A 115,343-nucleotide genomic window follows, 5' to 3' on the forward strand; every position below is an offset into this window, starting at 1 on the left:
AGGTGGGATAACATCTTTATCGGGTGTATCGATTGTCAGCAACTCAAGCGATGCATTTTTTAAGGTCATCAGTTCCTTGAGCGGCTCCAGCAAGCTGGCATTTTTCAGATTAGCAAAATCAATCGCCAACACGAACCGACATGCCGAAGTTTCGGTCAGGTCGTCGGCAGGAACGATTAATATATTGGCTTTAAGCCGGTGAACCAGCGCAATGGCATTGTTGCCAAATAGCTCATTGATGCCATTCGTCTGAGGGCCAATAACGACATAGTCATAATCCTCAGTGGCAACGGCCCGTTCGACAGCATCGAGTGGATGCCCTGACTGAGCCGATGCGCGGAAGGTGTGCCGGTCGGTGGTTGCCTGCTGATGTAATTGGTCTACGATAACCTGCAGCTGGTCGGTGGTGGCCTGCTCAGCGGATTTGTTGTTGTGTTTAAGTCCGTAAAAGCCATCGTCTTCAGGCGGAAAGACGCTTAGCAGGTGAAAGTCAACCACGGTATCCTTAAAAAAAGAACGGGCAAACGTAAACGCCTGACGTGAGGCTTCGGAAAAGTCGGTAAGGATAAGAATCTTTATCATGGTAGTTGAGTAGTTTGTGTAATAGATTGATTACCGGGCCAGATAGCCTCCATCCACCGGCTATCAACTGATCGGCCACTTGCTCGCCCAGGGGCCGGTCCACATCCGAAACCATCACGTTGGCCCCTGCTGCCCATACAGCAGGGCAATCGCTTTTCCAATTCCTGAAGCCGGGCCGGTTACCAGTGCGGTTTTACCCTGTAAGTCCTTGTTCATCTTAATCGTTGAGTAGTTCGCTATGTAAGCGTTGGTGTTTCCAATCAACGGCAACCTACAGTTGATTTCTGGAGAAGTGTGCCCGCACGAAGGCATGTTGCTGGTTATCGGTCATTTTATCCGACGGCATGATCTCGAACTTGATCCCGGCGTAGGCATGATCAGCTTTTAACAGGTTGAAGAGTTCCACTTTTGCATTCGTAGGGCCAAAAAGAACCACTTCGTTATACTCCTTGATAATGGTGCCTAGTTTTTTGTAATACCCTGCTTCGTTGTGCTGCTCCTTATTATGCATTTCGTTTTCGCTTCCGCCAGACGCATCGGCTTTTGGATCGTGGTTGAAAGCTGATTCAATGGGTTTTATGTCAATAGGATCGCTGGTGAATTCCATTAGATTGGCCGTTGAATGATCCATCCAAATGCCTAGTTTTTTTTCTGTTTTCATAGTTGTTCGGTATTAGTGTTACCGCGCCAAATGTAGTGTCCCCAACATGAAGGAAGCATGAAGGAAGCCATTATCGACCTTCCATAAACGTCAGGATAATGCACGTCCCCTGGTTGGGGATAGCTTCCACCCCAATCATGATCGAATGAAATCCGGCAATCGTGCGCACCAGCCGAAGTCCGATACCATTGTGCTGCTCGGAGCCGGTGCCCTCCGTTGTTGCCTCCTTCAGGCGTCCGTGCTGCGTGAGGGTAGCGATCTGCTCCGGCTTCATGCCAGGGCCCGTATCCCGAATGCGCAAGGTGGGATGCAGCCGGTCCGGCCCTCGGCCGATAACCACCTGACCGCCGGGAGGGGTGTAGCGAACCGCATTGCCAACCAGATTCAGCAACAGGGTATACACCAGCATTTGGTTGGCGGGTGCCAGTAGTATATCCTCGTCGACGGCCATTGTCACGACAAGATCCTTCAGGGCTATATGGTCATCCAGATTGGTCAGTACTTCCTGTAGTACCGCCCGAATGGACACCGTATCATTTTTAAGGTACTGGTGGTTTTCAATGCGGGCCAGGCGCAGCAGTTTCTGCACGAGTTTGCTGAGTCGACCGAGGGTTTGCTGGGATTCGACCAGCCCGGCGGCCACGTGGGGCGGGGTTTGTTCGTCGGCAATGAGATTGTCGAGCCGACTGCGTACTACCGCAATCGGGGTTAACAGTTCATGCGAGGCCTGGGAGGCAAACGCTTTTTCGCGCGTGAAGGTGGCGTTGAGCTGGCGCATCAGGTCGTTGATATGCCCGTCGAGCTGGCTCAGTTCGAGTGTCGAGGTGGCGAGGGGCGAAAAATCAAACTGTTCGGGGTCCTGAATAACGCGCAGTTTTCGGGTGATGATCCATCGTAGCGGCCGCAGCAGAAAACGGATATAGCCAAGGTCAACCAGGAATATCAATAACAAAATGCCCCCCAGAATACCCACAACCAGCCGACTGAACGACTGGCTGAGTTCCTGAACCGCCGGGAGACGTTTACCAACTTCCAGTAGGTATTGATGGCCATTTACCTGAATCGGGCGGCTCAGCACGCGGTAGCCCGTTCGTTCACTCCCGGTTTGTGGACGGTCAACGGCCGGGCGTAGCGGTTTTTGGGTAGGCCTGGTATACGGCCTGATAAGAATATATTCGTCGAGCAGCGACCGGGAGGGGCTTTCTTCCCCAGGGGTTCTCAGCGACTCGATACCCGTTTTATTTATCTGGTCCAGCGTACGCTGTTGCAGCGCCCGTAAACCATCTGCCGTGTATTGGTCGTTTAATGTATGGATGAGTAGCGGCAAAATCAGCCATAAAGCACCGATCAGGACAAGGCGCCAACAGGTGTTATAGAGGGCTAGTTTTACAGACAGGGTCATTCGGCAGCAGGGAGGTTGGCCCGGTAACCGATGCCCCGTACCGTTTCCAGCCACTCGGTGGGGGCAAAAACGATCAGTTTTTTGCGCAGGTTTTTCAGGTGTACGTCAATGTAATTCGAGTTCGAATCGTCGTCGGCCAGGTGTCCCCAGATGTGTTCGGCCAGTTGAAATCGGGTCAGCACACGGTTACGATACAGCAGCAGGTAATACAGTAGGTCGAACTCGCGCCGGGTCAGTTCAACTTCCGGCTGACCAAAGTGCAGGTGGCGGCCCAGGGGGTCCAGGACAAAGCCCAAAAAAGCAATGGCTGGCTCACTCAGCCCATGTCTCCGACGATTGATGGCCAGCATTCGGGAGTGCAGTTCCAACAACGAGAAAGGTTTTGTCATGAAATCATCCGCCCCCAGGTTGAGCCCTTTCAATGTATTAGCTAACTCGCCACTAGCCGTCAGAATCAGAAACGAGGTATTGTGCAGGGTAGCAACCGCTTCCCGCAGTAGATCAAAGCCGTCGTAGTCTGGTAAGCCCAGGTCAATGAGCAGGAAGTCATAGTCATTCACGGCCATGGCTTCTGAAGCTTGTTTGCCGGTCAGGGCAATATCGCAGACAAAGCTCTGTTTTCGCAGAAACAGGGCCATGTCGTCGGCCAGAGTCGGCTCGTCTTCAATAATAAGTACATTCATCGTTGAGTTTGTTTTCCGGTATCAGGAGCAGCGTACAGTCATAAACCTGCGGGCCGGGGAAACGCTTTATATTACGTCATTGCCGACCAATTTAGAGCTGCCTATGCCTTCACTTGTCCACACTGACGGGCGCAACAGGCCGGTCGGGTTCAGGAATGTATATATCAAACCTCGCCCCTTTGTTCAGTTCGCTGGTGGCGGTAATCAGGCCGTTGTGATTCTCGACGATCTTCTTCACAATAGCCAGGCCGATACCTGTGCCGGCATATGCTTCGCGGCCGTGCAGGCGCTGGAATACTTCGAAGATCCGTTCTTTATACTGAGGATCGAAGCCAATTCCATTATCGGTGAGACTGAGGTGAAAATAGCTCGTATCGGCTAAAAGCCGGTTATCGGTCAAGTCGCGTCCGTAGGCTCGCTGACCGACGATGGAAATACAGGGGGGTATACCGGGAACCGAAAACTTCAGTGCGTTGCCAATCAGGTTTTGCAGCAACTGACGAAACTGAAAAACAATGATAGTAACCATCCCCAACTCGCCGATGTCGATAATGGCCTGTTTTTCACTAATCGTTTCCTGGAATTGGCTGATGACCTCATCGGTAAGTTTTTGGAGATCGGTTGGTTCAAACGTCCGCTCGGTCACGTTTAAGCGCGAGAAGGCCAGCAAATCCTGAATCAGCTCCTGCATGCGGGCGGCCGCCAGCTGCAAACGCTGCAAATCCCGTTTGCCATTGTCGGTTAACTGTTGGCTTTCTTCGTCCATAATACGACCGGCAAACGTCTGTATTTTGCGTAGAGGCTCCTGAAGATCATGCCCGGAAACGTAAGTGAACGATTCCAGTTCTTTATTCATCTGTTGCAGTTCTTCATTCTTTTGGGCCAGCGTTTGGTTGGCTTCGTTTAATTCGACCGTGCGGCTCGCCACCGATTTTTCCAGCTCTTCCTGATAGAGTTGCTGTTCATGATTTTCGGTACTGGTACCAATCCACATCGTCGTGCGTCCCTGATCATCCAGTTGGGCCACGCTTCGGCTCAGATGCCACTTATAGGCCCCGGCTGCATCCCGAAGCCGGTGTTGCATATTAAACGCGGCACCCGTACGGATCGACTGGTGCCAACGTTTTTTGTTCTCTTTCTGATCGTCCGGATGAACGACGTTCTCCCACCCAAACGCTTTCAGATCGTCGAAGGTGAGTCCACTATAGCGGAGCCAGGTGTGATTGAAATAATTGGCATTCCCGGCGGCATCGGCTGTCCAGACTTTCTCCGGCATAGCGTCGGCCATAAACTGAAGCTGCTGTTGAGCCAGCCTTTCCTGGTCCCGCTCGTTGGTGGCTTGCGTTATATCTTCAATGGATAGTAGAATTAATTTCTCCTTGCTGTTTTTGTGGATGATTTCCCGCGCGTTGAGCAACATAACCCGCCGACCAATGGCCGCAAAAGTATGTGTTAGTTCAAAGGCTCGGAAGGTTGATTTTTCGGGCAGAATTCGTTCCAGCAGGGTGCGTAACTCAGGAATATTCCATTCCCGATTCCCGATATCGTAAATCAGAACGCCTTCCGTTTCTGTTTCATTGACCTGAAAGGTTTTGTAAAATGCGTTGTTCGCGGTTTTCACTCGCAGCCGTTGATCCAGCACCAGCAGGGGTTCTCCTATATTCGCAATAATGGCTTCGGCATAATCGCGGGCTATGGTTAGCTGGCCATTCAACCGGGTTATCTCCTCATTGACGACCATGAGTTCTTCGTTGCTGCTTTGCTGCTCTTCCTTGCTGGTTTCCAGTTCTTCGTTCAGACTCTGGAGTTCTTCATTACCACTCAGGAGTTCTTCGTTGGCGCTCTGGAGTTGTTCATTAATCGCTTCCTGATCCTGGGTAATACTCCGCATGTCGTCACGGGCCTGGGCCAGTTCCTGCTCCAGCTGGTGAATCAACTGATCTTTAGGCTCGACGATTGGCTTTGTCAGGCCTCCCTTTTGGGACGGTACGGTCGGCGTCGTGTCGGGAATGCCTGTCGTATAAAACAGAATCAGGTAGCACGCATCCAGGGTGTTCGGTAGTGGAATCACATCGATGGATAGGGTCTGTAGCCGGTTCCCCGTCTGAAAAGGGATCAACTCTTTACGAACTGGTTTATCCTCTTTTTTTACTTTGTGCAGCAGGCTACGCAATTCAAAGGCCAGGCCGTGTTTGGCCATTAACAACACGTTGTGGCTGGGTTTACCGGGCGACTGCTCCAGGAAGGGGGCTGTCAGTCCGTGAAAATGCACAATATCGAATACGTCGTTTACAATTACCCCGGCGGGCGTATATTGGTTGAAGAGGATATAGTCGGCCGTTTTTTGGTAATCGGAAGGCTTGCTTACGGGTTTGGCATTGGGCGAACTCAGACTTGACTCGGCCCGTTGATTCGCGTTAGCTATAAACCGACCGGGCACATCTTTACGGGTAAAGACTTTATCGACTTTTTCCATCACAGCAAATAAATCGCTGACGCTGCTGACGGTTTCCGATTTCCCCAGCATCAAAAAACCCGCACTGTTCAAGGCATAATGAAAGGTTGTCAGGGCTTTTTTCTGGAGGTAAGCGTCCATATAAATCAGCACATTTCGACAACTGATGAAATCCATTTTTCCGAAGGGCGGATCGTTTAGGAAGTTCTGATTAGCGAACACGCACATATCCCGCACCTCTTTACTGACCTGATAGCCGCCTTTGATTTTGACAAAGTACTGCTGTAACCGCTGCGCTGAAATGGTCTCTACTTCCTTTTTGGTATAGATGCCGGTACGGGCTTTGGCAATGGCGGGCTTACTCAGATCCGTCGCGAAGATGTGTACGGGTTGCAGACTGTTGCCCAGTAGCTCCTTCATGCAGATGGCAATGGAATAAGCCTCCTGACCCGTACTACAGCCTGCCACCCACAGGCGTATTGGCTCGGAGTCTGCTTTCGTCTTCAGCAGCAGCGGAAAAATCGTACGAGACAACAGGGCAAAGGATTTCGGATCACGAAAAAATGTGGTTACAGCGATCAATAAATCCTGATAAAGGGCATCCTGCTCCGGTTTCGTTTTCTGTAAATAGGCCAGATAATCAGCCGGAGTGTTCAGCCTGGACAAAGTTATCCGGCGTGAAATTCGCCTGCGAATGGTGGTCTGTTTGTAGTAGGTAAAGTCGATTCCATGACGAGTCCGCAAAACAGACAATATCTGCCTGATGATATCCGCATCATCCATTTCAGGAGTAGTCGGATGGCCTTGCCGCAGACTTTGGGTTAATTCAAGAATCTTCCGGGGTATTTCGTGAGGAGGCAGCACAAAGTCGACAACGTCTGCTGATATGGCACTCAGGGGCATGCCATCATAAGCGGCTGAATCGCGATCCTGAGCCATGGTGATTCCGCCGTTTTCTTTAATAGCTTTCAAGCCCAACGTACCATCGCTACCCATACCCGACAAAATTACACCGATGGCTTCATTCCGGTGAACGGCGGCTAACGACTGAAAAAACAGATCAATGGGCAGGTTGGGTTCGGTCGTGGTGGGTCGCGGGCTTAGTTGTAAAATACCATCATTAGCCACCAGCATTTTGTTGCTGGGTAAGATGTAAATATGGTTCGGCCGTACCTTAATCTCATCGGCGATTTCCAGGACCGGAATGGCAGTAACTTTTTGCAGGATTTCGGGCAGCAGGCTCTCGTGGGTAGGGGCCAGGTGTTGCACCAGTACATAGGCCATGCCCGACTCTTCCGGAATGGCTTTGATCAGTTTTTTAAACGCATCAAGCCCCCCCGCCGATGCTCCGATCCCTACAACCGGGAATATATTTGTCGACAGAATCGTTTTGGCAGATTTCATAGTCGTAATAGAATTTAAGGGCTATCAGGACCAACACATACGTCTGGCGCCGGTAGATCAGAACATTGTACCAGCCGACTAAGTACCTGACCAATCAGTTCTTTGAGTTGGTTAAAGTCGGTCGGTTTCTGGAGGCATTCCAGGGCACCGATCTGGAAAAGTCGATCCGTTACGTGTTGATCGAAAAACGTGGAGAGTATAATGACTGGAATCCGGCTCAGGTTAGGATTTTGTTTTATGTCTGCCAGGCATTCGAAGCCGCTTCTACGGGGCATATTGATGTCGAGGAAAAGCACGGAGGGAAGGGGAGCCGTGCTCGTTGTGAGCAGGTGCATGAGTTGCTCCCCGTCACGTACGGTTATCAGCGAGGATGCGATGGACAGGCTTTGAAGAGCTTGTTTGAAAAACAAACAATCGTCTTCGTCATCATCGGCCAGCAACACTACTTGTTTTGTATACATGGTGGGTAAGGTATTGGCGCATATAAAAAGCCTGAGCGTACCAACCCGTAAACTGGCGTGAAGAAGAAGATTAGCTTGCCCTACGAATCGGTACTGGTCTGGTAAGGCAGAAGCAATTTTTCGTCAACTGCTTCTGTTATATCGCTCTATTTCTTGTTGTGTCCGGTAGAGCAGGAACTAGTATTATAGGCCGAACCCCATGAACGCCGGAGTTATTGCTTGTGAATCAACTGATTGATAATTAGTAAGCCGTAACAATCGGCAAGTAGTTCAATAAAGCCTGGTTTACCTATCGTATCCGTTTATTTAATTTTATTCTTTACTAATTAACGAAAATAATATGTGCGGGAACAAGGTTGACCTAATTAGGGGTATGACGGTGAGACGCTAAAAACCCACGATTCCACTATAAAGGAAGTAAGCGTATTCCCTATACAGCCAGTTAGCTCTTCCCCTTTCTGTTTTTCTTGGATAGGGCGGCCTGAATGATCCCCCACGCTTTTACCCGCAGCCGCTGATGGAGTTCCTTATCTCGGGGAACAAAAGTGGTGCTTCGTAAATTGTTTTTGATTGACTTTGACTCCCAGTAGTTGCTGTCAGACGTATCGGGAATGGACGTGTAGGGTAATTCATTCATGGTTGTCGGTTGGTTTATTCAGGAAAAGCAAGCGTTCATTGGCTGACGGACCACTCAACGGATTCATAACCTTCCGCTTAGGTAGTGCTAGGCAAGCCGTTTGAATACGCCTAATAGGCACTGATCTCTCCGTTAGTACGGATGGTTAATTCATCCTCAAATGAAACGATGACCACCGTGGCATCCCGAACTCCGGGATAATCCCGCAGGAAGCGTTGGGTGGCCAGTTCTTCGCTACTATTTAAATACGCTTTGCGAAACGGTTTGGGGGAGATGGACCCATAACCGGTGACAATGGTTAATGTGTTAGTTGCCATAAAGATTATAATTAAGTAAATGAATAAGTATCGTGCGTTTGATTCACCCGGTTGTAGAGGGTATAAAACCGGATCAATTGAGGTAGCGACTGACTCTATATCAAATGCAGTTAGAGAGACGTGTAATGGCTAAATTATTAACCATTTACGTTCATAAGTTTAACTAGAGATCAACTAAGCCGGTTATTACTGACAATTCACTGTTTGGCCAATCGTCTGGTCAAACAGGACAGATCGATGTTTTTAGTGTTTTACACTACCTGTCTGTTTTTCATTAACTTGACAAAACGGCTCAGGCGGACTGATCACTTACTAGAACACCGATGAAGTCAAAACGCTTTATTTATTTTTTAGCGCGGACGTTTGGAGGTAGGAGTGTTTGTCTGGTTAAAGAACTTTTTGGCTTACCCGGCATTGGTATCGCTACTGCTACCGAGGTGGTCACCGCCACCAATGAAATGAAGACCATCACCGGCCCCAAACAGATGGCCTGTCATGCGGGGGTTACTCCCCCGCAAAGACCCCTTCCTGCGGGTCGTGGGTTACAACCCGCTCTATCTTGCCCACCAGGAAAATATAGGAACAGGCACCAATCAGGCCGAGGGCTCCGACAAAGACGAGCGCGGGTTTGAAATCGCCGTCTTTGGCCAGATAGCCGATCACAATGGGCACCACGATGGACGCCAGATTGCCCATAAAGTTGAACACGCCACCCGTTAAGCCAATCAGGTGCTTAGGCGATAAAATAGACACGAAGACCCATGAAATCAACGCCATGCCGGACCCAAAGAACGCCAGTGCCATAAAGGCGATGATCAACGCCGTGTCGTTTGTGTAGTTGGCACCAACAATACTGATCGACAGGAGCAGGCCAATGATGATAGGGGCTTTTCGCGCCATTGTTACCGATTTTCCCTGCTTCACCAGTCTGTCGGAGACGAAGCCGGACAGCAACAGACCCGCGCAGGCCGCCAGAAAAGGCACCGATGCCAGATAGCCGGATTTTATAAAATCCAGTCCCCGGTATTTGACCAGATACGTTGGAAACCACGTCAGGAAGAACCAGAGCATGGAGTTGACGGCAAACTGCCCTATGTAAACGCCCCACAATGTTCGGGTAGAGAACACCTGCTTTACGTTTACCCAACTCCAGACGGACGATTTACTCGTACCCGCCTGCCGACCTCTGAACAGGCCGCCCCCTTCTTCAATATAGGTTAGTTCGGCCTCGTTTACGGTCGGATGGTCGAGCGGGTCGCGGTAGAGCAGGTACCAGACAACACCCCAAATCAGCCCAACGATACCGGTACAGATGAACAAACCCTGCCACCCGAACTGACTCTGGATATAAGTCAATACGGGTGTTAAGAATGCAAGACCAATAAACTGCCCCGATACATACAAAGCAATGGACGAAGCCCGTTCGTGTTCGGGAAACCAGCTCGTAACAATGCGGTTGTTGATGGGGTAGGAGGGAGCTTCAAACGCGCCCGTTGCCAGTCGAAGCGAAAACAGGCTGGCAAACCCCCGGACAAATCCCTGGCAAACGGTGGCTAAAGACCAGGTAATCAGACAAAACGCATAGAGGATTCGGGGGCCGAAGCGGTCGGCGATAAGGCCGCCCGGTATTTGCAGCAGGGCGTACGTCCAGCCAAAAGCCGAGAAAATGAACCCCAACTGTTCCGACGATAGGTCCATGTCTTTACTCAACGCGGTCCCCGCCACCGAAATATTACTCCGGTCGAGGTAGTTGATGACCACGTTGATAAAGACCAGCGCCAACATGCTGTAGCGCACCCGCGTCTTTTTGTCTTTGCCGATTACTTGTTCCATTTTTTAAGGGTTAGGAAAGGCCCAAACAGGCTCCGGCTGTTTGATCTAAAGGCTAAATTTAACAAACAGCCGGAGCCTGTTTGGGCCTCCCTTATCTACCTCGCCGTCCAGCCGCCGTCGACGGTGAGCATGGAGCCGACCATGTAGGAACCGGCATCGCTGGCCAGGAAAATAGCAGCTCCCTGAATTTCCTGTAGTTGACCCCAGCGGCCCAACGCTGTAGCACCCACCACGAATTTGAGCCCTTCTTCGGTCTCGGCAATGGGCAGGTTCATTTCGGTGAGGAATGGGCCGGGGCAAATGGCGTTGACGTTAATGTTGAAAGGGGCCAGTTCCAGCGCCAGGGCGCGGGTCATCTGCACAACGGCTCCTTTGCTGGCCGTGTAGGGCGTCCGGTTCGCTAAGCCCACCAAGCCCAGCGTACTCGCCAGGTTGATGATGCGGCCCCGACCATCCTTTTTCATGTAGGGCGTTACGGCCCGGCAGCATAACCAGGTACCCGTTACGTTGACTTCCATCACTTTGCTGAATTCGGCGGGTGTCAGTTCATCGATGGGGCCACGGATGTTGATGCCGGCACTATTGATCAGAATGTCGATCTGGCCGAAGGCATCGAAAGCGGCCTGTGCCATCGCTTCGGCCTGTTCGGCGTTCGACACATCGGCTGCGAAGGAAAGAGCTGTTACGCCATAATCGGTGCTGATTTCCTGAGCGGCTGCTGCGCCTTCGTCGGCATTGCGGTTCACCAGCATGACATTGGCACCGGCTGAGGCCAGTCCGGCCGCCATCGCAAGCCCAAGCCCTTTAGAGCCACCCGTAATGATGGCCGATTTTCCGGTAAGGTCAAATTGACGGATGCCCGGAAGGAGTTCTTTACTCATTATTTATAGTTTGTGGTTGTATTGCTCTGAATGTTATATAGTGGTTTTGTGAGGACACCTAGGCGCTGGGTGACGGTAACGTCTGGGCCAAGCTCTGGCTTGGCCCGTGCTAGTTAGTGAGACATTGGCCAAGCTGGAGCTTAGCCCAGACTCTACTACACCAGTCCCAGCTTCGCTTTGCTGTAATTGATGCAGGCAACGATGTTCTCCTCTTCGAGGGCCAGTTTTTCGTCGGTGCTCAACGGGGTAACTCGCGGAAGGCCACCGGCGTATTTATGCTGCTTAACCGTCCGAAGCATCCGGGCCAGATCGGAGCCGGGTACGCTGCCCATCGTTTCCCAATAGGCATTCGTCAAACAGGGAATTTCCAGCGGGTCGCGGGTGATCATTTCCAGGCTGAATGTGCCCGATGGATTATGCTTTTTGCACAACTCAACCATCTTTGGTAAATCCAGTATACCCTTTCCCATCGGCACTTCCGACAGCAGAAAGCCATCGGGGTATTCTTCCACGGCCATATCTTTTACGTGGGTGCTGAAGGTGTACGGAGCCAGCGTTTGCACCACCTCCATCGGGTCTTCGAGCAGGGCCATACTGTTGCCAAAGTCGAGCGTAACGCCAATCCATTCGCTATTGACCTGCTTCAGCAGATTGACCAGGTCCGGGGCGCGCCAGTCTTTGTGATTTTCGACGCCCAGCTTGACTTTGTACTTGCGAAGAACCGGCTCGGCCAGTTGCAGCGATGCCAGAGCGGTTTTCTTCAACTCCTCAAAGGCTGCGGGCGAATGGTAGGTTTCATAGCGTCGGCCCGTCGAGCAGACCGTGCGCAACACCTGTGCACCGGCTTCGCGGGCATTGACAACGTCCTGCTCAAACTTCGGGACATCCTCCGCTTTTTTAGGTAAACCAATCGATCCTTCCAGATAGAGACCGTATTTCTCACGCTCATCGCGCACTTTTTTGGCGAAATCCGTCGACCAGCCGTTCACGATCACCTGCACTCCACCGGCACCCAGTTGGTGGCAATGGTCGAGCAATTGAATGGCATTGGTAAAAGCCGGGTACTTCTTACTGTCGGCTTTCGAATTCCAGCGACTCCAGTACGAATGCACCACAATGCCCATTGGTCGCTCCTTTAAAAAGGTTGGCAGCTGCGGAAACGACAGGGCCACGGCACCCAGTGAAGCGGTTTGTAAAAAATCTCGTCTTTCCATCAATGTAAAAGGGCTTGGGAGTTCAGGGTGCCGGATTATTTGCCGCTGGTTGCTTTGCCTTCGGAGATGTAGTTATTCAGTTCTTTGGCCGTCCAGGGCACCACCCGGCCCTGCGAGGTGACACGCGTCATACCAACGGTTCGTTTGGCAATAGGACCGGCATTGTTACCCCATTCGTTGCGGATGTACATCAGAATGGCCGTGATCGAGCCGTCGTCCATGGTGGAGTGTGAGGGCATGACGGGCAGAATATCCGGTACGTCATACACGCGCTTCGCTACTTCTACTGGCCCTTCCATGCCGTGCAGGATAATGAGCGATAACCGTTTTTCATCGCCTAAAACCCAGTCGGAGCCGATGAGCGGGGGCGCAAATCGCTTGAGTCCGGCCCCGTCGGTTCCGTGACAGCCCGAGCAGGTGCTGAGGTAGATCTGCCGCCCCGACGCAAACAGTTTTTGCTCATCGTCATTCAGCAGACTCTTTTTGGGTAGCGCCGTTCGGCTGGTAACGTGGCCAGGCCTAGCGCGGCCCGGCCACTCAAACATGGCACTTATCGTGGCCAGCCGGTCGGGTGTAAGTTGATCCGATGGCTGGGTCAGGATTTTCGGGGCCGACGCCAGTTTGATCGGTTTTAGTTTGCTGGTACTGCCCTGAATCGACAGGCTGGTGAGAATTGCTTTCTCTTGCCAGTTCAGCGCCGTTTTGTTCGCGCTCAGCCGGTTGAGCAAGGCGGCTAATTCGGTTGGGTTTCGTTTGCGGATAACCGACGTGGTGAGCATCTCCAGAAATATTTCCCTGGCCGGTTGTTGGGCCTGCCATTGGGGTGATGTCAGCAGGGTTTGCAAAAAAGCGAATTCCTGATTGTACAGGCTGCTAAGAGCCGCATCCCGAATCAGGGCCGATTCGCCGTAGCGGTTTATGATACCCGCCAGCAGGGGGTGCGACGCCGATGGGTCAAGAACCCCGGCGGTGAGCGCCATCTGGAGAATCTGTTCAATGGGGGATTTTTCCCACTGGCTAAGGAGTTGCGCACCCAGCTTTGTCCGAACGGCTTTATCGGTCTTCGCCATCGGCTCCAGCAAACGAAGAGCCGTTGAACTGACAAGCGGGTCTGCATCGGTCAACTTGTCAAAAAGTAGCTCCGGATGGCTCATGTGCAACCCGTCTAGTGTCCATAACGCGTGAAAACGACCCAGGTTCGTTGTTCCCTTTCGGGCTAAATCCGTCAGAGCGGGAAGTATCGTTTTATCGTTTCGCTCGATAAGCAGCCGCTGAGCCATGTCGCGGTGCCAGCCGTCGGGGTTAGCCAGTTCAGCCACCAGATCAGCGGATGGTAATGCCGATAGTTTTTTCGCTTTCGCCGGTTGCCAGTTCTCCGGTACAATTCGCCAGATGCGGCCCCGGTGAACGGGGAGCACCAGATCGCGCTCAATCGTTTTTTCTTTTAGATAGGGCGTTACGTAGGCGCTGTGCTGGATAAGCCCCCTGTACATATCGGCTACGTACAACCCGCCATCAGGTCCCGTTGCGGTATGAACCGGCCTGAACCGCTCGTCGGTGGAGGCCAGAAATTCCTTGCCGGGATGCGGGTCGCGGGCGGCAATCAGCAGGTCTTTATTCTCTGATACGTTGCGTTTGATGAGGTTTCCGGCGGGTTCGCATACGAATACGTTGCCGTAAAAAGGAGTGGGCAACGTTTGGCCCCGGTACACGAGTGGCGAACAGGCTGCCGTAAACTCCAGCAGGCGTCCCTCCTTGTCCAGCGTACCCGGTATATATCCCCGGTTCACCGCCGGATTTGGTCGGATGGGGTACACCCGCCGGTCGATGGTGAGGCCGTGATCGATACCTGTGGTGGGCGTATGGTGTTTGTTGCGGTTCAGGTAGTTGGGTGGGACGAGGTCGGCGTGGAGCTGCGACCAGTTGTAATTGTAATGCAGCCGCCCGCGATCGTCGTGGCTAATGCCCCACTGGCCACGGGCTTCGGTACTGTCGCGCAGCCATTTGCCGTCGACCTCGTGGTATCGGAAGCGCGATTTGGCGTTGTAAATCCAGTTGTCCATGCTGCGCCAGAGGCCGTTGCCCGAATGTTCGGGAAGGCCGCTACCCGCGTAGTCTTTGTCGATCAGGGTTTTGGTGTCGGCTTTGAGATCGCCGTTGGTGTCTTTGGTGAGCCAGAGTGCGCCGTTTTCGGCCACGAGTGCCCCGCCTTTAACCAATGCCAGCGCTCGGGGCATAACCAGGCTGTCGAGGTAGACTTTACTAACGTCCATTTGTCCGTCGCCGTTGGTATCTTCCAGCACCGAAATACGTCCAACGGGTTTGTCTTCGCCTTCGCCGTTGATAGTGGGCATGAACCCGCGCATTTCCACTACCCACAGCCGACCATCTTCATCGAACGAAATCACGACGGGGTCCTGCACCATCGGCTCCGAGGCTACGAGCTGTATCTTAAGACCCGGCTCAAGCTGAAAGGTCGCTTGTTCTTCGGCGGGGGTGTGGGCGGGGGAGGGGCCATCGTCCAGCAAACTGCCAATTTTTCCCTTGAAGCTCAACAGTCCGAGGAGACTGGCACCCAACACGTATAGGTAATGAACGGGCTTAACCATGAACGAGATACAGGTTTTTATGCTTTTGGAATAACCCCAATGTGATCAGTCAAGTAGTTTTCAGTAAAGCTTTTTCAGTAGCATAAATACTACAACTTGTTCTATAAATTTCACAATTTGAGTTTTGTAGTGCCGACCGCCGATGCCGCCCGGTCGGGCGAGATGCAAGTTACTTCACAACCGACCGGGCGGTCCGACGCATCGGCGGTCGGCACTACACCAAAACAGTATATACGGATCACTTTCTGGTTTAAAGCCTACATTGTTTCACTTGGAGAATATAGTTACTGCATGATAAGTCGATTTACGGAACAGGTTGCCATTATTACCGGCGGTGCCGATGGCATCGGAAAAGGAATTGCCAAACGAATTGCGTCGGAGGGTGCTACGGTTGTTTTGTTCGACATCAATACCGCATCGCTTGATCGTACCGTGTCGGAATTCATAGAAATGGGGCTAGCTGTTAGCGGTCAGCCCGTCGATATTTCGGACGAAGCGTTGGTCATTGCAGCCATCGATCAGGTCGTTCAAACCTACGGTCGGCTGGATATTATGGTTAATTCGGCGGGGATTGTGGGCTTGACGAGCACAAAAATTACGGACTATTCGGTGGCCGACTACGACCGGATTTACCGCATCAACTTACGCGGGGCGTTCCTGATGACGAAATACGCCATCAAGGCCATGGAGCCGCGTAATTACGGGCGAATCCTGCACATGGCGTCCATCGCCGGGAAAGAAGGCAACCCGTTTATGGCGGGGTATTCGTCCATGAAGGCGGGCGTTATCGGGTTGGTCAAAGGCGTGGGGAAAGAGTATGCCGAAACGGGTATCACCGTCAATGGAATCGCTCCGGCGGTCATCAAAACACCGCTGAACGAAGACACGGCCCCGGAACAAATGGCGTATATGCTGGCCAAAATACCCATGAAGCGGCTGGGAACGGTGGAGGAAGTGGCCTCGCTGGCGGCCTGGATCTTATCGGAAGAAGCCAGTTTTAACACCGGGTTCATTTTTGATCTATCTGGTGGCCGGGCTACGTATTGAGGCCCCTTACAACGCCTGTCCGGTATTTCGGGTCTGGTGGGGTAAAGACCACAGATATGAAATGGCTGTTTCTCCTTTTGTTGCTTGGTTCCTGTCGTCAGGATCAGGCCATTCCCAATCGGTGTGGGGTGAATGATCCCCTCACCGACTTACCCTGGCTACAGCAGGTGGCAAGCACTGGCGTCAAAGGCCTCGGGACAAGTATTGTGCAGGGCACCTACCAGAATCAAACCGTTTATGCTGTTTACAACTGCGGGCGTTGTTTCGCCGGACCGTATGTTACTATTTATCGTTGTGATGGCTCACGCATTTGCAGCAGTTCTCTTCTGGATACGTCATCGGGTGGATGCAGTCAAATCGCCCGGAATCTGAGTGATAAACAGACCTTGCTTGACGACTAGCCAGGTAATTTATTCTTCAAAAATTAACGCCCGTCGTAATGGCAAAGCCCTCGAACTTCACTGGCGTAGACCCAGTTTCGAACGCTGTTGGGAATAAGAAGTCACTCGCGTAGCGTTCGTAGCGTAGCGTGACGGGAATACTTACTTTCTGTATGTCGATGGTAACGCCAATACCCGCCAGCGCACTCACCGCCGACCGGGTTACCGGGGCCAGATTGCCACTGTAAAAGACCGGACAAGGGGCGACAATGCAGTAAACTATCTGTTGCTCTTTGTAGGTGCTGCTGGCAATATGGTTATAGCTTACGCCAGCCTCCAGAAACAGCAGTTTGCCGCTGGGCAGGACGTAATGCCGATAGACCACCGGAATTTTGACAGTAGACAGGCTGAAGATGGGTAATGACCAGTACGAGGCAGGTTTGACGTTCCGAACCTGCGTCCAGGACGGTTGCACGTGCAGCGAACCCAGGCGGGTTAACTGATAGCGGAGGTCGACACCGGTGATCAGATCACTATGCGGGTTGAAATGATCCGGGAATCGGGTCGTTATGCGGGGATAAGTGTAACTCAGTCCCGCAAATACACCAAACCCAAATCGGCTGGCTTTTGCGGTTGGGATCTCCTGCGCGTACAGGCTCGTCAATGTCAATCCGAAAACAAGCAGGGAGGTGAGTAGGCGCTTCATTGTCAGGTGCAGTCGATGGATAGTTGATATTTGTTCGTTAACGCTGGCAGTATACGTAAAGTTAAGTAGAAAGCTTGTTGGTTGCGGCTAAGTGTTCCGCTGGCCGAGCGCCAGACTAATCGTAAAGGTTGTCCCTGCTCCCTCCTGACTGTCGACGTCAATTACGCCCTTCTGCAACCGAACATACTCCTGACAGATAGCCAGTCCCAGACCCGTTCCGTTGATTTGGTGCGCGTTGCTGGCCCGGAAGAATTTACCAAATAAATAGGGTAGGTCTTTAGAGGGGATGCCAATCCCCTCGTCATGTACGGCAATAGTCACCGACTGCGTCGTGAAATGAAGCTGAACACGCGGGTTCGTACTCGAAAATTTAAACGCATTCGATAGCAGGTTTGAGAGTACATGACCCATTAGTTTTTTATCCACCTGAACCGAAACCGGCTGGCCCGTAACGGTCAGGTCTACCAACCGCCCATCCTCCCGGTTTCCAAACGAAAAGGTAATTATTTCGTTCGCGAGGGCCACCAGGTCGGCTGCTTTCAAGTCAACCTGAACTTTCCCTTCATCCAGTTTGCTGAGCATTAGTGTATCGGCAATGAGTTCTTCCAACGACATGATCTGATGGTAAATCCGGTCGGCCTGTTTCTTCACCAGGCTGCTACCTGAAGAGTTACTGTTCAGGCCAGTGTAGTATTGAATAAGATCGACGCTGGAAAGAATAGCGGTAAGGGGTGTTCGGAACTGATGGGAAGCTGTTGCAATAAATTGGGATTTTAACGCATTGAGCGCCCGTTCTTTTTCCAGTGACTCCTCCAGAAGCTGCTCTTTCTCAATGACGGAGGTAATATCGGTAGCCACCCCAACTCGGCGTACCGGCGTACCCTCTTCGTCCAGTATAGTAAACAGGCGGGTATTCATCCACCGAATGCTGCCGGTTGAGTCGATAATCCGAAATTTTAAGACCGTCATGGGTTCCAGGCTTTGAAAAGATTGCTCAGCCGCCGGTATGTCTTCTGCCACAATATGCCTTAACATAACCTCCGGGTCTTTTTCAAAATCCTTTACCGTCAGTCCGGTTAATGCTTCAAAGGTTGGGTTTAAGTAGAGTTCCCAGGGAGCTTTCAGGTTCCGTGACCAAAAGATCTCGTCGACATTTTCGGCGATTTCCCGGAATCGCTGTTCGCTTTCCCGCAGGGCCGCTTCGGCTTGTCTCTGCTCCGTAATATCCGTCAGCGTACCCGTTGTGCCGGTAATTTCACCGGCTTCATCGGTCGTTATCTGGGCGAAGACCAGTATCCAGCGATACCCGCCTGTTTTATGGATGTAACGAATCTCATGTCGGCAGTACGTTTTTTCACGGGTTATGAGCGGCTCGAACAGTTGTTGATTACGGGCACGATCTGCGGGCAGCACATAATTCAGGAAGAGTGTACCTATTGACTCCTGAATGCTGAAGCCGGTTATCTCCTCCCAGGCGGGGTTGAGGTAAATCCATAATCCCGCTGCGTCGGTCTGGAAAACGGCTTCTTTCAGGTTGTCGACCAGCAAACGGTACCGGCGTTCACTTACTTTGAGGGCATACTCTGCCTGGCGTTCACTTGTTTTATCCACAACGACACCAATCATCTCCCTGACCGTTCCACAGGGACTTTGATAGAGAAGTCCGTCAATTTGCAGGAAGTGGGTTGTTCGGGTAAACGGTAAATAGATACGCAAATTGAGGTTGAGCGTATCCTGTCCCTGCTTGATGGCCTGAATCGCCTGGCTTACATAGGGTAAATCGTCCTGGTGAACCAGGGGTATTGCTTCATCAAGATACTCAAAACAGTTTTTGGGTAGATTATAATAGGCATAAAACGGATCATCCAGCGTTATTTTGTCCGTGAGTAAATCCCATTCCCAAAGCCCCAGCTTTCCAGCCTTGAGGGCCAGTTTATTCCGCTGTTGAGCCTTGAGCAGCGTTTCTTCAATTGTTTTTAACGCGCTGATGTCGGTAACGACATTGATAAATCCCTGTACGGTATCCTGTTCATCGTACAGGAGACTAATCGTCGAGAGCACGGTCATCAGCTGCCCCGTTTTAGTCTGTATCAGATTTTCCCGACGTAAAAATTTATGTTTGGTAACGTAGGCCATCACGACCTCATCATCCGGCAAGGACGGATCGTCGATGAATGGCCTTAGCTGATCAATCTGCTGCTTATTGACCGTCGGCTGTCGTAACATGCTGGGTGTTCCTTTGTCCACCAGTTCGTCAGCGCTGTAGCCGGTTAGTGTTTCCAGGGCCGGATTGACCAGCTTGATAATGCCCTGTTTATCGGTGGCTATAATGCCCAGGCCGGCATGGGTAATAATGGCCTGCTGAATGGCCGACAGCTGGCGCACATCGGCCGTGCGATTGGCCACCCGTTGCTCCAGGGTTAGGTTTGTTTGCCGAAGATCCTCTTCGGTCTGTTTCTGGCGAGTGATGTCCTGTACCGTTAACAGGACGTCGTTGCCTACCCGTAACAGCGAAAAGTCACCCCAAGAGAGAACTGTCTTCAAGTCGGCCTGTAGCTGAAAGTATTGCGCTTCGCCCGTGGTGGCTACCTCAACCAGTTTAGTAAACATTCCATTGGCTGCTAAATCGGGAAACAGCTTCAGTACCGAATTTGTCAGCATCTCCTCCTGACTGAATCCGGTAATAAGGGCGTTGCGGGGGTTGCTGATCAGGTAATGGAAATCGGTAATGTGACCATCCTGGTATACAGGACGCAAGAGCGCTAGCCCAACCGGACTGGAATTGAAAACGGTCTGCAACAATTGGTTGCTTTCAAGCAGGGAATTTTTTTGCGTATCATCTTCCGGAAAAGTGGCTTGTCTCAGATTTAGAACAAGCCGCTTTGATAGCCGGATGATCGTTAGCGACACCCATCGTTTATGCGTCTTTTGGTAACAATGGCCCTGCCAGGGCATACCTGTTTGCAGAACGCCCTGTAGTTGAGGGGTTAATATGTTATAATCGATGAAAGACAATAAAGACTCAGTAATGGTCTCTGACAAGTTTTCCGGGGGGGCTAGTAGCTGGGCAAAGCGCCGGTTGCCCAGCAGATACTGAAACATAGTCGTTTTATCACGACGACTGCGAACAGGTTTAAGAATAGCGGCTCCTTCTATCGAACTATCAAACCAAAGCTGTATAAGTTTTTTCATAAATAGGCAAAGCCTGTAAGAAAGAGAAAGGATTCGGGAGGTTAGTTTGTGCAGATTGTGTGAGCAAGTTCTTGCTTAGTGATACTTCCAGACATTAGTTACCTTTTTCCTTACGACAAATTGACTACAGTGCTTTTTTGCACTTGGTAGTTTTGGTTTGATGAATAAATAACATAAACATGGATTTTGTATCACATAGCTAGACAAAGGTAAGTTAGTATTTACTAAAAAGTAAGTACTATCTGGTTGATTATGTACTATTTTTATTTTTAAGCGTACTAATATGTTATTTTTATGTTTAAAAGTTAAAAATCATAAATAAATTAATTTAACAAGTAGATATAGCTACACTAATTTTTAATTATTTCAAATGAAATTCTTTTTATATTTCTCTGATTGCCCGGCTATTCTCTTCCTATTCAAGCAGACTTGTTAGTGCTTATCAAACCGAATTAGGCAACGGCTATTCTTCGGTGCGCCTTTTATTTTCCTTACTTTTGGCTTCAGCCCGATTTTAAACCGTTTTCAACCACAAACCACGTTATGTCACTCCATTTGCCCCGCATCAGTGCCTTTGCCTTGCTGAGTGTCGGATTTATGGCCTTGTCTGCCAGCCATATGCCCCTTGACGATGTATTTACATCGCGCGTGTTCACCCCGGAAAATGGATTCACGTCGGGAGTCGAAGGCCCGGCTGTTGATAAGACCGGGATGCTCTACGCGGTCAATTTCGGGAAGCAGGGTACCATTGGGCAGGTAACACCAGACGGACAGGCGAGTGTGTTTGTCGAGTTGCCGGAAGGGAGCATTGGCAATGGGATTCGCTTTAACAAACGGGGCGACATGTTCATTGCCGATTACCCGAAACACAACATTTTGAAGGTGGCGATGGGCACAAAAAAGGTGAGCGTTTTTGCCAATGAGGCCCGCATGAACCAGCCCAACGATGTTGCCATCGACAGCCGGGATCGGCTCTACGCCAGCGACCCGAACTGGAAAGAAAACACCGGCAACATCTGGCGCATCGACACCGACGGAAAAGTGACACTGCTCGAAGCCAACATGGGTACCACCAATGGTATTGAGGTTAGTCCAGATAATAAAACGTTGTATGTCAACGAGTCGGCGCAACGGAAAGTGTGGGCGTATGATCTGTCGAAGGCGGGACAGGTTAGCAACAAACGGCTGCTGATCGAATTTCCTGACTTTGGTATGGATGGAATGCGCTGCGATGCGAAAGGCAACCTGTACATTGTTCGGTACGGCAAAGGCACTGTGGCGAAACTGTCGCCCGCCGGGAAACTGCTTCAGGAAATCAAGCTGATTGGTCAGAAACCCACCAACATCGCGTTTGGCGGCAAAGACGGTCGTACGGCCTACATAACCTTGCAGGACAAAGGCAACCTGGAAACATTCCGGGTCGATACGCCGGGACAGGAATGGGTGATGCGGCAGAAGTAGCCTACTTGAATGAGGTCAAAGGTGTCTGCAGACAACCAGTGTCGACCTTTATTAAACGATGAAGCTATTTAAATTTTTATCAAAAACGGTAGCTTTTAGGCGGTACTACAGCCAATCTGCTTTACAAAGCCATAAAACTTGCCAAAAGCCAGAATTGGTAAAAAACCATCTGGCTTTTGAGCGTTCCCAGTGCTTTGTAAAGCAGGTTGGCCACCGATTGGCGGTTGATTTCCATTAAAGCCGCAATCTGATCGTTTTCCAGTCCGTTATAAAACTTGAGAAAAACGACTTCCTGCTGGCGTTTGGGTAACGTATTGATCGCCTGGCGAACTTTATACTGGCTTTCCGAGTCAGCTTCTACCTGTTCAATCTGTGTCTCGACAGTCTGCCAATCAGATAGTTCATTCACTTCCAGACTGTTCAACGACGAACGGACGGGTTTACTCCGGCGAAACTCCTGCAATAACTGATTTCGTAAGGATTTAAAGAGGTAAATGGAGACGTACTGAATCGTGGTTGTCGTTCGTTTCTCCCAGATTCGAATAAAAATTTCCTGAATGGAATCTTTTATGAAGTCACGGTCATCCGTGAAGTTAGTTGCGTAAGCAAACAGGGAGCGGTATTGCCGTTCGGCCAACTGGCAAAAAGCTCCCTTGTCTCCGGCTTGTGCTTTATGCCAGAGTTCCAGTAAGTATTCGTTCTCTTCGATAATATGATGTCGCTGATCCAAAATACCCTGTTTTTTTATCAAAAGGTAAAATAACGGTAAAATTCAGGAAAACATAAATTATAAACGGACGAATCGCGAAGTCAGCAATCAATCATGCATTTTCTGATAGATTGTCGAAAGATAATTATGTAAACCTGGACCTTCACTCACCTCGCCAGCGTAAAGCCACGAACCGATTGGCCCGATGCACCCACCAGTAAATCAGTACGCCCGGCAACGTTCACCGTTGCAAAATCACGTACATCGCCATCCCAGACCAAGCCCGATGCAGCCATTGGCACATAAGCAAAATGCCCTTTGCCCTGATTCAAAAACAACTGCCCCCGGTTGGCGTCGTCCTTGCCCAACCGAACCCGGTTGTACTCGCGGTTGCCACCAACCAGCAAATCCGGTAAGCCATCGTGATTGACATCCACGGCTGCCAGTGCATAGACCGGAGCCATCTGCGCTTCGATGGGGAGCGGTTGCCAGGTAAACGAAGGGGTTTTACCGCCACCATTCATAAAGACACCGCTCTGCAAGCTGGCCGCTTCGAGTTTTTGCGCTCGTTTCAGTTCATCCGGCTCAAACAAATCGGCGATGGTGGCCTTCGAATAACTTGTGTAATCGGTGAATTTCCGGCGTAAACTCACCACCTGATCGAGTATTTCATCCCGGGCGTTGAACGGGTACAGTTGTTTATCGGCTGGATTATTACGGTCGTAACCCGCCAAAACCGGCAGCAAGGACCCCGCTGTGTTTTTGATGCTATAAAGCGTCAAGGGCCGGTCGGCTGTGGCCTGTAGCTGGCTATTGAGTCCGGCGTTGGCCGCGATAATATCTGGCTTGCCATCGTTGTTGAGGTCTTGCACCAGCAGCCGATTCCAGCAACCCGTTGTTGAGGGTAACAGATTTTTGAGCGGCAACAATTTTCCTCCCTGGCAGGAAAATGCCTGCACCGGTCCAAAGTCGGTAGCCACAATCAATTCGGGCTGGCCTCCATCGGGAACCAGGTCCACAAAGGCGGCATCGGTAACCATACCCAGTTGCGCCAGAATGGGACTCGGTTTGTCGGTAAAGTGGCCTTTGCCATCATTGAGCAGTAAGTGGCTAACGGGCGTTTCGGGGTAGCGGCCCGGCACCACCCGCGCCCCAACGAACAGGTCACGGTCACCGTCGCCATCTACATCCGCCGAGCGAACGCAGGACGCACTCACCCGCACATTCGGGAAATTCGTTTTGGTCAGGTGACCTTTGCCGTCGTTCAGGTATAGCCGAACCTGTAGGCGGGGATCATCGGCGGCTAGTTCATAACCCGCGCTGCTAACCACCAAATCGAGGTCTTTGTCGCCATCTACATCGAGCCAGTCCGCTCCGGCATCGGCACAGGCGCGGTCGGTGAGTAGCGCCGGTTGGGGCATGGGCGAAAATCCACTTGTGCCCGAAAGGAACAATTGGCCGCCCTGCCCGCGACCACCGCCCGCAAATAGGTCGTCGCGACCATCGCCATTCGCATCACCAACGGCAAAACACGGGCCAGTGGGCGAGAGCATATAAGGTAGCAACGGCTGAATCTTAAAGTCATTGGCGACTTCCTGCTGGTGCGTCCAGGGCAGTCCATCGGTGGCTTGCCAATAGGGTTTGGGCGGAATAGATTGCGGACGTTCGGGGGTTGGCGCGTACGTGATCGTTACGAAACCCGCACCCGGTTGGCCCGTCTGTTTCAGGTTTGTGAACTGGGTTTTTCCATCGGCCCAACGAATCAGGATAGAGTCAGCCGCCGTGGCCTTTCCCAGCCCAAAGAGCAGCGGGCCGTACATGGCCGACTGAAAGCCCCGCACGGGCATGAACTCCTGCACCTGCATACGACCACCCGCCCAGAGCGTGGCCCGAGTACCCATTAACTGCGCCGGGTTTGGGCTTTTCAACTGAAGGCTCAGGTAATGGTTCGATTCTTTTTCATTCGTAAGGTTCTCGTAAATACCCGCTTCGGCGTTCACGTTGTTGATGACCAGGTCGAGGTCGCCGTCGTTATCCAGATCGGCATAAACCGCCCCGTTCGATTGCGTTGGCTCGTCCAGACCCCAGGTTTTGGTTTCGTTCGCAAACGTCAATTGACCGGCCGGAACCCCGGACTGCGGATCGCCAGCCTGATTTCGGTAGACGAAGTTGGGTTCGTTGATGGTCGGCATTTTCGCGATTACGGCCATCGGGTCCAGTGAGGTTGCTAGCTTGCCGGTTTGGCGGGCTTTCAACTGCTCATCCATCGTGAACTTCAAAAACTCCATGTTCGTGTAATCGCGGGCGTAGCCGTTGGTTATGAACAGGTCCTTCCAGCCATCGTTATCGAAATCGGCAAACAGACCCGCCCAACTCCAGTCTGTATTGGAAATGCCTGCCAACTGCCCGATTTCGCTGAAAAGGGGGGTAGGGGCAGGGGGCATAGGGCTTGGGGCATAGGGCAGAGGGGTAGGGGAATTAACTCCCAATCGCTCATTTGCCTTTGTCAACCCTTTGCCCCCTGCCCTCTGCCCTCTGCCCTCTGCCCTCCGCCCTCCGCCCTCTGCTCCCACGTTCAACTGGAGCATGTTGCGCATGGTTTGGTGGTGGAAACCCGACCGGAGCAGCTGCGTGTATTTGTCGTAGTTATCGTCGCCGGAGGTTAGTTTGATGCGCTCGTTGCGTTCGGGGAGCATGTCGAGTGTGAGCAGGTCCATCCGCCCATCGTTGTTTACATCGGCGGCATCGGAGCCCATGGAGTACAGTGATGTATGGCCCATGGCATCCCGTACGACTTCGTTGAACCGGCCGTTTTGCTGGTTGATGTAGAGATAATCGTTTTCGTTGTAGTCGTTCGAGACGTAGAAATCGAGCCAGCCGTCGTTGTTGAAATCGGTTACGGCCACGGCCAGCCCGAAGCTCAGCACATTGGATACCATACCCGCCGAAGCCGACACATCCACAAATTTTCCGTTCTGATTCTGGTAAAGTTTACTGGAGTAATTGGAGTTGGCCTGTTGCTTGAAATCGCTGATCATGCGGCTGAACCCCGCAAACTCCTGCACCGAGTGGTTGAGGAGAAAGCAGTCCAGATCGCCATCCCGATCGTAGTCGAAGAAGGCGGCCTGAGTTGAATACGCCGGGTCGTCGAGACCATAGTCGGCGGCTTTCTCGGTAAAGGTCAAATCTTTGTTGTTGATAAAGAGTAGATTACGGCGTAGTCGAACATCCGAAGCGGCCGAGCGGCATACGTAAATGTCGAGCCAGCCATCGGCATTGATGTCCACAACGGAAACGCCGGTGTTCCAGCCATCGGCAGCGGCTACTCCGGCTTTTTCGGTGATGTCGTCGAAGGTGAATTTGCCTTTGTTCAGGTACAGTTTATTGGCTTTCAGATTGCCGGTGAAGTACAGATCGACTAATCCGTCATTATTAAAATCGGCAGCGGCAACGCCCCCGCCATTGTAAAAATACCCGTATTTGAGCACGTTAAACTCCGGCGATTCACTGAGCGTGTTGGCAAAGGTTATATTGGTTTGAGACGATGTGTGTTTCTCAAACAGCGTGTCTTTTTTGGTACAGGCTACGGCAAAAAAAAGCAGAGAGCAATACAGGAACCGGTTCATGGACATGAATTTAAACACAGAAATACAAAGAATAACCTGAAATCGACAGCGAACAGTTGTTTGTCTTTTCAGGCTACTCTTTGTATTCCGGTTGCGACCCGCTAGTGCGGTTCAGGAAAATCTATTTGTTCTTATCCCACCAAAGTGGCGTACTAACTTTGTCGGCTCCACCCAACAGACTTTCGGCTGCGTTCACCGCTTCGAGGTTCGTGTTTCGCTCCAACAGCAGGAACGGAATCCGGCGAGGGCGCTGGCCAGTCGGCAAATCAGCATTCTCGTTGTTGGCAACCGGGTACAGCGTCGGGTACTTTGTCCGGCGAAACTCAGACCACGCTTCGATACCGTCGGGATACAGGGCCAGCCATTTCTGCGTACCAACCTGTTCGCGCTGCATATCCGGCGTAGTGGCCCACTTGATGGGGGTTTTGGACATGGCCGGTGACTGAAGGCCATCGCCCGGCGCAATGGGTGTTTTGTCTGAACCAACATAAGCTGCGATAGCCGCAGCGTCCGTAATACCCCACTGGTTCATGGAAGCCGCGATGCCTTTCTCGTAAAAATCTTTGGCCGTTCCGTTCATGCTCCAGCCGTTAAGGGCACCCTCTGCCCGCAGGAAGTAGGCTTCGGCGGTGTGCATAATGTTCTGCGGAGTGGAGCCAATGGAGGTCCAGGCCGCACCGCCACCCGATACCCAGCGTTTGCCAACGTTCGAGGTGGCATCGTTGGAGTTGAGCGGATCACCCAGCTGAGCCGGGGTCAGACCATTCCGTAAGCCTTCGACCGTACCGGCCGCCGTAGGCTGGAAGAACACCGTAGCCCGGGGGTCCTGGTAGCCCTTCAGTACCGATTCCATCGACGCACTCATTCTGAATTCATTCCAGACCGCAATACGCGACAGACCGTTGAAATCGTTGGCCGGTTCGCTTTTTACCATCAGCGCATCGTCGGCTACAACTTCCATAACGCCACCGGCTACAGCCGCTTCGGCCTGGGCTTTTGCCACAGCAGGACTAACCGCCGATACCCGCAGGGCTAACCGAAGCCGCAGGGTGTTGGCAAACTTGATCCACTTGTTCACATCACCGGCATACAGCAAATCGAACGTTCCGAAAGGTTTTTCGGCCGTTTTGCCTTTCAGTACCGTCGTAGCTGCGTCGAGTTTCTTGAAGAAATCTTCGTAGATTTTATCCTGTGCGTCGTATTTCACCGAACGGGCGGGCTTACCCGCATCGAAGTACGGAATCGGTCCGTAATAGTCGGTCAGGCGGTGAAAGCTGTATACCCACCAGATATCCGTCAGCGCACGCTCGGCGGTACCGGTCGCATAACCGGCTTCCAGCGACCGTAACTGAGGCACAGTTTGGGTATAAATGGATGTCCAGCCACCCTGTAGCCAGTCGAAACGGATTACGTTCCGGTCAGATGGAAAATACGTAGCCGACGTAGCAAAATACTGGCTGTATAAATCGGCGAACAGATTTTGAGCAATCTGATAGGTACCACCTGCATACGACGAGGCCGACTGGGCTTTCGAAAATAAGTAGGGTAGCTCAGCGCTGGTCAGCGTAACGAGTTTGGTCTTGTCGGTATTTATTTCCTCGAACTTTTCCGTACAGGCCGTCAGACCAACCATCGACGCCAGGGTCAGGCTGCCTAAGAATGTATATTTTAGTCTTTTATTCATGGTTGATGTTATTAGAACGATAGTTGTAGATTAACACCTACTGAGCGCGAGGCTGGTACGTTACCATACTCGACACCCTGGAAATTACCCGCTCCCAGGCTGATATCGGGATCGAAAGACAGCTGGCGTGTTGGCACACCGGGCAGATCAAGAATAGCCTTGCCACGGTAGAGGAAGAACAGGTTCCGGGCAACGGCCGTCAGACGAGCCCGTTTCACGAAGAAATTGCCCGGCAGGTTGAAGTTATAACCCAGCGTTAACTCACGCATCCGAACGTTGGTGGCATCGTAGGTAAAGAACTCACCCCACGAATACCGGCCACCCGATACCGTTGTCCAGAACGTTTCGGCGTTGATGGCTTTGGTATTGGTTTCGCCGGCGGCCGTAACACCCGGCAGCACCCAGCCACCTTCGCGGAAAGCGGTTGTGTAGGCCGCGTTGCCATCGAAGGCCAGGTTAGCCTCGGAACCCGACGTGATTACACCGCCAAACCGACCGTCGAAGAGCACCCCGAGTGTGAAGCCTTTGTACGAGAACGAGTTCTGGAAGCCCATCATGAACTTTGGGTTGAAGTTACCCACGGCAACCTGCCCTGTGGTAACAACCGGCTTGCCATTGGCATCGACAATATACCGGCCCTGTGCATCCGTCGACCAGCGTTGGGTTTCAATATCGCCATACGAGCCGCCTTCAGCAACGACCGGCGATGATGTACGGCCAAAACCACCCGCCAGAGCCGCTTTTTTAATGTCGGGGTGCAGGCTGATGATTTTGTTCACGTTCCGCGAGAAGTTCAGGGTCATGTCCCAGGTCAGGGCACGTCCGGAAAGGATCTTACCCGTCAGCGCCATTTCGATTCCGTGGTTTTCGATGTTACCCGAGTTGACGTACTGGGCCGAGAAACCCGATGCCGGTGCCAGCCCTAAGGTAAGCAGCTGGTTGATCGTGTTGGTTTTGTAGTACGTCAGGTCGATGCCGAAGCGATTCTGGACAAAACGCCAGTCAAGACCCAATTCGAGCGAGTTGGTCAACTCAGGCTTCAGATCAGGAATAGCCTGGGTGGCATCGCGCTGGATAAATCCGTTGGTGCCGCCCTGCGCGAATGAATAGGTTTGCTGAAGCAGGTAAGGCGAGGCATCGTTACCAACCCGGGTGTAAGCCGCCCGAACTTTGGCAAAGCTAATCACGTCGGGCAGTTTCATCATATCCGACAGGATGGCCGTTACGCCAACCGATGGATAAAAGTAGGAATGCGGGGCGGGTAGCGTGCTCGACCAGTCATTACGGGCCGTAAGGTCCAGAATCAGGTAGTCGCGCAACGAGAAAGTCGCACTCGCAAAGGCGCCGTTAACCTGCCGTTGCGACAGGCCCGAAATGGGCTGTAAGGCACGGGCAAAGCCGAGGTCAAATTTATTCGGGATCTGCAAGCCGTTGGCGGTAGCACCAATGGTTTGGTTGAACCGCTTCGATAACTGAGCGCCCACGGTATAGTTCACCTTAATGTCTTTGGTGATCTGGTTGTTACCCTGCGCAAAGAGGTCGATGTTCTGTTCGAGGTTTTCGGTATCGAAGGCCGAATACGTACCGCCATTACCCGCAAAAAGCAATGTCCGGTTGTAGAAACTCCGCAGGTTACGGTCGAAATACTTATCCACGCTGATGCGGCCCGTCAGTGTCAGCCAGTCGGTCAGTTTGTAATTGGCCTGACCGAGGAGGGTGATCCGATTACGCTTCTCGCTGTTGATGGTCCGGTTGATGGTCCAGTAGGGATTCATGTAAATCGACGACGAGGTCCAGTACGTTGGCACACCATCGGTGGTTTCGTAGGTCTTGATGGATTCGAGGTCGACGCTGCGGGGAATCTTGTAGATGTTCATCACGATACCGCTCTCTTCACCTACCTTGATTTTGTTACCAATGTCCTGCAACACGTAGGTAATCTTTCCTTCGGTCGAGAACCGCTTGCTGATCTGGTTGCTTACCCGAAGGTTAAAGGTATGCCGGGTCAGGTTGTTGTTAGGAATGAGTCCCTGGTTGTAGTTGTGGGTATAGGAGAAATAGGTCTGCATTTTTTCGGTACCGCCCGATACCCCGATGGAGTTATTGGTCGATACGCCATTGCGGAAAAAATCACGCACGTTATTCGGGTAGGTCTTTCCGGCCGCGCCCCAGCTGCCACTGGCCGTAGTATTCGATTTGCCACCGGCACCCTGGGTGTACGTATTTTGGAATTCGGGCAGCAGCATCGGTGATTCACTTACCACGCCCGAGTTTACGTCTACTGATATCCGTCCCGCCTTACCGCGCTTGGTCGTAATGATCATTACGCCGTTGGCAGCCCGCGAGCCGTACAATACCGAACCGGCTGCACCTTTCAGCACGTTGACGCTCTCGATATCATCCGGGTTGATATTAGCCGCTCCATCAGAGCCATTGTATCCCCCGAAATCGGAGCTTACCTGACCACCGTTCGAGTTGTCGAAAACCACGCCATCGACCACAATCAGGGCGTTGTTGGTGCCGTTAAGCGAGCGGTTGCCGCGCAGTGTAACCCGGGCGGCACTACCTACGCCACCCGCGCCCTGCACCACCTGCAAACCGGCAATTTTACCGGACAGCGTATTAACGAAGTTCGCATCGCGGACCTGCGTCAGTTTAGCGCCGTCAATCTGCTGGGCTGCGTAAGTGAGCGTTTTGGCACTCTTCTCAATACCCAGCGCCGTTACCACCACTTCGTTCAGTAGCCGGTCATCGGTTACGAGTTGTATAGTTACCTGACTGGTTCCGGCACTGAAAGTTGACTCCTGCGAGGTAAACCCGATAGACGAGAAAACAAGTGTGCCACTTCCCGAAACACCAAGCCGGAATGTACCATCGGCCGCTGTTGTCGTACCGCGTGTAGAGCCCTTTAGCTGGACGTTCACGCCGGGCAGGCCCTGCCCTCGGTCGTCGCGAACAGTGCCGGAAAGCTGCCGGTCCTGAGCCCAAAGCGGCCCGGCGGCAACAAGCACCATCATAATACAATAAAGTATGTGTTTAAGCATAGTAAGTAGTAAAAAATTAAGTTAAAATACTTAGCAAATGACGATTTACATCGACTAGCAAAATGCACATTTTTTGCCCATAATATTCAGTTACACAAAAATATATATGCCTTATTTCTGTTTGGCAATTATTGTATTAAGCTAAGGCTTGTTACTGGCAAATGACTTATAGAGTAAAATAGGGAGTAATGATACCCAATTTAACTAAGTACCTGACTATAGCTGGAGACACCTTCGAAAGGGTATGTCTACTGCCTGTTTTGCTTTCCTGAACACCAAACTTCCCGCTTATTAAAAGACTCGTCAGTCTACGCATTTTTGTCAATGAGAACAGCCATCTTCTTCGTCTTACTGAGTTGCCTCAACACCAGTCTTATCCTTGCCCAAACACCGGTCGAATACGTCTGGTGGAACCCTGCTAAAACCGAGGTTTCGACCATTGAGGGACAGGGCTGGACGGGGAAAGACCTGCAAAACCACTACGACCGGCTACCCGCCGTGGCAGAGAAGAGTGTTCGGAAAGAGGTCTGGAATCTGTCGCGCAACTCAGCCGGGCTCATGATCCGGTTCCGGGCCAGTACGGATCAGGTCGTTGTCCGGTATGTGGTGAGCGGGAAGCAAGCCCTGCCGCACATGCCCGCTACGGGCGTTAGTGGGGTAGATTTATACGCCGGAAACAGTGACGGCGACTGGTTATGGGCTGGGGGTAAGTACACCTTTGGCGACACGATCCAGTACCGATTCGCCAATCTGGAACCCAATGATTCCTACAAGCGGGGGCGCGAGTACCGGTTGTTTTTGCCCTTGTACAATTCCGTTCAGTGGCTCGAAATCGGCGTTCCCAAAGGCGTAACGCTGACGCCACTGCCTGTTCGGCCCGAAAAACCCGTGGTCATTTACGGCACGTCCATTGCGCAGGGCGCCTGTGCATCGCGGCCCGGCATGGCGTGGACATCCATCCTGGGCCGTAAGCTGGACCGGCCGGTAATCAACCTGGGATTCTCGGGCAATGGCCGACTTGAAAAAGAAGTCGTTGAACTTGTGCAGCAGGTCGATGCCAGCGTATACGTGCTGGATTGCCTGCCGAACCTGATCTCCACTGTGGGTATCAAACCTGAGGAAATTAAAAACCGGATTCTGGAATCGGTGAAAACGCTGCGGCAAAAACGCCCGTCTACGCCTGTCTTACTGGTCGATCATGCAGGCTATACCGATGGCGACATTAGCCCCATTCGGCAACAATATTACACTGAAGCCAACGGACTGATGCGGCAGGCGTTTACGCAGTTGAAGGCCGAGGGCTTGAATGGAATTTACCTCCTGCCCAAGTCGGCGATCAACCTGGACATGGACGCGATGGTGGACGGTACGCACCCGACGGATCTGGGGATGCAGCAATACGCCGATGCGTACGAAAAAAGCCTCCGACTTATATTAAACGAACCCGTAGGCGACCTGTCGACTATGAAGCCCCGCACCCAATACCGCGATGGGTCGTTCGATTGGGAGATACGCCACCGCGAGGTGCTGGCCCGTTTGAAGGCCAGGCCGCCCCGGATCGTGTTCATGGGCAATTCCATTACGCATTTCTGGGGTGGCGAGCCCAAAGCGTCCCGCGTGAACGGGGCCGATTCCTGGAATAGTGTGCTGGAACCGCTGGGGACGCAGAATCTGGGCTACGGCTGGGATCGGGTCGAGAACGTACTCTGGCGCGTTTACCACGGCGAACTGGACGGCTACAAAGCCGATCAGGTGGTGTTGATGATCGGTACCAACAACCTCCAGCTAAACACCGACGCCGAAATCGTGGCCGGACTCAAGTTTCTGATTCAGGCCATCAAGTCCCGCCAGCCGGGTGCCGAGGTGCTCATGGTGGGCATCTTTCCCCGCCGAAACGGAGAGCCCCGCGTAGCTACCATCAACGAAGCCATTGCCCGCATGACGGGCGAGATCAATGTTTCCTTTGCCCAGCCGGGTTCTGTTTTCCTGCAACCCGACGGTAAAATTGACGAGTCGTTGTTTTCGGACGGCCTACACCCTAATGCGGAAGGTTATCGAAGGCTGGTTGGGGCACTGAAGCCGTATTTGAAGAAGAAATAGTATCCAGGTTCGCTTGCGTCAGTGAATACTGACTCCATAAAAAGGCACAAGCCTATGCTCGCGCCAGCACGACATTTGATCAGCTTCATCAAAAATGAGAAAATCAATTAAAATAGGACAAAAAGTATTTAAGTTCAAGAAAGATGCACTCGCTTACTACAAAGCGATTCTTAACTCTTACAACTTCGGCGAGTCGCTAAATGACTCTGATTATGAAGCTATTGTTGATCTTCTATCTTACGATTATTTTAACTCTCTTGCAGCGGACGAAGCCTCAGAGGAAGAGAATAGGGAGCTACTGGAAATGGATGAAAACAACGCAGACGAAAATCAGGAAAGCATCTCAATAATAGATGTTCAAGTAGCACGAGTTCAATTCAATACAAAGTGCTTTGAGGTCTTTTTTAACGACGATACGAGTGAATACATATCGTATATAATACTGATTAACAACAAAAAATATGATCCCGAAAAGCTATTTTATACAGCTTGCAGAAATTCTGTTCATCTCGATATTCATTTAGTAAAACAAGGCTATTTTGATAGCTATTCTGTCAAAGGGCAAGTCAAATGCCAAGAAACAGGTATTCTCTCTAAATGGACTGAATTAGTTGTTGATCACAGACAACCCAACACTTTTTCTATAATCGTCGACCGTTTCAAAGAGGTTAAAAATACTGATTTAGAGACAATTGAATATGCCTCGAACGACCAAAATCAAATTATTTTTAAAGACGACAATCTAACTCAAAGCTTTAAAGCCTATCACAAAAGCAAAGCCAACTTACGGGTGGTCAGAAAAGAATGTAATTCAAGTAGAATAGCGATGGCAAGAGTCAAAAAGACAGCCAAGGATTTGACAATCAAATAAAGATTTGCTCGAATAAGTCTCCCTACTGAACTTTCTTCTCCACGACTTTAGGTATTATTACGTCCACCATCTTTCCAATGGGTTTGCCGTTGCGGTAAGCAATCACTTTTATACGCTCGGCTCCTTTAGGCATTTGGAAGGGTTGGGTATATAAGGGAAAATGATCGTCGGGAACGGTGTTGTCTACCGAATAATAAAGGTATGTATCGGGAAGTTCATGGCCCAGTGTGACTTCCATCATGCCCATCGGGTGCTTTTTCAGCGTGACGATGGGGTTGTAGACGCTAAGTGCGTAATTCACTTCCTGGGTGTCGAACCGCTTGAAATGAGCTTCTACCCGTTTCATAAAATCCGGCCAGTTGCGCTGGTTTTTTGGCGACCAGAGTACTTCGGCAATAGCAAAGGCCCGTGGCCAGGTCATGTATTCGGCATGGCGGTTGTTGGGTACGGATTCCGTCCAGAGGTTGCCTTGTCCACCCAGAATTAAGTCGGCCCGGACGCTGTCGGGAACGGGCTCGAAGGAATAGGACGTGCTTAGCCGGGCCATGCTGTAGGTACTGGGTTCGGCAGAGGGTTCGCCCTGGTAGAGGTCGAGGTAACAGAACTGGGCGGGCGTCATAATGACCGGATGCCCTTGTTTGGCGGCTTCAATCCCGCCTTTCATGCCCCGCCAGCTCATGACTGTCGCATTAGGAGCCAAACCGCCTTCCAGAATTTCATCCCAGCCGATGAGTTTTTTGCCCTTCGACTGCACGATTTTCTCCACGCGCCGGATGAAATAGCTTTGCAGTTCCTCCACGGTTTTGAGGTTATTGACCGTCATGGTTGTCTTGCACTCTTCGCAGGTAGCCCAAAACCCTTTATAGGCTTCGTCGCCCCCAATGTGGATGTAAGGTCCCGGAAATAACTTGGCAACTTCGGTGAGTACCTTGTCGATAAACAGGTATGTACCGTAGCTGCACGGATTCAGGGTATTGTCTTCTAGTTTATAGAACTTACCATTGGTCGGCACCAGCACCTGTTTTTTGCCGCAGGTCAGGCCCGGATAGGCCGCAATAGCCGCCATCATGTGGCCGGGCATGTCGATTTCCGGTACAATGGTAATGTTACGCTGTTGGGCATATTGAACGACTTCCCGAATATCGTCCTGGGTATAAAAACCACCGTACGACGGCACTTCGCCCGCCTGAGGACTTTCAATTTCGTTCCAGCTTCCCGTTCGCGGCACGCGCCAGGCTCCAACTTCGGTCAGTTTAGGCAGGCTGTTAATCTGAATCCGCCAGCCCTGATCGTCGGTCAGGTGCCAGTGGAACACGTTGAATTTATACTGCGCCATCTGGTCGATATACCGCTTCACAAACGCTTTATCAAAGAAATGGCGGCTCACGTCCAGCATCAGCCCCCGCCAGCCGAACCGGGGCTGGTCGCGGATGTGCAGAGCCGGTACCGACTGCCCCCGAAACGTTTTGGCAACGGGCATCAACTGCCGCATGGTTTGCAGACCGTAGAACAGCCCGGCGGCCTGGGGTGCCGTCAGCGTAATGCCAGCGTGGGTAACTACCAGATCATAGCCTTCCGGCCCGACACCCGCAATGGGAGCCAGCCGAACCGTAATGGCTTTGGTCAGTTTGGGTGCATCGGATGTGGGAATGCCAGGGAGATTGTCGATCACCATCCGACGGATATCCGCCACGGGCGTCAGAATGGCCAATCGGGTTTGGGCGGTGATGACAAACGTACCTTTGCCGGGTTCGAGCGTTTGGGGAGCTGGAATCAGCGCCGGAATCGGCATCTGGGCCGAAGCGGTGAGGGTAATCAGAAGCAACGTGATTAATTTGTACATTCAGTTTAGGCGGTGTTACGGTCGTTAGATGAATGAAAGGACGGAAGGTTTAGGCAGATGGAATGAGGGAGCCGGGTCTTAAAACGGCTTCCAAGGTCTGTGTCCCCACAGACCCCACTCGCGTCAGCCCTTTCCATGGGCCGGTCAGTTTTTTGTTCGTGAAGTTTGGCTGGCGCGAGTGGGTCTGTGAGGACACAGACCCTGGGAGAGAGGGCACGGGTTCAAACCCGCGCCAGCTTCCGCAACTACACCTTTGGCCAATTCGTTTCGATGCCCTGCGAACGAATTAGCGTCTGAAAATCACCCAAAAGTTGTTCTTTCTCGCGAACGGCGCGGGGAATTACTTTTTTGTCGAGCGAATAAGCGACCAGCATCCCCACCGCTTCGCCAATGCTCCATTCAACGGGATGCAGTCGGTAACAGCCGTTGGTGATGTGCGTGGTGCCGATGTTTTTGTTGGCGGGCAGCAAATTCTCCATGCGTTTGGGCAATAGTGCCCCCAGCGGAATCTGGAACGGCAACGAGCCGAAGTCGATGTAATTGTTGCCGCCGGTGCTGGGGTGTAAGTCGATGTGGTAATAGCCCACGCCCACGCTATCCGGAAAGTCGGCGGAGGTGTTACCCTCTTTTTTACCCGTGATCATGGCTCGGTTTTCGGCTCCGACATGCTCCTCCAGAACCGTAAATACCGCTTTGATTCGGCGGGATTCCCGTACGTAAGGGTACTTGGCGAGTCCGTCTTCGGTGCCCATCACATCCGGCCGAAATCGGATACCAGGCCAACCCTGTCCGCCATCGGGGCGCGGGGCTTCGGTCTGAAGCCAGTAGAGTAGCGACAAACTTAGCTGTTTGGCCTGGTCGACGTATTTCTTAAAGTCCTTTTCGCTAGCTCCAATCAGGTTTCCTGCGCTGTAATCGTTTTGCGGCCAGTTCACGCCCGATATATCGCCGAGGTAGGTTCCGGGTTTGAAGTTCGCCTTGCTGATGACCCGGCGGTAATTCCAGAGGTTGAGTTTGTCGCCAGTGCTGATGCCTTCCGGGTGGAAACCAAGTTGTTTAGGCTCCAGCGTTTTTGGGTTCGAATACGACAGATCAAGCAATTTTCCCGACCAGGCGGGCGTAACCTTAGGCGAGTAGTTTCGCCAGAAAGCGTAGTCTTTCGGTTTATCGATAACGTGGTTCGCTCCGGCAATGTAATCCATCGCAAAGCAGACTGTAAACGCCTGGCAGTTGTTGGGGTCGGCCTTTTCGGGGGCGTGGAGTTCGCGGGTTTCGGAACGGGACTCGGCACCGGTAACGAACTCGGTGCCGGTGAGGGGCAGCAGGTCGCCTAGTTCGGTAGCGTCGACGAAATAGGGTGCGGTCAGAACCGTTTCTTTCCCCGTCCGCTGGCTGACGGCTTTCAGAGAACGAACGGTGTCGCCACTCACATTGGCCCCGGTGATCTTGTGTTCGAGCAGCAGCGTCAATTGGCCGGAACTCTGGTACGGAGCCATCATCTGCTGTAAGACCGCCAGAGCAACCTTCGGCTCGTGACACAGGCGGGATACGGCTCCATCGCCCGGATTCAGGGATTTACTGGCTCTAGCGGCATCCGTAAGGGGGTAGTTCTGTTTGTAATAGTCCCGAATGGCGGTGCGCAGATCGCGGTAAAGCTGAGTAGCGCCGTGAGTTTCGATCCACTGATGTTCATCGGGGGGTACGCCCTGCTGGGTCATCTGCCCCCCAATCCAGTCGGTTTCTTCGGTCATAATGACCGTTCGTTTGTTACGTAAAGCCGCTAAAGCAGCCGCACAGCCACCCAATCCACCACCAGCAATGACGACATCGGCAGACCGCTCTGCCTGCCCCAGCCGATTCAATAACCGGCTTGACTTGGCCTCTGAAGCTTCTGAAAACGTGAGGAGCGGAGCGGTTATCGCGGCTCCACTACCGACGGACACTTGTTCAATAAAATTTCGTCGATTCATGTGTTATTAGTAGTGCCGACCGCCGATGCGTCGGACCGCCCGGTCGGGCGATAAGTACAATGTCTCCTGTCTGTACCTCGCCCGACCGGGCGGTCCGACGCATCGGCGGTCGGTACTACACTTAGTTTGTCAATCGCTGTTTATCACTCAACAACACTTTGCTCAACGTTTCATAAGGCAACCGTTGCGGACTCACCTTGTTGTTGATACTCAGCACAGCCGCTGTTGCTGCCGACTGTCCCAGAATCATGAACACGGGTTCCATCCGGATGGAGCCGTAGGCGATGTGCGAACTGGATACACAAACCGGTACCAGCAGGTTGTTGCACTCCGATTCTTTGGGCAGAATTGACCCGTAGGCAATGGAATAGGGCTTGTCGGGATGCACGCCAATGTCACCTTCGTTCTGCACAAAACCATCGGGTTTAATGTATCGCTGGGCATTGTGTGCATCCAGCGAATACGAGCCCATGCCGATGGGTTGCGGTACCGTCGTTTTTCCCAGCGCGTCGGCTTCTTTCATCACAAATACACCGATCATGCGCCGGGCTTCGCGAATATAAAGTTGATGCGGCCAGTTTCCGTTATCGGTGAACTCATCTTTCGCCAGGCCCCACTGCTGCATGGCCTGATGTACATCGGCGGGTACGCGCGAATCGTTGGCCAGGAAGTACATCAGGCCTTTCTGGTACAGTTCGTGGTCCTTGATGATCTGCTTCCGGCGTGCGTAGGTCGCTTCGGGGTAATCGTAATTCTTGCCGATGTAATCCGTGCTGAACGGGCCGTGGTTGTTGGTATCCGTTTTGCGGTTGGGAATGGGATCGTATTTGTCGAAGGTTTCGCGCCAGCCGGCCGCAAAGACCCGCGCCAGAAGTTCATAGCGGTCGGGGTTATAGCCTTCGGGTTTCGGAAACGGAACCCGGTTGTCGGGGTGGTTGCTCAGGCACATCCGGAAGCAATAGGTCTGTACTTTATTGTCGCCCGTTCCGTTCTCGCCGGGTTGTTCGGCGGATACTTCCGGAAGAAGTCCGCTGGCTGGATCGCCCGCTATTTTGTACGGACTGATGTTGGTTTTGAAGTGGTGCCCGTGCTGGAAAACGCCTTTCTGCACGCCATTCCATTTTTCGCCGTACACGCTGTTGGCTTCGCGGCCTACGTGGTATTTTACCCCCGCTGCCGCCATTAAATCGCCCTCGTAGGTAACGTCGATGAATATTTTGCCCTGATACACGGCTCCGCTCAACGTCCGGAACGAACGAATACTGCTCCCTTGTTTGGTAATGCCTTTGGCCGAACGGTCGAGCCATTCGTCGCGGTAAATGGTCAGTTTATATTCTTTTGCGAAATCTTCGAAGACCTGTTCGGCGGCATGGGGTTCGAAGATCCACATCGTCCGGCTGGTACCGTCAATAGCCGGTGTACCCTGGCCTTTATTGCCGTACTCGTCGGGTTTCTGCCATTTCCAGGATTCTTTCTTCTGATAGTGCTGATAGAGCCGCTGGTAAAACTCCCGCGAGAGTCCGCCGATAACTTCTTTATTTCCGGTGTCGGTAAAGCCCAGCCCACCCGCCGACAAGCCGCCCAAGTGCACATCCGGCGAGACAATGATGACCGATTTTCCCATTTTCTTTACCTGAACCGCAGCCGTGACAGCCGCCGATGTTCCGCCGTAAATAATCACATCGGCCTGCCGTACCACAGCTTCAGGTTTGCCGACGGGGGGCACGAAGGCGATAAAAATCGGCAGTAAAAATACGGCCGAAAGCCAGTTGGAGCGGGGTGAACGTCTGGAGAACGTACGGGCTAATCGGGGCATCAGGGATTCGATAATGTTCATGAGGAGTCAATTGATAACGCGGATTTGATGAAATCCTGAGCAAATAGGTTGAGCCGGGGGCAACGTGCTTCGGTGCTCCCTCACCCGATAAAGAACCATCTCGAACTGGTTTACTTGATTACTGACTCACAAACCAGTAGCCGACGAATGGATCAGGGAAAAGTAATTGGCCTGTTTGCCGAGCAGGCTTTGAAAACGACTATACCGGTAGATCGGAACGTTATGCACAGTTCATGAGCCGGTTATGTCAATTCATCGGATTGTAGCCGGTTAAGCTCTTGACCGTCATCTACTTTTGCCTCATCAACCTGTTTGACTAAATAACACAATTAATGAACTCGAAACGTATTCTATTTGCGACAATGCCGATGGACGGCCATTTGAATCCACTTACCGGACTGGCTGTTCACCTCCAGCAACTTGGCCATGATGTTCGGTGGTATACCGGCCCAGCGTATGCCGACAAAATAAAATCCTTGGGTATTCCGTATTACCCCTACCGGCAGGCAAAAGAAATTAATCAGATTAACCTGGACACGGCTTTGCCCGAACGCCAGCACATCAAAGGCACCATAGCCCGGCTTCGGTTCGATCTCAATAACGTTTTTCTACTTCGGGCACCGGAATTTGTAATCGATCTGAAAGCTATTTACGATGAGTTTCCGTTCGATCTGCTCGTGTGCGATATGATCTTTACCGGAGCGCCGTTCATTCAGAAACTGCTGAATGTGCCGGTGGCTGCGGTGGGTGTGGTGCCTTTGTCTGAGACATCGCCGGAGGTGCCACCGGCTGGTCTGGGCATGGTACCCGCCAATGGCTTCTTCCCGAAACTGAAGCAGGATTTTATTCGCTACCTGACTATCAATCACCTGCTCAAACCCTGCACCGATCTGTTCAACCAACTGCTGGACGAACATGGTCTGCCCACAACAACCGATTTTATGTTCGATACCTTCGTTCGGCAACCCGATCTTTTTTTGCAGAGCGGTACGCCCGCTTTCGAATATCCACGTTCGGCTATGAGCCCGAACATTCGGTTCGTGGGTCCGATGTTGCCTTATAACAAGGGAGGACGGTACCCGTTCCGGCAGGTCGAGTTGGCGAAGCAGTACAAAAACGTGGTGCTGGTAACGCAGGGAACCGTTGAACGCGACCCGTCCAAAATTATCGTTCCCACACTGGAGGCTTTTAAAGATGACCCTAAAACGCTGGTCATTGTCACGACGGGGGGCTCCCAGACGACCGAGTTACGGGCGCGTTACCCACAGGCAAACTTCATTATCGAAGACTTCATCGACTTCAATTCCGTGATGCCGCATGTGCATGTGTATGTGACCAATGCGGGTTATGGCGGGGTGATGCTGGCCTTGCAGCATGGATTGCCGATGGTGGCCGCCGGGGTTTACGAAGGGAAAAATGACATTGCCGCCCGCATTAGCTACTTTAAGGTGGGTATAAATCTGAAAACAGAAACGCCAACAGCCGCCCAGATTCAGAAAAGCGTAGCCCAGGTGCTGGCCGACCGGAATTACAAACGGAATGTGCAACGAATAGGTATTGATTTTATGCAGTATGACACGCACTCGCTCTGCACAACGTACATCCATGAATTGCTGGGAAAGCTCGAACCTAAAGCGGAGCTTGTGTAATTGTACGGGACCGCATCCTGCTGTCCCCGCCGACAGGCGAATAGGGTAATTAGCCAATAGTCAGTTTGGCAGACACCAAATTCGCTTAGCAGCGGGGACCGCATCCTGCGGTCCCGTACCGCTACGAGCGTGGCTGCTGGGTAACGACAACCGGGTTGGCGATACCATTGAGATCATAGACGATCTTGCCTTTTCGGATGGTCATTTCGCAGCCCAGTTTTTGCTTGCCTTCGATCTTACGGCCCGTATAGTCGAAGAAACCGAAGTAGCCGGTGTCCCGAACCTCAAACTTGCCATCGTGGAGGTTCAGTATCGCTACATCGGCTACGGAACCTACCGATAGGTGTCCCAGTTCGGGCCGTTTGATGGCCTGCGCCGGGGCCCAGGTGCTGGCTTTGATGACGCTTTGCAGATTCATGCCCATCGCCATAAACTTCGACATGACGTTGAGCATATCCTTCATGGCGTTGTTCATGCTGCCCGTGTGAATATCGGTGCTGATGATATTAGGGTAGAAGCCGCTTTTGATGGCCGGAATCGCCTGCGAAAAGGCGAAGCTGATGCCGCCATAACCCACATCGAAAATGATGCCTTTCTTCTGGGCTTCCCACACGAAGGGTTTAACCTTGTTGGTCGTTACATCCAGAATGGGTTCGCGGGTTTTCAACTGTCCAAAACAGTGGGTGAAAATGTCGCCCGGCCGAAGGCGTTTTAGGAATAAATCTTCAATAGACAGGGTTGGGGTGCTGCCCCCGAAGTCGATCATGACGGGTACGTTGGCGAGTTTTCCGGCTTCTACAGCCCGGTCGGTGGGTGTCCAGTCGTACCCGTTGAAATGCGCGAGCTTGACGCCTACAACGTGTTCGGGGTATTTTTTCGCCATCTCGGCGGTTTGTCTGGCGTCCATGTCGTCGATGTTCTGCTCAAACTTGCCACCCCGCATACCGCTCCCGACAATGTTGAGCAGAGCCAGCACGCGCGTCTGCGATAGGTCGATGGTTTGTTTTTTGAACGTCTCGAAATCGCGCCAGCCCGAGCAGCCCGCATCGACAATAGTCGTCACGCCGTTGCGAAAGGTGAAACTATCGGGCGGAAGCGCGTTGGGGCCGTTGCTGTAGGTCTGGTCGAGGTTGGTGCCGAAAAAGACGTGCGTGTGCATGTCGATGATACCCGGCGTTACGTACATACCTTTGGCATTGACCACCTGAAGGGCATCTTTGGTATCAATGGACTTAGCGACCTGCGCAATTTTGCCATCGACAATGGCGACGTCCATGATGCCGTCGATGTTGTTTTTCGGGTCGATCACATGACCGCCTTTAATAACAACGCTATACGATTGAGCAACGGTCAGTTGACTCAACGTGAGGCAAAGGGCGAATAGGAGTAGAGTGGTTTTCTTCATGGTTAAGGGGAAATGTAGCGCGGGTTTCCACCCGCGTTACTCAAACAGCCGCTTTGGTCAGTTCTTCTTTAATACGCCGGGCTACGATTTTTTCCTGGCCGGGTTTCAGCATCCAGACCGTTACGCCGATGTTGCTGGGGCCGCTGCCGCCTACTTCTATCGAAGGGTCGCCTTTGCGCAGGGCTTCCTGTAAGTCTTTGCCCGTGATGCGGAGTTTGGCGGAGTCCCACGCGATACGCAGGGTGGGCGTGTGGTTGCCCAGGGGCGGCACGTGAACGCTGGTCGTTACACCGTTGACGGCCTTAACGGTGTTCTCGACATAAGCCGTATTCTCTTCCCACATTTTCCACACCTTGTCGTGGTCTTCGTTGATAAACCGCTCCAGCGCGACGTACATACCAAAAATTTCCTCTTTGTTGATTTTCATACCCCGGCCAATATTAAAGCCACGGGGCGGCATGTGCAGACGGGCGGCTGCAATAATGTCTTTCTTGCCCATCAGCAAGCCCGCGCTTTGCGGGCCGCGCATCGCTTTTCCGCCCGATATAACCACGAAATGAAAGCCCATGTCGTTGAATTTCCAGAGGTTTTCGACGGGCGGTACGTCGGCGGCAATGTCGATGGAGGTGGGGATGTTGTGTTTCTTGCCCAACGCCACCCATTCTTCGTGCATGATCTTGCCTTTGTCGGCTTCGATGTGCAGAAAGTGCATGAGTGCCGTGTTCTCGTTGATGGCTTTTTCCACATCGGCCGCTGTTTCGACCACCACAATTTTACAACCCGTATTGGTGAGGGCGTGGTTGTAGACAATGTCGTGGGCTTTCTGGCAGATCACTTCCGTTTTCATACCGGTACCGGTCAGATGCGGCAACATCTCCACTTTTTTCTGGTCCATACCGGTCAGGATTCCCGCCAGCCCGAGCGTCATGCCGGAGAACGCGCCCGACGTCACGACGGCGGCTTCGGAGTGGACCATCTGCGCGATTTTGGCCCCAACCTTATCCTGAATCTCATCCAGCAGACAAAATTCTTTCGCGCCGTAATTAATAGCGTCCAGCACTTCGTCGTGCATGAGCGAGCCGGTCATGTACGTGAGCGTACCAGCCGCGTTGATGAACGTGCGAATGCCGAACTCCTTGAACAAATCACGCTTGGGTGCGGGTTTGGCTTCGGCCTCAAGCGACAGCGGAAGGCCGCCGACCAGCCCGCCTAAAATGGGGACGCTGGACAGGCGTTTGATGAGTTTTCGTCTGCTTAACATAGAGAGTCGAAAGAAGTTAGATATACGCGATACAGTCCATTTCGACCAGCGAATCGCCGGGAACACCGCCGTATACGGCTACGGTGGTCCGAACGGGGGGCTTCTTGCCGAACCGGCCTCTGTAGACATCGTTCATACCTTTGTAATCGTTGAGATCGTGCAGGAACACGCCCACTTTCAGGACTTTCTCCATCGATGAACCCGCTTTGATCAACTGTTTCTCCATCTCCTTAAGTACCTCGTCGGTATGTACTTTAATGTCGCCTTCTTTATGGTAGCCTATGCCCGCTATAAACACCATATTCCCCATTTTGGTAGATTGGGAAAACAGCGGCACATCGTCCTGCATGACCACGTTGAAGACTTCCTTTTCGGCGGCAGGCTCGATAGGTTCAGCGATGGCTTTGCTGGCAGCACCCAGCCCGACGACACCGGCGGCAGAGGCAAAAAGACGTTTAAGAATAGAACGGCGTTGTGTTTCCATGATGAATTGACTTACTGGTTATTAGCGTTTGGTTTTGCTACTGGTTTTGCGTTTTGGTGTACTCTCTTTACGTTCCTGCTGGTTAATGGCCAGCCGGACTTCATTGACTTCGGCCGCGCTGATACCATCGGCTGTGTTGCCAAAGTTCTGCCGAATATGGGTCAACACTTCGGAAAGCTCTTCATCTTTCAGGAAGCTGTGCTGCGGCATGGCGTTGTTGTACGACTGCCCTTTCACTTCGATAGGACCTTCCAGTCCTTTCAGCAACACCGTAATGAGTTTCTTTTTGTCGCCCGTTACCCATTCCGAACCGGCCAGGGGCGGGAACCGCTGCGAATCGCCCAGGCCGTTGCGCTGGTGGCAGGCCGAGCAGTAAGTGCCGTAGACTTTGCCACCCGCCACGGGTCGGTCCCGATCCAGATTGTCGGCGATAAAATCCGGGTCGCGGATGTTCGACAGGGTCTTGCGCTTCTCCATCTGCGCCAGTTGAGCCGTACCGAAGTTCTGTTTGTTGCCCTTGTAGGTGACCTTCCAGATTTTCCCCTTCTCGGTTTCGGCAAAATACAGCGAACCATCCGGCCCCATGGCAATACCCATCGGCCGATAATGGGCGTCGCTCACGTTGACGATGGGATCAACACCCGCAAAGCCGTCGGCAAATACTTCCCAGTCACTTGAGAGCGTCTTGCTCTTAGTGGGGACGAAGCCAATAAAATACCCCGCCTGTGGATAGGGTGCGCGGTTGGTGGAGCCGTGAAAGGCAATGAAGGCCCCGTCTTTGTACCGTTCCGGAAAACCGTTCGATGCGCTGGTGCCCTGATAGAACAGAATGTCATTGGGAGCCCAGTGCGCCGGGAAGCCAATCAGCGGCTTTTCGTAATCGCCACAGCGGCCAACCAGTTTGCCATCGCCCCCGTATTCGGGGTTAAGCAGTTTTTTGCCCTGAATCTGATCGTAATAACAATAGGGCCAGCCGCCGTCCATACCGTCTTTCACCTGAAAAAGCTCTTCGGCGGGGAAAACGGCACTCTGCCAGGGGTTGTATTTTTCGGCCCACAGCATCAGTAAATCGTCCCGTCCGTGCTGCAAGGCATACAAACTGTTGTTGAACGGATTCCAGTCCATGCCCACCACCGACCGCAAGCCGGTAGCGTACCGACGCCCATCTTTCTGGGTCTGATTGTTTTTATTGGCGTCGAATTGCCAGATACCGCCGTGGTCTTCGAGCATGGGGCAGGGGTCGATACCGGCCATGTTGGGCGTCCGGTTTTTGGGCTGGCAACCGTTGGAGGGGGCTCCGTAGGCAACGTACATGTGGCCGTCGTTATCGAACGTAATGGGTTTGGCAATGTGCTCGTGCATCCCGTGTTCATGGTCGTCGGTGAGGATCGTCTCCATGGGGCTGCTCGGAATCAGTTCGCCGGGTTTGAGCTTGTAGCGAAACACGTTCATTTCGGAACTGAAATAGAGGTAGCCCTTGTAAATCCGCATGGCCGTTCCGTAGGCTCGCTCCTTGCCGATACCGCCAAAGGTTTTCATGATGTCGGCCCGGCCGTCGCCGTTGGTATCCCGGAGCGCAATCACCGACTCATCTTTGTTCCGGGCAAAGCGGGCTTTGACATAAATGTCTCCGTTCTCATTGACGGCCAGATGCCGCGCCCGGCCGGGCAGGCTGTCGACCACAACCGTCGCTTCGAAACCATCGGGCAGAAAAAGTCCGCCGTTGGCCTCTGTCTGGACGGGAAGCCCGTTTTTAGTTGCCCGCTGCGTAAATCCGACAAAAGCCAGCAACGCGAGAATGATGCCTTTGATGTAAATTTTCGTCATTGGGTTGAGAGAAGGAAAAGGGTTGATGCATATAGTGAATGATACTATCACTTGTTAACCGTCAGCGTCTACCACCCCCAACCCCCTCCTAAAACAGGAGGGGGCTTTAAAAAGATGACCTTTCGGCATAGCCCCCTCCTGTTTTAGGAGGGGGTTGGGGGTGGTGTCTATCCGGTACTACTTCGCACTCGCAATGCCAATGCCGTTCAGATCATACACGACCTTACCGCCTTTGATGGTCATTTCGCATTCGAATTTCTGCTTGCCCATCATCTTGTAGCCGGTTTTGTCATAAAACCCAAACGTGCCCTGACGCATCGAGAAAATGGCGACGTCGGCAATAGCTCCCACGGACAGATGCCCGAGGTTTTCGCGTTTGATGACCTGCGCCGGGGTCCAGGTGCTGGCTTTGATCACGCTCGGAATGTCTTCACCCATCGCCACGAATTTAGACATGATGCTGAGCATGTCTTTCATGGAACCGTTCATGCTGCCGGTATGCAGATCGGTGCTGATGGTCGTGGGGTAAAATTTCGCTTTCACCGCCGGAATAGCCTGTGAGTAATTGAAACTCGCCCCGCCATAACCCACGTCGAACACGATGCCTTTTTTGCGGGCCTCCCACGCAAACGGCTTCACGGTTTTGGTCGCTTCGTCCACAATCGTCTCCCGGACATTGCCTTCCAGCAGGGTGTAGGCATGGGTGAAAATATCGCCCGGACGAAGGTGCTTCATGAACAACTCTTCGAGCGAGAGAGGTGGGTTGTTACCGCCAAAGTCAATGATAACGGGCATGTCGGCAAGCTTGCCAGCCGCTACGGCATGGTCGACGGGTGCCCAGCTTGGCCCCTGAAAGTGTGCAACCTTAAACCCGACGACATCATTCTTGTTTTCGAGCGCCACTTTAGCCGCCATTTTGGGGTCCATATCGGTGGTGTCCTGCTCAAACTTGCCCCCGCGCATGCCTTCGCCTACTATGTTCATGAACGAAAGCACGCGGGTTTTGGACGTGAAAATGATGTTCTTCTTGAATGTTTCGAAGGATTTCCAGCCCGCGCCCCCCGCATCGACAATGGTGGTCACACCCACCCGAAAGGTGAACCCGTCAGGCGAGACGGCTACCAGTCCGTTGCTCAGGTAATGGTCGGGTTCGGTGCCGTAAAACACGTGTCCGTGAATGTCGATCAGGCCGGGCGTAACATACATGCCTTTGGCATCAACGACCTGCCGCGCCTGTTTGGCGTCGATGGATTTCGCCACCTGCGTCACCTTACCGTCGGTGATGGCGACGTCCATGATGGCATCGATGTTGTTTTTCGGGTCGATCAGGTGCCCGCCTTTGATGAGCAGGGTATACGGTTGCGCCCAGGCCGGAACCGCTAGAAAAGAGAAAAGGATTAGGAATAGGTATTCGGTTTTCATGGATTAGGATATTGAGTATCGCGGTTCTTTAGTCCGCGTAGCCGTAGGCTAATGTGTAATTGATAAGTTATTAGCCTACGGCTACGCGGACTGAAGAACCGCGATACGTTATACTGCCGCTTTCGTAAATTCTTCTTTTAGCCTTGCCGCTACAATTTTATCCTGGCCGGGTTTGAGCATCCAGGTCGTCATGCTGATGCCGTTGGCTTCGCCTACCACTTCAATAGATGGGTTTCCGTTGCGCAGATTTTCCTGTAAAGATTTGGTCGTCAGGTTGACCTTGCCCGTTTCCCAGGTCACCCGCATGGTAGGCGTATGGTTGCCCAGTGGTGGCGCGTAGGTTTCGATAGTTATCCCGTTAATACCTTTAATGGCGTTGGAAATAGTCGCCACCCGGTCTTCCAGCATCTTCCATTCTTTCTGGTGATCCGTGGCGATGAACTTGTCGAGGGCCACGTACATGCCGAGAATCTCCTCCTTGTTGACTTTCATGCCCCGGCCAATGGTGGAGCCACGCGGTGGCATGCTGAGTCGGGCGGCTGCGATGTACTGTTTTTTGCCCATCAGCAAACCGGCGCTTTGGGGGCCGCGCATGGCTTTGCCGCCCGATACGCAAACCAGATCGAAACCCATGTCGTTGAATTTCCAGAGATTCTCGACCGGCGGCACATCGGCAGCAATGTCGATCATGGTCGGGATGTTATGCTTTTTGCCCAGGTTCACCCACTCCTGGTGCTGAATCTGGCCCTTGTCGGACTGGATGTTCAGGAACCAGAGCATGGCCGTTTTGCTGTTGATGGCTTTTTCGGCCTCTTCCAGCGTTTCGACCACCACAATTTTACAGCCGGTATTGGTGAGGGCGTGGTTGTAGCCGATGTTGTGCGCCTTCTGCGCAATCACCTCCGACTTCATATCGGTACCTTCCAGATGGGGCAGCAGTTCCACTTTCTTCTGATCCATGCCCGTCAGCACCCCGGCCAGCCCGAGCGTCATGGCCGAGAAGCAGCCCGCCGTCACCACTGCCGATTCGGCATGGGTCAGGGCGGCAATCTTCTCGCCAACTTTGGTCTGCACATCGTCCAGCATGACAAACTCTTTGGCCGATGCGTTGATCGTTTCGACCACGTCATCTTCCATGAGCGAACCCGTCATAGCGGTGTAAGTACCAGCCGCATTGATGAAGGTACGCAGACCCAGTTCTTTCAAAACGTTCCGGGGAGCCGCTTTGGCCGGAGCCGCCAGTACCGATTCCAGGGGGGCAACGGTACCAAAAAGGCCACCCAGCAGGGGCGCGGTCGACAATCGCTTGATGAGAGATCTTCTATTAAGCATGATAAAGTTGGTTTGTATCGGGAATATTCATTACTCGAAAATCAGCGTTCCGAACTTCTTGAATTCGTGAAAGCTGCCACTCGTTTTTTGCCACGACCAGGTTTGGTACCCTTTGTCGTAATCGATGCGGTAAAGGTTGCCCCGCCAGCGTGTGCCCGAAGTGGGTGGCGTCTGAACGATGGGGTTTAATAAACTGTAGGGAATAAAAAACTCAGCTGTCCAGCCCTTGATGGCTGCCTTGCTCACCTTGTCGCCACCCTGAATACTGGTCGCATGTTGCACCTTCGATTTGCCGGTATAATTCCAGGGTTTCCAGCCCATGAATTTGCCGTTCATATTCGGCACCAGAATAGGCAATTCGTAATTCAGGGGCGACAGTTCGTATTCAAAATAAATGGGTACGGATTCGTCGGGCCAGAGAAACACTTCGACCACATCTTCATTATATAGCGCCCCGAAATCCTCCTGAATCGTTGCGGTCAGCGTTTCGTCTTCGCACTGAAACAGGAAATAGATACCGGTTCCGGAGTAGAGCGTTTTGGTCTTCGTCGCCAGCTTTCGCCCGGCGGATTCCTGAATCGTGATAGACACCCAGTCCGTCTTCGTCCACGCGGTATGATCGCCATTGCCATTCACCTGAAAATCATTCGTTTTTCGAACGACCATTTGCGTCGATTCGCTGGTTTGGGCCTGTGTGGGCTGCATGCTGAGGGTGAGTAAAATGGCTAAGGTGAAGACGGTAAATTTCATTAGTGGGTCTTATTTGTACCAAACAGTCTCTGGCTGTTTGAGCCGCGAAGCGGCTTATGAGTTAGCTGCCCTGTTAGCCTTCGGCTCAAACAGCCAGAGGCTGTTTGGTACAAAAACAGAGTTTTACACATACGCAACACAGTCAATTTCGACCCAGGAATTTCCGGGAACGCCCGCGTGTACGGCCACCGTTGTACGAACGGGTGGGTTTTTGCCGAATCGACCTTTGTACACTTCGTTCATGGTTTTGTAGTCCTTCAAGTCGTGCAGCAGAACATTTACTTTTAGTACCTTGTCCATCGAAGAGCCCGCTTTGATAAGCTCTTTCTCGATCTCCTTGAGCACATGGTCGGTATGCGAACGGATGTCGCCTTCGAAATGGGCTCCGGCTCCGGACACAAACACCAGATTGCCGAGTTTCGTCGACCCCGAATACAACGGGATATCATCCTGAGATACCACACCGGCGACTTCTTTTTCAGGTATTGACACAGCCATGGCGCTCGTCGGCGTACTTAATCCGGCAACACCGGCAACGGCCGCAAAAAGGCGTTTTAAGAGGGAACGTCGTTGTGCTTTCATGAATCGCTTAAAAAAGGAAAAGGGCGTTTTTCAGGAACTTACTCTAAAAGCAAGCGACTGCCTGTCAATTTATTAAAAAATATTAGAAACCTGTACATAAGGTCGGTCTCATTAAGATTTATGGTGTCAGGTTCTCAGGCCTGACACCATAAATCTTACTTATCCCACCACACCACGCTGGAGAGTGTGTTCGTGCCGCCCTGACGCGTACGAGCTTCGATAAAATTGGTTTTGTTGTAGGTTTCTTCCGAATCGGGAATCACGAAGCGGGTTGGAATTTTGCCGCCGGTGAGGTTGCCGGGGTAGTTCGTTGGGGTAAGTACCGGATAACCCGTCCGACGCCAGTTGGAAAAAATTTCGTATTCATCTTCCAGAAATAGCGACACCCATTTCTGCGTCTGAATCTGTTCCATCTGCTGGGCCGTGGTGCCGGTAGCTTTGTATGGATTAGCCGCCAGATAGGCATTGATCCGGGCTTCCGAAATCGTGCCACCCGTGCCAAACAGCGACCATTGCCGCATACCGGCCCGTACGGCATTGGCATAAGCCGTAGCTGCGGTCGTGCCGCTGGTCCAGCCACGGACAGAAGCCTCGGCCAGCAACAGGTTCGTTTCGGCATTGCCGAACACGATCAGCGGGGTGTTGTATTTCAACAGGGTGTTGGGGTTAGGCTCCGAGAACGAGTTGAAATTGGCGGGCAGGTTGTTGTAAGCCGCGTTCGGCATTCCGCTTTGCAGGGCCGTTGTCGTGTCGGCGGTGAAGGTTTTATTGTCGGTGGTGGTCCAAACAACCGAGATCACGTTCAGGCGCGGGTCTTTGGTATTCTTCAGGTAGTCGATGAACGTTTTGGCAAACTTGCCGCCTTCCACGTTGTCGCCACCGGGCGTTACGTAGTCGGTGCTGATCAGGCCACTGGCGATGAAGTTCCGACTGGCCGTTTGTGACCCATCGACGTAAGCAATCACGGCGCGGTCGGCATCGTCCAGAATAACCCCACCGGCAATGGCTTTTTCGCTCCAGGTTTTGGCCATCGCGGGATCTACTTCGGTCAGGCGCATACCAAGCCGAAACATCAGCGAATAAGCGAATTTTTTCCACTTGGTAATGTCACCACCATACATCAGGTCGGCGTTGCCAAAGGTGGCTTTGCTGGCGTCGAAAGCCGCAATGGACTCATCCAGTTCTTTCAGCAGATCGGCGTAAATAGCCTGTTGGGTGTCGTATTTAGGGCTGTAATTCTTGGCCGAAAGGGCTTCTCCCGCGTTGAAATAGGGAATGTCGCCGTACATATCCGTCAGGCGATGGAAAATATACGCCTTCCAGATGCGAGCCGCCGAGCGCTTGTTCACGTCGAGCGGGCTGGTCGACACGGCGTCGATCACCTGCCGGATGGACACGATAGCCCCCTGTCCGGCACCGGTACCCGCGTAGGCGTTCCAGTTGCCGGTTGAGTAGCTGTAGTTGAAGTATTTGTCGCCCGCAGCCGGTACCTCTTTGTAGGTGGCAAACTGCTGCATCGACTGGCCGATGGTCAGGTAAGCGGCCCCGGTAAAGTTGGTGCTCACCCCGTCGAGCTGTGCGCGGGTGAAGAGGTAGCCGGGTACCACTTCCGAGTATTTATTCGGGTCCACGTTCATCTCCTCGAAGCCCTTGTCGCAGGCCGACAGGAACAGGAGCATCGGGGCCACCACCAGTATTTTTTGGATCAGATTCTTCATCGTCAGAAAGTTTTTTGGTTAGAATTTCACCATTAAGTTCACGCCAAGGCTGCGGGTTCTGGGCACGCCAAACGCTTCCAGACCCTGCGCGTTGGTGCTCGTATAGCCCGACTCCGGATCGAAATACTGATTCTTCTTGTCTTTGTAGAGAATAGCCAGGTTACGCGCCACAAACGAGATCGTAGCCGATTGCAGCTTCAGGAACGGCAGTTTGGCCACGGGCAAGTTGTAGCTCAGGATCACCTGACGCAGCTTCACGAAATCGTTGTTGAACATGAACATGGCCGTGTAATTCTTGTCGTTATCGTAATACGTATCGACCTCTTCCTTGCTCCATTTTTTGGTGTAAGGCGCACCTTCGGGGGTTACGCCCGTGACGGTGACTCCCGTTTCGCGACCCGGCAGGGTTTCCTGCGGCAGACCAAAGCGGTAGGCGTACTGGTAGAGGTTCGAGTAAACGATGCTGCCGAATTTACCGTCGACCAAAATGTTCAGCGAGAAATTCCTGTACCGGAAGTTGTTCGTGATACCCATCGTGAGGGGTGGGGTGCCCTGTCCAATTTCCTGTAAATCACCGCGAACGGCGTAGCCACTGGCCGTATTGAACACGACGTTACCGTTGGCGTCGGTTTTCTTGTTATAGCCCCAAACGGTGCCATAAGGCCGGTCGAGTACGTTCCGGACCAGGCCACCGCCTACGCCCGCACCCACGTCGATGCCGGTGATGCCGGTGGCCAGTTGTTCGATCTTGCTTTTGTTGTAGGCCATGTTGTAGCTCACATCCCACGAGAACGGGCCTTTGCTGACGGGCGTACCGGTCAATAGCAGCTCAACGCCTTTGTTGCTCAGCGCACCCACGTTCAGCAGGGCCGAGGTGTAGCCCGACGAAAGCGCGATGTTCGTCGTTACGATGTCGTCGGTGGTTTTGCGGTTGTAGAGCGTCAGGTCGATGCCCAGCCGGTTGTTCAGGAACTTGGCTTCGATACCGCCTTCGTAGGTGGTCGAGGTGAGCGGTTTCAGGTCGGGGTTGGGCACCTGCGAGGAGGATAAAACCTGTACCGGTCGGCCGTTGTGGCCGCCCTGCTGCATGGAGTAATACTGGTAAATCTGGTAGGCGTTGACGGTAGCACCACCCACCTGCGCCCACGAGGCCCGCAACTTGGCGAAACTCACGGCTTTGGGCAACTGGAACGCATCCGACAGAATGAACGAGCCGCCAACGGATGGATAAAAGATGCTGTTGCTCTTCGGGTTCAGCACCGAGAACCAGTCCTGCCGACCCGACAGTGTCAGGTACGCAACGTTTTTGTACCCGAAATCCGCCGAGCCGAATACCGAATTGATGGCACTTTTCAGATACGTTGGCGTCGTGGTCGATGTGGCGAGGTTGGTGTAGCTGTAGAAATACGGCACCGTAAACTCGCTGCCCGCAATGGTCGTCTGGTCGAAAATGCTGCGCTGGGCATTCATGCCGGCCAGCGCCGAGAAGGTCAAATCCTTGAAAAACGTGGTGTTGTAATTCAGCGTCAGCATGCCGTTGGTTTCCGACGAGCTTGTTTTACGGGCTTCGTACGTACCCAGCGGCTGGTAGGCGTTGTTCGTTGGCTGGACGTATTCCGACGAGAAGCTGTAGAAATCCTGGCTCACGCTGCCTTTGATGAACAGGTTGTCCAGAATGTCGTAGCGGATGCTTCCCTGGCTGATGAACCGGTGTTTGGTGTCGTTGTTCTTGAACTTATTGATCACGAAATACGGGTTCGGCGCGGCCGGAACGGGGTTCCACTCCATCTCTTTACCGGTAACGGGATCGTAGCCTGGAGCCAAACTCCGAATGTCGACCACGTTGGCGATCAGGTAAGTCGCCCAGTGCGGGTTGAAGTCGGCGTAGCCCACTTTCGGGCGGTTGGTGCCTTCTTCCACGTTGTACTGGAATACCGTTTCAACACTCAGTTTCTTGCCCAGAAACGCGTTCAGGTTCAGGTTGGCGATGCGCCGGGTGAACGACGAATTGGGGACGATGCTGTTCGATTGGGTGTTATTCAGACCCAAGCGGAAGTTCACGGTCTCATTCCCACCCGTAAAAGCCAGCGAGTTGATGTAGTTGGCACCCGTGCGGTAAAAGTTTTTCAGGTTGTTCTTCTGGGGCGAATAAGGGTGCAACTGTCCGTCGACCTGAATCGTTGGCAGGCCATCCATGCGGGCACCGTACGAAAGTCGTCCGGTACTTTTTGCCTCCGTTACGGTGGTTGGTTTTCGGCCATCCAGACCCTGCCCGTATTCGTACTGCCAGTTCGGAATAACGGCGATGTCTTCAAACGTGGTGTTGCTGTTGATCTCCACCCCGACACCTTTCTGGGCGCGTCCTTTTTTGGTGGTAATCAGGATAACGCCATTGGACGCACGGGCACCGTAAAGAGCGGCCGCCGGACCACCTTTCAGCACGCTGATGGATTCAATATCGTCGGGGTTAATACCGCCAATACCGTCACCCCGGTCGACGTTCATGCCGTTGCCGTCGGCGGTAGTGCCGCCGGGCGTGCTGTTATCCATCGGCATCCCGTTAATAACGTACAGCGGCTGGTTGTTGCCGTTCAGCGAGCCGTTGCCCCGGATAATGATGCGGCTCGACCCGCCGGGACCGGTAGCCATACCCGTTGCGTTGACCCCGGCAATCTTGCCGGTCAGTGCGTTGGCTACGTTGTTCTCTCGGGCTTGGGTAAGTTCGCTTCCTTTCACTTCAGACACGGCGTAGGCGAGGGCTTTTTTCTCCCGGGCAATGCCTAGCGCGGTCACCACAACTTCGCCGAGTGTGCTGGCTTCTGGGGCCAGCGTCACGCTGAGGTTACTCTGATTACCAACGGTAACTTCCTGCCGTTTATAACCCACAAAGCTGAAGACCAGCACGGCGTTTTCGTCCGGAATATCCAGCGAAAACCGGCCATCGGCTCCGGTTGTGGTTCCTTTCTGCGCTTCCTTGATCACGACGCTCACGCCCGGCAGACCCGCCCCGTTTTCGTCGAGGACAATACCCGCCACTTTTCGTTTGGGGGCTTCGGGCTGGACGGGCGTTCTGAGTTCGGAGGAAGATTCGATGCGCCGTAGAATAATCCGATCCTGAAGCACTTCGTACGTAACCTGATACGGGTACAGGATCTTGTTCAGGACGTCGGAGAGCGGTTCGTTGCGAAACTTGTAGGTGGCTTTGGCGTCGTTCCCGAAAATCTGCGGGTTGTACATAAACTTGACGTTCGTAACCGTCTCCAGTTTATCCAGCACCTTTTCAACATCGGCGTTGGACAATTGAAGGGTTACTTTTTGCTCCAGCACTTTCTGCCCACTCACCTCAACGGCGTAGGAGAAGGTGGCAAAAGCGACAGAAAGAAAGGCCTGGTAGATGCCAATGCGCATGATTTTCTGTAAAGTCTTTTGATAAAGTACTCGTTTTGACATAGTTTTGGCTTTTGTCGGGTGAAAAATTCGGCACAATAAAGTCCCGGTCCGCTGTTTAGCGGAAGTTGTAATAAGCATACACGAGGGGCGATTTTGAAGGCGAAGATGTTAGCGCATCTCCGCCTTTTTTATGCGTATGTCGGCGCGTTGTTGATCATAGGCGATTTGGTTATTGAGTTAGTAGTTATTGGTTATTGAGTTATTGGTTACTGGTGAATAATCGGGTATGACGTAATAACCAATAACTCAATAACCAAGTCCAGTATTTAACAACCATTGCTACTGATCTGAATGGTTCCGTCCACCTGCTTATAACTGGCGTTGATGGTTTTGCAGATCAGATCAAGTTTCTCAAAAAGCGGTTCGTCCGTAAAGGCTGCGGTCAGGTAACAGGCCCGCATCAGGTCTTTGTCGAAGACGATGGGTACACCATAGGATTGCTCAAGCGTGGCGAATACATCGGCAATTGGCGTTCGTTTGAAGGCGAACTGCTGTTTCTGCGAGGCTTGCTCCAACAAAACCGGATTCTCGATCAGGCTCTTTTTTAACTGAATTTTTTCTGTCGAGTAGACAATCTGCTGATTGGGTGTCAGTACGATACCATCCAGCTTATATGTTTCCTTTTTCGGGTTCAGTGCGACCTCCTTCTGGGTGAACACCGCCACTTTACCCGTCCGGACTACCACTTTCATCTGCCCGGCTCCGTCGTAGGCCTGTACCGTAAAACTGGTGCCCAGCACTTTGGTGATCAAGCCGTTGGCATATACATAGAACGGTTTCGACGGATTTTTGACTACTTCAAAGAAGCCTTTCCCGGACAGATAAATTTCCCGCTTCGTACCGGCAAATTGCCTATCGAAACTCACCCGGCTTTTGGGGTAAAGGGTAATCGTACTTTTATCGGGCAGATCGACCCGTACGGGCCGATCGGTAGTGTTGTTCACTTCCGAAAGCGACTCAGTAGCCTGCGCCACCAGTTCAGTGTAGGTTTCCGGTGTTTTGTTGGCCGAAGGGCGGAGTTGATGCCAGCCAAACAGACCAAGCACAACCAGTACGCTGGCCGCCACACCGTAGCGAAAAGGTGCCCACTGAAACCACTTCGCCGACACGACCGGCGTTTCCAGCGAATCGTGCAATCGGCTGATCTCTTCCTGAATCTCGTGTTCTGAAATCGGCAGACGTTCCGTGAATTGCTGGCCGTAGGTGGTGTGCAATGAGAGGAGCAGGGAGGCCGCTTTACCAACGAGGTCGGCTTTGTCCGGGTTTTGAATTAGCCATTCCCGCCAGAAGGCACCGGCTACGGGGTCAGTGCCCAACTGCCAGCGTTGGAAAGACGAATCGAGGGCTAACTCTTCGGGTTCTAGGTCCCTGTACTCCTGCATACAAACGAATGCGCTATTTGTGCATTTGAAGGAAAGATGCAGGAGTCGTTGGCGAATACTCTCTTTTCTGAAACTTTATTTTAAATTTTTTTAAAATGGCCGAAACCGGCACCACAACCCCGGATTGCATCCGGGGCTACCCACAGTCAACCCCTCCGGGGTTGGGCATTCCCAGACTGCACCTGTGTCCCCGGACTGCACCTGTGTCCCCGGACTGCATCCGGGGTTACCCACAGTCAACCCCTTCGGGGTTGGGATGACGGTGTGGAACATGAGTACTAGTCCGCCCCAGCACTAACCCTGAAGGGGTTGATTGTGGATAACCCCGGATGCAGTCCGGTGCCATAGCCAGTGCGCCCTAGCCCAACCCCGAAGGGGTTGACTGTGGGTAACCCCGGATGCAGTCCGGGGACATAGCCAGTGCACCCTAGCCCAACCCCGAAGGGGTTGACTGTGGGTAACCCCGGATGTAGTCCGGTGCCATAGCCAGTGCGCCCTAGCCCAACCCCGCCGGGGTTGACTGTGGGTAACCCCGGATGTAGTCCGGGGCCATAGCCAGTGCGCCCTAGCCCAACCCCGAAGGGGTTGACTGTGGATAACCCCGGATGTAGTCCGGTGCCATAGCCAGTGCGCCCTAGCCCAACCCTGAAGGGGTTGACTGTGGGTAACCCCGGATGCAGTCCGGGGACACAGGTGCAGTCCGGGAGTGCCCAACCCCGCAGGGGTTGACTGTGGCTGTACGTCCTGGATTGGCATTGTCTCCTCGTACAGGTCACCCTCCCCGTGTAGTGTCTGTCTCCCCCATATAGTGTCTCCCTAGTGTAGCACCCGTCTCCCCGGACTGCATCCGGGGTTGCCCACAGTCAACCCCTTCGGGGTTGGGGTTAGTGCCAGGCGTTTCGGAGGAAACGGAGCCAGTTTTTGTGGAAGATATTTTCGATGTCCTCCTGTGAGTAGCCGCGTTTGGTGAGGAGGCCGGTGAGAGTTTGCAGGTCGGCGATGGTGTCGAGGTCGCTGGGGGACTGCTCGATGCCGTAGGTGCCGTCGAGGTCGCTGCCGATGGCGATGTGCTGGCTGTTGCCGGTAAGCTGGCAGATGTGGTCGTAATGGTCGATAATCGTTTCGAGGGTGATGTCAAATTCGGTCGGATTGCTGACCCGCTGGGTGAAGCCGGGCTTCATCATCCAGGCATCGAAACACCCGCCGATGACACCGCCCCGCTCGGTCAACTGCCTGATCTGATCGTCGGTGAGTTGGCGTTGGTGCGGCACCAGTGCCCGGCAGTTGTGGTGACTCGCCCAAACCGGGCCTTTGTATAAGGAGAGAGCTTCCGTAAAGCCCTCGTCGGTGAGGTGCGTAGCATCCAGAATGATACCCAGCCGGTCCATTTCTTTGACCAGTTCACGACCCTGGTCGGTGAGTGGGCCACTCAGGCCAGTGCCTGGAGCGTAACGTCCGGTGCTGTAATGAGCCGGGCCGAGGGCGCGTAGGCCGTAGTTATAGGCTTTCTCCAGATACGACAGGTTTACCAGTGAGTCGGCTCCTTCGAGACTAAGGATATACCCGACGGGTTTGGTTTCGTTCGGGATGGTTTCATCGAGCCACAGGGCCACGTGACTATCGAGGGTGGCGCGGTCCAGAATCTGCACCATTTCGCCCGCATCGACCATGGTTTCGTACCACGCACGTTGCGCCTGTGTCATGGCCCAGGCCTGTTCGGGGGAGTTCCAGCCCGCACCGGGGAGGTTGCCGTTGCTCTGGTTGAAACGGGCAATCTGCGTCGCAACGACCAGACCGATATTGCCCCGGCGGAGGTCGGGCAGGGAAACGGTGCCTTTCGCCCGGTCGATTTTATCAGTCATGTCGGCTTCCAGTTCGCGTATCTGGTGGGCCGATAGTCGGTAGTCACGGTTCCATTCGATGGCGTTGAGGGCCATGTCGAGGTGGGCGTCGATGATGAACATGGGATGGGTTTACTGGTTTTGATTTTGTACCAGACAGCAGGGATGCTGTCTGGTACAAAACTAATTGGGCTATTCTTCTTTATCCTGACTCAATTTCCTTTTCACCACATCGGCCGGGTATTTCAGGGCCAGTTGGCGGATGTCGTAGCTGAATTCTTCGTAGGTTTCCTTCCAGAGTCTGGCCTCTTCGGGGGTGTATTCGTAAAAGCCCTGCGCATTCTGAACACCTTTGCCACCTGCTTTGACGATGTCGTCAATGAGTTTCGGTACTTCGGTCTTATTGCTCAGGGTGGGTAGCAAGTCCTTCATGACGGTATGATAAGCCGGTACGCCCGTCAGGTCCATCCATCGAAAAACACCCACCAGCGTCATCCAGTAGCCGGTATTGTTGCGGCAGGCACGGTCCACATCCTCGACGGTGGCATAGCCGTTTTCGACCAGATTGAAAGCCTCGCGGTACATGGCGTAGGCCAGCCGGTTGGCAATGAACCCCCGAATATCTTTACGAACCAGCGTTGGTTCCTTAGCCCAGAAATGAGAAAGTTCATAAAGCCAATCGGCGGTTTGCTGGTCGGTTAAGTCGCCACAAATGATTTCCAGAAAGCGGGTTGTGTGCGAGGGTTCGGCCCAGTGCAGGCCCAGAAATCGCTCGGGCAACCGAATTTGCCTCTGGAGAATGCTGATCGGTATGGCCGAGGTGTTGCTGGTAATCAGGGCATCGTCGGCAACGACGGCTTCGATCTTCTCGTAGACCGATTTCTTGATGTTGATGTCTTCGAGCGTACATTCCAGTACGAGTTTGCAGGGATTCAAAAGTCCGTAGTCCTCCGTAATGGTCAGTTTTTCGAAGTAAAGTTCCGGGCTCTGGGTAATCAGCCCCTTATCGAAGGCTTTGGTCAGGTGTTCCCGGATGCGGGGCTCGGCCGTTTCCATATCGGCGGGCAAGGGGGCAAGCGCCACCACCGGGTGCCCGGCAATGAGCAGGCAGACGGTAATGCTGCAACCCATCAGACCCAGCCCTACGACACTCACGGGTATATCTGCCGGATTTATTGGCTGGTTCATAATTGAGAATACGTTTGAAGGATTTAAGTGAGCCAGTTTTTGTCATGCTTCGGCTCCGGCCGCCCGGCTTCATCAGCATGACAAAAAATCAAGTCAGTTGGCTAATATCGACTAGTTTGGGTTTTCGGGTAAGCAGATGGATGATGACCCAGGCGGTCAGATACGTAAAGCCACAGATGGTGAACAGTATATTATACCCTCCCGACAGATTCCCGGCTGCTTTGTAGGTGTCCAGCAAACGACCCACCAGCATTGGGAAGAAAATGCCGCCCACCGCTCCGGCCATCCCCGCTATACCAACGGCCGAACTGACCGCTTGTTTCGGAAACAGGTCGGAAGCCATTGTAAAGACGTTGGTGGCCCAGGCCTGGTGAACGGCCACCGCCAGACTAATCAGCCCCACTGCGACCCAGACATCCGTCGCAAATTGAGCAAGGATAATGGATAATTCCAACCCGGCAAAGATGATCAGGACGGTTTTTCGGGCTTTCAGCGTAGGCCAGCCGCGTTTGATGAGCCACGACGATAAATACCCGCCACCAATGCTGCCCACGGTGGTGGCGAGATAGATGAGCATTAGTTCCAGACTTGGCTTCTTGAGGTCCAGCTTAAAGGTCGACGAGAAATAGGAGGGGAGCCAGAACAGAAAAAACCAGTAAATAGGGTCGATGAGCCCTTTGCCGGTGATGAGCGCCCAGGTTTGCGGGAGGGTAAACAGCTTGAACCACTTGATGGGCAGCTTCTTTTCCGCTTCCACTTCCTGACCGCTGGCAATGTACTCGTACTCCGCTGCCGAAAGACGTTTCTGTCGGGCAGGCACTTCATAGAAGATCAGCCAAAAAATGAGCCACACGAACCCCAGGGCGCCGGTAATCCAGAACACTTCCTGCCAGCCATAATGATTCAGTATCCAGGGGACAATGAGCAGGGCCGCCACTACGCCAATACTGGTGCCCGCGTTGAACAGACCCGTTGCCAGGGCACGTTCTTTCTGCGGAAACCACTCGGCCACGGTCTTCACGGCGGCTGGGTAATTTCCCGCTTCGCCCAGCCCTAACCCCACGCGGGCCAGGCCAAAACCAAATGCACTGCGGGCCAGCGCGTGTAGCATGCCGGCCACGCTCCACCACACGATGGTGACGGCGTACCCTATCTTTGTGCCGACTTTGTCGATGAACCAGCCCAAGGCCAGTAGCCCAACGGCATACGCGGCCGTGAAGGCGATCACGATGTTGGCAAACTGCGTTTCGGTCCAGGAAAATTCAACCTCAAGAATGGGCTTCAGAAGGCCGATGATCTGCCGGTCGAGGTAGTTAATGGTCGTCGCGGTAAACAACAAAACGACGATGATCCAGCGGTAATTATTGGTTTTAGGGGTAGTCACAGGGGTAGGGTTTAGGGTTAATGAGTTGGCGCGGGTTTGATGGCGCTGGCGCGAGTATTTACTCGTGCCTGTTGATAAAGTCAGTATTCACTGACGCAAGCGAACCGGGACGCCGGACCGGCTTGCTAAATAAAACGGCACGGGCAAATGCCCGCGCCAGCGTCTATAACCTTGCCTGCTTCATGCGTTCGACAAAATCCTGAAGGTGCCTTTTCAACCCCTCCCAGTCTTTCTGCTGGATGAGTGCCTTGTCGAACAGGTGGCTGCCGATGCCCAGACCGTCGGCTCCGGCTTTGAAGTACGCGTCCATGTTCTCCAGACTGATACCGCCGGTGGGCATTAGCTTGAGTTGGTTTAGGGGGGCTTTCAGGTCTTTCACATAATCGGGGCCGAGTGAGGTGGCTGGGTAAATCTTGACCATCGACGCACCCAGCGACCACGCTTTATAGATTTCCGACGGGGTGAACGCCCCCGGGAAAATGGGTATACCGCGCTTGACACAGGCTTTGACGACTTTCTTGTCGAGGATGGGTGTGACGATAAACTGAGCCCCGGCAGCCAGCGCTTTGTCCAGATCATCGAGTGTGCAGACCGTTCCAGCACCGATGTTCAGGCCCTCGCTGTAGTATTTCACGGCATTCTGGATGATGGTTTCGGCGTAGTCGGTATTCATCGTCACCTCGATCGTCGTTAGTCCGGCTTCCCGGTAAACGGGCATAATGTGGTGAATATCGTCGGGTTGAAGACCCCGGATAATGCCGACTACGGGTGCTTTGGCAAATAACTCCCAGGAGAAGGGTTTCTGACTCATTTAGGTAAGGTTACTAGTTGGTTTTGGACTATTTTTACCTGCCCGGCAATGGTTGCTTTGTCGATTAAATCAGACGAAATGGTTGTGGTGCGATCGCTTAACTGTAATTCTTCCATCGCCAGTTTATACAACTCATACAGGTTGTTGCCACTGCACAGGATCAACTGCCATTGCGGCTGGTCAAGGAGTGTTTTGAGTTCGGCACCGATCAATAAGCCGCTTAGATAAAGTGTATTGTCAGGCTTATTGAGCAAGCCAAATAATTGATTGGTCCGGACTCTGAACAGGCTGTTGAGAATGGACGACGAATCCGATTCGTTGACGCCCAATTTGAACGCATCGAGTTGATCGTTCGTGAATGTACTCAACTCCGCTGGCGCTATCGAATCTTTCAGGATGCTGTAATGCGCCATGAGGTTAAAGACTTCGCCCGTCATGAACGTCTGAAAATCGATTACCTGCTGATTCTGTATGTAGATATGTTTCGAGTGGGTGCCCGGAAAGATCAGAATCGACGCGTCGGCGGCTACGTGCCCGGTGTCCAGCAGCGCCAGTAACCCGATCAGCTGTGTTTCCTCGCCCCGCATCACATCGTGCTCCGTCCGAACCCCCGAAATCAGCGTGATATCGTGCGGAAAATCAGCCTGTTTCAGCAGACGCTTTGTGCTCGACAGGCTGCCATCGACTGGAAAGGGCAGGGTCGCGTAGGGGACTTCGGCCATGCCGATAGACGACGACGCCATGCCTGAAATGACGATGGGAATACCATTCAGCTTGATGGACACTTTGGTCGATAACTGGTTGATGTGTCGTTTTAGCTGGTGTCGGAAAAACTGTTCTCTGGGCAACGTTGCGCCATCGCCAATGGCTTTCCAGGCCGTGAAGGTGTTGGCAATTCCTTCCTGCGATGTGATTTCCCCAATAAGTTGATGGTTTGAGCTGTCTATGAGCCGTAGTCGAAAAGAGGACGTCCCCCAATCACACCCTAATAGATAGTTTTTCATTACTTCTTCATTTTTGTACGACTTACGGCAATGCAAATGCTACATACGAGCCACCGGGCTTGAGTCCGTAGCGGGTTCCGCCCGCAGCAATGACAATATATTGTTTTCCGTTGACCATGTACGTGATGGGCGTGGCAAATCCACCGGCGGGCAATTTATAGTCCCACACGATTTTGCCGGTTTTTTTGTCGAAGGCCCGAATCTTTTCGTCGTACGTGGCCGCAATGAAGACCAGACCACCTGCCGTGACTATGGGGCCGCCGTGGTTCTCGGTACCCGTTGGCGGGATGCCTTTTTTTGTCAGTTCCGGGTATTCACCCAGCGGTACCTGCCAAAGGTATTCGCCGGTGTTCAGGTTAATGGCGTTGAGCGTTCCCCAGGGCGGTTTAATGGCCGGGTAATTGTCCTGATCGCGAAACTGGGTGTTGCCGTTGTTCAGGTAGGGCGGACTGTACGGAAAATCGGCACCCTCGGCCGTCGGCGTTTTTACCACGGAGCTGTGCAGGTCATTGGCCGCAGAAGCCGTTGCCACTGCCGCCTTGGGTACAGGTTTGGCATCCTGTTTCAGCAGGAACCGGATAATGGCTTCCCGGTCGTCGGTGGAGAGGTGCCCGAAGGAGGGCATCCGGCCCCGGCCGGTTACCAGAATAGATGCGATCTGTTCTTTGGTAAGCCGTTTGCCAACATCCGTTAAATTAGGGTAAGCCTGCGCCGTCTGGCTCGCTCCCCCCGACTTTTCACCCGCAGCATGGCAGGCGGCACAGTTCGTGTTGAATAAACTTCCGCCCCGCGTGAAGGCTACGCCATCGGTCTTCGCCCGAACATCGCGCATTTTGAGCCACCAAAGCATGGTATTGGCGTTTTGGTACAGAATCCCATCGGGGTCGGCGGCATTGCCTCCCCATTCGGCCCCGCCCCCGAAGCCGTAATACAAGGTGCCTTCGATGCTGGGCGGCATGTATTTGCTCCCGTGCCGGCTGTTTCGGTAGCGGTCCAGTACGTAGGCGTGGGCTTCGGGCGTGCGGGTCGTTATCTCGTTTTCGGTCAGTTCCTGCCGGACAAACGGAGCCGGTTTAATCGGGACTGGCTGCGTTGGCCAGGGCTTTTCGCCGGGTAAAGCGGGCGATGTCATGACGGGAACTTCCTTCACGGGAAACAGCGGCTTGCCCGTATCCCGGTCGAGGACAAACACATAGCCGTCTTTGGTCGCCTGCGCCACCGCGTCGACCAGCCGGGTCCGACCGTCGGGTCCGGTGTGCTTCACCGTCATGAGGTTGGGCGGGCAGGGTAGATCACGGTCCCATAAGTCGTGGTGTACGGTCTGGAAATGCCAGATTCGTTTGCCGGTGGTGGCGTTCAGGGCAATTACGCAGTTGGCAAAGAGATTCTGACCTTCCCGCGCACCCCCGTAAAAGTCGACCGAAGGCGAGCCTGTACCGGCGTAAACGACCCCACGCTTTTCGTCCAGCACCATACCAGCCCAGCAGTTGGCCCCGCCCAGCTTTTTGTACGAATCTTTTGCCCAGGTTTCGTAGCCGTACTCGCCGGGCAGTGGAATCGTGTGAAAGACCCATTCGAGCTTGCCACTGCGCACATTGAACGCCCGGATGTAACCCGGAGGAGCATCGCCCCCTTCGCTTACGGCCGAACCGGTAATTAGTAAATCCTTGTAAATGACGCCGGGTGTGGTGACCCGGATGGACAGGTTCGCCACGTCATGACCGATGGTTTCTTTATCGCCCAGACCTTCGTGCAGATCGACCTTGCCCTGCTTGCCAAAACTTTCGACCAGCTTTCCCGTCGTTGCGTTTACCGCGTACAGGAACGAGCCAACAGTGTAGAGAACCCGTTTGTCGTCGCCATCTTCCCAGTACATCACCCCGCGCATCGGGTGAAACCGGGGTTTTGAATCAGGGTCGGCGAAAGGGTCGAATTGCCAGTGTTGTTTGCCCGTAGCAGCATCGACGGCAAAGAGTTTCAGCCGGGGCGAGGTTCCATACAGCACGCCTTTGACCACGATAGGCTGGCACTGAATGTCCATCCCCCGCTGCGAGGTATCTTTGTTGTCGCCGGTATCGTAGCTCCAGGCCAGCTTCAGGTTCTTTACAGTCTGCGTATTGATCTGAGATAGTTTCGAGTAGCGGTTTCCGGCATTATTGCCGCCATAAGTTGGCCAGTCGTCGTTGGGTGGCGACTGGTTTACTGGCTTTGTGTCGTCTTTCAGGGAGACAAAACTTCCCAGAATGAGCAGACTGAATAGGGGTTTCAGGAATCTATTCATGGATTTGTTGAATGTATTTATGTATCAGACAGCATCTCTGCTGTCTGGCCGTCAGGCTAAAATGGACTACTTACCCCATTTCGATCTGGCTAGCTAGAGGTACTTTTTGCCTAACGGCCAGACAGCAGGGATGCTGCCTGATACACAGGCCTGTTTCGGCTGAGTTGAGACGTCATGTAAACCTTTCGATACAGCGTTAGCTCTACTTCGCTTTCTCATAAAATTCGTACCGTATTTTCCAGGTCACTTCCTTTCCGGGCGCTGCTTCCAGCCGGATGTACGGCTCCGGGCAGGAGGTGGTGGCACAGGCCCAGTAAACCAGTTTTTCCATGGGTTGATCGCTGGTGATGTGGATACCCGCGCCCGTTTTCTGATTCTCGATGCGGATGTCGTAATCGGTAGCGGTGGGGCCGAAACCCTGAACGCCCGCCGTATACACATTTTCTTTTTTCTCCAGATCACGGGCATACACGAACCGGTTGCCCTGCGGCAAAATGACACTCCCGAACCCTTTTCCTTCGGCCTTTACGGCATAGGGGAACAGAATTTCGATGCCGGGGCCGGTAGGCTCTTTGTCGATGATGAAGAAATTATGGTCGTACACGCTCGTCTTGATGGGCAGCTTTCCCGTGTTTTTGAGGGTGTGTTCCAGTACCAGTTCCGGCTTTCCTTTTGTGAGCCTTACCGTTTTTCGATACCGATACCCGTAGCCCCCTGCATCGGTCAACTCGTGCGTAAAGTCGATGCGGTCTTTGTGCCGTTTGACCGTCCATTTGCCGTGGTCGGCCACTTCGTAATAAGTGGCAAAGGTATAGGGCTTGTCGGTGGATTTGCGCAGAGTGCCTACGCCAATCTTCACGAAGGTATCACCGGGTTTGGCATCGGTGTAACCAAGGGGCGTAAACTCTTCGGCGGGGCCGTTGATGGCGTCGTGCATCTTCGGGTCGTAGTTCTCGAACCATTGATCCACGAAGGTATGGCCGTTGTAGGTCAGGCTCTTGAATGCCCCCGACCAGTCGAAGCGGGTCCCCTGATAGTACCCCTGCTGTTCATCCGGCAGATAGAGCGTCGTCTGGATGACGCCATTCGACAAGTCAGCCTGCGGCCAGTCGGCCAGGGGTAAGGTCATGCTGCTGCTTAGGCCGATTAGGGTGAAAGCGGGGAGGAGGATTCGTTTCAGGTTGGTCATGTGGGGTAGGGTGGAGTAGGTGGAGTAGGTGGAGTGAGTGAAAGTGGTGGAGTGAGTGGGAGTAAGTGTAATGAGTGGAAGTGGTGAGTGAGTTGTGCCAGTTTATGTACTTTCACTCACTCCACCATTTTCACTTACTCCACTATTTCCTACTCCACCACTTCACTTAATTCAAATTCGGATTCAGCGACGTGTCGCTGTACGGCAGCGGGAACCAGTAATTGGCTTTTGTAATCGCCTTGATGGGTTGCAGGTCTTCGGGGCTTTTGGCCGCGTTAGCGGCTTCTACCCGTTCGAGCCGGACCAAGTCGAACCAGCGGGTACGCTCACAGGCGAACTCCCACGCCCGCTCCTCGACCACGGCGTCGGCAAACTGGCTGGCGGTCAGTCCGTCGGCGGAGGATAGGGCTTTCGTTCCGGCGGCCCGTCCCCGCAACCGCACCTGATTGAGGGCATCGTAAGCCGCCTGGTCGGGGCCACCGGTGCCGCGCGCTTTGGCTTCGGCATAGATGGTCAGCACGTGCGGGTAGCGCATCATGACGGAGGGCAGCGAAATACTCGACGTTACGATGTTGCCTTTGATGTACCACTTCTGGTAGTACGGGTGCCGGGTCAGGCTCTGCTGCCACGGAATGGTGGTGGCACCAAGGCCGAACTGGGTACGAAACGTTTTGTCCTTCCGTGGCCCTGCGGGGAAGGCGTTGAAGAAATTTAGCTCGGCAAACATATCATCCCAGCCGCCTTCTTCGCCCGGCATGGCCGTGTTGCCGTAGGTCGCATTTGCCGTGCCGCTACCGGCCGCAAAGCCACTGATCTGATAGACCGATTCGGGGATGATGGCCACCGCCGGGTCGTTTTCGAAGACGGCGGCAAAGGTGGGCATCAACTGAAAACCGTACAGGGCGCGGTTGTCGATGACCTCTTTGGCTTTGGCCGCTGCCAGATCATATTTGTCGGTTTGCTTCAACGGCCAGCCCGCCATCGTCAGGTATGCATCCGCCAGAAAAGCCTTCGCCGATCCTGCATTTGGCCGACCCGGATCGCGCCGGGTGTTGGGAAGCATCGTTTCGGCTTTCTTCAGATCAGACACGATCAGATCATACACCTGCGCCACCGTCGACCTTTTGATAGTCAGCAAACTGTCCGAATACTCACCCGCCGTAATGAGCGGAATATTGCCGTAAAAGCGCGTCAGCCAGTAGTATGAAAAACCCCGGATAAAGTAGGCTTCACCCGCAATAATGTCAATCGTTGCCTTGGTGCCCACCGTTTTTGTGTAATTATTGATGACGTTGTTGGCCCCCTGGATGGCCTTGTAACAGCCATTATACACGGCCCCCGACCGCTGGTTGGTGGTCGACACGTTGAACTGGTCGAACTCCCGCCAGTCGGCTTTGTTACTGGCCGGGTGGGTGGTCACGTCATCCGCCCCGAGCACAGCCCCATTGGCCGACGGGTGAATGAATCCGTACGACCACTGGGAGCCCAGACCTTTGTAGGCACCCGTCAGAGCCGATTCCAGCCCGTCCTGCGTAGACAGTACGTTGGGGCCGTAGAGCAGGCCGGTGGTATCCTCATTGAGGTAATTTTTGCAGCCCATTGCCAGCGAGGCAGCGAGTAAACAGATCAATAGCTTTTTCATGTCAGCGAAGAGTTTATGGGCTTAAAAACCGAGGTTCAGGCCGATGGTGTATGTTTTTGAGTTAGGATAAGAGCCGTAGTCGATACCAATAGCCGTGTCCGTTGCGGAGCCAACGCTGCTCGATTCCGGGTCCGGGCCTTTGTATTTCGTGATGGTCAGCAGGTTTGTGGCGCTGAAGAACACCCGCGCATTGGCCTTGTTGCGGAGCACCGACGCGGGTAGATTGTACGACAGGCTCACGTTCTTGAGCCGGACGAAACTGCCATCTTCCAGGAATCGACTGGACTGGGTGAACGGCTGGTAGGTTCTCGTAAAGGCGGGCACGTCGGAGGTTTCGTTGCCCGGCCGGTAGTAATCCCGAACTTCAGCCAGGATGAACTGACGCGCATCGCCCGCACCCGAAAGCGCAGCCGCCCGCGTGTAATTGAGCTTGTCTACACCGAATACGCCGTTGAAGAAGACGTTCAATGTCAGGCCTTTGTAGCTGAAGGTGTTGTTCCAGCCGCCGGTTGCTTTCGGGAACGCCCGACCGATGATCTGGAAGTCGTCGGTGGTAATAGAGTTGTCGCCGTTGAGGTCCTGGTAATGCGGGTCGCCGGGAACACGGCCGAATCGGGCGGCCAGATCCGCTTCGTTGGGCTTGAACGTGCCGAGGTAATTGAGTCCCCAGTACGAACCGAGGGGTTGGCCGGGCATCAGCATGAACTCATTGGTGGTCGACATACCCGCGCCCACGCCGGTACCGGTACCCAGCCGGGGTAGTCCACCCAGGCTGATGACCTGATTTTTCAGCGTCGAGAAGTTCAGGTTCGTTTCCCAACGGAAGCCGCCTTTGTCGAAGGGCGTTCCGCCAAGCGATAATTCAACTCCTTTGTTCTCGATTTCGCCCACGTTGCGGGTCTGCGTACCGCCACCGGCATAACTTGGTAAAGCGACATTCAGCAGCAGATCGGTCGTGTTTTTCTTGAAGTAATCGGCTTCGAAGCGCAGGCGTCCGCTGAAGAATTCCATCTCCAGACCAACGTCGGTCTGTTTGGTGGTTTCCCATTTGAGATTTCGGTTGCCTTGGTTGCCCTGAATCACCCCCGCCACAGCCGCCGTGTTGTTGAAGGCCACGAAGGTGGTGTTGTAGGGCGACAGCGTAGCGTAGGGATTGATGGCCTGACTGCCCGTCATGCCCCAGCTTCCGCGAAGTTTGAGGTTACTGAACACGTTCATTTTCTTGATGAACTCCTCTTCCGACAATCGCCAGCCCAGCGCCAGCGAGGGGAAAACGCTGTTCCGGTTCTCGGGGCTGAACTTCGACGAGCCATCCTGCCGAACGGCCGCCGTAACCAGATACTTGTCTTTGTAGGCGTAATTCACCCGGCCCAACAGCGAGAGCAGCGTCCATTTCTGAAAGCCGGAGCCTACCGAAGCCGCCGAGTTGCCGCCAATGTTGTTGTAGCCCAGTTGCGGAAAACGAAGCCCCGTAGCGGTGGCCGTAAAGTTGTTGTCCGTGAACTGCTGCGTTTCCAGCACCGCCACCGCATTGATGGAGTGGTTGCCAAAGGCCACCGTATAGTTCAGCGAGTTCGTATTCTGCAAGGTCACCTGCTCGGATGAAAAGCGGCTGGCACTTGGGTTATTATTGGAAAGCCGTTGACCCGAAAAGTTCAGGTTCTGAGCGTTCAGGTAGTTGACGGCGTACTGCAAGTCCAGCGTAAGCCCTTTGATGGGAAGCTTGTAATTCAAGCCACCGTTGACGTTGATGGACGACCGGTCCAGATCAGCCGCCTGGTCGTAGAGGTAGTCAATTGGGTTCCGGTACACCGAGCCAATGGGGTCGATAAAGGTAGGCTGCCCGTCGGCACCGTAAGCCGGGGTTGTGGGTGCCCACGCCACCGACTGAATAATGGCACCTCCCCCGTTGGTGTTGTGGTTTCTGGATTTGGTACCCCACAAATTCAGCCGGAGGGAAAGCTTGTCGTTGATCTGTGTATTCAGGTTGGTACGCAGAATATAGCGTTTGAAGCCGCTGTTTTCCACAATCCCGTTCTGGTTGACGTAGTTGCCGGAGATTAAAAACGTCGTTTTATCGCCACCGCCCGATACGGTGATCTGGTGCTGCTGTCCGCTGCCCGTTCGGAAAACGAGGTCCTGCCAGTCGGTGCCGCCGTTTTGTTTGAACTGGGCGATCTGGTCGGTGGTAAAGGGGAGATTGGAGCCGGTTGCCGTGGCGCGGGCATTCACAATTTCGGCGAATTCACCGGCGGGCAACACGTCGTAGGTTTTGATCACACTGGAGACGCTGCCCTGTCCTTCGTAATTTACTTTGATTCCCTTGGCCCCTTTTTTTGTCGTAATAATGACAACCCCATTCGCCCCGCGACTCCCGTAAATCGAGGTCGAAGCTGCATCTTTCAACACCTGAAGGGTTTCAATATCGCTGGGGTTTATGAAGTTAAAGTCCGCCCCCACAAAACCATCCACCACGTACAGCGGGTTGTTGCTCCCCAGCACCGAGTTGGCCCCCCGAATCCGGATGCGGGCATCGCCACCGGGCGCTCCCGTTGCCTGGGTCACCTGTACCCCGGCCGCGCGGCCCTGCAACACCTGATCGATGCGCGTAACGGGCTGCTGGGCAAATTCCTTGGTGGAGATAGCCGTCAACGCGCCGGTAACGTCTGTTTTGCGTTGTGTACCATAGCCAACCACGACCACCTCGCTCAGCGTTTTCTGGTCTTCAGCCAGTTGAACGTTGACCACCTGGCGTCCGTCAATCGCTACGGTCTGACTCACGTAGCCAATGTTCGAAAACACCAGCTTCCCATTGCCCGGTGCATTCAGGGTAAAACTACCCGTCGCGTCGGTGGCCGTACCCAACGTGCTGCCGCTCACCTGAACGTTAACACCCGGCAGTCCCTGATTGTCCGGGCCGATGACGATACCCGTGATTCTGGCGTTCTGCGCGAAGGCATAGCCCCGGCACAAAAGCAGCAGAAAAAAGAAAAGTTTTACATGGTTTTTCATAAGAGAAAAATTGATTGAGTAGGAGGAAATTAAGGGTATTGGTATTTGTTGTCTTATGTTAATTTTTTGACTACCAGTCCACTACAGAGCCGTCGAGCGCATTGTACGACTCCGGGTTTTTCCAGTCGTGACCAATCTTGTCTTTCATTTGGGCCTCGTCCAGTTCGACGCCCAGACCGGGACCTTGTGGGATCATGACCGTGCCGTCTTTCTGTAATTTGAAGGGGTTCTTTAAGTAGCCTTCGCCCAGCGACACTTGTTCCTGTACCAGGAAATTCGGTACACTGGCGGCCAGTTGCAGACCTACAGCCAGCGAGATCGGGCCCATCGGGTTGTGCGGGGCAATGGGAACGTAATACGCTTCGGCCATGCCCGCAATCAGTCGACCTTCCGTAATACCGCCCGCGTGGCAAAGGTCGGGTTGGACGATGCTGACGGCTTTCTTTTCCAGCAATTCGCGGAAGCCCCATTTGGTGAAAATCCGCTCCCCGGCGGCAATGGGCAGATGAGTGCCCCGCGCAATGTCGGCCAGTATGTCGACGTTCTGCGCCTGGCAGGGTTCCTCTACGAACATGGGCTGGTAGCGCTCCAGCTCCTTGATCAGAATCTTGGCCGTTTGGGGTGGAATACTGCCGTGGAAGTCGATAGCAATGTCCATATCGTCGCCCCCTGCCTGCCGTAGTTCAGCGAAATTGTTGATCGCATTTCGGACGAATCGTGGGTTTTCAACGATGTTGGCCGGGTCTTTTTTGAAGACACCCGTTTTAATGACGGTGTACCCTTCGGCCTTCCGTTTTTTGATATCCTCGCCCGAACTGGCCCGTCCATAGACACGCACCCGGTCGCGGGTGGGGCCGCCGAGAAGCTCATAGACCGGCACGTTCAGCAGTTTTCCTTTGATGTCCCACAAGGCCTGGTCGATACCGCTGAGGGCACTGGTCAGGATGGGGCCACCCCGGTAGAAGGCATGACGGTAAATAGCCTGCCAATGGTGAACAATGTGGCGCGGGTCTTTGCCGATCAGATACGGCTCCACTTCTTTAATGGCCGTTTGGATGGTCAGCGCCCGGCCTTCCAGCAACGGTTCGCCCAGCCCCACAACGCCCACGTCGGTATGGATTTTCAGGAAGATCCAGCGGGGCTTGACCAGAAAGGTTTCCAGCTTCGTAATCTTCACTTTACTGTAATCGGCAAAATGGCCCGGACTAGCGGCATAGGACGATTGCGGAAGCTTCAGGGCCGCTACGCCCGTCACGCCCAGCACCGACTGGATGGCCGACCGGCGGGACATGCCGGGTTTTTTGTTTGATGATTTCATTTGGGTTTAGGGTATGAGAGTTACAGAAAAGACCACCGGCACCGGCCGCCCGGCCCAACCCCCTCCTTGAAAAAAGGAGGGGGTTTTGTAAAGGGATGCCCTTGTCCTAGCCCCCTCCTTTTTTCAAGGAGGGGGTTGGGGGGTGGTGAAATGGGACCTTCCAACTGATGACACAAGGTTTTAAGAAACCCCGCTTGTCGGGTGCTTAAACCGACATCCACTCCACCAACTTACGGCCTGATAATCGTCCCATCCATCTTGCGCACCTGCCAGTTCGACTTGGTACTGATCGGGTATTTGGCGGCTTCCTTTTCGTTGATGTCGACACCCAAACCCGGTACTTCGTTGACTGACATGTACCCCTTGTTCATCGTGGGGCAACCGCTGAAAACGGCCTGCGTCTTCTCCGAAAACTGCACCGCTTCCTGAATGCCGAAGTTCCATACAGCCAGGTCGATGTGCGCGTGGGCCGAGTGTCCCACCGGCGACACATCGCCCGGTCCGTGCCAGGCGGTGCGGATGTTGAACCACTCGCCCAGCCGCGCTACCTTCATGGCCGGGGTGATCCCCCCGATCTGGGACACGTGTATCCGGATAAAGTCGAACCACTGGTTGACCATCGGCTCTTTAAACTCGTTGATGTTGTTGAACAGTTCACCCATGGCGATGGGCACCGACGTAGCCTGGCGGAGGTTAGCGAACCATTTCATGTTCTCCGGCGAAAAGGGGTCTTCGATGAAGAAAGGCCGGTACTCCTCTACCTGCTTGATCATGTTGATGGCGTCGATGGGCTGAACGCGCTCATGAATGTCGTGGAGCAACTCGACCTCATCCCCGCACTGCTTGCGAACCACCTCAAACATCTTGGGGACCGACTTCAGGTAAAGCCGTTCGTTCATGTAATTGTCGGTCTCACCCCCAAAATTGGCGACTTTAAAGTCGGGCTTATCGGCGGTGGCGCCCACCGCTCCGTAGCCGCCCTGCTGAATACGGATGTACTTGAAGCCCTGTTCCATGAACTTCTTGACACTATCGGCGGCTGCCTCCGGCGTGTTGCCGCCCGCGTGGGTGTAGCAGGGAATAGCAAAGCGCACCTTGCCGCCCAGCAGTTGATAAACCGGCATGTTGGCGCGTTTGCCTTTAATATCCCACAGCGCCTGGTCGAGACCGGAAAGCGCATTGTTGAGTACTGGTCCGTTCCGCCAGTACGAACTCACATAAGCCGCCTGCCACATGTCTTCGATATTGTCGACGTCTTTCCCCACGCAAAACTCATTGAGGTAGGTATTAACAGCGACGATGACAGTGGCCGCCCGTTGGGTGAAGGTGGCACAACCAAGCCCATACAGGCCGGGTTCAGTGGTTTCGACCTTCACCACAATCAGGTTCGAACCCTGGGGCGCGGTGGCAATAGCTTTTACGCTTTTGATCTTGATGGGTGCCAGCCCTTTGGCATACTGCGGAGTTCCCTGTTGTTCGCGGGCTTCGGCGGTGGAGATGCCGCCAAACAGGCTTAACAGTCCGGCCGATGAGCCGAAACCCAGCATTTTTAACGTGTCGCGACGACTTTGGTCAGGTTTATTCATGTGAGAAAAAGAAAGGTTAATAGGTTGTAAGTCTGATGTTTTGGGGGACTACTTCTTATCCCACCACACCCGCGTATCCAGCGTGTTTGGCCCCTGCCGGGTGATAGCTTCGTTCAGGTTTGCTGAGTTGACGACGATCTCGCTGTCCGGATAGGGCATACGCCGGATGAAGTCGCCCTTTACTTCGGAGCCGGGGTAGGGGTTTTTCTTTAGCGCGGGGAAGCCAGAGCGCCGGAAATTGGCGAAAGACTCGTTGCCATCCAGGAAGGTAGCGACCCAATATTGGGTGTTGATCAGCTCCAGCGCTTTGGCCGCGTCCAGCGGGTGTGTATCCAGATACACCTTTATATCGGCCTCCGGAACGGGTGATCCGTAGGATGCCATCTGTTCGAGATTAGCCCGGATACCTTTGGCGTAATAGTCGGCCGCCGTACCTGTCACCCAGCCCCGAACGGCGGCTTCGGCCAGCAGGAGCTGCACCTGCGAATAGGTAATGTGAAACTCGGGCGCGTCCAGTTTCAAGACCGTGCTCAGGTTGACCTGGCTATAATCCCACAGGCTGGCTACTCCATTTTGGGCCAGTGTCGATGTAATGGATACGTCGTTGTAGCCCATCGGCATCCCGATTTGCACCTTTGGGTCAGACGAGGCACGGGCGGCTACCTGCTCCTGACCACCTTTGGCCCCTACATAACGTACGGCAAAAATGGGCAGCCGAGGGTCGTTATTATCTTTCAGGTAATTGACGAACGGAGCCGCTAGGTAGAAGTTGGTTTTTTCGCGGGCGGCTAAGTGGTTGGCAATGTAGTTGTTGTAAATGGCCGTGTGCCGGATAATCGAGTTGTCGGCGTTGGATTGAAACACGCCCCCCGTTACCGCTTTCGTTACGTACGACTGTGCCGTGGCGGGATCGACTTTGGTTAACCGCATGGCCGCTCGAAGCATGAACGAGTAACCCAGTTTCTTCCACTTTACCGGGTCGCCACCGTATAGAATATCGGTGGTAACGGCGGGTTGGGTGGTTGTCAGGGCGGCCGATGCTTCCTCCAGTTCCTTCAGGATATCCTTGTAAATGGCCTGCTGAGCGTCGTATTTAGGCGAGATGATCTCATTCGTGTAACCCTGTCCCGCTTCGAAATAAGGTATGTCGCCGTAGGTGTCGGTCAGGATCATGAAGATGTACGCTTTCCAGATGCGGGCCGCGTTGTAGGTATTGATTTGCAGGGGATCGCTCTTGGTCTGGTCCAGCACGGCGATCAACTGCTTCAATACATTGCGGTACATATTGACCCAAACCAGCGGGGTGTTGCCCCCGTTGATCTGATCGTAGTTGGCTCCCGACAGCGAGCTGCCGTAGGGCGTAATGATCTGTTGCACAATGCCGAAGTTGTACGTCAGCATACCCAGCGTGCCAAATCCGTCGAGGTAAGTGGTGCTGATGATGGCTTTGTTGAGCACCAGCGAAGGGGCCAGCGCCGTCGGGTTTACGCGGTTTGTGTTCAGTTCGGTGAACCCTTCGTCGCAACCTGAAAGCAGGCTCAGCGAAAGGACTAGGGCAAGTATATGTTTGAGATTTGTTTTCATGATTCCAGTCGTTTGGGTGTTGTCATCCTTAAGAATGACAGAGAAATTAGAATCGGGCGTTGAGGTTAAAGCCTATGCTGCGGGTAGGCGGTAAGCCCGGCCAGAAATCCAGTCCAACGGCGTTGTCCGACGAAACCAGCACTTCCTCCGGGTCCATGTTCTCGGTCCATTTTTTGATGATCAGGACGTTGTTCGCCACTGCATTCAGCCGCAGACCTTTCAGGAAGAAACGCTGGGGCAGGATTTTATCGAAATCGTAGCCCAACGAGATCTGACGCAGTTTCCAAAACCCGGCATTGAATACAAAGTCTTCGTTGATACCCAGCGGATTAATGGATTCGTAGAAGGGCTGGACGGCGGCTCTCGTCTGGTTGATCTCGCCGTTTGGATTGACCCCGTTGCCGATCACATACCCCACATCCCGACCCGGTAAGGTCCGTTTCGACAAGCCGTGGCGCATGTAGTTGATGTTGCGGCCCGCAATCAGTTTATGGCCCAGCTTGAAGTCGATCAGTGCCGACAGCACTATGCCCCGGTAGGTAAAGGTGTTGGTGATGCCGCCGAAATAGTTTGGCAGGGCATTCCCCACGTTTTTCAGGGTATTGTTCCGAAGCGGCATCCCGCTGTTGGCGTCGAACACCTGCCGACCCTGCGCATCCCGCAGGTAGGTGAAGGTGTACAACTGCCCGATTGGCTTGCCCACCACCTGATTGAGTGTCCGCCCACCGCCACTGCTGACGGTAATGACAGTGTCGTTGGGCGATAAGCCAAGTTTCAGCACTTTGGAGGTATTGTACGATACGTTGGCGCTGACATCCCAACGGAAAGCAGGCGTCCGGACGGGCGAAAAGGTCAATAGCATCTCAAGTCCCTTGTTCATACTTCGGCCTACGTTGATCAGTTTGCTGGTGTACGACGAGGCATCGGAAACCTGAGCGGCCAGAATCTGATCGTCTGTTGTTTTGTGGTAGTAGGTAAAATCGAGGCCTATTTTATTGGCAAACAGCTTCAGCTCAAGCCCCACTTCTGCTTCCTGAATGCGGAGCGGGCGCAGGTTTTTGTTGGGAACAACCGTTGCATTGATGCCGCCCACGGGTACCAGCGCACCGGAAGGGTTCGGGAAGGAGTTGTTATCGACGGAGAAATACAGCGCGTTGGAGTAGGGGTCGACGTTGTCCGAGCCCACCTGCGCATAAGCCGCACGCAACTTTCCGAACGACAGCCAGGCGGGCATGTTATCGAACGCCTGCGAGAACACAAAACTGCTCGTAACGGATGGGTACAGAATGCTCCGGTTGGAGGGAGCCAGCGTCGAGAACCAGTCATTGCGTGCGGTGGCGCTCAAAAACAGGAAGTCCTTGTAGGATACCGTAGCCGCCCCAAACACCGAGTTGATCTTTTTCTCCGCCAGACTGTAGAGCGGGTCTTTGATGCGGCCGTTCATGACGGTGTAGAGCCCCGGCTGCACAAAATCCTGCACCGTTACACTGTTGTAGTCGTTGCGGGCGTAGCGGTGGTTGCCGCCCAGCGTTACATCCACGCCGATGCTGCCAAACGTCTTGTTCATGCCGAGAATCAAGTCAAGGTTTCGTTCGGTATTCTGGCGGACATCCTGCGTGTAGGAGCCATTCACAAAACCCACCGGGGCGCGGGCAATGGGCGCGTACCCGTTCGGAATATTGTACTCCTGATTGCGCACGTAGAAATCCTGCGCCAGCCGGGCCTGCACGTACAGCCAGTCGGCGAACTGGTATTTCAGGGCAACGTTCCCGAACAGCCGACTGCGATTGACGTTCTCGAATTTGCGGCTCATGGAATAATAGGGATTATTCCGAACCAGAAAACGCGAGAAAACGAACTCATCGCCGTTGGGCAAGGTCTGGTTTTCCCGTAAGGCCTGAAAAGGCATCGAGTTGGCCAGCGTGAAAATTACGGTCGATACGGACAGATCCTGGGTGTTTAGCTGGGGTGGATTGACGTTATTTTCCAGCGAATAGTTGATATTTCCCAGCGCTGTCAGTTTACTGGTAATGTTCTGCGTGAATCCCAGATTGATCACCTTGCGGTTGAAGGTGTTGTTTTCCATGATTCCCTTATTGTCGGTGTTGCCAAACGACAGGCTAAAACCGCCGTTCTGGCCGCTGTTCGATACGGTTACGGTATTGGTGAAATTGGTGCCGACGCGGTAAAACTGCCGCACCCGATTGCGTACCGGCTCATAAGGCCAGGTTTCATTATCGAACAGAGTCTGCGTCATGCCCGGCTGGAATTTCTCGCCGAAACTCCACACGCCCGATGTTGGGTTGGCCGTTGTAGGTCGTCTGCCGCCTTCGCCCTGCCCGTATTCGTACTGAAAGTCCGTAAAGTCGAGGGGGGTATCGGTCGTGAAGTTGGTGTTGTAGGTAACGCCGAAGCCTTTCCCCGAGCCTTTACTTTTGGTCGTAATCATCACCACGCCATCTTTGGCGCGTGAGCCGTACAGAGCGGCAGCTGTAGCGCCTTTTAACACGGTCATCTCTTCAATATCGTCGGGGTTGATGCTGCTCAGACCATCGCCACCGTCCGAACTGTTGGAAGCCCGGTTGCCGAAATCGCCCCCCAGCGCGAAATTGGAATTGTCGATCGGGACACCGTTTACAACAATCAGCGGGTTATTCTGCCCGCTGAATGAGGATTGACCGCGGATGCGGATTTTGGCGGTTCCGGCGGGGCCTGTACCCATGGATGTGATGTTGACACCGGCCATTTTGCCCTGTAACCCACTCATGAAATTGGGCGTCCGGTTCACGTTGATCTGTTCGGCATTGACCGTTGCGGTGGCGTACCCCAGCGTTTTGGCTTCCCGTTTGATCCCAAGGGCCGTTACCACCACTTCATCAATGGCTTTGGCATCTTCGGCCAGTTCTACGTTCACAACCGAGCGATTATTGACGGGTATTGTCTGGCTGACGTAGCTGATATACGAAAAAATCAGCGAGGCATTGGCGGGAGCATTAATGGCGTAATTGCCCGAGGCATCCGTCGCGGTGCCGATGGACGTCCCACTGACGAGGACGTTGACGCCTGGTAATGGCTGCTTGTCTGTACCGGTTACCTTACCGGTTATCCGGTTCGTCTGGGCATAGGCCAGACCGCAACTGAGAAGCAGACAACAAAGAAAGATTAGAGCTTTATTCATTTGTAACAGAGATTTAGGGTAGCAGAATTGGTATTAAACTGTCCTTGAATATCAATGTATAATATTGATATAGTACTAATTTCTAGTTGCAATGAAATGAGTTACCCCAACCCTGTCATAAATCATATCTTGTAAGAACTTTCTAGTTTTCCGGCCTTGCTGGTGCTGTACGTATCCGACAGCATCCCTGCTGTCGAGCCGTCAGGCTAAATCAGGCCGGTTAACTTTCAAGGGTCATTTTTAGCCTAGCGGCTCGACAGCAGGGATGCTGTCGGATACCCTAGTTAACCCTTACAAGATTAAGTTATTGACAGAGAACAGGCGTTACTTCATCAGGCTTTTAATCGATCTTCAGGTTGTATGAGAGGTATGCTTACCAGTTGTGGATGGCGCCATCGGGGCTTTTCAGGATTGGGTGAGGGAACTCGGTCTTTGCCGATACCTCCAGTACAAACGTTGCTTTCTTGGGGTCGAATTTGACGCCTAAACCCGGCTCGGGGTTCAGATACAGTTTGCCGTTTTTGAAGTTTACGTAATCTTCGTTGAAATAAGCGGGTCGCTCGGGTTCGCCACCGCCCAGCTCCATCAGGCAGCGGGTGGGGCTGCTGGAGCCCAGAACGTGTACCAATGCCGCTGTAGACAGTGGCCCGGTGAAGTGCGGAATCATGCCTGCATAGTGCGTTTCGCACAAAGAGGCTATCTTTTTAAACTCCCCGATACCGCCGGTGTTGGGTAAGGTAACCCGTGTGTAGTCGATCAGGCGCTGTTCAATGAACTCATTAATATCCCAGCGATCGCCAAACTGCTCGCCCACGGCAATGGGCACGGTTGTCATCTGGCGAACGGTCTTATACACGGCCGGGTTTTCGGAGCGGACAATGTCCTCCACGAAATAAGGCTCCATGTTTTCCAGCGCTTTGCAGATTTTTAGCCCTTCGGTGGTATCGAAGCGCGTGTGCAAATCGATGGCCCATTTGCCGCCACCCCCCACGGCCCCGTCGATCCGCTTGCAGAGCTCAATCGTTTTCTTGGCGTTGTCGTAGAAGTCGAACGGTTGATCGCCGTTACCACCGGTTGGACCAATGCGGTAAGCGCGTAAACCGGCTTCTATGCAGTCTCTGGCGCGTTCTTCTTCGGTTTTGGCTTTGGAAGCCCGGAAGCCCGTAGCATAACATTCAACATAATCCCGCGTGGCCCCTCCCAGCAACTCGTAGACGGGAACACCCAGCGCTTTGCCCTTAAGGTCCCAGAGGGCCATTTCCAGCGCTCCGAGTGCGTGTAGTTTCTCGCGGCCCGGTGGATAAAACATACCCCGGTACACGTTTTGCCAGATGTGCTCGATGCGAAACGGATTTTCACCGATCATCATCTGGGCGCACTGTTCGATCATGTCTTTTGATCCGCCCTCGCCGATGCCGATAATGCCGCCATCGGTGTAAATTTCAACGATACCGCGCGCCTGATTGAACAAAGGTTTATTATAGCCGGGGGCGCTGTAATACCTGATTTTCGTGATTTTAAGTTTCGGGGGTGCCTGCGCCAGACTCGTCGGCCAACCCGCCCAGAGAGCGGTTGAACCGACGAGCGCCGACTTGAGAAAGTTACGTCTTTCCATAAAGTTAAGGGTAAGGAATCGTCAATTAAGGTTTAGGAAGTAATCAGTATAAGGATTCGCTTAATCGGTTAAGCAACGGCATAAAACTAAGTGATCAGGGTTTTGTGGGTTTTTGAGGAGGCTCGTTCGATCAATTCTGCTTTCATAAGTATCTGCTCGGGTTCAGTTGGTTTATGGGTTAATTTCTTTACTAATAATTCAACCGCCGTTTGGCCCAATAGCCCAATAGGCTGCTTGATGTAGGTAATGGGGCAATGGTACAATTCAAATACCTCGGCTTGTCCGAAACTGACGATGGCAAGGTCGTCCGGCACCCTGACACCTAGTTTGTTTATGTATTTCAGTCCGCTTACGGCTAGGCTATAGGTGGCAAACAGCAGCGCGTCAACAGGTTGGTCAGTAGCCAGCATGGTATCGATGGCTGCTTTCACACCGGTGTCGATGGCGCTGATCTTTACCCGTTTCAACCAATGCTCATGTGCGTTTATTGGGTTATCCCGAAGTGCATCCTGATACCCTCTAATTCGTTCGTGCATGTGAAACATTTGCGAATCGTAGGCAATCATGCCAATGTGTTTGTACTGGTTTTTAACTAAATGAGTGGCTGCGTCATACGATGCTCTGTAATGGTCGGTCGAAACGAAATCAGTCGGTATCTCCGGAAAATATCGGTCCAGCAGCACAAAAGGAATATGCCTGTCGTTCAGGGAGCGAATCTGATCCTCCGAATTTTCAGAGGAGACAATGATAAATCCATCGACCTGTCGGTTAATCAGCACCTCCAGTAAATCCCGCGACTTGCTGGCATTTTCATCTGAGCTACCAATAATGACTGTATATCCGTTTCGTTTTGCTTCATCTTCAACCACCCGGGCAATATTGGCGAAGAACGGGTTCGATATATCGGCAATGACAAGGCCGATGGTATGCGTTTTACCGCTTCGTAGACTCTTGGCCAGATGGCTCGGCTGGTAATTTAGCTCGGCGGCTATCTGCCTGACCTTCGTTGCTATTTCCTGTCCAACCCGACTTTCTTTTTCTTTGCCATTCAACACATAAGACACTAAAGCGGTGGAGACACCGGCTTTTTGGGCTATATCTTTTATAGACACCTTGGTCTTATTCATGCTTCATTTATGGGATTAGGCTACTCGGTTGGTGGGATAAGTAGAGCCCGGCAACATAATCAAACAAATATAAAGTTAATCGATTAAGCAAAACAAGAACTATTATTATTTTTATTGAAATTTGTTTTATTATCAGATGACGCGTGTTCAGTAAGGAGCGGTATCTGCCCAGATTTTGCATTTTTATCCATCCTAAAGAAAACCAACTGGCTAGAAGATTAAGGCCGCAAGCCGTTACTTTGCGGGGAAAAATACCCTGCAAAGTAATCATGCTCGAACAGATTCAGGAAACCGCTCAGTTTATTCAATCGAAAACAACCCTTCGTCCAGCCATTGGTATTATTCTCGGAACCGGCCTTGGCGCACTCGCCAATGAACTGGACATCGACACGACGATTCCCTACGAGTCCATTCCGCATTTTCCGCTCTCCACGGTTGAGTTTCATTCAGGTAAATTATTGTTTGCAACCCTGGCCGGCAAACCAGTGGTGGTCATGCAGGGGCGGTTCCACTACTACGAGGGCTACACCATGCAGCAGGTGACGTTCCCGGTGCGGGTAATGCACGCGCTGGGCATACAAACGCTGCTCGTTTCCAATGCGGCTGGCGGCATGAACCCGGCTTTCCAAACCAGCGACCTGATGGTGATCGACGACCATATCAGTTTGCTTTTGCCACAAAATCCGCTGATTTGCCCAAACCCACCCATTTTTGGCGAGCGGTTCCCCGATATGAGTGAGCCGTACCGAAAATCATTGATCGACCTCGCTTTTTCGATTGCCGCCGAACTGGAAATTCCGCTCAAACGTGGCGTGTACGTAAGTGTAACGGGGCCGCAGTTAGAGACCCGCGCCGAATACCGAATGCTGCGGCAATGGGGTGCCGACGCGGTGGGTATGTCTACAGTGCCGGAAGTGATTGTGGCCAATCAACTCAGTATGGCCGTTTTCGGCGTGTCCGTCATTACGGATTTATGTTTCCCCGATACATTGGAAAAGGCAGAATTGGTTAAGATTCTGGCAGCCGCTGCACAGGCAGAGCCAAAACTAACGGCACTGATTCGGGAAATGGTTGGCCGCTTGTAAAATGAACTATACGGTTTGAAGGGTATGCATTGCTTTGGCAGACTTGTTCGACCGTTTACAAACACTACGTGCGAAACACAACGAAAATCCCTATATTCCTTATGGATAGCCATCTGTAGCCAATTGGTAGCCCAGGCCCGTTCATTTTCTTCTGAAGATACATACTGATATGAAAACTGTTTTTCTGATTTTACTCCTGCCTCTGTTTCTGACCGCCATTTTCGTTAGTAAGCCTTCCTCCGTCTCCGTTTCGGAGACTGGCACAAGTATCGCCATGTGTGGGATTGATGCCAGCGGGCGCATAAACCAGATGGAAAACGGGAAGTTTATGGTTCCTCTGCCGGGTTGGGGAAATCACACGTATCCGATCGCTACCAAATCGGATAGTGCTCAGTTTTACTTCAACCAGGGCCTGACAATGTATTACAGCTACCACATGAAAGAAGCGATGGCTTCGTTTAAAGAAGTAGCGCGTCAGGACCCGACCTGCCCGATGGCCTGGTGGGGACAGGCACTGGCAGGAGGTCCTTATTACAATGCGGCCCATACCTACACCGTTCCCGCCGAGATGCCCACTATTCTGGCCCGCATGAACGAGCTGGCATCGAATGCCAATACGAAAGAGAAACGGCTGATTCAGGTTATGAACACCCGATACGCCCCCGATGCAATTGGGGGAGATCGGAAAACGCTTAACCAGGCCTACGCATCGGCAACTAAAGAACTAATCGCCGAATTTGACGATCCGGAAATCAAAATGCTGTATGTAGACGCCATTATGCTGATCCATGCCTGGGATTTCTGGACACCCGATGGAAACCCCAAAGCCTGGACGCCCGAAGTAGTCGACTTAACCGCCGACGTATTGAAAAAATACCCGGATCATCCGGCTGCCTTGCATTATCAAATCCATTTGACCGAAGCCTCCCGACTGCCCGGTGTGGCCCTAACCAGTGCCGATAAACTCAAAATACTGCTGCCGGGCGTTGCGCACATGGTCCATATGGCGAGTCACGAATACCAGCGAAACGGCCTTTTTGAACAGGGCGTGCTGGTTAACGACAAAGCCGATGCCAATTTACGGGTCTATGATTCGCTGGCGGCTCATCTAAATTTGGTAAAGCATTCGCCCCATTATTTTGCCGTTCAAACCTATTGTGCACTGTCTGGCGGTATGTATGAAATTGGCTTAAAAGACGCCCTTCGTTGTCGTAAATCCGTCTCGCCGGTAGCCGCGAATACCTACGATCAATACCTGTACATGTTGCCCTCGCTGACGCTGGTAAGACTGGGTAAATGGAACGAGATATTGGCGGCACCGAAACCGCAGAACGACTGGGCCTATGCCATGTTGCTGGATCATTTCTCGCGAGGTATGGCGCTGGTGGGACTTGGAAAAACGGCAGAAGCCCAACAGGAACTAAAGCAGCTTCAGGAGCTATTAAATGACCCAATCCTTGAAAAGAGACGAATTCCTTTCAATGCGCCCCTGCCCGTAGCCCGCATGGCCGGACATATTCTGGACGCTTCGCTACAGTTTGCTCAAAAGGCGTATGATCCGGCTTTTTCGGCCCTTCATCAGGCTATTGCCCTTGAAGATCAACTGATCTATACCGAACCCAGCGACTGGCCCTTACCGGCCCGGCAATTTTTGGGTGCTTATCTGCTTCAATTGAAGAAAGCGAAGGAAGCGGAAGCGGTATACCGCGAAGATCTGGCCCATCATCCGGCTAATGGCTGGTCGTTGGTAGGGCTTCATAAGGCGCTTACCCTTCAGGGAAAACGGACTGAATTGGCGCGGATCGAGGCTGGATATAAAACCGCTTTTTCGAGGGCCGAGCGAATACCCGTATCGTCTGTTTATTGATTTGTGGCCCTGACTGCCCTACCGCTTGATTGGTAAAATTACGTGAATAATGACTGATATTGATAGCAGGTGTCTGATTTTCAAGTAGTAGTCTGGGTTGATTTTTGTCATCCCGACGGCAGGAGGGATCTTCGGTAAATTGGAGTAGTTCGTCCCATCCGAAGATCCCTCCTGCCGTCGGGATGACAAAAATTAGCCTCGTTACAGCGGTTTACAAGCCATTATTCACGTTAAAATTGTACGATAGCGGACCCAACTTGTCCGCTATCGTACATCCTGAAAAACGGCATCCTGAAATAAGTTATTGATTCCCAGTAAGATAATTCTATTGGCATACTTGTTGGCATTAAGTACGTGAACTTAAAAATCACGTAAAACAACAACATACTGCCATGAACAACTCACTTACTTCCGCTTTCGCCAAAACAGTTGCCGCTCTTTTTTTTAGTGCTACACCTTTGTTAGCCAATCCAACCAACCCAACAAAACCGGCTTCCTTCGACGCCAGTGTTTATATCACCAAGACGAACAAGATCAAACTGGCCGTCGACAAGACACCCGTCGAGTCAGTCAGTATCCGCTTGCGTGAAGTTGGCCAAAGCAATTATCTGTTTACGCAACAAGTAGGCAAACGACAAACCCAGGCACGTTTACAGTTGAACGTAGATGATCTGCCTGGTGGAACATACGAATTGGAAATCAGTTCGGCCAGTGGTGCCAGCATTGTTAAACAGGTGCAGCTTGGCACAGCAACTCCGGTGGCAGCCCCACAACGCTTGGTTGCCATCAACTAGCGGTAACAAACCCGTCCAAAGTCAACCCCTCAAGCAAATTAACCCCGAAGGGGTTGACTCTGGATATCCCCGGATGCAATCCGGGGCTCCGGGGGGGCGGGGTTTCCGGGGGCAAGTACCGAGCCGGTGGCTGGCCCAGGGTGTAGGTAGTTGTAGGTCAGCGACTGCCCCACGTCAGTTAAACTTCGGTTGTTGTTTCAGCGCAAAGTTGACCAGCAGGATCAACACCGGCACTTCGATAAGCGGCCCGATAACGGCGGCAAAGGCCACACCGGAGTTGATGCCGAATACCGAAATCGCTACAGCGATGCCCAACTCGAAGTTATTGCCCGCGGCCGTAAAGGCGAGCGATGTACTTTTCGGGTAGTCGGCCCCGGCGCGTTTTGCCAGATAGAAGGCAGCAAAAAACATAAGCCCAAAGTAGATAACCAGCGGCAGGGCAATCCGTAACACATCGCCCGGTAATTCCAGCACCAGACGACCCTTCAGGCTGAACATTACTACGATGGTAAAGAGCAGCGCCACCAAGGTAATCGGGCTAATGGTGGGTAAGAAACGGCTTTCGTACCAGTGCTGGCCTTTCCAGCGGGTCAGTAACCAGCGGGACAACATACCCGCAATGAACGGAATGCCCAGATAAATGAACACACTCTCGGCGATTTGCCCGATGCTGATGTCGACCGCCATGCCCGGTAAACCAAACAGGGGTGGTAAGATTGTGACAAAGACGTAGGCGTAGACAGAATAGAAAAGTACCTGAAAAACGCTGTTGAACGCAACCAGACCGGCCACATATTCTCGGTCGCCGAGGGCCAGATCGTTCCAGACAATCACCATGGCGATGCAACGCGCAATACCGATCATGATCAGGCCGGTCATGTATTCCGGCTTGTCGGGCAGGAGCAGAACGGCCAGTGCAAACATCAATACCGGGCCGATGAGCCAGTTCTGTACCAGCGAAAGAAGCAGGATTTTTCGGTTCCGGAATACCTGCGGCAACTGGTCATACCGGACTTTGGCCAGGGGCGGATACATCATCAGAACAAGGCCGATAGCCAGTGGAATATTGGTTGTTCCCTGTTGGTAGGCGTTCAGTGACTGCTCGATTTGCGGAAACAGATTCCCCAGCAGAATACCCAGTGCCATAGCCCCGAATATCCAGAGAGTCAGGTAGCGATCCAGAAACGAAAGCTGTCGTTTATTGGGTTTGGGTTTGCCCGTTAATGTTTCTGTATTCATGCGCCTGCCGACTCGGTCAGCCGTTCGTTAATAAATTGCTTGCTATACTGTTTTATCTGGTCCCGAACCACCCGAAACTGTGCCAGTCGCTCGCTTTCCGGGGCGTGGGAAGGGTCGGTAAAACTGTGGTGAATCATCTCCGCCGTCGATGGGAAATAGGGGCATTGCTCGCGGGCGTTGTCGCAAACAGTAATGACGTAGTCGATGGGACTATTCAGGTATTCATCGACGTGATTGGATGTGTGGTGCGAAATGTCGACACCATCTTCGGCCATTACCTGAGTTGCCAGCGGATTGACACCGTGGGGAGCCACCCCGGCGCTGTAGACGGTAGCGCGATCACCAGCGAAATACTGAAGGTAGCCATGAGCCATTTGCGACCGGGCCGAATTGCCCGTGCAGAGTACTAGAATCGTTTTCATCTTGTTTGGGGTTAATCAATGCCTACTTGTGTACTGCGTCGTTCGAGCAGTAAAATATCCCGCCAGATACCGGCGCGTTTGCCAATGCGTTCGTGGTAGCCAACTTCGCGGAAGCCGCAACGTTTATGCAAGGCTATGCTGGCTACGTTTTCGCGTAAAATGCTCGCCTGGAGCGTCCAGAGACTCTTTTCTTCGCTCTCGCCAATCAGTTGGTTCAGGAGCCGTTGCCCGACACCTTTGCCCCGGTGGGCGGTATCAATGTAAAGGCTCACTTCGGCTACGCCAGAGAATATGCACCGGCCCGATACGGCCGTGAGCAGGGCGTACCCAATCACGTCACCGTCTTCAACAGCGACTAACTGCGGGGAGACCATGTACGAAGTTGCCATGGTTTCGGGCGAGGGAGCCTGCGTTTCCATGGTGGCATTGCCCGTGTTGATGCCTTGCTGGTAAATAGCGGCCATGGCAGGCCAGTCGGTTGGTTGTACAGTTCGGATTTGCATGATGTAACGCGGGTGGGAACCCGCAATTTTTAACTGGAAATCGCGGGTTCCCACCCGCGTTACGCGTTTCGGCTCCTCAAAACCGACACCATAGGGACCACGCCCATTAACAGCAACCGCTGCCGGGTTCGCAACGGGTGGCCGCGCTTTTTGTCAGGTCGGCGAGTTGAACACGAGGTTTGACGGGTGCCGCTGGTTTCTCGGCGTAAGCGGTCAGGCTAACGATACCCGTGCCGGATTGACGGAAGGATGCTATTTCGTCGGTCGTCATGTAGTTGGCCAGTAGTTCATCGGGCAGGAAAATGGGCTTCTGCTTTTGGAGCGTCAGGTTGGTGAAACCAGCTTCCTGAATCAGGCCCAGGTAAACGTCCTGCTGAATAGCCCCCGAAACGCAACCCGCATACAGTTCGGCCGCCTTGAGTAAGTTGGCAGGCAAATCACCGTCGAGTACAATATCTGAAATGCTGAAATGTCCGCCGGTTTTGAGCACGCGCCAAATTTCGGAAATGACGTTTTTCTTGTTGGGTACCAGATTCAGCACGCAGTTCGACACGATAACATCGGCCGTGTTATCGGCTACGGGCATTTTCTCAATATCGCCGAACCGAAATTCAACATTGTTGTAGCCGAGTGTATCGGCATTTTTACGGGCGCGGCTAATCATGGCTTCCGTGAAATCAATACCAATGACCTTACCGGTTGGGCCCGCTTCATGACGAGCTACGAAACAATCGTTTCCAGCCCCCGAACCAAGATCAATAATCGTATCGCCGGGTTTGATTTGCGCAAACTGGGTTGGTAAACCACAGCCCAGGCCGAGATCGGCATCGGCTACATAACCGGCTAACTGGCTATAGTCATCAGCCATGATGGCCGGATTATCAGTAGGTGAGCAGCAACTCGTGGCCCCACAACAGGAGGCTTCGTTATACGCTTTCGATTGGCTGGCGATCTGCCCGTAAGCCTCCCGGACAACGGTTTTCAACTGATCATCGGTTTGCATAGTTGTATACGTTAATTGTAATATTACGATTGATTTAGGTAAGAGTTGGCTGTAGTGCCGACCGTCCCGGTCGGCACTACTCAGCAACAGCTTTTTTCAACGATAACCGAGTCAAATACCTTCCCGAACAACTGGCGGGCTTCTTGCCAGACAACTTCATCGATGCAGTAACAAACCCGGGGCGGGTCAATACTGCCCTGGATGATGCCTATGCGCTTCAATTCTTTCAGGTGCTGCGAAACAGTAGCCTGAGCCAGCGGTAACTCATCGACAATGTCGCCACATACACAGGCTTTCTTTTGGGCCAGTAGTTGCAGAATGGCAACCCGGGCCGGATGCGCAAAGGCTTTGGCCAGATCAGCAACGCGGTTCTGCTGGTCTGTAAAGACTTCGGTTTTTGTCAATCCCATGCGGCAAAGGTAAGTAGAATATTTGTAATCGTAATATTACGATGATTATTTTTTACGCTTTCCTAAGCTGTTTTCCACAAAAGGAAGGAAAGATTTAAAAATGATAATTAAGTGTTAATCCTTTCTGGCCGGATGCTGAAAAGAAAGGCTCCAGAGCTACCGCTTTCGATTTTTTTATACGTTTATGAAGTTCAGGAATGAGGATGCCCGAAGCGGCCCCAACCGCAAATCCGAGCATGACATCGGTCTTAAAATGTTTACCCGCTTCCATTCGGTTATAGGCAACCAGCGCCGGTGGGACACTTACCAATGTAAAAATGCCGACCCGTTTCCAGCCTTTGATACGGTGGTAATCCGTGAAAACCTTGGCCAGAAAAAACGTGGCTGTCGAACTGAACGACACATGACCGCTGTAGAAGGAGTTACTTTTGGCAACCCCGACTTTTGTTTCCAGCGGCACATCAGGGTTGTAGGTAAACGGTCTGGCCCGCCGAACGGAATAGGCCGAGGCAAAATAGATCGCGTTATCGACGGCATGCGTCACGACGTACAGAGTTAGCAGATCAAGCCAGTCCTTCCGGATTCGCTTGTCAGCCATCAACAGCAGTGGACTAAGGATGGATACATTCAGAAAAAGGTCTGACCTTTTTTGAGCCCGGTCATAGTTCGCTGGATTATTGAAGATAACCGACCGGTCGAAGGCATTGACAGAGTTCGGGTCAAGATGAACAACGTCGGCCTGATCGAAGGCAGCCACACGATCCAGTTGTTTGAAGCCCAGCGCCGATACGCCGATAAAGACCAGCGAGCCGCCCCCTTCGTAGGGTAAGTTTACGTTATAGATTTTTTGAGTTGTGGTATCAGTCTGGCCAAATACGTTCGTTAGACATACCAGCCAGAAGACGAGTATACTGAGCAATTTCATAAGCAGAATACATTGAGTAAGTGTTCTTCTGCAAAGATGATAGTCTGTTTCGTATTTCCCCTGCACCAGGTTACTGGCCAGCCTGATCGAGAACGCGTGCCCGACTCGTTTGCGGCAGACTCTTTAAAAATGTTTTTAACTGCCTGGGCTGTTTGAAGATCAGAACGGTACGGTTATCGTGGTGTTCGTTGATTCGCTTCAGTACCTGCGGTCGATTAATGTATTTGTAAGTTAAAATCCAGCCCAGAAAACGCCAGTCCACTTTTTCCGGGCAACCGGGGCTCATATCGGGGCGGCTTTTGCCCCGGTAGGTGATAAACCGTTTGATTACGCGCCGAAGGCAAAGCAAAACGGGAAAATCCAGAAAAATAATGGTGTCAGCAGCTTGAAAACGCAGACTCATGGTCGCGTTGTAATTTCCGTCGATGATCCAGCTGGACTGATTCGTCAGTTGGTTTAACACCACAACTTCTTCTGCTTTGGAAATCATTTTCCAGCCCGGTTTCCAGAACTGGGCATCAAGATGAATAACAGGCAAGTGAAGTACTTCGCCAAGCTGCCGGGCCAATGTGGATTTGCCTGCACCTCCACAACCGACAATAACGATCTTTCTCATTCCCTCAATCCTCCTTTACATACTGTTTTAGAATTCTTTATCAGAAACCGACATTTCGTCGGCGTATCCTTGTTGTACCCCTATATAAATGCGGCTGGGCATCGGTTATACTTGTTATTCATTTTGACTTCTGTAGATGGATTTCTGTGCTACTTAATCAGCCAGAATACAGCAGTGGAGGTTCAACGAGATAGCTGCTAAAATGGTAATATAAGCACCAGACGCCACACTCGCCTGTTTAACCCATCAATTTACCAGTATTGCAGGAAAAGCCTGTTAATTGACACAGTATTGATTCTTTAGACTTGTCTTTAGACTAGGAAAGTACAGGAAGGATGTAAATTTGTACTCTCTACATTTGTCGTAAGAAGTCGCCCCTGTTTGCCCGCTCTACGCAGGGAAATTGCCTAGTCTGAATAGCACATGAAAGTTGGCCTGTTTATTCCTTGTTATATTGATCAATTTTATCCCAACGTGGCTATTGCTACGCTGAAGTTGTTGGAAAAAGTAGGCTGCGAAGTAGCGTATCCACTCCAGCAAACCTGTTGCGGGCAGCCGATGGCCAACTCCGGGTTTGAGCATCTGACGGGAGGCTGTAACGAGAATTTCGTCCGTAATTTTGCTGACTTTGATTACATCGTTTCCCCATCGGGAAGTTGTACGCTGCACATAAAACACCACCTTCATTCGACCAACGAAGAGGCCGCAACCGGCATCCGCTCCCGGATTTACGAACTGACGGAGTTTCTGACGGATGTGCTGAACGTGACGGCATTAGACGCCACTTTTCCGTATAAAGTTGGGTTACACCAGAGTTGCCACGGCCAGCGTGGACTGCATTTGGCCCAGATGTCGGAACTAGTGGTTTCGCCACCTTTTTCGAAGCCGGTGCAGTTGCTCAATCTGGTCAATGGCATTGAGCTGATCCAGCTCGACCGGCGCGATGAATGCTGCGGATTTGGCGGTACGTTCTGCGTGACCGAAGAAGCCGTTTCAGTAAAAATGGGTAAAGATCGCGTGGCCGATCACCTGCGCCACGGCGTTAATTACATCACCGGTGTCGACGTGTCCTGCCTGATGCACATGGAAGGCATTTTGAAACGGGCAAACTCCGCCGTGAAAGTCAAACACATTGCTGAGATTTTAACGGCTACGTTATAGAAACAGCTCAATCAACAATACTCAATGAACAAGCAACTTATTTTAGACCACGCCGACGCAGCCGTTGAGTTCAATAAGAACGAAGCGAAAGTCGATTGGCACGACGAAACCCTCTGGTTCGTACGCACCAAACGCGACCGGGCCGTTGCTCAGATACCCGAGTGGGAGCAACTGCGGGAAGCAGCTTCGCAGATAAAAAACCATGTGCTGTCCAACATGCACGATCTGCTGATCCAGTTTGAAGAAAACGCCATCCGCAATGGCATCAAGATTCACTGGGCGGCCGATGGCGACGAACACAATGCCATCGTCCTCGACATCATAAAACAGGCGGGTGCTACCCGAATGGTCAAGTCGAAGTCGATGCTGACCGAAGAATGCCACCTGAACAAATACCTGATCGATAACGGTATTGAGGTGATTGACAGTGACTTGGGCGAACGAATCGTGCAGATGCGTAATGAACCACCGTCCCACATTGTGCTGCCCGCCATTCACCTGACCAAGGCCGAAGTAGGGGAGACCTTCCACGAGCACCTGGGCACCGACAAAGGTGCCACCGATCCGCAATACCTGACCGAAGCCGCCCGGCAACACCTGCGCGAAACCTTTCTGACGCGCAAAGTGGCTCTTACGGGTGTTAACTTCGCCATTGCCGAAACCGGCGGGTTTGTGGTCTGTACCAACGAAGGCAATGCCGATATGGGCGCCCACCTGGCCGATGTACACATTGCGGCAATGGGTTTCGAAAAGATCATTCCCCGCGCTGAACACTTAGGCGTTTTCCTGCGGCTGCTGGCCCGCTCCGCAACCGGACAGCCCATCACGACGTTCTCTAGCCATTTCCACCGGCCAAGGCCGGGGCAGGAGATGCACATCGTTATTGTCGATAATGGCCGCAGCCGCCAACTGGGGCGACCCGATTTCCGAAATTCACTCAAGTGCATCCGGTGTGCGGCCTGTTTAAATACGTGTCCCGTTTACCGACGGTCGGGTGGTTTCAGCTACCACAGTGCCGTTGCTGGCCCCATCGGGTCCATTCTGGCACCGAATCTGGATATGAAGAAGAACGCCGATCTGCCGTTTGCTTCAACACTTTGTGGCTCATGTTCCAACGTGTGTCCGGTTAAGATCGATATTCACGACCAGCTCTACAAGTGGCGGCAGGTGCTGATGCGGGAAGGGTATGGTCCGGGTAGTAAGACCGTTGCCATGAAGGCAATGGCAACGGTGCTGGAATCGCCCCGTTTGTACCGGATGGCGGGTAAAGTAGGGCGGGGGGTACTGCGATTCGCTCCGATTACCGTTGAGAACGGCCTTAATCCGTGGTATAACCAGCGCGAAATGCCTGAGCCTCCTGCCGAAAGTTTCCACGACTGGTACGTTAACCACAAAAAAGCATGACCACCCGCGACCAGATGCTGGCCAGTATCAAGGCGAATCAGCCTGCCATGCGGCCCATTCCCGCTCAGTTTACGTTTACGTCGGTTTACCCCGACCTGACGCAGCAGTTTATTGACATACTCACGTTTGTGGGTGGAGCTGCCCTTATCGTGCCGGACTTTGCCGCTATCCGGGCTTCGTTGCAGACGCAGTTTCCAAATATGACAAGCGTGGCGACAACATGCGATGAACTGGCCGACCTCGCCGATGTGACCATGAATGTCAGTGACCCGCACGAGTTGTCGGGGCTCAATCTAGCTATTATCGAAGGGCCGCTGGCCGTAGCTGAGAATGCGGCTATCTGGGTCGATGAGCGCCAGCTGCCCCAACGGGTAGCGCCCATGATTACGCAATATCTGGTGATTATCATCCGGCAGTCGACCATTGTGCCCAACATGCACGATGCCTACAAACTGTTGAAAGTCGATGAAACGGGCTTCGGTACGTTCATTTGCGGCCCGTCGAAAACCGCCGATATAGAGCAGAGCCTGGTGATTGGTGCCCACGGTGCCCGGTCGTTGATGGTGTATATACTTCCCTGATATACACCATCAACGACGGATTTACCCGTTGTCAGCTTTACTACATCAATCAGAGCGAAATCACCAGTTTTCCAATCGTTGTGCCCGACTCAAGCTGCGCGTGGGCTTGTTTCAGCGTATCGGCCGACAGGCCATGCAGGGTTTGCGTAAGCGTCGTTTCCAGCACCCCTTCGTCCAGCAGGTCGGCCACTCGGTTCAGAATGTGGTGCTGTTCAATCATATCGTCGGTCTGGAAGGTAGAGCGGGTGAACATCAATTCCCACGAAAAAGTGACGCTTTTGCTTTTGAGCTTGTTCAGCACAACAGGTGCCGCACTACCGGTAATGGAGGCAATGTGTCCCTGGGGTTTGATGAGCTCGGCCAGGGTATCCCAATAAGCGTTGGTGTCCACAAAGTCGACAATGTAGTCGACGTACTGAAAACCGGCGTTCCGCACTTCGTCGACGAGATTACGGTGATTGACGACCAGATCGGCACCCATTTTCTGGCACCACTCAACCGTTTCGGGGCGCGATGCGGTGGCGATGACGTGCAGACCTAGCAGTTTTTTTGCCAGTTGAATAGCAATGGACCCCACGCCCCCGGCCCCACCGATGATGAGCAGGGTCTTGTTCCGGTCACGTTCAGGCGAGAGCCGCATCCGGTCAAAGAAAATCTCCCAGGCGGTCAGGGCAGTCAGCGGAATGGCGGCTGCGGCTTCATCCGATAAGCTGGTTGGCTTCCGGCCCACGATCCGCTCGTCAATGACCTGGTATTCGGCGTTGCTGCCCGATTTGGTAATATCGCCGGCGTAGTACACCGCGTCGCCCACTTTGAACAGCGTGACCTCACTGCCGACGGCTTCTACCACGCCCGATGCATCCCAGCCAATGATTTTGGCCTGTTCCAGCACCGTATCCTTCGCCGAGTTCTGCCGGATCTTAAAATCCACCGGATTGACCGATATGGCGTTCACCTTTACCAGCAAGTCATGAGGACCCGGAGCGGGTTTGTCGATGTCGACGTCAATAAAACTCGTGGCTTCTGAGATGGGGAGTGATGTCTTGAATCCTACTGCTTTCATATCTGGTTTACGTTAATGCCTTCTTATTGGCCGTGTGCGGCTGTGCTCACTTCGTTCCAGGCTTCCCAGGTTGCCAGCCGTTGTTCATAAACGGCTTTGACGGTTGGGTAGCCAATTTTCCCCAAAAGTAAGCGAAGTGGTGGCTCCAGCGCATCGACCAGTCGGAAAAGTGCGTCGCCAAGAGAGATGCCTGGTCGTGTGGGCAACCTATTCTCCATTTTGGTCAATGCATCAACCCCCGGATACTAGAAACGCCAACTCATCTGAGCTGGCGTTTCTAGTATCCGGTTTAAGCAGTTTACTATTTGCCTTTCAAAATCGTGCCGTATCGGGGCATGTCTTTGAACAGATCAAGGGCTGCTTTCATTTCGGGATCAGTAGCGAACGACGCTTCTTTCAGACCCTTTTGCAGGTAATAATGACCCGCAATTTCCTGTTCCACCAGCGTTTTTAACTCAGGCTTGAAGGTGTTCAGGTCGGCATCTTTGCTGTGCGACATTTTAGTTTTCAACGATTTCAACTGGTTCTGAATCTGGTCGAAGTATTTTTCTTTCCGGGCCGATGCTTCGAGGGTACCGAGGTCTTTCTCTACCTGCGTCGTATAGTCGTATTCTTTATCGCCGAGCCACTTCGTGAACTCACTGTATTCGGCATCGGTCAGGCGGAATTCGCGGGCGGGTTTAATGCTCGCGTGCTCGTGACGGTATTTGACGGCATAGTCGAAAATCAGGCCTTTATTAGTCAGGCTCAACGCAACCGGCGAGGGCGTCTGTGCTTCCACGACAATATCGGGCAATACGCCACCTCCGTCGTACACCACCCGGCCCGCCTTGGTCTTGAACGCGGTTTTCAGCGAGTCCGGAATCTTGCCAACACTGCCGTCTGCATTGCGGTGGCTGTAGTCGATGGCCTGAATGCACCGGCCGCTGGGAATATAGTATTTGGCCGTTGTGATTTTCAACTTCGTATTGAACGACAATTCACGTGTGGTCTGCACCAGTCCTTTTCCATAGGTCCGCTGCCCGATCAATACGCCCCGGTCGTAATCCTGAATAACCCCCGATACGATCTCGGCGGCCGATGCGCTGTGGCTGTTCGTCAACACAACGATGGGTATATCGAGGTCGAGGGGTGGGTTCATGGCGGTGTAGGTCTTGTTCCACTCCGTCACTTTCCCTTTGGTCGTCACTACTTCCGAATCTTTCGGGATGAAAATATTCGAGATGTCGATGGCCATATTGAGTAGTCCACCGGGATTTTCACGAACGTCGAGGATGAGTTTTTTCATCCCTTTACCCTTTAGTTCCTGATAGGCGGTCCGTACTTCGCGCGAAGCCGTGGCCGTAAAATCTTTGAGGTCGATGTACCCGACTTCGTCCGACACCATGCCGTAGTATGGCACATTGGTCATTTTAACCACATCCCGGATCACGCTGAGGTCGAGTGGGGCTTTTTGTCCGTACCGACTAACGGTCAGTTTCACGGCCGTGTTGTTCTGCCCTTTCAGCAGTTTGCCGGGATCGAGTGGTCCGCCATCGCGGTCTTTACGGCTTTTCAGATCGACACCGTCTACTTTAAGTACTTCGTCGCCGATTTGAAGCCCCGATTTTTCGGCGGGGGTGCCTTCATACACCATCAGCACAATGCTTTTACCCTGCCGTTGCCCAATGAGCGCCCCAATGCCGTTGTAGCGGCCGGTGGTCATGGTCATGTAGTCCTCAATTTCGTCTTCGGCGAAGAAGTTTGTGTACGGGTCGAGGGCTTTCAGCATGGCGTCGATGCTGGTTTTGACCATGCGGTTCGGGTTCACCTCATCTACGTAATAGAGATTGAGTTCCTTGAACAGCGTGGCGTAAATGTCCAGGTTGCGGGCTATCTCGAAAAACCGGTCGTCGGTTTTAAACGAAAAGAAGCCAATACCCCCCGCTACAAGAACCGAGGAGGCTAACAGGGTAAGTCGTTTAGAGAAGCGCATAGGAACTTTTGAATGAAGAATGTCTAATGAAGAATGTCTAATGAATTCTGAAGAATTTACTGGTCATGTTCTTCATTCTACATTTTCCATTCTACATTTTCTGTAAAGCTAATTTCATACCTTTTTCTATCTCTTCAAACGAAATTATTTGTTTGGCGGTATAAAGAAAGGCAATGGTAGCGGGTGGCGCGCTGGCTGGTCTGAAAAGTGCCTTGTTCAGGCGGTAGGCTTCCCGGACGCGTCGCTTGATCTGGTTGCGGTCGACGGCGCGTTTGAACATGCGTTTGGGAACGGTAATGACAATGGCGGGCAGAAGCGGCTCGCTGTCCGGACCCGGTTCGGGCTGGGGAATATAGAGCACCCGAAACGGAAAAAGGTAGAACGTCCGCACGGAAGTACTACCTTTTTTAAATAATTCACCAAGAATCTTTTTGCTGCAAAGACGTTCGGATTTCAGGAAGGTTTGCGGCATGAATCAGTGGTTAGTCAGTAGTGATTAGTAGCCAGAAACAAAGCCTGCTGAGAACAGCGACGAATCACCAGCCACTAATGACTAGTCACTAAATTTTAAAGCGGTCGCCTTTTTTCTCGTCAGAGACAGTCAACTTGTGGCGGCCTTTGGCACGACGGCGAGCCAAAACCTGACGGCCATTGGCAGTAGCCATCCGCTCGCGGAAGCCGTGTTTGTTTTTACGCTTCCGGTTCGATGGTTGGTACGTTCTTTTCATGATATATAATCCCTAAAACCTTTATTTTTCCAAATGAGTCCGCAAAGATAGGAGAATGCCTGAGTTTTTCCAAACCTGATTTCAGAAAAACGATTTGACTGACTGATAGTTACTTTTGTACGACTTATCTTGTCATTACCCGTATGCGCTATCGTCTGTCTGCTGACCCCGTTCATCCCCATTATATTGCCGTTGACGCTCATCTAACCGATATTTCAACACCAAACGTTGAGCTTCAGTTGCCCGCCTGGCGTCCGGGACGCTATGAATTACAGCAGTTTGCGAAAAATATCCAGCGGTTAGAAATTGTCGACAAAGCCGGTAAACCACTGCTTTTCCGAAAAATTACCAAAGACCGCTGGCGGGTACAGACGGATGGCGTGAACGAACTTACCGTTCGGTATACCTATTACGCGCTCCTGCCAACGCCCAACCAGCTTAATGCCGGGAGCAGCTTTATCAGCGAGACGCTGCTGTACGTTAACCCGGTAAACCTATGCCTGTATGCTGAAGGGCGCATCTCGGAGCCCTGTACGCTGGAACTGGCCATTCCCGACAGCTGGACCGTTGCCTGTGGCCTGACTCAAGCCCCGTCCGAACAACCCAATATACGTACGCTGCTGGCCACCGACTTTTACGAACTGGTCGATTGTCCGCTCATAGCCGCCCCGGTCATTCAGGATATTCCCTATACCGTTGGCGATACGGCTTTTCACGTCTGGATTCAGGGCGGTCGGCGGACGGATGGAAATCCGACTTTCGATGCCGACCGGATTGTGACCGATTTCCGGCGTTTTTCGGAGAAGCAGATTGAACTCTACGGCGAGTTTCCCGAGAAGGATTACCATTTTCTGACGCTCATTCTGCCCGTTCCGTGTTATCATGGCGTTGAACACCGCAACTCAACGGTGCTCACACTCGGGCCAAACGATGAGGGAGAGGGACTGTACCAGGATTTGCTGGGCGTCTCGTCGCACGAATTGTTCCATACCTGGAACATTATCCGCATCCGCCCCACCGAACTGCTTCCGTACGATTTTACGAAGGAGAATTATTTTACGACCTGTTTTGTGGCGGAGGGCGTAACGACCTATTACGGGGATTTGATGCTTCGGCAATCGGGCGTATTTACCGACGAAGCGTATCTAAAAGAGTTACAGGTGTTAATGAAGCGCCATTTCGAGAATAACGGGCGGGCGTTCCAGTCCCTTACCGAATCGTCCTGGGATTTGTGGCTCGATGGTTACGAAAAGGGCGTCCCCGACCGGAAAGTGTCGGTTTACCACAAAGGAGCTATTGCAGCCCTGATTCTCGATCTGCACATTCGCCAGCTAACCGACCACACCCGCTCGCTGGACGATGTGATGCGGGTAATGTGGCAGCGTTTCGGCAAACCGTTCGTTGGCTATACGCTGGACGATTACCGCGCCGTAACCGAAGCCATTGCAGGCGAGTCCCTTGACTGGTATTATGCGGTATGTATCTTTGGCAATCAGCCGCTTGAACCCCTGCTGAATAAGTATCTGGCGTGGGTTGGCCTGCTGATCGCCTATGAAGAACCTACTCCCGACCAACCGGGCGGCATTCGCTTGCTGGAAATCGACAGTAAAGAAGGCCGTCGGCAAAGAGCGCGGTGGTTTGGTCAGTCCATGGTTGAAGAGCCCGTTTCAGAAGGTCATGTGCATCCCGTACCCGAGGGAAAACTGGGCAAAAATGTAGTTGCGAAATGAAAGATGTAGCAATAAACCTGGATGCATTAACTGCCGAGTTTAAGCAGGCGATGCAGGAATTGTACGGTGAACGACTGGCAAAAGTCATTTTATATGGCTCCTATGCCCGTGGTGACTTTCAGCCCGAATCAGACGTAGATTTCATGGTTGTTTTGAAAGACCGTGAGCTGAAGAGACTGCAGGAAATAGAAAGGACAACGGATGTTGTCCTGCGTCTTTTCGATAAATATGGTCGATTAATTTCGTTCATGCCAACCACCGAAGAAACGTATACATCGAATGATTTTTTGTTTTATCGCAACATTCGGCGCGAAGGCAGGCAGCTATGAAAGAAGAAGTTAGAGTCCTTATGGGGAGGATTCCTGCTTCATACAGAGGCTTACTTACATGGGAAAACGATTACAGATTGAGCTGGCGCATGGCCCATGCCTTGCACCAGCCTAGTATCTTCACTTACTTTCCTGCTTTACTAAAAAAACTTTATCGAGTACCTTCATGCTAAAACGTTTGCCTTTTCTTTTCCTGCTACTCCCGAGTCTGCTTCTGGCGCAGGCTAGACCCGAGAAACCCTGGATGCTTGGCCCCTTTTATAAGGAGAATGCATTCAACCCCATTTTAAGCGCCAAAGCCACAACAGAATTTTACTGCCCAATCCGGCAAAAGCTGGTACGTTGGGAAGAGAAAGACGTGTATAACCCGGCCACGGTGGTGCGGGGCAATAAAGTGTATATGCTCTACCGGGCCGAAGATACCGTTCGGGTTGTGGGCGGCACGTCGAGGTTGGGGCTGGCCGTGAGCACCGATGGTATTCATTTCAAACGGATGCCCAAGCCGGTTTTTTACCCCGACAATGACCCCATGAAGGTATATGAATGGGAGGGTGGTTGCGAAGACCCACGAGTGGTGGAAAGCCCCAACGGTGTGTATGTGATGACCTATACTTCCTACGACGGCGACAAGGCCCGGCTCTGCGTAGCCACCTCGCGGGACCTGATGAAGTGGAATAAACAAGGATTGATTTTTGGCGATGCCGAGAACGGAAAGTACCGGAATAGCTGGTCGAAATCGGGCGCTATTGTCTGCAAACGAATCGGTAGCCGACTGGTTGCGCAGAAAATCAACGGAAAATACTGGATGTACTGGGGCGACCAACCGCAGCTTCGGGTGGCTACGTCGGATGATCTGCTGCACTGGACACCCCTCGAAACCGCTGCGGGGCAACCCATTGTAGCGGCTGAGTCGCGGAAAGGGAAGCACGACGTGCGGCTGATTGAGCCCGGCCCGTTTGCCATGCTGACGCCCAACGGTATCCTGCTGATCTACAACGGTATGAACGACGCCAAAAACGGGGATAAAAACCTGGCCGAAGGTGCTTATGCCGGCGGCCAACTCCTGTTCGACGCCAACGACCCCGCCAAATTACTCGACCGGTCAGAGAACTACTTTATTAAGCCCGACCAGCCTTACGAAATGCTGGGACAGGTGAATCAGGTATGTTTTCTGGAGGGTATGGTGCCCTTTCGGGGTAAGTGGTTTTTGTATTACGGCACGGCTGACTCGAAAATTGGTGTAGCCGTAGCGAAACAGTAAATGAGGTTGATGGCGCGAGGCCGGAGCCTCGCGCCATCAACCTCATTTAAGCCACAGGTCGGCGGTGATGAAAGAGTTGCTGCTTTCCCCAGAACACCAGACCGCAGGACAACAGGATCAGCAGTATATCGAAGCCGAAGCGTTGCAAACCTTCTGCAGCCAGATCGTAGCGGCCACACGCCAGGCCTATCCCGATCATGGCGGCTGCATTGATAATGACCATAGCGATCAATGCACCAGCTATGACGCTCTTGCGAAAGGACGATAAAATGATGGCTCCGGCCAGTGTGCCGCAAATGGAAAGCAAGGTGTCGGCAGGGGAGGGGTGTGCCAAATGGTGAACTTCTTCGCTGGCTGCAAACTGGCTGGCATTGGTTTCGCCCAGAAATTGTAAAAACAGGAATGTCAGTGTCGATGCTGCAATCAGGATGGAGTAGCCAACGAGGGTCGACTTGAAGGCTCGTGCTAATACCAGCCAGCGACGTAGCACTACCGCTAAGGCCATACCGGCAATCGGTTCGAAACCGGGAGCAATAATGGCGGCTGCCACAAATGGCATGATCTGACGCGTTGGCTCCGAGACAATGCCAATGGTTGCCATGATGCCGCCCAATCCCATCAGTATCATAAAATTGGAGGTGATACGACCCTGATGGCGCATCCCGGTTTCTATTTCTTCCCAGATAGCCTCGTCGGCATCGTTCTCCAGTTTCTGGGCTTGATTGGGCTCGATGATGCTTTCCGTCAGCGCCGTGCTAACCATATAGGGCGAGTCGCCACAACATTCGGCCAGTGCCCGTAGTACTTTGTCGGACCCAGTATTGAGCAATTGTACCGATATAGCGTCGCCTACCGGTTTATGGGAACTGCCGGGATAAAAGGCGACGCCTATTACCTCCTCAATGGCAAGCAGGTGGGTTAATACAGCGGCTGTTTTATCGGTAGATAGTTGAATCTGAAACGAACGATGCATAGGACAGGGGATGTAACAATCTAACCGAAGGTGTTTCCTAAATGTTTGTTACGGGGTTCTGACTATAGCGTCCGAAAGAGTAGTATATTTCGCAAAACCCCCGGCTTATCTATGCAAACGTCACGCCCACAAACCCTGTCTTTCGAGGAATACGTTAAACACGATGCCACATCGCTGGCTGAACTGGTAAGTAACGGCGACGTTACGCCCGCCGAACTGCTGGAAACGGCCATTGCGCGGGCCGAAGCAGTCAATCCGCAGCTAAACGCCATCGTGACGCCCCTGTTCGATAAGGGTCGCGACATGGCGAATCAACTGCCGGAGAATGGTGCCTTTCGTGGTGTGCCTTTTCTGCTGAAAGATTTGGAGCTGGAGTGGGCCGGAACACCGCTGAAATCGGGTTCCGCAGGCTACAAAAATTACGTTTCCCCAACCGACAGCGAAACGGTGAAGCGCTTTAAAGCGGCCGGGCTCGTCTTTTTCGGCAAAACCAATACCCCTGAATTCGGTCTGACGCCGTATACGGAGTCGACGCTTTACGGCCCGGCTCATAACCCCTGGAAACTGACGCACTCGCCGGGTGGTTCGAGTGGCGGGTCGGCAGCAGCGGTGGCGGCTGGTATCGTACCCGCTGCATCGGGTTCGGATGGGGGCGGTTCGATCCGAATTCCGGCTTCCTGCTGCGGCCTTTTTGGGCTAAAGCCTTCCCGTGGTCGGATTACACTGGGGCCGGGTTTCGGCGAGTTGTGGAACGGGGCGGTAACGGGCCATTCGCTCACCCGCAGCGTTCGTGACAGTGCCCGCCTGCTGGATGTTATTGCGGGTGGTCCGACGTATCGGTCATTGCCGGGTGAGCCGTATGGCATTGCGCCACCCGAGCGCCCTTACAGTGAAGAAGTTGGCCGGGAGCCGGGTAAGCTACGAATCGCGTTCTCGACGCAGGCATTGATGCCCGGGCAAGTTATTGATCCTGAATGTATCAAAGCCGTGCAGGAGGCCGCCCGCCTGCTCGAAAGCCTGGGGCACTCGCTGGAAGAAGTGCCCTTACCGTACGAGAAAAGCATCATTACCGAAGGTTTTTTTGTGCCCGTACTCAGCGAAACCGGGGCAACACTTCGGGAACTGGAGGCTTATCTGGGCCGTGCTGCCCGGCGCGGGGATGTAGAACTCAATACCTGGGCACAGGCCCGGCTTGCCGAGGGGTTCTCATCGGCTGATGTGGCTTTCCAGAAACGGCGCTGGAACACTCTCAACCGAAGTATGGGGCAGCTACACGCAACGTATGACCTGTTTCTGACGCCTACCTTACCACAGCCGCCCATTGCCATTGGTGCCTTTCAAAACTCACTGGCGGAGCAGCGTCTCATGAAACTGGTGGATTCCTTCGGTGGCCTGAAATACCTGAAAGGCAGCAAAACGATAAACGATCTGGCCGAACGGCTGCTGGGCTACATCTCCTACACGGTCGTGACAAACATGACCGGCCAGCCGTCGATGTCGGTGCCGCTGCATTGGTCGGCAGACGACCTGCCCATCGGGGTGATGTTTGCCGCCAAACTGGGCGACGAAGCAACCCTATTCCGGTTAGCGGGTCAGCTGGAGCAGGCAAAACCCTGGTTCGACAAGCGCCCGAGTTTATGAGTTTTGTTTTGAGACGGATAGATCAAACGCCGTTTTAAGCTACGGGAAGGTAAATATGGAAGGTGGTGCCTTTGTTAGCCTGGCTCGTTGCTGTAATAAATCCCCCATGATTGAGCACTACTTTTTCGCAGATCGCCAACCCGATACCCGTTCCCGCAAATTCACTCTGGCTGTGTAATCGCTGGAAGACCTGGAAGATCCGGTCGAGGTATTTTTCATCAAAACCAATTCCATTGTCAGACACGTCGATGCGGTGATATGTCCGGGCTGAGCGGGTGGGTTTAATTTTTAGCGGTAAGTCAACGGCCTGAACCGTATCGGCTGTTACCTGAATCTGGGGTGATACATCGGGTCGACGAAACTTAAGCGCGTTATGCAGCAGGTTTTGGAAAAGCTGTTCCAGTTGGGTTGGGTCGCCAACTACAGTTGGCATTGGGTCAATCTGAATGACCGCAGCTGTTTCCTGAATAAGTAGCTCCAAATTAGTTAGAACGAGGTTGATAATCCGGTCGAGGGATACCTGCTTTATGGTTTCCGTTCGGGTAGAGATGCGGGAAAAACTGAGTAAATCGCGAATCAGCGTAGACATCCGTCGGGCTGCCGTCTGTATGCGCTCCAGGTATGCTAATTCTTCTTTGGATGAGGTGTTGCCGTACTGAATCCGTAATAAATCACTGAACTGTTGGATTTTACGCAGCGGTTCCTGTAAATCGTGGCTGGCAACATAAGCGAACTTTTCCAGATTTTCGTTTGAGCGGCTAAGCAGCTGATTTGATTCGATCAACTCTTCGTTGGACGCTGCCAGTTCTTCATTGGTTGCTGCTAATTCTTCATTAATGGTCGCCAGTTCTTCGTTCGCCGATTTTAGTTCTTCGGTGCGTTCCTCGACTTGTTTCTCCAGAGCCAATTGTATATTTCGCTGAGCGGTTACATCCTGGGCTGTTCCACTCAGAACGGCAGGTTTGCCATCGAGGTCATAGAACACCTGCCCCTGTGCGTGGATGATTCGTACCTGACCCGTGAGCCGGTTAATGATTGGGTGTTCATTCTGGTAAAAACCGGATGAGCCGGGCTTGATAGCAGCGGCAATGGCAGTCGTAACGGACTGTTTGACATCATTGGGCAGCGGGTTGAATGCTTCGTCGATTTGCTTGGTGGCACTGGAAAAGCCAAGCCAATGCATGAACCGTTCCGAATAAGTGAAAACGCCTGTGTCAATATCCATGCTCCAGGTAGCCAGTTCGGCCAGCTCGATAGCGCCCCGGAGGGAGGCTTCCCGGACTTTAAGCTGCAGCTGAGCCGTTATCTCGTCGGTAATTTCCCGGGCGGTGCCGTAGAAAATAGACGGTTTTTCGGCGGTATCGTAATAATACGTACCCAGCACCCGAACCCAGTGGATGCTGCCATCAGCCCAAATGAAACGGGCTTCATACTGTAGCTTCCCGGTTTTTAAGGCCACCTGATAAGCCGCATCGCGGATAGCCAGATCTTCCGGATGTAAGTGTTCGATAAAAAAAGCACGGCTGAGCAGTGTGCTATCTGTCCCGGTCATGATTTTGGCCAGTAACGGAGAATAATCCAGGTGGTCGTCTGCCAGCCGTACGCTGAACCAGCCCGTATTGCTCCCTTCGAGGGCTAGTTTAGCCAGTCGCTCCGACGTTTTAAACTGATCCTGTATGTGGACGATCTCCGTAATGTTTTGGGCCATACCCGAAAATCGATAGGCTCTGCCCTGTTCATCGAGGAACGCCCTGCCCTCACAGCGTAACCAGCGCAGGTGATCGCTGCCAGCGTCCACTACCCGAAAGTCGACTCTAAAATGGCCGTTAGATACCGAATTCAAACTCCATCGGACGGCCTCGACTACTTGACTTTGGTCGCCCGGGTGAATGTGCTCTACTACCTGATCGAATGGTATAAAGCCATCCCCGGTTGCCCCGAATAGCTTTTTAGTGTAGTCGTCCCAGGTTACCAGTTGGTTAACAGGGTCAAAATGCCAGGTGCCAATCTCTGCGGCCTGCAGCGCAAAAGACAATCGCTCATATTCAGCTTTGCTATCGGGGTAAACAGTTTTTTGCTCCTTGGTCATTGGAGTACTTGCAAAAAGATATTGTCAGTTAACCTCATGTGATAATGTAAGGTTTATCGAACCATAAATCAATAATAGTCTAAAGGGTAGTGTAGTGATCGGGTAGAGAAATCGTAGCCTCATCGGTAATAATCGTTTCTGTCAGGCTAATTTTATATAAATACTTATTTCAATAAATTCATGCAAATTTACTCTACTATAGCTCTGTATTTAGTAGTCTTTGTTCATTATCAAGTGAATACAATTTTATTGTAAGCTTATAGGAATAGAATATCATTCTTTCGCTAACCCGTTAATTAAGTTTTTATGAAAAAAATCGTCTTTTTAATTTACGCTCTTGGCTTATCCTTTACGGTCTTGGCCCAGCAGTACGAACCTGTAAATCCAGCGAAAGATAAACTCGATTACCAGGGGTACACCATCCGGTTGATGCCGTCCAGAGAGGGGTCGTACGGGTACAGTATACTGAAAGGCAAAGCGGTTGTTGCGCATCAACTGCATAATCCGTTCTCGATGGCACCCGTGGGCCTGCGACGAAAAGAAGACGTCTATAAAGTAGCCAAGTGGCAGATCGAACAAGTGCAGACCGGGAAATCCGGGACCGACATCTTTGCCAAACCACTACCCACCAGTGTCGCTCAGACGCTACAGATAAAAAGCCAACAGTAATCAGCTCTATCTACCAACTCGCATGAAAAAGATTTACCTTTTATTTTTTTTAGGAAGTTTAATTGGAAATGTAAAGGGTCAAAGTGGAACCCTCGACCCTTCTTTCGGAAAAAACGGTACGCAAACGACTGCTCTTCCGATTAATATTTTGCAGGAGCAGGCTGTAAAAGTATTACCTCTGACCAGCGGAATGTATGTTGTTACGCGGATCAACAGCGCCGTTGCTGTAGCGAAGTATCTGGCCAACGGTGCCATCGATTCGTCCTATGGCCTGAACGGGTATTCGGTTGCGGTCGACGGTTTGGGGCTTGATGCGATTATGCAGAACGACGGTAAAGTTATTGTCGTAACATCCTCGTCTGTTATTCGCTATACAACAAACGGTACGCTGGACAATTCATTCAGCAGTGATGGTATCCAGACCGTTCCTTCGTCTTCGATCGCTTTGCGATCTGTTACTATTCAGGGCGATAAAATCGTTGTGGCTGCCAGCCGTACCTCGTTCAGCGAGGGCGATTTTGCGGTGCTTCGCTACAACACCGATGGATCGCCGGATACCAGCTTCAGTGAAGATGGCCTGCAAACGACCGATTTTGGCCAGTTTACCAGAGATAATGGTTCTGCACTTGTTGTACAGGGCGATAAAATTCTGGTTGCCGGTACCAGCAATGGGTATCTGGCTCTTGCCCGTTATAATACAGATGGTTCGCCGGACACCAGCTTCAGTCAGGATGGGAAGGTCACGTATGATAATCTGTCATTTTCGCCCGCTCAGTCGGTAGCCATTCTGGGAAACAAAATTTTGGTGCCGGGCGGAGTGGCCAACGATTTTGCAGTGGTTCGTTACAACTCGGATGGTACGCTGGACACAACTTTTGGTACATCCGGGGTGCTCACAACGGATATGGGTGATCAGTTTAATGAGTCGGCGCGGTTAATTACGATCCAGGGCGATAAGTTTGTGCTGACGGGCAACACGAACAACGGCCTGGGGGTTGTACGATACAATAGCGACGGCTCGCTGGATACCAGTTTTGGGAATAACGGTAAAGTAACGACCCGTTTCGACGGTGTTGATTTCGTCAGTCCCGAATCGGTTGCACTTCAGGGCGACAAACTTCTGGTAGCAGGATACGTCTACACCTTCGCGCAATCGAGCGCTTATGATGTGGCGCTGGTGCGGTATAACGCCAACGGCTCGCTCGATACCAGCCTGAGTGACGATGGGAAGCTCATCAGTTTTTTCCCCTATGCCCGCACCTATTTTACCAGCTCCGTTGTTCAGCCCGATGGCAAAGTCGTAGCCGCAGGGTATACATTTATGAACCTGCCCGGCTCCCTGAGCGATGTCTTCGTTGTGGTCCGCTATAATACGGATGGTACCCTGGACAGGACATTCAGTGACGATGGCATACAAACGACCGATTTCGGACCGGGTTCTCAATCCACAGCGAATGCCGTTATGCTTCAGGGAAACAAGATTGTGCTGGCGGGTTATTCCTACAACTCGGACAACAACAACAACACGGATTTTGCCGTGGCCCGCTACAATGCCGACGGTACGCCGGACAACACATTTAGTGACGATGGCAAACAACTGACCGATTTAGGGCCTGCGTCCAATGATTTCGGGCAGCTCGTCATCAGTCAGGGCGATAAAATTGTGGTGGCTGGTTACTCTTATAATTATGAAACAGGCATGAGCATCACACTAACCCGTTATAATGCGAATGGCTCGCTGGATAACACGTTTAGCAGTGATGGCATACAGACAACCAACTTTGGCGACGCTGGGATAACTACCGGCGCCCTGGCGCTCCAGGGCGATAAACTTCTTCTGGCAGGCACCAGCTACAATTTGCAAACCAGCACCCTCGGATTTCTGCTGGCCCGTTATAATGCGGATGGTTCACTCGATACGGGTTTTGGCGATACGGGTATTGTCACTACGGATTTTGGGCCCGGATCAACGGTTTTTGCTAAGTTCATCTGGGTTCAGAGCGACCGAATCTTAGTTGCCGGGTACCAGGGCAACGATACTCAGGTGGCAATGGCCCGCTATAAGCTGGATGGAACACTGGATAACAGTTTCGGTCAGAACGGTAAGCGACTAAGTCCGTTTCCGAACGGAGCGACGACGTATATAACGGCTATGGTGGGCCAGGACGACGGGAAGTTTATTGTGGGAGGAAATACAACAGACCCCGCTACCTACCGACAGACCTTTGCGCTGGCCCGCTATAATCCGGATGGCTCGCTGGATACCGGCTTTACCGGGAGCACTCCCTCCGCCGATAACAGCACATCTTATTACCTGCAGGCACTGAGCACAAGAGGAAATCGGCTTTACGCGGTTGGCTATCGGCAGTCATCCTTTTTTAATGGCTTTGGACTTGGGGCTATGAGCGAAGGGGTAGTGTCTGCTTATAAACTCGAAACGAACGTAAGTGTATCGTGTCCAGCCAGTAAAACAGTGCTGGCCGATCAGGGTATTTGTGGAGCCGTTGTAAAAGACATCGATCCCATAGGGGCTAGTTCACAAACTAAATACATCTTATCGGGTGCTACAAAGGGTAGTAATGTAGGGAGTGCCAGCGGTAAAACGTTCGGTATAGGCGCTACAGTTGTCACGTATACGCAGGCTAGTGAGCCTTCCAAAACCTGTTCCTTTACCGTAACCGTTGTTGATCGGCAGGCACCCACCATAACGGGTCTTTCGGTTAGTCCGAACAACCTATGGCCAGCCAATCACAAGATGGTGGATGTGACGCTTACGTACAACGTGCTGGATAACTGCAAAGCAACTGCCGTGGTATCGGTATCCAGTAATGAACCCCAAACCGGAGCCGACGACGATACTCCCGAAGACTGGCAGATTGTTGACGCCAATCATCTGAAAATCAGGGCCGAGCGGGCCGGTAACGGAAACGGGCGAATCTATACCATCACCCTAACGGCTACGGATGCGTCGGGTAACAAGACGGTGCAAACGACGCAGGTAACCGTACCCAAAAATAACTCGGGCCGGGTAGGAGCCGACGAACTAAGCGTACTGGAAGAGGGTGAAGGCGTCGATGGATTGATGGTGAAGGTCATGCCGAACCCATCGTCGAGCTATTTTACCGTACTCACCAAACGGGCTATGGCCAGTGTCCTGACCATGCGGGTGTCTGATCTTCAGGGACGGATGATGCAGGTTCTGGATAACGTACCGGCCAACGGAACGATGCAGTTGGGGCATACCTATGCGCCGGGTGCCTACGTACTTACGGTAATCGACGGATCAAAGAAAGTAACGGTTAAGCTGCTTAAGCTAGCGGAATAATCGGTCCATCGGCTGGTTAGTACGCATCAATACTCGTCGTCTTAAGCGGCTGTTGGAGAGGTCAATCAGGCAAGGGGAAGACTCTATTTAGCAGGGATCTTCCCCTTGCCTGATTGTTTTTCAGGGCTGATAATCAAGTGATTTTCTCATCATCACGTCTATCTGTTCATCGTCCCCCATTTTGAAAATGTGTTTGTCAAAGGCAACAAAACCATTCTTTTCGTAGAATTTTATTGCTTTGGGATTCGCTTCCCATACGCCTAGCCAGAGAGATGATTTTTCCTGACGTTGCGCTATCTCCAGGGCTTTTTCGTAAAGGAGCTGGCCAACTTTTTTGCCATGATACGCACTTTTCACATAGATGCGTTCTATTTCGAGGGAGGTTTCATCCTGTAGCTCGGTCTGTGCTTTGCCAAGATTCACTTTTAAATAGCCGATAGCCTTCTCGCCTTCCCAGGCAACGAAGAATAACGAATGCGGATTACTTAACTCTGATTTTACCTTTTCGTCACTAAAGTTCTCTTCCAGATATTTTTTCATATCTGTCTCTGTATTGCTGGGCGCGAAGGTTTCAAAAAAGGTTTCCCGTCCGATTAGTTGCACCGCTTTAAAGTCTTCAGTATAAACCTGGTGTATTTGTATTTGCTTCATTGCCATCGTTTGGTAATGGGCAAACTTACTGATAAAACCGGACTACGATTGTAGTCCGGTTTTGTTAAAATGGCTAGTCCAATTGGCAATAACCTGTCATCAGGAATTGATAAAGGCCAGCAGATCAGCGTTAATGGTTGCTGCTTCGGTGGTGGGCATGCCGTGCGGAAAGCCTGGGTATGAAATCAGCTTACCGTGTTTTAACAACTTTACCGCCTTGGCTCCGGCAATTGCAAAGGGTACGATCTGGTCGTCTTCGCCGTGCAGAACCAGTACGGGCACATCCACACTTTTGAGGTCTTCCGTAAAGTCGGTCTCCGAAAAGGCTTTGATGCCATCATGATGGGCTTTTATGCTCCCCATCATGCCCTGCCGCCACCAGTTATCCCGAATGCCCTGCGATACATTGGCGCCTTCCCGATTATAACCATAAAATGGAAGGGTAAAGTCCTGAAAATACTGGGGCCGGTGAGTAGCCGTACCTTCGCGTATTTCATCGAATACCGACATTGGAATACCGTCCGGATTGGTTTCGGTCTGGACCATGAGCGGGGTTACGGCACTGATCAGCACCGCCTTGGCTACCCGGCCCTGGCCATGTTTGGCTACGTACCGAATCACTTCACCGCCCCCGGTTGAGTGGCCAATGTGGATCGCATCCTTTAAATCGAGGAACTGGGTAAGCTCCGCCACATCGGCCACATAGGTATCCATGTCATGCCCTTCGGAGGTTTGGGATGACCGGCCATGCCCTCGTCGGTCATGGGCAATCACGCGAAATCCTTTTTCTACAAAAAACATCAGTTGCGTATCCCAATCGTCGCTCGAGAGCGGCCATCCGTGATGAAAAACGATTGGCTGGCCTGTTCCCCAGTCTTTGTAGTAAATCTCGGTACCGTCACTTACTGTGATCTTGCTCATGTTAGTTGGCGTTAAGTATTGATACTAAATTGAAAGAGATAGGTCATTGATTTTGCCAGAACAAACCTACGGCGGGAAGGGCCGGAGAGCGCGGTATAAATGGACGGGATTACAGTAAAAAGAGGAGATTCTAACCGCCCCGAACCAGTCTACAATTACTGTCTATCAGCTGGTTGACTCCCAGGGCTAACCCAATAGTAAAAATACGGGCATCATGCAGGCTGGCTATACCTGTTTTTGTATATGAGGCTGATAGTTTCTTCAAACAATTTGAGTAACGATCTCTTTATAGATTAAAATAAGATTAAAATCGTGCCAATATAATTTTAATTATTTTTGTAAGTCATTCAAATTCAGTGGGCTATCATAGGGAGGCCGCAAAACAGAATAGGTGTTTTGACGAGCCGATTCCGTTGTAACCCGGAGCAGGGTTGGTGGCGCAAACTTAGTTAATCGTCAATAAAAGCAATTTCGTAGCTGATCGCATCAAAAATTTATGAGTTTTGCGGACAATCTGGTTCCATTAATTACGCTCATTGCCCTGGAGGTAATTCTGGGCATCGACAACATTATTTTCATTTCCATACTGGCCGACAAACTGCCGGTTGAGCAGCGCGACCGGTTGCGCTACTGGGGACTGGGCCTGGCCATGGTCATGAGGCTGGCCCTGCTGGCAGTCTTATCCTGGATTCTGCAACTGGATCAAACCCTGTTTACCATCGGGACGATTGATTTTAGTGGTAAAGACCTGATTCTACTGGCAGGAGGGCTTTTCTTGCTGTATAAAAGCACCAAAGAAATTTACCACAAGGCCGAAGTGGGCAACGACGCCAACGCACCCGACACCACCAAATCAACCTTCCGGGACCTGTTGATTCAGGTGCTCATTCTGGATATGGTCTTTTCTGTCGACTCGATCATCACCGCTGTTGGCATGGTCGATCAGCTTTGGGTCATGTATACGGCTGTTGTCGTTACGGTAGGGGTTATGCTCGTGGCTTCCAAACCGATCGCTTCGTTTATCAGCAAACACCCCTCGTTCAAAATTTTAGCGCTGTGTTTCCTGCTCATCATCGGTATGTCGCTGGTGGCCGAAGGGCTTCATTTTGCTATTCCCAAAGGCTATATCTATTTCTCCATGGCCTTTGCTTTTCTGGTGGACTTCATTCAGTTAAAAACCGTACGCCCAGCAAAAACAGAATGAAGACTATTTTAGCCCTTGCCTTTACATTCCTGGTTTTACCCTGTTTTGGGCAACAAAAGTATGAACGAGAATACAGGATTAAGTCCGGGGCCGTTCCACAAAAAGCCGCCCGCTTTATCAACGAGGTATTCAACCAGACAACCATTCACTGGTATGGCGAAGAAAGCTTAACGGGAACGACCATCGAGGCCAAACTGAAGTCGGGAGGAAAGCGATACAGTATCGAATTTGACCTGTCGGGCAAGATTCAGGACGTTGAAATACAGCGCCGTTTTAACCAAATTCCTGCCCAGACCCGGAAAACACTGAGCGAGGGATTGAACCAGAAGTTTGATCGGTTCTCCGTGGTGAAAACGCAGTTGCAATGGACCGCCAGCCAGGATGACCTAAAAACGGCCATTCTGACCGACAAGCTGCCCTCCTCCGTTCAAATCCGGTACGAGTTGATTCTGAAAGCCCGAAAGAATCGTTCCGCCAACTATTACGAAGTGCTGTGTGAACAGAACGGAGCGATCGTCAGCATTCACCAGTTGGTACAGCGTAACACGAATAACCTGATTTACTGATGGGTAAAGGTTTCTTTGTTACGTTTATGCTGCTTTTTATCACCCTGGCGGCCGTCGCTCAGGACCGGTACGTAGCGGGTACGCTCCCTCAGCTAAACATTAATTTTTCGCTGCCGAAGAAGTTCAGGCTCAACACAAAGCTCGAATCCCGTCAGCTATTTGCTGAACGCGGGCCAAACGAGTCGACCAGCAACCGGTTTCGGTATGAGCGAACCGATCTGGCCCTGGTGCTTACGAAAAAATCGTCCCTTAACTCAACCCTGGGTGGCGGGTATTTGATCCGGCTCGAAGACAATCAACTCATCCATCGGCTGATCCAGCAAGCAAATCTGGTCAACGATCTTGGCTTGATTACCGTTGCGCACCGGCTTGTTCTCGACGAGACATTCCGACCGGACGAACCCGTAGAAGTTAGACTTAGGTACCGGCTTAGTCTGGAAAAAGCCCTGAACGGCCAACGGGTTGACCCTAACGAAATGTACCTAAGGTTTAACAATGAGTATCTGGGGATTTGGGCACCCAACCGAACCGATTTGGAAATTCGCGCTTCATTTGCGGTGGGTTACAATGCTCTTAATGGCAATAAAATTGAGTTGGGTGCTGAGTACCGGGTGAATGAGTTTGACCAGTCCAGTCAGGCGCACCAATACTGGGCAACTGTTAGCTGGTTTATCAATATCTAGAGAGCTACCTGCTTGCCCGAAGCCTGATCAGACTGCAAAGAACAACTTCATGGTGAAACCTAGACAGGGGACAATGTCTGATAACTGCCATCAGGCTTGAAAATTATGATCAGGCTTCCTCCGTTTCCTCCTGAGATCCGTCTGACTCCCCCACTCATCTTACGGTTCGTAAATGGCATAACATTATCCGTCCAGCGCGTTTTTAGTGTGGAACGCGGGTAGACACGGTCGCCGATAATCTGTTCCAGACACTGGTTCAGCGCGTTTTTGTCGCTGGTTGCCGTTTTGATGGTCCTTCGTGAATCGGCGTCAAAAACCAGGATAATATCTCCTTGGAACGAGGCAAACTGGCTGGGTGGATTATCCTTATAATGATCGTCAATAGCGGGTGACAGCAACCAGCATAAATTTCCTTCTTCGTTTTGATACTGGCTAAGCAGAACAATTCCTTTGTCGTTGTTCCAATAGTTGTTCCGCACACAACTACTGATGAAGTTGGATAGGAGTTGCCGCTTCGTTTCATCGGTATCCAGCTTAACCTGTTTGACTGCACTGCAGGGAGGGGGATATCCCGACTGTGCCTTCGAAAAGGAAATGAGTAGCCCTATGTTCAGGAGAAAGGCAGTCCAATGTATAGCCCGTTTCATACCACCGAGTTTTTTTATCAGTAAACGTTACGTCAAACGAAGCTATTGCTAAAAGAGACAAGCCGTTTGCAAATGCCCTGCCTGCGGGCAGACCCGTTCGACATCGCAGCTGCGAACCGACACCAGCAGTTGCCTTCGGAGTAACGCCTTTTTTTATCATTTTTTTGGAAGGGGGGACCCGGCCAGTCGGTTCGGTTGTCTTCTGGGTAATTAATGCCCATTCGTTGATGAATTGGCTATTCGGTTCGTGAGCGGCTTCCCCGTTTATGAACGACTAACCAGCAACGGGTGTCCAACTACAACCTGAAAAGTGATAGAACGCAATGACAATATCGCTACCGAAGAGAATACGATTCCTGTGTCTTTTTGTCGTCGCCATGTCGGTGCTGATAACGGGTGAGGCCCACAAGCGAACGAATCTGCCCGTTACCACCAACAAAAAAGCGGCCATCATCATTAAAGGAAAAGTGACGGCGCAGGAAGACCGGATGGCGCTGCCCGGCGTCAATATCAGCATTAAAGGCACCACCGTGGGTACGACCACGGATGCCGACGGGAACTACTCGATCAGTGTGCCTTCGAAAGAAAACACGCTGATCTTCTCATTTCGGGGCTATGGCAGAGCTTCGATATTTTTGGCCGGGTAGCGGTACGCTGTCCGGTTGTTTTCACGACCGCTTATGATGAATATGCCCTGAAAGCGTTTCAGGTGCATAGCGTCGATTACCTGCTCAAGCCTGTCGACGACACGGCCCTGCGCCGGAGTTTGAGCAAGTTTCGGCAGATGCAGCAACTTTACGGCACGGCCAGCCCCACCCTCGACCTGCGCGACTTGCTGGTTACACTGCGCCCGTCTGCCAGTATTACTTCCGATTACCGCGAGCGGTTTCTGCTCAAACAGGGAACGCGGCTGTTGCCCGTGGAGGTATCCGATATGGCTTACTTCTTCACCCGCGACCGGCTGACGTTTGTGCGAACCTGGGATGGCCGGGATTTGCTGATGGATTACACGCTGGACGAGCTGGCCCAGAAACTGAATCCGCAGCATTTCTTCCGCGCCAACCGGCAGTTTATTGTCCAGATCAAAGCCGTGGGGCGGGTACACCTGCACTTCAACGGTCGGCTGAAACTCGATCTGAAGCCGGTCATTACCGACGACGTATACATCAGCCGTGAGCGTGCCAGCGAATTTCGGGTGTGGATGGGCGAGTAAAAACAGGTGATCTGGCCAAACGCTTAGCCAAAAA

The 115,343-nt window shown here is 52.5% G+C and carries 87 protein-coding genes and 1 pseudogene (1 of these 88 cut by a window edge); 24 read left to right on the top strand and 64 right to left on the bottom strand.

The genetic code is table 11. The annotated features are described in order from the left end of the window. From CRO74_RS19625 to CRO74_RS19665, 8 genes are all read right to left on the bottom strand, one after another. Positions 1-582 carry the 5' portion of a universal stress protein gene (locus tag CRO74_RS19625; protein ID WP_097128099.1) on the bottom strand. 300 nt of this gene lie to the left of the window's left edge, so 582 of the gene's 882 nt are visible here — the first part of the coding sequence; it begins with the start codon at positions 580-582; its stop codon lies off the left edge, out of view. A gap of 271 nt (positions 583-853) precedes the next feature. Further along, positions 854-1,243, bottom strand: coding sequence for a hypothetical protein (locus CRO74_RS19635; protein WP_097128101.1), 390 nt, complete (start codon positions 1,241-1,243; stop codon positions 854-856). Between the two features lie 70 nt (positions 1,244-1,313). Beyond that, positions 1,314-2,645 (bottom strand): sensor histidine kinase, encoded by a 1,332-nt coding sequence (locus CRO74_RS19640; protein ID WP_097128102.1) that lies wholly within the window; start codon positions 2,643-2,645, stop codon positions 1,314-1,316. Continuing rightward, positions 2,642-3,328: a response regulator transcription factor gene (locus CRO74_RS19645; RefSeq protein WP_097128104.1), complete on the bottom strand. Its 687-nt coding sequence runs from the start codon at positions 3,326-3,328 to the stop codon at positions 2,642-2,644. The genes CRO74_RS19640 and CRO74_RS19645 overlap by 4 nt, the downstream gene beginning before the upstream one ends. Before the next feature lie 109 nt (positions 3,329-3,437). After that, positions 3,438-7,187: a chemotaxis protein CheB gene (locus CRO74_RS19650; protein WP_097128105.1), complete on the bottom strand. Its 3,750-nt coding sequence runs from the start codon at positions 7,185-7,187 to the stop codon at positions 3,438-3,440. Positions 7,188-7,201: 14 nt separating this feature from the next. After that, positions 7,202-7,648 (bottom strand): response regulator, encoded by a 447-nt coding sequence (locus CRO74_RS19655; RefSeq protein WP_097128107.1) that lies wholly within the window; start codon positions 7,646-7,648, stop codon positions 7,202-7,204. A 442-nt stretch (positions 7,649-8,090) separates the two neighbouring features. Further along, positions 8,091-8,285: a hypothetical protein gene (locus CRO74_RS19660; protein ID WP_097128109.1), complete on the bottom strand. Its 195-nt coding sequence runs from the start codon at positions 8,283-8,285 to the stop codon at positions 8,091-8,093. Positions 8,286-8,395: 110 nt separating this feature from the next. Continuing rightward, positions 8,396-8,602, bottom strand: a complete 207-nt coding sequence (locus CRO74_RS19665) for a hypothetical protein (RefSeq protein WP_097128111.1) — start codon at positions 8,600-8,602, stop codon at positions 8,396-8,398. Between the two features lie 323 nt (positions 8,603-8,925). On the opposite strand from CRO74_RS19665, the pseudogene CRO74_RS32075 reads away from it, so the two are divergent. Then, positions 8,926-9,063 (top strand): annotated as a pseudogene (locus CRO74_RS32075) (hypothetical protein); the annotation flags it as partial. A 43-nt stretch (positions 9,064-9,106) separates the two neighbouring features. Here the strand turns inward: CRO74_RS32075 and CRO74_RS19675 are convergent. The 4 genes from CRO74_RS19675 to CRO74_RS19690 form a co-directional block, all read right to left on the bottom strand. Beyond that, a complete protein-coding gene (locus CRO74_RS19675) occupies positions 9,107-10,435 on the bottom strand; it encodes an MFS transporter (protein ID WP_097128114.1) in 1,329 nt (442 codons plus the stop codon). 95 nt (positions 10,436-10,530) lie between these two features. Further along, positions 10,531-11,316 carry an SDR family NAD(P)-dependent oxidoreductase gene (locus CRO74_RS19680; protein ID WP_097128115.1) on the bottom strand — a complete coding sequence of 262 codons (786 nt, stop codon included), beginning with the start codon at positions 11,314-11,316 and terminating at the stop codon, positions 10,531-10,533. Positions 11,317-11,471: 155 nt separating this feature from the next. After that, on the bottom strand, positions 11,472-12,530 hold the full coding sequence (locus CRO74_RS19685) for a sugar phosphate isomerase/epimerase family protein (RefSeq protein ID WP_097128117.1): 1,059 nt from the start codon (positions 12,528-12,530) through the stop codon (positions 11,472-11,474). Between the two features lie 35 nt (positions 12,531-12,565). Continuing rightward, complete coding sequence (locus CRO74_RS19690; protein ID WP_097128118.1) at positions 12,566-15,139, bottom strand: DUF7133 domain-containing protein; 2,574 nt, start codon at positions 15,137-15,139, stop codon at positions 12,566-12,568. A gap of 117 nt (positions 15,140-15,256) precedes the next feature. Between CRO74_RS19690 and CRO74_RS19695 the strand changes: the two genes are divergently transcribed. Further along, the gene (locus tag CRO74_RS19695; protein WP_245877915.1) at positions 15,257-16,186 is read left to right on the top strand and encodes an SDR family NAD(P)-dependent oxidoreductase; all 930 of its coding nucleotides are present in this window, start codon (positions 15,257-15,259) and stop codon (positions 16,184-16,186) included. 56 nt (positions 16,187-16,242) lie between these two features. Then, on the top strand, positions 16,243-16,587 hold the full coding sequence (locus CRO74_RS19700; RefSeq protein WP_097128120.1) for a hypothetical protein: 345 nt from the start codon (positions 16,243-16,245) through the stop codon (positions 16,585-16,587). Between the two features lie 16 nt (positions 16,588-16,603). On the opposite strand, the gene CRO74_RS19705 is transcribed toward CRO74_RS19700, so the two are convergent. Continuing rightward, positions 16,604-17,272, bottom strand: coding sequence for a hypothetical protein (locus CRO74_RS19705; RefSeq protein WP_097128122.1), 669 nt, complete (start codon positions 17,270-17,272; stop codon positions 16,604-16,606). A gap of 87 nt (positions 17,273-17,359) precedes the next feature. After that, positions 17,360-20,464 carry a sensor histidine kinase gene (locus CRO74_RS19710; RefSeq protein ID WP_097128123.1) on the bottom strand — a complete coding sequence of 1,035 codons (3,105 nt, stop codon included), beginning with the start codon at positions 20,462-20,464 and terminating at the stop codon, positions 17,360-17,362. A 543-nt stretch (positions 20,465-21,007) separates the two neighbouring features. Between CRO74_RS19710 and CRO74_RS19715 the strand changes: the two genes are divergently transcribed. Then, positions 21,008-21,925, top strand: coding sequence for an SMP-30/gluconolactonase/LRE family protein (locus CRO74_RS19715; RefSeq protein WP_218840231.1), 918 nt, complete (start codon positions 21,008-21,010; stop codon positions 21,923-21,925). A gap of 121 nt (positions 21,926-22,046) precedes the next feature. On the opposite strand, the gene CRO74_RS19720 is transcribed toward CRO74_RS19715, so the two are convergent. From CRO74_RS19720 to CRO74_RS19735, 4 genes are all read right to left on the bottom strand, one after another. Then, positions 22,047-22,655, bottom strand: coding sequence for an RNA polymerase sigma factor (locus CRO74_RS19720; protein WP_097128701.1), 609 nt, complete (start codon positions 22,653-22,655; stop codon positions 22,047-22,049). A gap of 146 nt (positions 22,656-22,801) precedes the next feature. Next, positions 22,802-26,260, bottom strand: coding sequence for a VCBS repeat-containing protein (locus CRO74_RS19725; protein ID WP_097128125.1), 3,459 nt, complete (start codon positions 26,258-26,260; stop codon positions 22,802-22,804). 121 nt (positions 26,261-26,381) lie between these two features. Next, positions 26,382-27,944, bottom strand: a complete 1,563-nt coding sequence (locus CRO74_RS19730; RefSeq protein ID WP_097128127.1) for a SusD/RagB family nutrient-binding outer membrane lipoprotein — start codon at positions 27,942-27,944, stop codon at positions 26,382-26,384. 11 nt (positions 27,945-27,955) lie between these two features. Further along, entirely contained in the window at positions 27,956-30,988 is a 3,033-nt protein-coding gene (locus CRO74_RS19735; RefSeq protein ID WP_097128129.1) for a SusC/RagA family TonB-linked outer membrane protein, read from the bottom strand. 324 nt (positions 30,989-31,312) lie between these two features. Between CRO74_RS19735 and CRO74_RS19740 the strand changes: the two genes are divergently transcribed. Both CRO74_RS19740 and CRO74_RS19745 read left to right on the top strand, forming a co-directional pair. Next, positions 31,313-33,088: an SGNH/GDSL hydrolase family protein gene (locus CRO74_RS19740; protein WP_097128130.1), complete on the top strand. Its 1,776-nt coding sequence runs from the start codon at positions 31,313-31,315 to the stop codon at positions 33,086-33,088. A 94-nt stretch (positions 33,089-33,182) separates the two neighbouring features. Then, complete coding sequence (locus CRO74_RS19745) at positions 33,183-33,959, top strand: DUF3223 domain-containing protein (RefSeq protein WP_097128132.1); 777 nt, start codon at positions 33,183-33,185, stop codon at positions 33,957-33,959. A 22-nt stretch (positions 33,960-33,981) separates the two neighbouring features. Here the strand turns inward: CRO74_RS19745 and CRO74_RS19750 are convergent, their stop codons facing one another. The 3 genes from CRO74_RS19750 to CRO74_RS19760 form a co-directional block, all read right to left on the bottom strand. Beyond that, the gene (locus CRO74_RS19750) at positions 33,982-35,802 is read right to left on the bottom strand and encodes a beta-N-acetylhexosaminidase (protein ID WP_097128134.1); all 1,821 of its coding nucleotides are present in this window, start codon (positions 35,800-35,802) and stop codon (positions 33,982-33,984) included. A gap of 245 nt (positions 35,803-36,047) precedes the next feature. Further along, positions 36,048-37,772, bottom strand: coding sequence for an FAD-dependent oxidoreductase (locus tag CRO74_RS19755; RefSeq protein WP_097128135.1), 1,725 nt, complete (start codon positions 37,770-37,772; stop codon positions 36,048-36,050). 121 nt (positions 37,773-37,893) lie between these two features. Then, positions 37,894-39,609 (bottom strand): FAD-dependent oxidoreductase, encoded by a 1,716-nt coding sequence (locus CRO74_RS19760; protein ID WP_097128137.1) that lies wholly within the window; start codon positions 39,607-39,609, stop codon positions 37,894-37,896. Positions 39,610-39,941: 332 nt separating this feature from the next. Between CRO74_RS19760 and CRO74_RS19765 the strand changes: the two genes are divergently transcribed. Continuing rightward, entirely contained in the window at positions 39,942-41,258 is a 1,317-nt protein-coding gene (locus tag CRO74_RS19765; protein WP_245877916.1) for a glycosyltransferase, read from the top strand. A gap of 121 nt (positions 41,259-41,379) precedes the next feature. On the opposite strand, the gene CRO74_RS19770 is transcribed toward CRO74_RS19765, so the two are convergent. The 26 genes from CRO74_RS19770 to CRO74_RS19895 form a co-directional block, all read right to left on the bottom strand. Then, on the bottom strand, positions 41,380-42,663 hold the full coding sequence (locus CRO74_RS19770; RefSeq protein WP_097128139.1) for an amidohydrolase/deacetylase family metallohydrolase: 1,284 nt from the start codon (positions 42,661-42,663) through the stop codon (positions 41,380-41,382). 40 nt (positions 42,664-42,703) lie between these two features. Continuing rightward, a complete protein-coding gene (locus CRO74_RS19775) occupies positions 42,704-43,924 on the bottom strand; it encodes an aminotransferase class V-fold PLP-dependent enzyme (RefSeq protein WP_097128140.1) in 1,221 nt (406 codons plus the stop codon). 16 nt (positions 43,925-43,940) lie between these two features. After that, positions 43,941-44,408: a RidA family protein gene (locus CRO74_RS19780; protein WP_097128142.1), complete on the bottom strand. Its 468-nt coding sequence runs from the start codon at positions 44,406-44,408 to the stop codon at positions 43,941-43,943. 21 nt (positions 44,409-44,429) lie between these two features. Next, complete coding sequence (locus CRO74_RS19785) at positions 44,430-46,235, bottom strand: PQQ-dependent sugar dehydrogenase (protein ID WP_097128143.1); 1,806 nt, start codon at positions 46,233-46,235, stop codon at positions 44,430-44,432. A gap of 177 nt (positions 46,236-46,412) precedes the next feature. Then, positions 46,413-47,657 (bottom strand): amidohydrolase/deacetylase family metallohydrolase, encoded by a 1,245-nt coding sequence (locus tag CRO74_RS19790; protein ID WP_097128145.1) that lies wholly within the window; start codon positions 47,655-47,657, stop codon positions 46,413-46,415. 108 nt (positions 47,658-47,765) lie between these two features. Next, on the bottom strand, positions 47,766-48,989 hold the full coding sequence (locus CRO74_RS19795) for an aminotransferase class V-fold PLP-dependent enzyme (RefSeq protein WP_097128147.1): 1,224 nt from the start codon (positions 48,987-48,989) through the stop codon (positions 47,766-47,768). 30 nt (positions 48,990-49,019) lie between these two features. After that, positions 49,020-49,739 carry a carbohydrate-binding family 9-like protein gene (locus tag CRO74_RS19800; RefSeq protein ID WP_245877917.1) on the bottom strand — a complete coding sequence of 240 codons (720 nt, stop codon included), beginning with the start codon at positions 49,737-49,739 and terminating at the stop codon, positions 49,020-49,022. 123 nt (positions 49,740-49,862) lie between these two features. Beyond that, positions 49,863-50,321: a RidA family protein gene (locus CRO74_RS19805; RefSeq protein WP_097128148.1), complete on the bottom strand. Its 459-nt coding sequence runs from the start codon at positions 50,319-50,321 to the stop codon at positions 49,863-49,865. A gap of 155 nt (positions 50,322-50,476) precedes the next feature. Further along, on the bottom strand, positions 50,477-52,039 hold the full coding sequence (locus CRO74_RS19810; RefSeq protein WP_097128150.1) for a SusD/RagB family nutrient-binding outer membrane lipoprotein: 1,563 nt from the start codon (positions 52,037-52,039) through the stop codon (positions 50,477-50,479). An 18-nt stretch (positions 52,040-52,057) separates the two neighbouring features. Then, entirely contained in the window at positions 52,058-55,489 is a 3,432-nt protein-coding gene (locus tag CRO74_RS19815; protein WP_097128152.1) for a SusC/RagA family TonB-linked outer membrane protein, read from the bottom strand. A 266-nt stretch (positions 55,490-55,755) separates the two neighbouring features. Further along, complete coding sequence (locus CRO74_RS19820; protein ID WP_097128153.1) at positions 55,756-56,871, bottom strand: FecR family protein; 1,116 nt, start codon at positions 56,869-56,871, stop codon at positions 55,756-55,758. A gap of 884 nt (positions 56,872-57,755) precedes the next feature. Next, positions 57,756-58,835 (bottom strand): dipeptidase, encoded by a 1,080-nt coding sequence (locus CRO74_RS19825; RefSeq protein ID WP_097128155.1) that lies wholly within the window; start codon positions 58,833-58,835, stop codon positions 57,756-57,758. A 69-nt stretch (positions 58,836-58,904) separates the two neighbouring features. After that, on the bottom strand, positions 58,905-59,900 hold the full coding sequence (locus CRO74_RS19830) for a 3-hydroxyacyl-CoA dehydrogenase family protein (RefSeq protein ID WP_097128156.1): 996 nt from the start codon (positions 59,898-59,900) through the stop codon (positions 58,905-58,907). 88 nt (positions 59,901-59,988) lie between these two features. Beyond that, entirely contained in the window at positions 59,989-61,284 is a 1,296-nt protein-coding gene (locus tag CRO74_RS19835) for an MFS transporter (protein ID WP_097128158.1), read from the bottom strand. 163 nt (positions 61,285-61,447) lie between these two features. Further along, positions 61,448-62,095, bottom strand: coding sequence for a bifunctional 4-hydroxy-2-oxoglutarate aldolase/2-dehydro-3-deoxy-phosphogluconate aldolase (locus CRO74_RS19840; protein WP_097128159.1), 648 nt, complete (start codon positions 62,093-62,095; stop codon positions 61,448-61,450). Continuing rightward, complete coding sequence (locus CRO74_RS19845) at positions 62,092-63,099, bottom strand: 2-dehydro-3-deoxygalactonokinase (RefSeq protein WP_097128161.1); 1,008 nt, start codon at positions 63,097-63,099, stop codon at positions 62,092-62,094. The genes CRO74_RS19840 and CRO74_RS19845 overlap by 4 nt, the downstream gene beginning before the upstream one ends. 22 nt (positions 63,100-63,121) lie before the next feature. Continuing rightward, entirely contained in the window at positions 63,122-65,380 is a 2,259-nt protein-coding gene (locus tag CRO74_RS19850) for a BamB-related PQQ repeat family beta-propellar protein (protein WP_097128163.1), read from the bottom strand. Between the two features lie 202 nt (positions 65,381-65,582). Continuing rightward, complete coding sequence (locus CRO74_RS19855; protein WP_097128164.1) at positions 65,583-66,569, bottom strand: hypothetical protein; 987 nt, start codon at positions 66,567-66,569, stop codon at positions 65,583-65,585. Positions 66,570-66,735: 166 nt separating this feature from the next. After that, positions 66,736-68,211 carry a RagB/SusD family nutrient uptake outer membrane protein gene (locus CRO74_RS19860; protein ID WP_097128165.1) on the bottom strand — a complete coding sequence of 492 codons (1,476 nt, stop codon included), beginning with the start codon at positions 68,209-68,211 and terminating at the stop codon, positions 66,736-66,738. A gap of 21 nt (positions 68,212-68,232) precedes the next feature. Further along, entirely contained in the window at positions 68,233-71,223 is a 2,991-nt protein-coding gene (locus CRO74_RS19865; protein ID WP_097128166.1) for a SusC/RagA family TonB-linked outer membrane protein, read from the bottom strand. Positions 71,224-71,293: 70 nt separating this feature from the next. Further along, positions 71,294-72,541 carry a galactonate dehydratase gene (dgoD, locus tag CRO74_RS19870; protein WP_097128167.1) on the bottom strand — a complete coding sequence of 416 codons (1,248 nt, stop codon included), beginning with the start codon at positions 72,539-72,541 and terminating at the stop codon, positions 71,294-71,296. Between the two features lie 230 nt (positions 72,542-72,771). Further along, a complete protein-coding gene (locus tag CRO74_RS19875) occupies positions 72,772-74,127 on the bottom strand; it encodes an enolase C-terminal domain-like protein (RefSeq protein WP_097128168.1) in 1,356 nt (451 codons plus the stop codon). 48 nt (positions 74,128-74,175) lie between these two features. Further along, on the bottom strand, positions 74,176-75,711 hold the full coding sequence (locus tag CRO74_RS19880; RefSeq protein WP_097128169.1) for a SusD/RagB family nutrient-binding outer membrane lipoprotein: 1,536 nt from the start codon (positions 75,709-75,711) through the stop codon (positions 74,176-74,178). A 46-nt stretch (positions 75,712-75,757) separates the two neighbouring features. Further along, positions 75,758-78,889, bottom strand: coding sequence for a SusC/RagA family TonB-linked outer membrane protein (locus CRO74_RS19885; RefSeq protein ID WP_097128170.1), 3,132 nt, complete (start codon positions 78,887-78,889; stop codon positions 75,758-75,760). Between the two features lie 373 nt (positions 78,890-79,262). Then, entirely contained in the window at positions 79,263-80,504 is a 1,242-nt protein-coding gene (locus CRO74_RS19890; protein WP_097128171.1) for a mandelate racemase/muconate lactonizing enzyme family protein, read from the bottom strand. A gap of 86 nt (positions 80,505-80,590) precedes the next feature. Then, positions 80,591-81,631 (bottom strand): LacI family DNA-binding transcriptional regulator, encoded by a 1,041-nt coding sequence (locus CRO74_RS19895; protein ID WP_097128172.1) that lies wholly within the window; start codon positions 81,629-81,631, stop codon positions 80,591-80,593. A 269-nt stretch (positions 81,632-81,900) separates the two neighbouring features. Between CRO74_RS19895 and CRO74_RS19900 the strand changes: the two genes are divergently transcribed. From CRO74_RS19900 to CRO74_RS19910, 3 genes are all read left to right on the top strand, one after another. Next, complete coding sequence (locus tag CRO74_RS19900; RefSeq protein WP_097128173.1) at positions 81,901-82,716, top strand: purine-nucleoside phosphorylase; 816 nt, start codon at positions 81,901-81,903, stop codon at positions 82,714-82,716. Positions 82,717-82,885: 169 nt separating this feature from the next. Further along, positions 82,886-84,583, top strand: coding sequence for a tetratricopeptide repeat protein (locus CRO74_RS19905; protein WP_097128174.1), 1,698 nt, complete (start codon positions 82,886-82,888; stop codon positions 84,581-84,583). Positions 84,584-84,975: 392 nt separating this feature from the next. After that, complete coding sequence (locus CRO74_RS19910) at positions 84,976-85,377, top strand: hypothetical protein (RefSeq protein WP_097128176.1); 402 nt, start codon at positions 84,976-84,978, stop codon at positions 85,375-85,377. Between the two features lie 174 nt (positions 85,378-85,551). On the opposite strand, the gene arsB is transcribed toward CRO74_RS19910, so the two are convergent. The 7 genes from arsB to CRO74_RS19945 all read right to left on the bottom strand — a co-directional run bounded on the left by arsB (position 85,552) and on the right by CRO74_RS19945 (position 90,495). Then, positions 85,552-86,616: an ACR3 family arsenite efflux transporter gene (gene arsB, locus CRO74_RS19915; protein ID WP_097128178.1), complete on the bottom strand. Its 1,065-nt coding sequence runs from the start codon at positions 86,614-86,616 to the stop codon at positions 85,552-85,554. Continuing rightward, positions 86,613-87,038, bottom strand: a complete 426-nt coding sequence (locus CRO74_RS19920) for an arsenate reductase ArsC (RefSeq protein WP_097128179.1) — start codon at positions 87,036-87,038, stop codon at positions 86,613-86,615. Before CRO74_RS19920 ends, arsB begins: the two co-directional genes overlap by 4 nt. 11 nt (positions 87,039-87,049) lie before the next feature. Beyond that, positions 87,050-87,541, bottom strand: a complete 492-nt coding sequence (locus tag CRO74_RS19925; RefSeq protein WP_097128706.1) for a GNAT family N-acetyltransferase — start codon at positions 87,539-87,541, stop codon at positions 87,050-87,052. Between the two features lie 106 nt (positions 87,542-87,647). Beyond that, positions 87,648-88,544, bottom strand: coding sequence for an arsenite methyltransferase (locus CRO74_RS19930; protein ID WP_097128181.1), 897 nt, complete (start codon positions 88,542-88,544; stop codon positions 87,648-87,650). Between the two features lie 80 nt (positions 88,545-88,624). Then, positions 88,625-88,954 carry an ArsR/SmtB family transcription factor gene (locus CRO74_RS19935; protein WP_097128183.1) on the bottom strand — a complete coding sequence of 110 codons (330 nt, stop codon included), beginning with the start codon at positions 88,952-88,954 and terminating at the stop codon, positions 88,625-88,627. Between the two features lie 94 nt (positions 88,955-89,048). Next, positions 89,049-89,879, bottom strand: coding sequence for a phosphatase PAP2 family protein (locus tag CRO74_RS19940; RefSeq protein ID WP_097128184.1), 831 nt, complete (start codon positions 89,877-89,879; stop codon positions 89,049-89,051). A 70-nt stretch (positions 89,880-89,949) separates the two neighbouring features. Next, a complete protein-coding gene (locus tag CRO74_RS19945; RefSeq protein ID WP_097128186.1) occupies positions 89,950-90,495 on the bottom strand; it encodes a DNA topology modulation protein in 546 nt (181 codons plus the stop codon). Positions 90,496-90,918: 423 nt separating this feature from the next. Between CRO74_RS19945 and CRO74_RS19950 the strand changes: the two genes are divergently transcribed. From CRO74_RS19950 to CRO74_RS19960, 3 genes are read left to right on the top strand one after another with little or no spacing between them, the layout of a single operon-like run. After that, on the top strand, positions 90,919-91,656 hold the full coding sequence (locus CRO74_RS19950) for a (Fe-S)-binding protein (protein WP_097128188.1): 738 nt from the start codon (positions 90,919-90,921) through the stop codon (positions 91,654-91,656). Between the two features lie 24 nt (positions 91,657-91,680). Continuing rightward, positions 91,681-93,060: a lactate utilization protein B gene (locus CRO74_RS19955; RefSeq protein WP_097128190.1), complete on the top strand. Its 1,380-nt coding sequence runs from the start codon at positions 91,681-91,683 to the stop codon at positions 93,058-93,060. Next, complete coding sequence (locus CRO74_RS19960) at positions 93,057-93,641, top strand: LutC/YkgG family protein (protein ID WP_097128191.1); 585 nt, start codon at positions 93,057-93,059, stop codon at positions 93,639-93,641. Before CRO74_RS19955 ends, CRO74_RS19960 begins: the two co-directional genes overlap by 4 nt. A gap of 49 nt (positions 93,642-93,690) precedes the next feature. Here the strand turns inward: CRO74_RS19960 and CRO74_RS19965 are convergent, their stop codons facing one another. The 5 genes from CRO74_RS19965 to rpmH form a co-directional block, all read right to left on the bottom strand. Further along, on the bottom strand, positions 93,691-94,704 hold the full coding sequence (locus tag CRO74_RS19965; RefSeq protein WP_097128192.1) for a zinc-binding alcohol dehydrogenase family protein: 1,014 nt from the start codon (positions 94,702-94,704) through the stop codon (positions 93,691-93,693). A 23-nt stretch (positions 94,705-94,727) separates the two neighbouring features. Next, positions 94,728-94,910 (bottom strand): hypothetical protein, encoded by a 183-nt coding sequence (locus CRO74_RS19970; RefSeq protein ID WP_245877918.1) that lies wholly within the window; start codon positions 94,908-94,910, stop codon positions 94,728-94,730. 95 nt (positions 94,911-95,005) lie between these two features. Continuing rightward, entirely contained in the window at positions 95,006-96,679 is a 1,674-nt protein-coding gene (locus CRO74_RS19975) for a S41 family peptidase (protein ID WP_097128193.1), read from the bottom strand. A gap of 91 nt (positions 96,680-96,770) precedes the next feature. Then, positions 96,771-97,151 carry a ribonuclease P protein component gene (locus CRO74_RS19980; protein WP_097128194.1) on the bottom strand — a complete coding sequence of 127 codons (381 nt, stop codon included), beginning with the start codon at positions 97,149-97,151 and terminating at the stop codon, positions 96,771-96,773. An 88-nt stretch (positions 97,152-97,239) separates the two neighbouring features. Continuing rightward, complete coding sequence (gene rpmH, locus CRO74_RS19985; RefSeq protein ID WP_012928422.1) at positions 97,240-97,407, bottom strand: 50S ribosomal protein L34; 168 nt, start codon at positions 97,405-97,407, stop codon at positions 97,240-97,242. A 143-nt stretch (positions 97,408-97,550) separates the two neighbouring features. On the opposite strand from rpmH, the gene CRO74_RS19990 reads away from it, so the two are divergent. The 3 genes from CRO74_RS19990 to CRO74_RS20000 all read left to right on the top strand — a co-directional run bounded on the left by CRO74_RS19990 (position 97,551) and on the right by CRO74_RS20000 (position 100,727). After that, positions 97,551-99,137, top strand: coding sequence for a M61 family metallopeptidase (locus CRO74_RS19990; protein ID WP_097128195.1), 1,587 nt, complete (start codon positions 97,551-97,553; stop codon positions 99,135-99,137). Further along, entirely contained in the window at positions 99,134-99,466 is a 333-nt protein-coding gene (locus CRO74_RS19995) for a nucleotidyltransferase domain-containing protein (protein ID WP_097128196.1), read from the top strand. Before CRO74_RS19990 ends, CRO74_RS19995 begins: the two co-directional genes overlap by 4 nt. Before the next feature lie 166 nt (positions 99,467-99,632). Continuing rightward, the gene (locus CRO74_RS20000; RefSeq protein WP_097128197.1) at positions 99,633-100,727 is read left to right on the top strand and encodes a glycoside hydrolase family 130 protein; all 1,095 of its coding nucleotides are present in this window, start codon (positions 99,633-99,635) and stop codon (positions 100,725-100,727) included. Positions 100,728-100,773: 46 nt separating this feature from the next. Here the strand turns inward: CRO74_RS20000 and CRO74_RS20005 are convergent, their stop codons facing one another. Then, complete coding sequence (locus tag CRO74_RS20005; protein WP_097128198.1) at positions 100,774-101,700, bottom strand: DUF389 domain-containing protein; 927 nt, start codon at positions 101,698-101,700, stop codon at positions 100,774-100,776. A gap of 111 nt (positions 101,701-101,811) precedes the next feature. Here CRO74_RS20005 and CRO74_RS20010 point away from each other — a divergent pair, with 111 nt between their 5' ends. Then, positions 101,812-103,341, top strand: a complete 1,530-nt coding sequence (locus CRO74_RS20010; protein WP_097128199.1) for an amidase — start codon at positions 101,812-101,814, stop codon at positions 103,339-103,341. A gap of 34 nt (positions 103,342-103,375) precedes the next feature. Here the strand turns inward: CRO74_RS20010 and CRO74_RS20015 are convergent, their stop codons facing one another. Then, positions 103,376-105,430 (bottom strand): PAS domain-containing sensor histidine kinase, encoded by a 2,055-nt coding sequence (locus CRO74_RS20015; RefSeq protein ID WP_097128200.1) that lies wholly within the window; start codon positions 105,428-105,430, stop codon positions 103,376-103,378. 306 nt (positions 105,431-105,736) lie between these two features. Here CRO74_RS20015 and CRO74_RS20020 point away from each other — a divergent pair, with 306 nt between their 5' ends. Both CRO74_RS20020 and CRO74_RS20025 read left to right on the top strand, forming a co-directional pair. Beyond that, entirely contained in the window at positions 105,737-106,099 is a 363-nt protein-coding gene (locus CRO74_RS20020; RefSeq protein ID WP_097128202.1) for a hypothetical protein, read from the top strand. 22 nt (positions 106,100-106,121) lie between these two features. Further along, the gene (locus CRO74_RS20025) at positions 106,122-109,424 is read left to right on the top strand and encodes a delta-60 repeat-containing protein (protein ID WP_097128203.1); all 3,303 of its coding nucleotides are present in this window, start codon (positions 106,122-106,124) and stop codon (positions 109,422-109,424) included. Between the two features lie 120 nt (positions 109,425-109,544). Here the strand turns inward: CRO74_RS20025 and CRO74_RS20030 are convergent, their stop codons facing one another. Then, positions 109,545-110,075 (bottom strand): GNAT family N-acetyltransferase, encoded by a 531-nt coding sequence (locus CRO74_RS20030; RefSeq protein WP_097128708.1) that lies wholly within the window; start codon positions 110,073-110,075, stop codon positions 109,545-109,547. 99 nt (positions 110,076-110,174) lie between these two features. Then, entirely contained in the window at positions 110,175-110,996 is an 822-nt protein-coding gene (locus tag CRO74_RS20035; protein ID WP_097128205.1) for an alpha/beta fold hydrolase, read from the bottom strand. A gap of 496 nt (positions 110,997-111,492) precedes the next feature. Here CRO74_RS20035 and CRO74_RS20040 point away from each other — a divergent pair, with 496 nt between their 5' ends. Genes CRO74_RS20040 through CRO74_RS20050 form a run of 3 tightly spaced genes read left to right on the top strand, consistent with a single transcriptional unit; the run spans position 111,493 to position 113,449 of the window. Then, on the top strand, positions 111,493-112,200 hold the full coding sequence (locus tag CRO74_RS20040; RefSeq protein WP_097128207.1) for a TerC family protein: 708 nt from the start codon (positions 111,493-111,495) through the stop codon (positions 112,198-112,200). Further along, positions 112,197-112,766, top strand: a complete 570-nt coding sequence (locus tag CRO74_RS20045) for a hypothetical protein (RefSeq protein ID WP_097128209.1) — start codon at positions 112,197-112,199, stop codon at positions 112,764-112,766. Before CRO74_RS20040 ends, CRO74_RS20045 begins: the two co-directional genes overlap by 4 nt. Beyond that, the gene (locus CRO74_RS20050; protein ID WP_097128210.1) at positions 112,766-113,449 is read left to right on the top strand and encodes a DUF2490 domain-containing protein; all 684 of its coding nucleotides are present in this window, start codon (positions 112,766-112,768) and stop codon (positions 113,447-113,449) included. The genes CRO74_RS20045 and CRO74_RS20050 overlap by 1 nt, the downstream gene beginning before the upstream one ends. Positions 113,450-113,508: 59 nt before the next feature. Here CRO74_RS20050 and CRO74_RS20055 read toward each other — a convergent pair whose 3' ends face one another. Next, positions 113,509-114,096 (bottom strand): hypothetical protein, encoded by a 588-nt coding sequence (locus tag CRO74_RS20055; RefSeq protein ID WP_097128212.1) that lies wholly within the window; start codon positions 114,094-114,096, stop codon positions 113,509-113,511. Positions 114,097-114,419: 323 nt separating this feature from the next. Between CRO74_RS20055 and CRO74_RS20060 the strand changes: the two genes are divergently transcribed. Both CRO74_RS20060 and CRO74_RS20065 read left to right on the top strand, forming a co-directional pair. After that, positions 114,420-114,743 (top strand): carboxypeptidase-like regulatory domain-containing protein, encoded by a 324-nt coding sequence (locus tag CRO74_RS20060; RefSeq protein WP_245877919.1) that lies wholly within the window; start codon positions 114,420-114,422, stop codon positions 114,741-114,743. A gap of 62 nt (positions 114,744-114,805) precedes the next feature. Continuing rightward, positions 114,806-115,309, top strand: coding sequence for a LytR/AlgR family response regulator transcription factor (locus tag CRO74_RS20065; protein ID WP_245877920.1), 504 nt, complete (start codon positions 114,806-114,808; stop codon positions 115,307-115,309). Positions 115,310-115,343 lie beyond the last annotated feature (34 nt).

It is taken from the genome of Spirosoma fluviale, assembly GCF_900230225.1.
Taxonomy (GTDB): Bacteria; Bacteroidota; Bacteroidia; order Cytophagales; family Spirosomataceae; genus Spirosoma; species Spirosoma fluviale.

Bases quoted from the DNA above. Each gene is read 5' to 3' on its own strand.
- CRO74_RS19635 (WP_097128101.1), bottom strand. From the start codon at position 1,243: ATGAAAACAGAAAAAAAACTAGGCATTTGGATGGATCATTCAACGGCC.
- CRO74_RS19640 (WP_097128102.1), bottom strand. From the start codon at position 2,645: ATGACCCTGTCTGTAAAACTAGCCCTCTATAACACCTGTTGGCGCCTT.
- CRO74_RS19645 (WP_097128104.1), bottom strand. From the start codon at position 3,328: ATGAATGTACTTATTATTGAAGACGAGCCGACTCTGGCCGACGACATG.
- CRO74_RS19650 (WP_097128105.1), bottom strand. From the start codon at position 7,187: ATGAAATCTGCCAAAACGATTCTGTCGACAAATATATTCCCGGTTGTA.
- CRO74_RS19655 (WP_097128107.1), bottom strand. From the start codon at position 7,648: ATGTATACAAAACAAGTAGTGTTGCTGGCCGATGATGACGAAGACGAT.
- CRO74_RS19660 (WP_097128109.1), bottom strand. From the start codon at position 8,285: ATGAATGAATTACCCTACACGTCCATTCCCGATACGTCTGACAGCAAC.
- CRO74_RS19665 (WP_097128111.1), bottom strand. From the start codon at position 8,602: ATGGCAACTAACACATTAACCATTGTCACCGGTTATGGGTCCATCTCC.
- CRO74_RS19675 (WP_097128114.1), bottom strand. From the start codon at position 10,435: ATGGAACAAGTAATCGGCAAAGACAAAAAGACGCGGGTGCGCTACAGC.
- CRO74_RS19680 (WP_097128115.1), bottom strand. From the start codon at position 11,316: ATGAGTAAAGAACTCCTTCCGGGCATCCGTCAATTTGACCTTACCGGA.
- CRO74_RS19685 (WP_097128117.1), bottom strand. From the start codon at position 12,530: ATGGAAAGACGAGATTTTTTACAAACCGCTTCACTGGGTGCCGTGGCC.
- CRO74_RS19690 (WP_097128118.1), bottom strand. From the start codon at position 15,139: ATGGTTAAGCCCGTTCATTACCTATACGTGTTGGGTGCCAGTCTCCTC.
- CRO74_RS19700 (WP_097128120.1), top strand. From the start codon at position 16,243: ATGAAATGGCTGTTTCTCCTTTTGTTGCTTGGTTCCTGTCGTCAGGAT.
- CRO74_RS19705 (WP_097128122.1), bottom strand. From the start codon at position 17,272: ATGAAGCGCCTACTCACCTCCCTGCTTGTTTTCGGATTGACATTGACG.
- CRO74_RS19710 (WP_097128123.1), bottom strand. From the start codon at position 20,464: ATGAAAAAACTTATACAGCTTTGGTTTGATAGTTCGATAGAAGGAGCC.
- CRO74_RS19715 (WP_218840231.1), top strand. From the start codon at position 21,008: ATGTCACTCCATTTGCCCCGCATCAGTGCCTTTGCCTTGCTGAGTGTC.
- CRO74_RS19725 (WP_097128125.1), bottom strand. From the start codon at position 26,260: ATGAACCGGTTCCTGTATTGCTCTCTGCTTTTTTTTGCCGTAGCCTGT.
- CRO74_RS19730 (WP_097128127.1), bottom strand. From the start codon at position 27,944: ATGAATAAAAGACTAAAATATACATTCTTAGGCAGCCTGACCCTGGCG.
- CRO74_RS19735 (WP_097128129.1), bottom strand. From the start codon at position 30,988: ATGCTTAAACACATACTTTATTGTATTATGATGGTGCTTGTTGCCGCC.
- CRO74_RS19740 (WP_097128130.1), top strand. From the start codon at position 31,313: ATGAGAACAGCCATCTTCTTCGTCTTACTGAGTTGCCTCAACACCAGT.
- CRO74_RS19745 (WP_097128132.1), top strand. From the start codon at position 33,183: ATGAGAAAATCAATTAAAATAGGACAAAAAGTATTTAAGTTCAAGAAA.
- CRO74_RS19750 (WP_097128134.1), bottom strand. From the start codon at position 35,802: ATGTACAAATTAATCACGTTGCTTCTGATTACCCTCACCGCTTCGGCC.
- CRO74_RS19755 (WP_097128135.1), bottom strand. From the start codon at position 37,772: ATGAATCGACGAAATTTTATTGAACAAGTGTCCGTCGGTAGTGGAGCC.
- CRO74_RS19760 (WP_097128137.1), bottom strand. From the start codon at position 39,609: ATGAACATTATCGAATCCCTGATGCCCCGATTAGCCCGTACGTTCTCC.
- CRO74_RS19765 (WP_245877916.1), top strand. From the start codon at position 39,942: ATGAACTCGAAACGTATTCTATTTGCGACAATGCCGATGGACGGCCAT.
- CRO74_RS19770 (WP_097128139.1), bottom strand. From the start codon at position 42,663: ATGAAGAAAACCACTCTACTCCTATTCGCCCTTTGCCTCACGTTGAGT.
- CRO74_RS19775 (WP_097128140.1), bottom strand. From the start codon at position 43,924: ATGTTAAGCAGACGAAAACTCATCAAACGCCTGTCCAGCGTCCCCATT.
- CRO74_RS19780 (WP_097128142.1), bottom strand. From the start codon at position 44,408: ATGGAAACACAACGCCGTTCTATTCTTAAACGTCTTTTTGCCTCTGCC.
- CRO74_RS19785 (WP_097128143.1), bottom strand. From the start codon at position 46,235: ATGACGAAAATTTACATCAAAGGCATCATTCTCGCGTTGCTGGCTTTT.
- CRO74_RS19790 (WP_097128145.1), bottom strand. From the start codon at position 47,657: ATGAAAACCGAATACCTATTCCTAATCCTTTTCTCTTTTCTAGCGGTT.
- CRO74_RS19795 (WP_097128147.1), bottom strand. From the start codon at position 48,989: ATGCTTAATAGAAGATCTCTCATCAAGCGATTGTCGACCGCGCCCCTG.
- CRO74_RS19800 (WP_245877917.1), bottom strand. From the start codon at position 49,739: ATGAAATTTACCGTCTTCACCTTAGCCATTTTACTCACCCTCAGCATG.
- CRO74_RS19805 (WP_097128148.1), bottom strand. From the start codon at position 50,321: ATGAAAGCACAACGACGTTCCCTCTTAAAACGCCTTTTTGCGGCCGTT.
- CRO74_RS19810 (WP_097128150.1), bottom strand. From the start codon at position 52,039: ATGAAGAATCTGATCCAAAAAATACTGGTGGTGGCCCCGATGCTCCTG.
- CRO74_RS19815 (WP_097128152.1), bottom strand. From the start codon at position 55,489: ATGTCAAAACGAGTACTTTATCAAAAGACTTTACAGAAAATCATGCGC.
- CRO74_RS19820 (WP_097128153.1), bottom strand. From the start codon at position 56,871: ATGCAGGAGTACAGGGACCTAGAACCCGAAGAGTTAGCCCTCGATTCG.
- CRO74_RS19825 (WP_097128155.1), bottom strand. From the start codon at position 58,835: ATGTTCATCATCGACGCCCACCTCGACATGGCCCTCAACGCCATCGAA.
- CRO74_RS19830 (WP_097128156.1), bottom strand. From the start codon at position 59,900: ATGAACCAGCCAATAAATCCGGCAGATATACCCGTGAGTGTCGTAGGG.
- CRO74_RS19840 (WP_097128159.1), bottom strand. From the start codon at position 62,095: ATGAGTCAGAAACCCTTCTCCTGGGAGTTATTTGCCAAAGCACCCGTA.
- CRO74_RS19845 (WP_097128161.1), bottom strand. From the start codon at position 63,099: ATGAAAAACTATCTATTAGGGTGTGATTGGGGGACGTCCTCTTTTCGA.
- CRO74_RS19850 (WP_097128163.1), bottom strand. From the start codon at position 65,380: ATGAATAGATTCCTGAAACCCCTATTCAGTCTGCTCATTCTGGGAAGT.
- CRO74_RS19855 (WP_097128164.1), bottom strand. From the start codon at position 66,569: ATGACCAACCTGAAACGAATCCTCCTCCCCGCTTTCACCCTAATCGGC.
- CRO74_RS19860 (WP_097128165.1), bottom strand. From the start codon at position 68,211: ATGAAAAAGCTATTGATCTGTTTACTCGCTGCCTCGCTGGCAATGGGC.
- CRO74_RS19865 (WP_097128166.1), bottom strand. From the start codon at position 71,223: ATGAAAAACCATGTAAAACTTTTCTTTTTTCTGCTGCTTTTGTGCCGG.
- dgoD (WP_097128167.1), bottom strand. From the start codon at position 72,541: ATGAAATCATCAAACAAAAAACCCGGCATGTCCCGCCGGTCGGCCATC.
- CRO74_RS19875 (WP_097128168.1), bottom strand. From the start codon at position 74,127: ATGAATAAACCTGACCAAAGTCGTCGCGACACGTTAAAAATGCTGGGT.
- CRO74_RS19880 (WP_097128169.1), bottom strand. From the start codon at position 75,711: ATGAAAACAAATCTCAAACATATACTTGCCCTAGTCCTTTCGCTGAGC.
- CRO74_RS19885 (WP_097128170.1), bottom strand. From the start codon at position 78,889: ATGAATAAAGCTCTAATCTTTCTTTGTTGTCTGCTTCTCAGTTGCGGT.
- CRO74_RS19890 (WP_097128171.1), bottom strand. From the start codon at position 80,504: ATGGAAAGACGTAACTTTCTCAAGTCGGCGCTCGTCGGTTCAACCGCT.
- CRO74_RS19895 (WP_097128172.1), bottom strand. From the start codon at position 81,631: ATGAATAAGACCAAGGTGTCTATAAAAGATATAGCCCAAAAAGCCGGT.
- CRO74_RS19900 (WP_097128173.1), top strand. From the start codon at position 81,901: ATGCTCGAACAGATTCAGGAAACCGCTCAGTTTATTCAATCGAAAACA.
- CRO74_RS19905 (WP_097128174.1), top strand. From the start codon at position 82,886: ATGAAAACTGTTTTTCTGATTTTACTCCTGCCTCTGTTTCTGACCGCC.
- CRO74_RS19910 (WP_097128176.1), top strand. From the start codon at position 84,976: ATGAACAACTCACTTACTTCCGCTTTCGCCAAAACAGTTGCCGCTCTT.
- arsB (WP_097128178.1), bottom strand. From the start codon at position 86,616: ATGAATACAGAAACATTAACGGGCAAACCCAAACCCAATAAACGACAG.
- CRO74_RS19920 (WP_097128179.1), bottom strand. From the start codon at position 87,038: ATGAAAACGATTCTAGTACTCTGCACGGGCAATTCGGCCCGGTCGCAA.
- CRO74_RS19925 (WP_097128706.1), bottom strand. From the start codon at position 87,541: ATGCAAATCCGAACTGTACAACCAACCGACTGGCCTGCCATGGCCGCT.
- CRO74_RS19930 (WP_097128181.1), bottom strand. From the start codon at position 88,544: ATGCAAACCGATGATCAGTTGAAAACCGTTGTCCGGGAGGCTTACGGG.
- CRO74_RS19935 (WP_097128183.1), bottom strand. From the start codon at position 88,954: ATGGGATTGACAAAAACCGAAGTCTTTACAGACCAGCAGAACCGCGTT.
- CRO74_RS19940 (WP_097128184.1), bottom strand. From the start codon at position 89,879: ATGAAATTGCTCAGTATACTCGTCTTCTGGCTGGTATGTCTAACGAAC.
- CRO74_RS19945 (WP_097128186.1), bottom strand. From the start codon at position 90,495: ATGAGAAAGATCGTTATTGTCGGTTGTGGAGGTGCAGGCAAATCCACA.
- CRO74_RS19950 (WP_097128188.1), top strand. From the start codon at position 90,919: ATGAAAGTTGGCCTGTTTATTCCTTGTTATATTGATCAATTTTATCCC.
- CRO74_RS19955 (WP_097128190.1), top strand. From the start codon at position 91,681: ATGAACAAGCAACTTATTTTAGACCACGCCGACGCAGCCGTTGAGTTC.
- CRO74_RS19960 (WP_097128191.1), top strand. From the start codon at position 93,057: ATGACCACCCGCGACCAGATGCTGGCCAGTATCAAGGCGAATCAGCCT.
- CRO74_RS19965 (WP_097128192.1), bottom strand. From the start codon at position 94,704: ATGAAAGCAGTAGGATTCAAGACATCACTCCCCATCTCAGAAGCCACG.
- CRO74_RS19975 (WP_097128193.1), bottom strand. From the start codon at position 96,679: ATGCGCTTCTCTAAACGACTTACCCTGTTAGCCTCCTCGGTTCTTGTA.
- CRO74_RS19980 (WP_097128194.1), bottom strand. From the start codon at position 97,151: ATGCCGCAAACCTTCCTGAAATCCGAACGTCTTTGCAGCAAAAAGATT.
- rpmH (WP_012928422.1), bottom strand. From the start codon at position 97,407: ATGAAAAGAACGTACCAACCATCGAACCGGAAGCGTAAAAACAAACAC.
- CRO74_RS19990 (WP_097128195.1), top strand. From the start codon at position 97,551: ATGCGCTATCGTCTGTCTGCTGACCCCGTTCATCCCCATTATATTGCC.
- CRO74_RS19995 (WP_097128196.1), top strand. From the start codon at position 99,134: ATGAAAGATGTAGCAATAAACCTGGATGCATTAACTGCCGAGTTTAAG.
- CRO74_RS20000 (WP_097128197.1), top strand. From the start codon at position 99,633: ATGCTAAAACGTTTGCCTTTTCTTTTCCTGCTACTCCCGAGTCTGCTT.
- CRO74_RS20005 (WP_097128198.1), bottom strand. From the start codon at position 101,700: ATGCATCGTTCGTTTCAGATTCAACTATCTACCGATAAAACAGCCGCT.
- CRO74_RS20010 (WP_097128199.1), top strand. From the start codon at position 101,812: ATGCAAACGTCACGCCCACAAACCCTGTCTTTCGAGGAATACGTTAAA.
- CRO74_RS20015 (WP_097128200.1), bottom strand. From the start codon at position 105,430: ATGACCAAGGAGCAAAAAACTGTTTACCCCGATAGCAAAGCTGAATAT.
- CRO74_RS20020 (WP_097128202.1), top strand. From the start codon at position 105,737: ATGAAAAAAATCGTCTTTTTAATTTACGCTCTTGGCTTATCCTTTACG.
- CRO74_RS20025 (WP_097128203.1), top strand. From the start codon at position 106,122: ATGAAAAAGATTTACCTTTTATTTTTTTTAGGAAGTTTAATTGGAAAT.
- CRO74_RS20030 (WP_097128708.1), bottom strand. From the start codon at position 110,075: ATGAAGCAAATACAAATACACCAGGTTTATACTGAAGACTTTAAAGCG.
- CRO74_RS20035 (WP_097128205.1), bottom strand. From the start codon at position 110,996: ATGAGCAAGATCACAGTAAGTGACGGTACCGAGATTTACTACAAAGAC.
- CRO74_RS20040 (WP_097128207.1), top strand. From the start codon at position 111,493: ATGAGTTTTGCGGACAATCTGGTTCCATTAATTACGCTCATTGCCCTG.
- CRO74_RS20045 (WP_097128209.1), top strand. From the start codon at position 112,197: ATGAAGACTATTTTAGCCCTTGCCTTTACATTCCTGGTTTTACCCTGT.
- CRO74_RS20050 (WP_097128210.1), top strand. From the start codon at position 112,766: ATGGGTAAAGGTTTCTTTGTTACGTTTATGCTGCTTTTTATCACCCTG.
- CRO74_RS20055 (WP_097128212.1), bottom strand. From the start codon at position 114,096: ATGAAACGGGCTATACATTGGACTGCCTTTCTCCTGAACATAGGGCTA.
- CRO74_RS20060 (WP_245877919.1), top strand. From the start codon at position 114,420: ATGACAATATCGCTACCGAAGAGAATACGATTCCTGTGTCTTTTTGTC.